General features: G+C 60.3%; 102 protein-coding genes, 1 pseudogene and 2 riboswitches (2 of these 105 cut by a window edge). Of the genes and pseudogenes, 64 read left to right on the top strand and 39 right to left on the bottom strand.

What is annotated here, in order from left to right; translation table 11 throughout:
* The 4 genes from LG409_RS16905 to LG409_RS16890 all read right to left on the bottom strand — a co-directional run.
* Positions 1–1,314 carry the 5' portion of a methyl-accepting chemotaxis protein gene (locus tag LG409_RS16905; RefSeq protein WP_227407214.1) on the bottom strand. The gene continues 672 nt to the left of window position 1, outside the view, so only the first 1,314 of its 1,986 coding nucleotides appear in the window; its start codon is at positions 1,312–1,314; its stop codon lies off the left edge, out of view.
* Between the two features lie 226 nt (positions 1,315–1,540).
* Positions 1,541–2,152 carry a nucleotidyltransferase family protein gene (locus tag LG409_RS16900; protein WP_084123701.1) on the bottom strand — a complete coding sequence of 204 codons (612 nt, stop codon included), beginning with the start codon at positions 2,150–2,152 and terminating at the stop codon, positions 1,541–1,543.
* Positions 2,142–3,110 carry an XdhC family protein gene (locus tag LG409_RS16895; RefSeq protein ID WP_039174957.1) on the bottom strand — a complete coding sequence of 323 codons (969 nt, stop codon included), beginning with the start codon at positions 3,108–3,110 and terminating at the stop codon, positions 2,142–2,144. The genes LG409_RS16900 and LG409_RS16895 overlap by 11 nt, the downstream gene beginning before the upstream one ends.
* On the bottom strand, positions 3,110–5,380 hold the full coding sequence (locus LG409_RS16890; protein ID WP_227407213.1) for a xanthine dehydrogenase family protein molybdopterin-binding subunit: 2,271 nt from the start codon (positions 5,378–5,380) through the stop codon (positions 3,110–3,112). The genes LG409_RS16895 and LG409_RS16890 overlap by 1 nt, the downstream gene beginning before the upstream one ends.
* A 209-nt stretch (positions 5,381–5,589) precedes the next feature.
* Between LG409_RS16890 and LG409_RS16885 the strand changes: the two genes are divergently transcribed.
* Positions 5,590–6,072 (top strand): MarR family winged helix-turn-helix transcriptional regulator, encoded by a 483-nt coding sequence (locus LG409_RS16885; RefSeq protein ID WP_039174961.1) that lies wholly within the window; start codon positions 5,590–5,592, stop codon positions 6,070–6,072.
* Between the two features lie 40 nt (positions 6,073–6,112).
* Here LG409_RS16885 and LG409_RS16880 read toward each other — a convergent pair whose 3' ends face one another.
* Genes LG409_RS16880 through LG409_RS16865 form a run of 4 tightly spaced genes read right to left on the bottom strand, consistent with a single transcriptional unit; the run spans position 6,113 to position 9,574 of the window.
* Positions 6,113–6,793, bottom strand: a complete 681-nt coding sequence (locus LG409_RS16880; RefSeq protein WP_039174963.1) for an N-carbamoylsarcosine amidohydrolase — start codon at positions 6,791–6,793, stop codon at positions 6,113–6,115.
* 22 nt (positions 6,794–6,815) lie between these two features.
* Entirely contained in the window at positions 6,816–7,583 is a 768-nt protein-coding gene (locus tag LG409_RS16875) for an aspartate racemase/maleate isomerase family protein (protein WP_319799334.1), read from the bottom strand.
* A 15-nt stretch (positions 7,584–7,598) separates the two neighbouring features.
* On the bottom strand, positions 7,599–8,417 hold the full coding sequence (locus tag LG409_RS16870; protein WP_039174966.1) for an alpha/beta fold hydrolase: 819 nt from the start codon (positions 8,415–8,417) through the stop codon (positions 7,599–7,601).
* On the bottom strand, positions 8,414–9,574 hold the full coding sequence (locus tag LG409_RS16865) for an FAD-dependent monooxygenase (RefSeq protein WP_227407212.1): 1,161 nt from the start codon (positions 9,572–9,574) through the stop codon (positions 8,414–8,416). Before LG409_RS16865 ends, LG409_RS16870 begins: the two co-directional genes overlap by 4 nt.
* A 439-nt stretch (positions 9,575–10,013) precedes the next feature.
* On the opposite strand from LG409_RS16865, the gene LG409_RS16860 reads away from it, so the two are divergent.
* From LG409_RS16860 to LG409_RS16830, 7 genes are all read left to right on the top strand, one after another.
* Entirely contained in the window at positions 10,014–10,502 is a 489-nt protein-coding gene (locus LG409_RS16860; RefSeq protein ID WP_039174971.1) for a (2Fe-2S)-binding protein, read from the top strand.
* Complete coding sequence (locus LG409_RS16855) at positions 10,495–13,497, top strand: c-type cytochrome (protein WP_039174973.1); 3,003 nt, start codon at positions 10,495–10,497, stop codon at positions 13,495–13,497. The genes LG409_RS16860 and LG409_RS16855 overlap by 8 nt, the downstream gene beginning before the upstream one ends.
* Positions 13,498–13,652: 155 nt before the next feature.
* Positions 13,653–15,035 (top strand): IS1380 family transposase, encoded by a 1,383-nt coding sequence (locus LG409_RS16850; protein WP_045632137.1) that lies wholly within the window; start codon positions 13,653–13,655, stop codon positions 15,033–15,035.
* A 214-nt stretch (positions 15,036–15,249) separates the two neighbouring features.
* On the top strand, positions 15,250–15,426 hold the full coding sequence (locus LG409_RS16845; RefSeq protein WP_227407211.1) for a hypothetical protein: 177 nt from the start codon (positions 15,250–15,252) through the stop codon (positions 15,424–15,426).
* Positions 15,419–16,927: a sodium:solute symporter family protein gene (locus LG409_RS16840; protein ID WP_039174978.1), complete on the top strand. Its 1,509-nt coding sequence runs from the start codon at positions 15,419–15,421 to the stop codon at positions 16,925–16,927. The genes LG409_RS16845 and LG409_RS16840 overlap by 8 nt, the downstream gene beginning before the upstream one ends.
* A gap of 129 nt (positions 16,928–17,056) precedes the next feature.
* Entirely contained in the window at positions 17,057–18,088 is a 1,032-nt protein-coding gene (locus tag LG409_RS16835; protein WP_446719085.1) for a leucyl aminopeptidase, read from the top strand.
* Positions 18,089–18,335: 247 nt separating this feature from the next.
* Entirely contained in the window at positions 18,336–20,357 is a 2,022-nt protein-coding gene (locus LG409_RS16830) for a PhoX family protein (RefSeq protein WP_227407210.1), read from the top strand.
* Positions 20,358–20,375: 18 nt separating this feature from the next.
* Here the strand turns inward: LG409_RS16830 and LG409_RS16825 are convergent, their stop codons facing one another.
* The 3 genes from LG409_RS16825 to LG409_RS16815 are packed head-to-tail and all read right to left on the bottom strand — an operon-like array spanning position 20,376 to position 22,770.
* Positions 20,376–21,320, bottom strand: coding sequence for a 5-oxoprolinase subunit C family protein (locus tag LG409_RS16825; protein ID WP_227407209.1), 945 nt, complete (start codon positions 21,318–21,320; stop codon positions 20,376–20,378).
* Positions 21,317–22,021, bottom strand: coding sequence for a 5-oxoprolinase subunit PxpB (pxpB, locus tag LG409_RS16820; protein ID WP_039174987.1), 705 nt, complete (start codon positions 22,019–22,021; stop codon positions 21,317–21,319). Before pxpB ends, LG409_RS16825 begins: the two co-directional genes overlap by 4 nt.
* Positions 22,018–22,770: a 5-oxoprolinase subunit PxpA gene (locus tag LG409_RS16815; RefSeq protein ID WP_144980963.1), complete on the bottom strand. Its 753-nt coding sequence runs from the start codon at positions 22,768–22,770 to the stop codon at positions 22,018–22,020. Before LG409_RS16815 ends, pxpB begins: the two co-directional genes overlap by 4 nt.
* 412 nt (positions 22,771–23,182) lie before the next feature.
* Between LG409_RS16815 and LG409_RS16810 the strand changes: the two genes are divergently transcribed.
* The 4 genes from LG409_RS16810 to LG409_RS16795 all read left to right on the top strand — a co-directional run bounded on the left by LG409_RS16810 (position 23,183) and on the right by LG409_RS16795 (position 27,135).
* Entirely contained in the window at positions 23,183–24,172 is a 990-nt protein-coding gene (locus tag LG409_RS16810) for a LysR family transcriptional regulator (protein WP_096923379.1), read from the top strand.
* A gap of 17 nt (positions 24,173–24,189) precedes the next feature.
* Positions 24,190–25,179, top strand: a complete 990-nt coding sequence (locus tag LG409_RS16805) for a TRAP transporter substrate-binding protein (RefSeq protein ID WP_227407208.1) — start codon at positions 24,190–24,192, stop codon at positions 25,177–25,179.
* 64 nt (positions 25,180–25,243) lie between these two features.
* Positions 25,244–25,807 (top strand): TRAP transporter small permease, encoded by a 564-nt coding sequence (locus LG409_RS16800; RefSeq protein ID WP_096921948.1) that lies wholly within the window; start codon positions 25,244–25,246, stop codon positions 25,805–25,807.
* Positions 25,808–25,830: 23 nt separating this feature from the next.
* Complete coding sequence (locus LG409_RS16795) at positions 25,831–27,135, top strand: TRAP transporter large permease (protein WP_227407207.1); 1,305 nt, start codon at positions 25,831–25,833, stop codon at positions 27,133–27,135.
* Here LG409_RS16795 and LG409_RS16790 read toward each other — a convergent pair.
* Positions 27,132–28,676, bottom strand: a complete 1,545-nt coding sequence (locus tag LG409_RS16790) for a sensor domain-containing diguanylate cyclase (RefSeq protein ID WP_227407206.1) — start codon at positions 28,674–28,676, stop codon at positions 27,132–27,134. The genes LG409_RS16795 and LG409_RS16790 overlap by 4 nt on opposite strands.
* A gap of 217 nt (positions 28,677–28,893) precedes the next feature.
* Between LG409_RS16790 and LG409_RS16785 the strand changes: the two genes are divergently transcribed.
* The 3 genes from LG409_RS16785 (at position 28,894) to LG409_RS16775 (ending at position 33,355) form a co-directional block, all read left to right on the top strand.
* Positions 28,894–31,587 (top strand): bifunctional diguanylate cyclase/phosphodiesterase, encoded by a 2,694-nt coding sequence (locus LG409_RS16785; RefSeq protein ID WP_227407205.1) that lies wholly within the window; start codon positions 28,894–28,896, stop codon positions 31,585–31,587.
* 78 nt (positions 31,588–31,665) lie between these two features.
* Positions 31,666–32,355, top strand: a complete 690-nt coding sequence (locus tag LG409_RS16780) for an HAD family hydrolase (RefSeq protein WP_016915279.1) — start codon at positions 31,666–31,668, stop codon at positions 32,353–32,355.
* A 106-nt stretch (positions 32,356–32,461) separates the two neighbouring features.
* The gene (locus LG409_RS16775; RefSeq protein WP_016915278.1) at positions 32,462–33,355 is read left to right on the top strand and encodes an EamA family transporter; all 894 of its coding nucleotides are present in this window, start codon (positions 32,462–32,464) and stop codon (positions 33,353–33,355) included.
* Positions 33,356–33,364: 9 nt separating this feature from the next.
* On the opposite strand, the gene LG409_RS16770 is transcribed toward LG409_RS16775, so the two are convergent.
* From LG409_RS16770 to LG409_RS16755, 4 genes are all read right to left on the bottom strand, one after another.
* Positions 33,365–34,108 carry a sulfite exporter TauE/SafE family protein gene (locus tag LG409_RS16770; protein WP_026001876.1) on the bottom strand — a complete coding sequence of 248 codons (744 nt, stop codon included), beginning with the start codon at positions 34,106–34,108 and terminating at the stop codon, positions 33,365–33,367.
* A gap of 97 nt (positions 34,109–34,205) precedes the next feature.
* Positions 34,206–35,009: a 5-deoxy-glucuronate isomerase gene (gene iolB / locus LG409_RS16765; RefSeq protein ID WP_081136024.1), complete on the bottom strand. Its 804-nt coding sequence runs from the start codon at positions 35,007–35,009 to the stop codon at positions 34,206–34,208.
* Positions 35,010–35,095: 86 nt separating this feature from the next.
* Complete coding sequence (iolG, locus tag LG409_RS16760; RefSeq protein ID WP_227407204.1) at positions 35,096–36,091, bottom strand: inositol 2-dehydrogenase; 996 nt, start codon at positions 36,089–36,091, stop codon at positions 35,096–35,098.
* A 42-nt stretch (positions 36,092–36,133) separates the two neighbouring features.
* The gene (locus LG409_RS16755) at positions 36,134–37,015 is read right to left on the bottom strand and encodes a MurR/RpiR family transcriptional regulator (RefSeq protein WP_227407203.1); all 882 of its coding nucleotides are present in this window, start codon (positions 37,013–37,015) and stop codon (positions 36,134–36,136) included.
* 255 nt (positions 37,016–37,270) lie between these two features.
* Here LG409_RS16755 and LG409_RS16750 point away from each other — a divergent pair, with 255 nt between their 5' ends.
* From LG409_RS16750 to LG409_RS16710, 9 genes are all read left to right on the top strand, one after another.
* Positions 37,271–38,218: a sugar ABC transporter substrate-binding protein gene (locus LG409_RS16750; protein ID WP_227407202.1), complete on the top strand. Its 948-nt coding sequence runs from the start codon at positions 37,271–37,273 to the stop codon at positions 38,216–38,218.
* A gap of 64 nt (positions 38,219–38,282) precedes the next feature.
* Positions 38,283–39,413, top strand: coding sequence for an ABC transporter permease (locus LG409_RS16745; RefSeq protein ID WP_227407201.1), 1,131 nt, complete (start codon positions 38,283–38,285; stop codon positions 39,411–39,413).
* 1 nt (position 39,414) lies between these two features.
* Positions 39,415–40,305 (top strand): ATP-binding cassette domain-containing protein, encoded by an 891-nt coding sequence (locus LG409_RS16740; protein WP_227407200.1) that lies wholly within the window; start codon positions 39,415–39,417, stop codon positions 40,303–40,305.
* A 9-nt stretch (positions 40,306–40,314) separates the two neighbouring features.
* Positions 40,315–41,112, top strand: a complete 798-nt coding sequence (locus LG409_RS16735; protein ID WP_227407199.1) for a TIM barrel protein — start codon at positions 40,315–40,317, stop codon at positions 41,110–41,112.
* 100 nt (positions 41,113–41,212) lie between these two features.
* Positions 41,213–43,174: a bifunctional 5-dehydro-2-deoxygluconokinase/5-dehydro-2-deoxyphosphogluconate aldolase gene (locus LG409_RS16730; protein WP_227407198.1), complete on the top strand. Its 1,962-nt coding sequence runs from the start codon at positions 41,213–41,215 to the stop codon at positions 43,172–43,174.
* Positions 43,171–45,018: a 3D-(3,5/4)-trihydroxycyclohexane-1,2-dione acylhydrolase (decyclizing) gene (gene iolD, locus LG409_RS16725; protein ID WP_227407197.1), complete on the top strand. Its 1,848-nt coding sequence runs from the start codon at positions 43,171–43,173 to the stop codon at positions 45,016–45,018. The genes LG409_RS16730 and iolD overlap by 4 nt, the downstream gene beginning before the upstream one ends.
* A gap of 40 nt (positions 45,019–45,058) precedes the next feature.
* On the top strand, positions 45,059–45,970 hold the full coding sequence (gene iolE, locus LG409_RS16720) for a myo-inosose-2 dehydratase (protein ID WP_227407196.1): 912 nt from the start codon (positions 45,059–45,061) through the stop codon (positions 45,968–45,970).
* Between the two features lie 12 nt (positions 45,971–45,982).
* Positions 45,983–47,485: a CoA-acylating methylmalonate-semialdehyde dehydrogenase gene (locus LG409_RS16715; RefSeq protein ID WP_227407195.1), complete on the top strand. Its 1,503-nt coding sequence runs from the start codon at positions 45,983–45,985 to the stop codon at positions 47,483–47,485.
* 75 nt (positions 47,486–47,560) lie between these two features.
* The gene (locus LG409_RS16710) at positions 47,561–48,682 is read left to right on the top strand and encodes a Gfo/Idh/MocA family protein (protein WP_227407194.1); all 1,122 of its coding nucleotides are present in this window, start codon (positions 47,561–47,563) and stop codon (positions 48,680–48,682) included.
* Between the two features lie 103 nt (positions 48,683–48,785).
* Here LG409_RS16710 and LG409_RS16705 read toward each other — a convergent pair.
* A pseudogene (locus tag LG409_RS16705) lies at positions 48,786–48,986 on the bottom strand (magnesium transporter); the annotation flags it as partial.
* 461 nt (positions 48,987–49,447) lie between these two features.
* Complete coding sequence (locus LG409_RS16700) at positions 49,448–50,206, bottom strand: FadR/GntR family transcriptional regulator (protein WP_227407193.1); 759 nt, start codon at positions 50,204–50,206, stop codon at positions 49,448–49,450.
* Between the two features lie 217 nt (positions 50,207–50,423).
* Here LG409_RS16700 and LG409_RS16695 point away from each other — a divergent pair, with 217 nt between their 5' ends.
* The 6 genes from LG409_RS16695 (at position 50,424) to LG409_RS16670 (ending at position 56,295) form a co-directional block, all read left to right on the top strand.
* Positions 50,424–51,419: an asparaginase gene (locus LG409_RS16695; RefSeq protein ID WP_227407192.1), complete on the top strand. Its 996-nt coding sequence runs from the start codon at positions 50,424–50,426 to the stop codon at positions 51,417–51,419.
* 73 nt (positions 51,420–51,492) lie between these two features.
* On the top strand, positions 51,493–52,494 hold the full coding sequence (locus tag LG409_RS16690; RefSeq protein ID WP_039175051.1) for a TRAP transporter substrate-binding protein: 1,002 nt from the start codon (positions 51,493–51,495) through the stop codon (positions 52,492–52,494).
* 58 nt (positions 52,495–52,552) lie between these two features.
* Positions 52,553–53,074, top strand: coding sequence for a TRAP transporter small permease (locus LG409_RS16685; protein WP_096921965.1), 522 nt, complete (start codon positions 52,553–52,555; stop codon positions 53,072–53,074).
* Positions 53,075–53,090: 16 nt separating this feature from the next.
* On the top strand, positions 53,091–54,365 hold the full coding sequence (locus LG409_RS16680) for a TRAP transporter large permease (protein WP_039175054.1): 1,275 nt from the start codon (positions 53,091–53,093) through the stop codon (positions 54,363–54,365).
* Positions 54,366–54,404: 39 nt separating this feature from the next.
* Entirely contained in the window at positions 54,405–54,872 is a 468-nt protein-coding gene (locus LG409_RS16675) for a RidA family protein (protein WP_039175056.1), read from the top strand.
* A gap of 22 nt (positions 54,873–54,894) precedes the next feature.
* Complete coding sequence (locus LG409_RS16670) at positions 54,895–56,295, top strand: amidase (RefSeq protein ID WP_227407191.1); 1,401 nt, start codon at positions 54,895–54,897, stop codon at positions 56,293–56,295.
* Positions 56,296–56,304: 9 nt separating this feature from the next.
* Here the strand turns inward: LG409_RS16670 and LG409_RS16665 are convergent, their stop codons facing one another.
* On the bottom strand, positions 56,305–57,339 hold the full coding sequence (locus LG409_RS16665; RefSeq protein ID WP_227407190.1) for a LacI family DNA-binding transcriptional regulator: 1,035 nt from the start codon (positions 57,337–57,339) through the stop codon (positions 56,305–56,307).
* A 186-nt stretch (positions 57,340–57,525) separates the two neighbouring features.
* On the opposite strand from LG409_RS16665, the gene ltnD reads away from it, so the two are divergent.
* The 10 genes from ltnD to LG409_RS16615 all read left to right on the top strand — a co-directional run bounded on the left by ltnD (position 57,526) and on the right by LG409_RS16615 (position 67,881).
* Positions 57,526–58,464, top strand: coding sequence for an L-threonate dehydrogenase (ltnD, locus tag LG409_RS16660; RefSeq protein WP_039175060.1), 939 nt, complete (start codon positions 57,526–57,528; stop codon positions 58,462–58,464).
* Positions 58,461–59,756: a 3-oxo-tetronate kinase gene (gene otnK / locus LG409_RS16655; protein ID WP_144980898.1), complete on the top strand. Its 1,296-nt coding sequence runs from the start codon at positions 58,461–58,463 to the stop codon at positions 59,754–59,756. The genes ltnD and otnK overlap by 4 nt, the downstream gene beginning before the upstream one ends.
* Positions 59,753–60,412: a 3-oxo-tetronate 4-phosphate decarboxylase gene (gene otnC / locus LG409_RS16650; RefSeq protein ID WP_144980895.1), complete on the top strand. Its 660-nt coding sequence runs from the start codon at positions 59,753–59,755 to the stop codon at positions 60,410–60,412. Before otnK ends, otnC begins: the two co-directional genes overlap by 4 nt.
* Before the next feature lie 52 nt (positions 60,413–60,464).
* Positions 60,465–61,262, top strand: coding sequence for a 2-oxo-tetronate isomerase (gene otnI, locus LG409_RS16645; protein ID WP_096921969.1), 798 nt, complete (start codon positions 60,465–60,467; stop codon positions 61,260–61,262).
* A 58-nt stretch (positions 61,263–61,320) separates the two neighbouring features.
* Positions 61,321–62,295, top strand: coding sequence for a D-erythronate dehydrogenase (gene denD, locus LG409_RS16640; RefSeq protein ID WP_193461666.1), 975 nt, complete (start codon positions 61,321–61,323; stop codon positions 62,293–62,295).
* Between the two features lie 103 nt (positions 62,296–62,398).
* The gene (locus LG409_RS16635; protein WP_227407189.1) at positions 62,399–63,397 is read left to right on the top strand and encodes a TRAP transporter substrate-binding protein; all 999 of its coding nucleotides are present in this window, start codon (positions 62,399–62,401) and stop codon (positions 63,395–63,397) included.
* A 125-nt stretch (positions 63,398–63,522) separates the two neighbouring features.
* Positions 63,523–64,116 carry a TRAP transporter small permease gene (locus tag LG409_RS16630; RefSeq protein ID WP_227407188.1) on the top strand — a complete coding sequence of 198 codons (594 nt, stop codon included), beginning with the start codon at positions 63,523–63,525 and terminating at the stop codon, positions 64,114–64,116.
* Positions 64,113–65,390 (top strand): TRAP transporter large permease, encoded by a 1,278-nt coding sequence (locus LG409_RS16625; RefSeq protein ID WP_039175070.1) that lies wholly within the window; start codon positions 64,113–64,115, stop codon positions 65,388–65,390. The genes LG409_RS16630 and LG409_RS16625 overlap by 4 nt, the downstream gene beginning before the upstream one ends.
* A gap of 120 nt (positions 65,391–65,510) precedes the next feature.
* The gene (locus tag LG409_RS16620; RefSeq protein ID WP_227407187.1) at positions 65,511–66,968 is read left to right on the top strand and encodes an aldehyde dehydrogenase family protein; all 1,458 of its coding nucleotides are present in this window, start codon (positions 65,511–65,513) and stop codon (positions 66,966–66,968) included.
* A gap of 40 nt (positions 66,969–67,008) precedes the next feature.
* Entirely contained in the window at positions 67,009–67,881 is an 873-nt protein-coding gene (locus LG409_RS16615) for an NAD(P)-dependent oxidoreductase (protein ID WP_039175071.1), read from the top strand.
* 27 nt (positions 67,882–67,908) lie between these two features.
* Here LG409_RS16615 and LG409_RS16610 read toward each other — a convergent pair whose 3' ends face one another.
* Complete coding sequence (locus LG409_RS16610; RefSeq protein ID WP_039175073.1) at positions 67,909–68,562, bottom strand: TetR/AcrR family transcriptional regulator; 654 nt, start codon at positions 68,560–68,562, stop codon at positions 67,909–67,911.
* A 106-nt stretch (positions 68,563–68,668) separates the two neighbouring features.
* Between LG409_RS16610 and LG409_RS16605 the strand changes: the two genes are divergently transcribed.
* On the top strand, positions 68,669–69,856 hold the full coding sequence (locus LG409_RS16605; protein ID WP_227407186.1) for an efflux RND transporter periplasmic adaptor subunit: 1,188 nt from the start codon (positions 68,669–68,671) through the stop codon (positions 69,854–69,856).
* Positions 69,843–72,911, top strand: a complete 3,069-nt coding sequence (locus tag LG409_RS16600; protein WP_227407185.1) for an efflux RND transporter permease subunit — start codon at positions 69,843–69,845, stop codon at positions 72,909–72,911. Before LG409_RS16605 ends, LG409_RS16600 begins: the two co-directional genes overlap by 14 nt.
* Here the strand turns inward: LG409_RS16600 and madM are convergent.
* From madM to LG409_RS16580, 4 genes are all read right to left on the bottom strand, one after another.
* Positions 72,908–73,669 (bottom strand): malonate transporter subunit MadM, encoded by a 762-nt coding sequence (madM, locus tag LG409_RS16595; RefSeq protein ID WP_039175076.1) that lies wholly within the window; start codon positions 73,667–73,669, stop codon positions 72,908–72,910. The two genes, LG409_RS16600 and madM, sit on opposite strands and share 4 nt — an antisense overlap.
* 15 nt (positions 73,670–73,684) lie before the next feature.
* Entirely contained in the window at positions 73,685–74,119 is a 435-nt protein-coding gene (gene madL / locus LG409_RS16590; protein ID WP_227407184.1) for a malonate transporter subunit MadL, read from the bottom strand.
* 163 nt (positions 74,120–74,282) lie between these two features.
* Positions 74,283–75,827 (bottom strand): malonate--CoA ligase, encoded by a 1,545-nt coding sequence (locus tag LG409_RS16585; RefSeq protein WP_227407183.1) that lies wholly within the window; start codon positions 75,825–75,827, stop codon positions 74,283–74,285.
* 38 nt (positions 75,828–75,865) lie between these two features.
* Entirely contained in the window at positions 75,866–77,212 is a 1,347-nt protein-coding gene (locus LG409_RS16580; RefSeq protein ID WP_319799333.1) for a malonyl-CoA decarboxylase, read from the bottom strand.
* A 120-nt stretch (positions 77,213–77,332) separates the two neighbouring features.
* Between LG409_RS16580 and LG409_RS16575 the strand changes: the two genes are divergently transcribed.
* Positions 77,333–77,995, top strand: coding sequence for a GntR family transcriptional regulator (locus LG409_RS16575; protein ID WP_096921976.1), 663 nt, complete (start codon positions 77,333–77,335; stop codon positions 77,993–77,995).
* Between the two features lie 48 nt (positions 77,996–78,043).
* On the opposite strand, the gene LG409_RS16570 is transcribed toward LG409_RS16575, so the two are convergent.
* Positions 78,044–79,285 (bottom strand): D-amino acid dehydrogenase, encoded by a 1,242-nt coding sequence (locus tag LG409_RS16570; RefSeq protein ID WP_227407182.1) that lies wholly within the window; start codon positions 79,283–79,285, stop codon positions 78,044–78,046.
* 60 nt (positions 79,286–79,345) lie between these two features.
* Positions 79,346–79,453: riboswitch (glycine riboswitch) on the bottom strand.
* A riboswitch (glycine riboswitch) is annotated at positions 79,454–79,544 on the bottom strand.
* A gap of 128 nt (positions 79,545–79,672) precedes the next feature.
* On the opposite strand from LG409_RS16570, the gene LG409_RS16565 reads away from it, so the two are divergent.
* Together LG409_RS16565 and LG409_RS16560 are read left to right on the top strand one after the other, a co-directional pair.
* On the top strand, positions 79,673–79,966 hold the full coding sequence (locus tag LG409_RS16565; RefSeq protein ID WP_016915216.1) for a hypothetical protein: 294 nt from the start codon (positions 79,673–79,675) through the stop codon (positions 79,964–79,966).
* Between the two features lie 157 nt (positions 79,967–80,123).
* Positions 80,124–80,651: an HPP family protein gene (locus tag LG409_RS16560; protein ID WP_054645337.1), complete on the top strand. Its 528-nt coding sequence runs from the start codon at positions 80,124–80,126 to the stop codon at positions 80,649–80,651.
* Here the strand turns inward: LG409_RS16560 and LG409_RS16555 are convergent.
* Positions 80,642–81,229 (bottom strand): gamma-glutamylcyclotransferase, encoded by a 588-nt coding sequence (locus LG409_RS16555; RefSeq protein ID WP_227407181.1) that lies wholly within the window; start codon positions 81,227–81,229, stop codon positions 80,642–80,644. The genes LG409_RS16560 and LG409_RS16555 overlap by 10 nt on opposite strands.
* A gap of 75 nt (positions 81,230–81,304) precedes the next feature.
* Between LG409_RS16555 and LG409_RS16550 the strand changes: the two genes are divergently transcribed.
* The 3 genes from LG409_RS16550 to LG409_RS16540 all read left to right on the top strand — a co-directional run bounded on the left by LG409_RS16550 (position 81,305) and on the right by LG409_RS16540 (position 84,078).
* The gene (locus tag LG409_RS16550; protein WP_044630178.1) at positions 81,305–81,484 is read left to right on the top strand and encodes a hypothetical protein; all 180 of its coding nucleotides are present in this window, start codon (positions 81,305–81,307) and stop codon (positions 81,482–81,484) included.
* A gap of 26 nt (positions 81,485–81,510) precedes the next feature.
* Entirely contained in the window at positions 81,511–82,377 is an 867-nt protein-coding gene (locus LG409_RS16545) for a sirohydrochlorin chelatase (protein ID WP_227407180.1), read from the top strand.
* Between the two features lie 114 nt (positions 82,378–82,491).
* Positions 82,492–84,078: an ABC-F family ATPase gene (locus LG409_RS16540; RefSeq protein ID WP_227407179.1), complete on the top strand. Its 1,587-nt coding sequence runs from the start codon at positions 82,492–82,494 to the stop codon at positions 84,076–84,078.
* Position 84,079: 1 nt separating this feature from the next.
* On the opposite strand, the gene LG409_RS16535 is transcribed toward LG409_RS16540, so the two are convergent.
* The 8 genes from LG409_RS16535 to LG409_RS16500 all read right to left on the bottom strand — a co-directional run bounded on the left by LG409_RS16535 (position 84,080) and on the right by LG409_RS16500 (position 91,283).
* Positions 84,080–84,676 carry a cell division protein ZipA C-terminal FtsZ-binding domain-containing protein gene (locus tag LG409_RS16535; protein ID WP_096921981.1) on the bottom strand — a complete coding sequence of 199 codons (597 nt, stop codon included), beginning with the start codon at positions 84,674–84,676 and terminating at the stop codon, positions 84,080–84,082.
* 28 nt (positions 84,677–84,704) lie between these two features.
* Positions 84,705–85,172 carry a TspO/MBR family protein gene (locus tag LG409_RS16530; RefSeq protein WP_144980872.1) on the bottom strand — a complete coding sequence of 156 codons (468 nt, stop codon included), beginning with the start codon at positions 85,170–85,172 and terminating at the stop codon, positions 84,705–84,707.
* 167 nt (positions 85,173–85,339) lie between these two features.
* The gene (locus LG409_RS16525) at positions 85,340–86,458 is read right to left on the bottom strand and encodes an alkene reductase (RefSeq protein WP_227407178.1); all 1,119 of its coding nucleotides are present in this window, start codon (positions 86,456–86,458) and stop codon (positions 85,340–85,342) included.
* 190 nt (positions 86,459–86,648) lie between these two features.
* Positions 86,649–87,020 carry a hypothetical protein gene (locus LG409_RS16520; RefSeq protein WP_096921983.1) on the bottom strand — a complete coding sequence of 124 codons (372 nt, stop codon included), beginning with the start codon at positions 87,018–87,020 and terminating at the stop codon, positions 86,649–86,651.
* 119 nt (positions 87,021–87,139) lie between these two features.
* On the bottom strand, positions 87,140–88,342 hold the full coding sequence (locus tag LG409_RS16515) for a M24 family metallopeptidase (RefSeq protein ID WP_096921984.1): 1,203 nt from the start codon (positions 88,340–88,342) through the stop codon (positions 87,140–87,142).
* A gap of 70 nt (positions 88,343–88,412) precedes the next feature.
* Positions 88,413–89,153 carry a sulfite exporter TauE/SafE family protein gene (locus LG409_RS16510; protein ID WP_039175092.1) on the bottom strand — a complete coding sequence of 247 codons (741 nt, stop codon included), beginning with the start codon at positions 89,151–89,153 and terminating at the stop codon, positions 88,413–88,415.
* 11 nt (positions 89,154–89,164) lie between these two features.
* Positions 89,165–89,821: a transglycosylase SLT domain-containing protein gene (locus LG409_RS16505; protein ID WP_227407177.1), complete on the bottom strand. Its 657-nt coding sequence runs from the start codon at positions 89,819–89,821 to the stop codon at positions 89,165–89,167.
* Between the two features lie 34 nt (positions 89,822–89,855).
* Positions 89,856–91,283 (bottom strand): aminotransferase-like domain-containing protein, encoded by a 1,428-nt coding sequence (locus tag LG409_RS16500; RefSeq protein WP_039175093.1) that lies wholly within the window; start codon positions 91,281–91,283, stop codon positions 89,856–89,858.
* A 233-nt stretch (positions 91,284–91,516) separates the two neighbouring features.
* Here LG409_RS16500 and LG409_RS16495 point away from each other — a divergent pair, with 233 nt between their 5' ends.
* The 4 genes from LG409_RS16495 to LG409_RS16480 all read left to right on the top strand — a co-directional run bounded on the left by LG409_RS16495 (position 91,517) and on the right by LG409_RS16480 (position 96,557).
* A complete protein-coding gene (locus tag LG409_RS16495) occupies positions 91,517–92,932 on the top strand; it encodes an APC family permease (RefSeq protein ID WP_227407176.1) in 1,416 nt (471 codons plus the stop codon).
* 30 nt (positions 92,933–92,962) lie between these two features.
* Positions 92,963–94,414, top strand: a complete 1,452-nt coding sequence (locus tag LG409_RS16490; RefSeq protein ID WP_227407175.1) for an NAD-dependent succinate-semialdehyde dehydrogenase — start codon at positions 92,963–92,965, stop codon at positions 94,412–94,414.
* An 11-nt stretch (positions 94,415–94,425) separates the two neighbouring features.
* Entirely contained in the window at positions 94,426–95,700 is a 1,275-nt protein-coding gene (gabT, locus tag LG409_RS16485; protein WP_227407174.1) for a 4-aminobutyrate--2-oxoglutarate transaminase, read from the top strand.
* Between the two features lie 302 nt (positions 95,701–96,002).
* The gene (locus LG409_RS16480) at positions 96,003–96,557 is read left to right on the top strand and encodes a hypothetical protein (protein ID WP_227407173.1); all 555 of its coding nucleotides are present in this window, start codon (positions 96,003–96,005) and stop codon (positions 96,555–96,557) included.
* Positions 96,558–96,865: 308 nt separating this feature from the next.
* Here LG409_RS16480 and LG409_RS16475 read toward each other — a convergent pair whose 3' ends face one another.
* A complete protein-coding gene (locus tag LG409_RS16475) occupies positions 96,866–98,446 on the bottom strand; it encodes a cryptochrome/deoxyribodipyrimidine photo-lyase family protein (protein WP_227407172.1) in 1,581 nt (526 codons plus the stop codon).
* 111 nt (positions 98,447–98,557) lie between these two features.
* Between LG409_RS16475 and LG409_RS16470 the strand changes: the two genes are divergently transcribed.
* On the top strand, positions 98,558–98,860 hold the full coding sequence (locus LG409_RS16470) for an antibiotic biosynthesis monooxygenase family protein (RefSeq protein ID WP_016915196.1): 303 nt from the start codon (positions 98,558–98,560) through the stop codon (positions 98,858–98,860).
* A gap of 22 nt (positions 98,861–98,882) precedes the next feature.
* Here the strand turns inward: LG409_RS16470 and menA are convergent, their stop codons facing one another.
* Complete coding sequence (gene menA, locus LG409_RS16465; RefSeq protein WP_227407171.1) at positions 98,883–99,809, bottom strand: 1,4-dihydroxy-2-naphthoate octaprenyltransferase; 927 nt, start codon at positions 99,807–99,809, stop codon at positions 98,883–98,885.
* A 186-nt stretch (positions 99,810–99,995) separates the two neighbouring features.
* Between menA and LG409_RS16460 the strand changes: the two genes are divergently transcribed.
* Genes LG409_RS16460 through menH form a run of 4 tightly spaced genes read left to right on the top strand, consistent with a single transcriptional unit; the run spans position 99,996 to position 104,298 of the window.
* Positions 99,996–100,478 carry a DoxX family membrane protein gene (locus tag LG409_RS16460; RefSeq protein WP_016915194.1) on the top strand — a complete coding sequence of 161 codons (483 nt, stop codon included), beginning with the start codon at positions 99,996–99,998 and terminating at the stop codon, positions 100,476–100,478.
* Positions 100,479–100,483: 5 nt separating this feature from the next.
* A complete protein-coding gene (locus LG409_RS16455; RefSeq protein ID WP_227407170.1) occupies positions 100,484–101,827 on the top strand; it encodes an isochorismate synthase in 1,344 nt (447 codons plus the stop codon).
* A 4-nt stretch (positions 101,828–101,831) separates the two neighbouring features.
* Complete coding sequence (gene menD / locus LG409_RS16450; RefSeq protein ID WP_227407169.1) at positions 101,832–103,535, top strand: 2-succinyl-5-enolpyruvyl-6-hydroxy-3-cyclohexene-1-carboxylic-acid synthase; 1,704 nt, start codon at positions 101,832–101,834, stop codon at positions 103,533–103,535.
* Positions 103,525–104,298, top strand: coding sequence for a 2-succinyl-6-hydroxy-2,4-cyclohexadiene-1-carboxylate synthase (menH, locus tag LG409_RS16445; RefSeq protein ID WP_227407168.1), 774 nt, complete (start codon positions 103,525–103,527; stop codon positions 104,296–104,298). The genes menD and menH overlap by 11 nt, the downstream gene beginning before the upstream one ends.
* A gap of 38 nt (positions 104,299–104,336) precedes the next feature.
* On the opposite strand, the gene LG409_RS16440 is transcribed toward menH, so the two are convergent.
* Positions 104,337–105,806 carry an anion permease gene (locus LG409_RS16440; RefSeq protein ID WP_227407167.1) on the bottom strand — a complete coding sequence of 490 codons (1,470 nt, stop codon included), beginning with the start codon at positions 105,804–105,806 and terminating at the stop codon, positions 104,337–104,339.
* Positions 105,807–106,098: 292 nt separating this feature from the next.
* On the opposite strand from LG409_RS16440, the gene frdA reads away from it, so the two are divergent.
* The 7 genes from frdA (at position 106,099) to LG409_RS16405 (ending at position 112,878) form a co-directional block, all read left to right on the top strand.
* Positions 106,099–107,886, top strand: coding sequence for a fumarate reductase (quinol) flavoprotein subunit (gene frdA, locus LG409_RS16435; RefSeq protein ID WP_039175310.1), 1,788 nt, complete (start codon positions 106,099–106,101; stop codon positions 107,884–107,886).
* Positions 107,883–108,617 carry a succinate dehydrogenase/fumarate reductase iron-sulfur subunit gene (locus LG409_RS16430; protein ID WP_227407166.1) on the top strand — a complete coding sequence of 245 codons (735 nt, stop codon included), beginning with the start codon at positions 107,883–107,885 and terminating at the stop codon, positions 108,615–108,617. Before frdA ends, LG409_RS16430 begins: the two co-directional genes overlap by 4 nt.
* A gap of 180 nt (positions 108,618–108,797) precedes the next feature.
* On the top strand, positions 108,798–109,199 hold the full coding sequence (locus LG409_RS16425; protein WP_227407165.1) for a fumarate reductase subunit C: 402 nt from the start codon (positions 108,798–108,800) through the stop codon (positions 109,197–109,199).
* Positions 109,196–109,591, top strand: coding sequence for a fumarate reductase subunit FrdD (gene frdD / locus LG409_RS16420; protein ID WP_227407164.1), 396 nt, complete (start codon positions 109,196–109,198; stop codon positions 109,589–109,591). Before LG409_RS16425 ends, frdD begins: the two co-directional genes overlap by 4 nt.
* A 64-nt stretch (positions 109,592–109,655) precedes the next feature.
* Positions 109,656–110,516 carry a 1,4-dihydroxy-2-naphthoyl-CoA synthase gene (menB, locus tag LG409_RS16415; RefSeq protein WP_227407163.1) on the top strand — a complete coding sequence of 287 codons (861 nt, stop codon included), beginning with the start codon at positions 109,656–109,658 and terminating at the stop codon, positions 110,514–110,516.
* Positions 110,516–111,487, top strand: coding sequence for an o-succinylbenzoate synthase (gene menC, locus LG409_RS16410; RefSeq protein WP_227407162.1), 972 nt, complete (start codon positions 110,516–110,518; stop codon positions 111,485–111,487). The genes menB and menC overlap by 1 nt, the downstream gene beginning before the upstream one ends.
* Positions 111,484–112,878: an AMP-binding protein gene (locus LG409_RS16405; RefSeq protein WP_227407161.1), complete on the top strand. Its 1,395-nt coding sequence runs from the start codon at positions 111,484–111,486 to the stop codon at positions 112,876–112,878. Before menC ends, LG409_RS16405 begins: the two co-directional genes overlap by 4 nt.
* An 8-nt stretch (positions 112,879–112,886) precedes the next feature.
* Here the strand turns inward: LG409_RS16405 and LG409_RS16400 are convergent, their stop codons facing one another.
* Together LG409_RS16400 and LG409_RS16395 are read right to left on the bottom strand one after the other, a co-directional pair.
* Positions 112,887–114,302: an amidase gene (locus LG409_RS16400; protein ID WP_227407160.1), complete on the bottom strand. Its 1,416-nt coding sequence runs from the start codon at positions 114,300–114,302 to the stop codon at positions 112,887–112,889.
* A 1-nt stretch (position 114,303) separates the two neighbouring features.
* Positions 114,304–115,343, bottom strand: partial view of a Zn-dependent hydrolase gene (locus LG409_RS16395; protein WP_227407159.1) — the 3' portion only. Its footprint extends 232 nt past the window's final position; the window shows 1,040 of its 1,272 coding nt (coding positions 233–1,272); its start codon lies beyond the right edge, outside the window; it ends in the stop codon at positions 114,304–114,306.

Raw genomic sequence — 115,343 nt, 5'->3', positions numbered from 1 at the left:
AGTGCCCCGTTCTGAGGCACTGGCGGCTTCAAGCGCCAAACTATTCGCTTGTTCCGAGGCCTGAGAAGTATGCGATACCGTAGAGTGGATCTGCTCCATCGAAGCAGATGTTTCTTGGAGGTTAGCCGCTGCCTGCTCCGTGCGAGACGAAAGTTCTTGAGTTCCTGCTGCCATATCGCTGGCATCGGATAGAACTGTTCGTGCATTCGTGCGAACTTCCTGAAGGGTGGACTGCATGCGCTCGACAAAGGCATTAAAGCCATGGGCCAGGTCGCCAATTTCATCCTGAGTTTTGGCTTCTAAACGGCGCGTCAAATCGCCTTTTCCTTTGGCAATATCGGCCATGGCACTGGCGGTATGCTTGATAGGCGCAAGTGAGCGCCGCGCCGCATAGGCAACCACCAGCAGCAGCAATATCAAGAGCACGCCCCCCGCCAGCAGCAGCGACTGCAGCAGGCTGTTTGTCACGGTGGTAAAGGCAGTGATGGGAACAGTGACTCCCACCACCCAGGAAGTGCCTTCCACTGGACTCCACATGAGCACGGTCTGCTCGCCGCTGGGCATGGTTATTTCACCGGAGCCCGCTGTGCCGCTGAGTATTTGCTGACTCAATGCATCCATGCCTTGGTAGCCCTGCTGGTCGGCATCGGTGTAATTGAGCGACATGCGGTACTCTTCAACCGGATGGGCAATGACCTGTCCTTGGCTGTCGATGAGCCAGCCGTAGCTGCCTTCACCAACATTAATATCGGAGGTGATATCAGACACGGCAGCCATGGAGACGGTCATGCCCAACAGTCCCGCTCGATTGCCACGTTCATCGAATACCGTATCAGCGACAATGGCCGTTGGCAGGCCGCTCACCATGGAAATAACCGGATCGCTTAGCAGACTATCCTGGGTGCCGTCAGTCACCAAGGCTTTGAAATAAGGACGTTCGGCTATCTGCAAGTTGACGCCAGCGTGCGTTAACGTAGCACCCGTGGCATCGGTGAAGAACAGTGACTCGATCGTGCCCCCCGGCGGGTAGCGCTTTTCGAGCCAATCGCGGTGCGACGCAAGCGGCACGTCTTCCACCAAACGCTCATCCAGAGCCAGCACGGCTATCCAGTTACGGTACCCGGTAATCCAGCGACTGATCTCATCGGCCCGCGCTTCTACCTGCCGCTTACCGGCATTGTCAATTAAAGCAGGAATGGCCTGGTTAAGCTGTTGATTGACCACAAACCCTAAAATAACGGCTACCGCTACGAGAGGAAGCGCGACTGCGACCAGCAGTTTCTGCGTCAGTGAGAGACGAGAAATTTTTTTCATTTGTTGCCTCGAAGTGTTGGCCAGAAGTAGATCACGAGGGCGCTGGTGAGTGTCATTTTCTGGCTGTTTTATGGTTCCCTAGGAGTTGTATTGCTACCGTCAAACATTGGCGGTGCATGATGCGTTTGCTTTCATTGTTTTTGATGTTTTTAATCTAGCATGATAGTGCTGGGCTAATATTTTTTCTGGTTTTTAATGTATTTTTTGTTTGGTTTTCATGTATCGTTTATGTATCTTTTGTGTTTTTTAGTGATCTTGTTAAATCATTGGGGTAATCAACATCAGTGAACACGCCTGGATCATCAAGAGAGACATGAATAACACGGTTGCTATGCTTTTTGATGACAGTGTTCGCGCCATTCGTGTTTTCTAAATGCGCTAATTCTTTCCAAAAATTTCTACCAAAAACAACAGGATGGCCGGTTTTTCCTTGGTGTGATGGTTTTACGATGCACTCTGGTGTAGCCTTCTCAGTTAGTTTGCAACATGTTTCTTGACTTACCCAGGGGAGATCGGCCAACCAGATGGCTGCTGCTCGGTAATGCTGCGTGTTTTCATCGCTGCATAGTTGTCTGAAGGCATCGCTAATGCTATAGCCCAGGCCCAAGTGACTTCGCGAACTAATAATCGTAGAGAATTGTGCAGAGAGTTCGAGAGACTCGAGGTTGTCCTCAGGTTTTATGACGATGCTAATGTTGGAAAAGTGTTTCTGAATGGCCGATAAAGTGGTATTTAAGAGTGTTTTTCCGCTATTTAATTGCGCTATTCTTTTGTCGCTGCCAAAGCGGCTTGATTGGCCAGCCGCCATTACGATAACGATAATGTCGCTACAAGGCATGACGCTCTTTTCCTCGGTAAAGGCGCACAATGTCGGCCATCACGGCTAGGGCGATTTCTGCGGGTGTTTTGCTACCCAGGTTCAGGCCAATGGGCATGACAATTCGAGCTAACTGGGTTTCCGTCAGGCCGCCGGAGCGTAGCAAACGCTCGGCGCGCTGTTGTGAAGTTTGAAGGGAGCCCATCACGCCAATGTAAAAAGCATCGGTTCGGACGGCTTCCATCATGGCTAAATCGTCAATACGCGGATCATGGGTCAGTGCGACAACGGCGGTATTGGCATGGCAGCCGCCCGAGGCTATAAACACAGAGGGCAGTACCGCCTGCACTTCCACGCCGGCGACAGCGAAATTTTTCCGAGCTTCATCTCTGGGATCACAGACAATCACCTCAAAGCCCAGCGTTTGTGCAAACAGGGCGCATGGCGTAGAGATCGCGGATATCCCCGCGATGATCAGCCGTAGTGCAGGGCCTATGCGAATATTGACGCTAGCTGTATCGAAGGCCACGGTGGGCTCGGTGTTATTCGAGAGGTTAAAGCGCTTACCGCTGCCATCCAGTTTGACGCAGCGGATGAGCGGTTGGCGACCCAGTAACGTGGCATGCATCACTTCTAGGTGAGTGAGGTTTTCGGTGTTGGGCGCCAGCCGTTCAACCAGTACCTCAAGGCTGCCACCGCAGGGTAAACGAATATTCGCTGAACCAGTCTCACCGCCATAGTGTACCCGTTGCAGCGATTCGTTAAACTCACCATTTTGAAGCCTTGCGATAAAGTCTTCTTCGACACAGCCACCAGACAGTGATCCCAAATAGTCGCCGGTCGAACATGCTACCAGCATGGCTCCAGGCTCTCGGGGGGCCGAGCCAAAGGTTTTCAGAACGGTGCATAGCCAGACGGTCAGCCCCTGGTTGGCCCACTTCAACGCCCGTTCGATAACCTGTAGATCAAGATGGTGCATCAGCTCGCTGCCTCCATGGGGAGTCGAAGAGCGGCTTTCAGTGCATCGCGAATAGTGTCAGGGGTAAAAGGAGGATGGGTAAAGCGTATCCCTATGGCATCAAAAAGTGCATTGGCAATCGCGGGAGCGCCGGGCAGTGAGGCAGACTCCCCAACGCCGAGTGGTGGCAGTTCAGGGCGATCAAGTAGCATAACGTCGATGGGAGGAAGCTCTGTGAAACGTAGAATCGGGTAGCCGCCCCATTCTCTGCTGGTCGGTAAACCCTCTTCAAAGGTTACCCGCTCCTTTAAAGTACGGCTGAGCATCTGGATCACATTGCCATGCACCTGATGGCGAACGCCAGCGGGGTTCACCATCAAGCCAGCATCCTGACCTACACATAGGTTCTCGACGACTATCCGCCCACTCTGCACATTGACTTTAAGCTCAATCATCCAGGCAGCGAGCGCAGCGCCAAAACCTGGGAATTTACTATGCACGTATTGGGCGTAGGCGAAGCCTCGGCCATAGCGCCACTCCCCATCGCTTCTCGGGTTGGTGTTGGCGATGCCGGGTTTCCAGTTCGCGCGTTCGGCTAACGCTTTGACAAGATCGCAGGCGCGGTTATCAGTCAAATAGCGCAATCGATAGGCGATCGGATCCTCGCCTGCCAAATAGGCGAGCTCATCAATATAGCTTTCGTGGGCGAAGGTGCTGGGCAGCGCCGAAACGCCACGCAGCCAGGAGGCGCGCACCAGTGTCGGAACGTCGTCGCACACTATTTGGCGATGAGGGTAGCGGTAGGGCGGCACCGACGTGCGATCCCCCATCTCAAAGGGAATATCGATTGGCGAGGTAGCACCGGTCAGTAGCAGTGCCAGGGTGGGCGCACTGTTAGAGGGGTAGCGCGTAGTAAAGCGATAGCCTGCCGGGCTGCCATCTGCGTTCAAGCCGCCCTGGATGGCCATATACTGAGCAGCCCCTTTAGGCTCCCAGGTGTGCTCCTGCTCACGGGTTAGCTGCACACGCACCGGGCGGCCTACCGCCTGAGAGAGCAGCACGGCATCCGCGCCAACGTCGTCGGCGCAGTTGCGGCCATAGCAGCCCGAAGTTTCCATGCGGGTAATGGTGATAACGCCTTCATCCAAACCGGTAAGGCGGGCGAGGTCGGCGCGCAGGCTGTGCGGATTTTGGGTGCCCGACCATACGTGAAGGCCATTTTCGTTGGCATCGGCGACAGAGCATGAAGGGCCGATGGAGCCATGCAGTTGGAAAGGCCACACATAGTGGCGATTGAGCGGATGTTGTGTGGCGGCCAGAGCGCTGTCGAGATCACCCTCTTCGAGGAGGATACGCTGCTTACTGGGCAGGTCGAGCAGAGCTTGCTCTATGTCGTTCAGCTGAGGCAAACCTTCGGTCGGGCGCCATTGGATCTTTAGCTGTTTGGCTGCGGCAGCGGCCTGCTCTTCGCGCTCGGCTACTACACCCACAAAATCACCGACCACCACGACGCTTACCACACCTGGCAAATGTGCCACAGAGCTTTCATCTACCGCGATTAGACTGTTGCCAATAAAGTCGCCACTGTCGTGGCCTACATAAGGCGGGCGAATCACTCGCCCATGTAGCATGTCAGGCAGACGAAGGTCGTGGATAAAGGTCAATTGCCCGGTAACCTTGGCAGGTATATCCACGCGGGAGGTCGATTGGCCGACCAGGGTATAATGGCTGACCGGCTTGAGCGGCACCTCATCGGCCAGCTTTAATGCATGACGGGTGCCCCGCAGCAACTCACCAAAGCTGACGGATGAGCGGTGATTATCACTTGGCGAAATAGCGCCGTTCTGGCAGCTAAGTCGCGAGCGCTCAGTGTCAAAGTGCTTGGTGGCCCGTGTTAATAGGTACTCCCGTGCCTGGGCTGCCGCTCGGCGTAGAGGCTCGGCAGTGATTTGGATTGACGCGCTGGCAATGGTGGGACCTTGATTGGGGGCTTCAACGGAGTTGCCCAGCACCATGGTAACGCTGTCGAACGCGACGCCAAGCTCTTCTGCGACTATTTGAGCGAGCGCCGTGCGTATGCCAGTGCCCAGGTCTACGTGGCCGTTGAAAGCCATGATATGACCATCGCTCAGTACGGCAATGAATATTTCGGGTTCTTGGGGGATGAAGTTTGAGTGTGTACCTGGCTGTCCGGGCGCGGGCTTGGGGGGCGCAACAGGGTCGCGATAGATCACCAGAATATCAGAACCATACAGCAGCGACTCTCTTGTATAGTCTGATCTATCGGCCATGCCTGCCTCCCACGCTAGCGTTTTAGGTAATCAGTGCAGATTGATTTGAGGTGATCAAAGAGCGATAACTAAGGTAAAATTACAGTGTGTACGCCATAAAAACATGGTGGGCTGACCCAGCGCAAGCAGTATTTGATACGTTGAAGCATCGTTTTGTTAACCAGTGTCATACTCGATACACGTCGTCGCTAATAGATTAAGGATATGGAATGACAACGGATAGTGCGCGCCAACACTCGTCTTCCGGCGAACACCCTACGCCTTCAGAGCAGGGGTACGATTTTTCTGAGCAAGTAGGGCATCTACTTCGCAAAGCCTACCAGCGGCATACGGCTATTTTTCAACGCTACAGCAGCGATAAACAGCTCACGGCCATTCAGTTTGTCACCCTATGTACAGTGATGGAGCGCGGCCCCAGCTCGTTAACCGATATTGTCAACGCCACGGCGATTGATCCAGCCACCATCCGTGGCGTGATTAAACGCCTTAAAGCACGTGAGTGGATCTCGCTCACCACCGACCCCAATGACCAACGTAAAGTCATGGTGGTGATCACCGAGCCCGGTGCGGCACTTGTGGAGGCGATGGTGCCTAGCGCCAAGCAGATCAGTGATCAGACCATGAAAAACCTCAACCCGGCAGAGCGGATCGCTTTGCTGCATCTGCTGGAAAAAATGAACGCGGATGGGTAAGTCAAAAGAGAGGCTCGCGTTCCCGCGTTTTGGGATACGTCTAACGCTTCATTAAGTAACCTAGCGTTTCATCCAGCCCAACCACATCCCCATACTTGCTATCGATATCAAACAGGTTGGCTTCATGGGGCGCAGGGTGGCGGTCGCCCACGCAGTCCCGAACGACCATCACGCGAAAGCCATGTTGCAGGCCATCGACGGCAGTGGCGCGGATGCAGCCACTGGTGGAGCAGCCAGTAATGATCAATGTATCGATACCCATCGCGACGAGGGTTGAAGCAAGCGATGTGCCGAAAAAAGCGCTGGCATACTGTTTGGTCATCACTAGCTCTTCGTCATTTGGCATCACCTCGGGGCAGAACTCCGCATAAGGGTTGCCCGCCACCATCGCTCGCATGACTGGCGCTTTCTTGACCCATATGCCGCCATCGATTTGATCCGGGGCGTGATACAGGATGTTGGTGTGGATCACGGGTGTGCCCGTCCGCCGTGCGGTGTTTAATAACGGCGGCATATTGGCTATGGCATCCACCACGCCCTGGGCAAATAGCGGCGAGCCGGGGGTGGTGTAGCCCTGCATAAAATCAACGACCAGTAACACGGGTTTTTTACCAAAACCAATGCGGCCATCCCAGACGCCTTTGTAGTTGCTATCTAAGCTGTCCTCTAAAGAGCTGTCACTTGCACCGCCGCTGCTTGTTGCTTGGCTGGGGTTCGTCATGGCGCTATCTCCTGGTTATCTCCTAATAAGCCCCTGACAAGAGCGCGCCTGCACCCGGAACAATGGGCTCCAGGTCGAGCGCCTTAAGCATGGCGTAGGTGGTCGCGATAGCAGCAGTCACCACTGGTTTGCCAGTTAACGCTTCTACCTTGGAAACGGCAGGCAGCGATGGCATTTGCACACAGGCTGACAGCACAATCGCATCGATATTGGTCAAGTCGAGACTAGCGACAATCTCGGGGAGATTGGCGGGATCGTGGCGGGCAACATCCAGGTTATTGGGAATCTCAAGCGCTCGGTAGTCGAGCACCTCAATACCTTCCTGGCGGATATAGTCCACCACCATCTCGGTCAGCGGTTTCATATAGGGCGCCACTACCACCACACGCTTGGCATTCATCACACCCAGGGCATCCACCAGCGCACCTGCACTGGTGACCACCGGCGTATCGCAGCCATTCTCTTGGGTGCGGCTGCGCAGCCGCTGCTGGGATTCACGGTGGTAGCCGGGGCCCATGGCCATGATGGCGACCAGACATGCGTAGCCCATGACATCCACTGCCGCATCAGACAGCTCCAGGGCGCAGCGGTCTGACTCCGCATCCATCGCGGCCAACTCATCCTTGCTGACGGTTTTCATGCGCATGCGGCTGGAGTGGAAGGTGAAACGTTCTGGTCGAATCAACTGTCGCGCCGCCAGCATCGCTGGGATCTCAGTCTCCATGGTGATATTGGAGCTAGGTACAATCTGGCCGATACGGAATGGCTTGGTTATGGTTTCGTGGGTCATGATCATTGGCCTTTGTTAGAGTTGTGTACCCAGGAAGTCTTCAAAGGCGGCAAAAAAGCCGTCGAAGTCATCCCAAGGAATCATATGGCCCGCTTGTTCCGCGGTGGTAATGCGAATCGTAGGTAGCAGGGAGCGTATTTCGGCGCGATCCTCATCTTGAATAACCCCGCCTTTACCCGCACACATCAGTAGCGTGGGCACCTTGATGCCAGGAAAATCCTGGTGGATATCGATGCTATGAAACTCTTCAAACGCCTGAACGATGGCTGGCTCAAAGCAGGTGTGCAGCCACTCGGCACGCAGCCTTAGCTGTTCGTCGCTCCAGGTAGGGCAGTAGTGGCGCATGGTCTCGATATCGGCGCCCCGGGTGCAGTCGCGTATGGAGTCAACATACCAGGGAAGTTTGCTGGGATACTCCCGGCGGCCTGGTCCTGAAACGGGCGGGTCGATCAGTACCAGCTTGTCGATGCCCTTGGCGCCACGGTTCACGGCTCGAAGTGCAAAGCGAGCCCCCATGGAGTGGCCCGCCAGGATGACATTTTTCAGTTCCAGTGCGTCAATGAAAGCGATGACGTCATCGGCACAGGTATCGGTATCGTAAGCGATGTCTGGGCCAGTCGAGGATAAACCACGCCCACGAACGTCGAGCACATAAGTATCAAAGTGCTGACCCAGGCGCTCCGCAACAAAACTCCACGTAATGGCGGGGCTGGTAATGCCGGGTATCAGCACCAGCGGCTGGCGCGAGGCGTCGGCGCTGTCACCGAAGCGCAAATAGTGCTGACGAATGCCGTTGGCGTAGAGGTTGGCGCCATAGAGATAGGTGCTACTCATACCGGGCTCCCTTCGTTGATTGGCTGCTTCAGCGGTACCTCGAAAACGTCATAGCCGAACACCCAGGCAGGGTCTTCGTCTTCTCGCAGCCAGGTATTGTCGTGGGAGACTTGCTGTACGCGAGAGGCGCGCTCAAAGCGGTTGGTGCGATAAAGCTCAAACGCGGTTTGATAATCGTCGGCACCCACCTGTTCAAGGCAGCGCACCAGCATGGCAGCATCTTCAATGGCCATCGCGGCGCCCTGGGCCATATGCGGTTTCATGGGGTGGCAGGCGTCACCGAGCAGGACCAGCCGGTTTTCATGCCACAGTGGTAGAGGATTACGCTCCAACAGTGGCCATTTGGTGACGCTTTCAGTGCAGTCGATTAGCGCCTGCACGGTGGGGTGGTAGCCCTTGAAGGCCTCCCGCATCTCTTCACGCGAGCTATCGACAAAAGAGGTGCCATGATTCCAATCAGGCTCAGGCACGCCCGTCACGTAGTAGTACTCTTTTTCGTCACCGGTTACGAAGTACACCATCATGTGACGATCTTCCGACCACCACTTTACGCACGCTTCGAAATCCAGGTCGTACGCCTTGAGCTTCTCCGCCGAGATAATCGCTCGGTGGGCAACCCAGCCACTGTAAATCGGCGCTTCACTGCCTAGAAGCTTCTCGCGTAGGCGCGAGTTCACGCCATCAGCGCCGATCACCAAATCAGCCTCTTCGGTTGAGCCATCGGCAAAGGTCATGACCACTTTGTCGCCGCTATCATCCACATCGACCAGGCGCTTATCGAAAAAGAGGTTGTCCTGGTCAAGCGTGCTGACCATCAATTCGTGCAGGTCTCCACGGTGTACGGTGATGTAGGTCGCGCCATAGTTTTCACGTGCAAAATCGCCTAGCGGGATACGTGACTGATACTCGCCAGTCATGCCATTGCGACTGAACCAGTAATCGGGGTGTGAGCCCATGGCATTGAGTCGCTCTTCGATCCCCATGCGACGCATTACTTTCATCACGTTGGGACCCAGATGAATGCCTGCTCCAAGTCGCGCAAACGCTGGTGCCTGTTCGTAAACCTTGGTGGAGTAACCCGCTTGCTGCAGCAGCGCGCCTGCAGCGGCGCCGCCAAGTCCTGCGCCAATAACGGCGATGGTGGGTTTGTTGTTCATATCCTGGTTTCCTCGCTGTATTATTCGCCGACCACTCGTTTTTAGAATGCTATAAAACAACGTATACACCATTTATTTCTTGGTCAAGAATTAGTTTCGAAATTATTTTTTAACGGAAAAAAGGTGTTGTTTTTGTTTAAGTGCATGAATTTAATGGATTTAATGTTGTTTTTTTGATTTTGTCTAAAAACTTGAAAAACGTATCGATTGAGTGCTATACGTTTATTAGGCTTGTTTTTATGGCGTACGCACCTTTAATGCTCGATGAGTGTTTGCTCTGCACCTAGCTGGTGCACGTCGATTTGCGTAGATGAAAATAGGCGGGTTTAGGGTGCTACGAAGCGTGTTTGGAAGGCGGTATTTATTAGTAATATCTAAGTCATGTCCAAGCCCATTCAGAGCAAGAGGGCGGGCTTAACAATAACGATGATGATCCCCTATGACGCTTAAGCTAACTATCAATGGGCAAGAACGCGAGCTGGCTGTGCCGCCGCAGACACCACTGCTCAATGTGTTGCGTAACGACCTGGCGCTCAATGGACCCAAGTATGGGTGTGGTCTGGGTGAGTGCGGGGCATGCAGCGTATTGATTGATGGCATGGCAGCACGCACCTGCGTGCTGCCCGTGTCCGCTGCCGTTGGCCATGAGGTAACCACCCTTGATGGCCTTTCCCAAGGCGGTGCGCTTGATCCTGTACAGCAAGCCTTTATCGATGCTCAGGCAGCCCAGTGTGGCTATTGTGTGAACGGCATGATCATTACTGTTCGTGCGCTGCTAAATCATAATACCCAACCCTCTGCGCAGCAGATTCGCACCGCTTTAGAGCATAACCTCTGCCGATGTGGCACCCATGTTGAAATCCTCCAGGCAGCAGAGCGTGCCGTGATCCTTAACGCGGCCGCGTTGCAGGAGACTTCTTATGAGTGAAGGGGCGGTGCTTCATGGCCAGCAAAAACATGCTGACATCCCCGAGCTGCTGGCGCAGGCACGTTTCGGTGTCGTCGTGCGCCCACCTTACTATTGGTGGAATGGTGAGCGTTTTGAGAGTGACCGCTTAGTTGGCGTCGATAGCAGCAGCATTGCCTCACTATCAGAATCTATTGAAGTCGTCGTGGAAGGGAATTTTGTGGGGGTGGTTGCCGATAGTTTAGCCTTGGCGACCGACGCCGCTAAACAGCTGAAGGTTGAGTGGCAGGCTGCTGACCAAACGCCCGAGAGCGATCAAGCGCCCTCTGAATCGCCTCTTGTTAAGCCTAGCCCGGCATACACGCATTCGAAACATGCGTATGGCTGGCCGAGTCGCATGCACTGGGGCAATCATCCCAGTTGGGTAATTGCCGATTGTCGCGATCAACAATTGAGTGTGTGGGGGCAAACTGTCACCCCAACGGCGCTTAAACAGGACCTAGGCCGGTTAACCGCGCTGGATATTAGCCAGATTGAGCTTTACAGCGTCGATGGTGTATACGCATCAAATCAGGCTTCAGGGCTGGGCCGCCACTGTGGTGACGATGCCGCCGTGGATGCGGCATTGATGTCACGGGTGGTGGGCACTCCGATAGCCGTTTGGCTGGATGCCCGCTACGCCAAAGATGTTCAGGCATTGGGCCAAGCGCAGCGAATTACATTAAACGCGGATATTACCAGCAGTGGTGAGATAGCCCGTTATCACTATCAGCAGGCCAATCTCACTGGAGAGGTGGCTGCCGTCGGGTTGTTGTTAAGTGGCAGGGCCTCGATAACGATCTCTAGCCTTGAGGAGCCCATCATCGGCAAGCAAGACACAACGCCGTTCTCGCCTTATGTATTTCTCGATCAATACCTTGCCGCACGCTCCCAGCCAGCCTCGCTCTCCACCAATTCCACCTTGATAGGAATACAGCAGACGTTTGCGCGGGAATCCTTTCTAGATGAGGTTGCCCGTGAGAGTGAACAAGACCCTGTCGCGCTGCGACTTCGCCATCTTGACGATGCACGTGGCATAGCGCTGATAGAGTCCGTTGCTGAACGTGCCGAGTGGCAAAGGGTATCCAGTCCAGTAGCGAACTCTTTGCCTCAGGAGCTACTGCGCGGGCGAGGCTTTGCCTATTCTCAGCTGCCCGATCGGAGTCAGCGCGTGGAATCGGGAGTCCGCTCTGCCTGGATTGCCGATGTGGAGGTCAATCGTGTTACCGGCGATGTTCAGCTTACCCGTTTGGTAGTTGGTCAGGACGTCGGCGTTGATGTGGATACTGATCGTCTTCAGCAAACGCTACAGGCCCGGGTCTTGGGTGAAGCGCGCCCCCTTTTGGGGCAGGCGCCCAGTTTCGACGAGTGGGGTGACGGCAGTCGTAAGCTGACGAAGAGCGAAGCTTCAGCAGGACTACCAGCCATTGCTTCTTCGCCAAGCCCTGTTGAGGAAGGTGTTAATCAAACCGTCGGTGAAGACGTATTAACCAGTGCGGAGCTATCGCCGGGTGTTGCGGTAATAGCCAATGCGCTTTTTGATGCCACCGGCCTGCGTTTTCGCCAACCACCGTTTACTGCCCAGCGCGTGCGCCAGGCACTCGAAGCTTCGTCCATCGAGGAAGGAGAGCGCCCATCTAAATTGAAACAGCCGCAGTCAATGAAACGGCGCTGGCTAGCCGCTGCAGCGTTCACCACTATTGCGGGCACAGCGGCCATGGCATGGCCGTGGAAAGGGGCCATTGCGCCTGCCTCACGGCCAGCCGCCAATCTTTACTCCGCCGAGACCATCGAGCGCGGGCGACTCGTTGCGGCTGCAGGCGACTGCGCGGCGTGTCATACCACAGAAGGTGGAGTGACCAATGCTGGTGGGCGTGGGTTTGAGACCCCTTTCGGTAGGCTTTACAGCACTAACATTACCCCAGATGAAGCCAGCGGAATTGGCCAATGGTCTTACGCGGCTTTTGAACGGGCGATGCGCCATGGTATCAGCCGTGATGGTAGCCACCTTTATCCTGCTTTTCCTTACACAGCATTCGCCAAAACAAGCGATACCGATTTACAGGCACTCTATGCCTACTTGATGGCCCAGCCTGCCGTCGCTGCTGAAAAGCCATCGAACGAACTCTCTTTCCCCTTCAATGTGCGCGCCTTGATGGCGGGCTGGAACGCGCTTTATCACGATCCGACCCCTTTCCAGCCAGATCCTGTGCAGAGTGAATTGTATAATCGCGGGGCTTATCTCGCCGAAGGCTTAGGCCACTGCAGCGCCTGCCATAGCCCACGCAATGCCATGGGCGCCGAGAAACGCGGTGACGCTTACTTGGCAGGTGCCTTTGTAGATGGCTGGGAAGCGCCTCCGCTCAACACGCTGTCACGTGCCCCCGTACCTTGGAGTGAAGCCTCCCTGTATGACTATCTGCGCCATGGCGAGTCAGCGTTGCATGGTGTTGCTTCTGGCCCTATGGCTCCTGTAGTGGCGGGCTTGGCTGAGCTACCTGAATACGATGTGCGAGCCATAGCCCATTATGTTGCCGCACAGATGCAGGCACCCACGGGTAATAGCGAGGCGATCGTGGCGGGGGCCGAACAGCGCGTGGCCAGTGCAGCGGACGGGGCACCGGGGTTGGAGGCAGGCGAGCGACTATTCGAGGGCGCCTGTGCGGCTTGCCATGTGGAAACCGGCGTACCAACTTTTTCACGCGCGAGCACCAATCTGGCGCTGAATACCAACTTGCATAGCGATCATCCCGACAATGTTATTCAGTCAATTCTTGGCGGTGTTCACGCAGAACATGTGCCGGGTATCGGCAGTATGCCGGGTTTTGCCGACAGCTTTAGTAATACTCAGGTCGGTGATTTGACGAGCTACCTCCGAGCGCGTTTCGCCCCAGATAAAGCGCCTTGGCAACAACTAGAAAAACGTATCACTGATTTACGCCAGCCTCACCACAACAATACTCACTCTACTCCCTGACGTAATAAAACGAGGTGGACTATGAAACGCAGTAAATGGATATGGCTAGTATCCCGTCTTATTCACGAGCCTTGACCTAAAATAAAGAAGGCGAGTGGTTTATTCTTTATAATCAATATGTTCGGCAAGAACTTGATTAGAGAGGGCCGCTCGCCATGGGTGAAACACTACCAAGCTGGAAACCAGCCTGCAACTTATCTGTTTCAGTGCAGCTCAGTGAACAAAAAACCAGTAGTGATGCCGGTGCATTCTTGCTGCGCGAGGTGCTCGATCGCAGCGGTGTGATTGAGAGCTTGGATCGGCAGTTGCTTGATGATCGTGACCCCGCACGTGTGCAACATAGTTTGTCCAGTCAGCTTCGTACTCTGCTGATTCAGCGTGCGCTGGGCTGGGACGATCTGAGTGATACGCAAACACTAGCAAACGACCCGGTTTTGCAGCTGGCCTGCAGCGATCAGCGCAGCACCACGCCACTAGAGCAGCCCCGTCCTTCGCAGCCAACCCTGTCGCGTCTTCTGAATCTGTTGGCCACAGATATCAACCAGTCTGCATTTCATGACGGTTTGCTCGACATGGCCATGTGGCGACTGTCTTCGATGCGCAGCGGCAAGCCATTGTCATCGATCACGTTGGATGTCGATGGCCTGCCCATTGAAACTTTTGGCCAACAAGTCAGAACGGGCTACAACAGCTATGTTGGTTATTCACACTACTCACCGCTGGTGGCTTCTATCGCTGAAACGGGCGACATGGTTGGCGGCCTGTTACGAGAGGGAAACAGCGGTTGTGCAGTACAAGCTGAGCACTGGATTCCCAAGCTGGTTGAACGGATTGGCAAGACAACCGGCACCAAGGTCAGAGTTCGTTTTGATGCGGGTTTTACTGGCAACCCAACACTTTCGGCACTGGATGACGCCAATATTGAATATGTTGGTCGATTGTCCAGCAATACCGTACTTGAGCGCGAAGCGGCACACTACCTCAAGCGCCCAGTGGGTCGGCCAACCCATCAACTACGCGAGTGGTGCCATGAGTTTTACTATCAGGCACAGTCTTGGGAGAAGCCGCGCCGCATTATTTTAGTGGTCTGCGAGCAACCGGATGATCTGTTTTTAAAACATTTTTTCCTAGTCACCAGCCTGGACTGGAAAGACTGGACACCGCATAAAATTCTGCAGCTGTACCGCAAACGCGGGAAAGCTGAGGGGCACATGGGCGAACTGAAAGACACGCTCAACGTTCACCTATCTTCTACCTGCCGTGGTGCGTCTACCGTGCAACAGGTGATGGGCCGCAATCAGGTCAGCCTGCTGCTGAGTCTCTACGCTTATCAGATGCTGCACAGTCTGCGAGCGCTGATGGAGCGCGTCACACAAAAGGGCTGGAGCATACGCAAAGTCCGCGAGCAGATCCTGAAAACAGCAGCGACCGTGGCCGTGCATGCGCGAAAAATAGCAGTTCATATCGGACAGTCTGGCGGCAAATGGTGGCCCAGTCTGCTTAAAAACTTGCCTCGACTGCATCAGGCTCAAACTTAAACCGAGGCACGCAACAAACAGGTTATCGGCTGAACGGCTGAGGTTTTATCTTGCCTAAATGATAAGAAAAGCTGTGAAAGAGTTGAAAGCAGGCACAAAACCTTTCTGTTTTTACGCTGACAAAGTAAATACACTACCGAAAATCGTACCCCCCAGCCCGAAAACGGTTAGAGGGTCATCAAGCTGCCGAAAATGAGTCACTTTGAGAGCTCTCATGAATAAGACGGGAGTATGGGCAGTTGTCTTGCTGAGCTATTTAGTGCCTTACACCTTTTTAAGCAATGTGGCGCTCTGGTACGGCAGCTTCCTGTTTTGGACCTTTGCAGGGTTGGTCGTCATTGCGCTGAATGTGTTTATCACTAAAGATTTTGAGGAGCATAGCAATGACTGAGTCACTCATCTGGTGGTCGATTGCTATCTACTTATTGATCGCAGTAGGCATTGCTATTCTCTCGCGCCAAGGGCCATCCGAAAGTATGTCGGGATACTTCTTGGGTAACCGACAAATGAACGGCTTTGTTTCAGCGCTAAGCTACAGTGCTACCACCTATAGTGCCTTTATGATGGTGGGCTTGGCGGGCCTTACCTATGCTGGTGGCGTTGGCGCACTGGGTTTTGAAATTATCTACTTTGCCGGTGTATCGCTGGTCGCTATTTTTGGGCCCAAGTTCTGGGCGGTGGGCAAGAAGTTTGGCTTTGTAACACCCAGCGAGATGTTAGGCCACCGTTACAACAGTAAGCATGTTGCCATGGCGGTCTCGATTGCCAGCTGTATCTTTCTGATTCCCTACTCGGCCGTTCAGCTCGCGGGTGTCGGTTATCTGTTGCAAGGTATTACTGATGGTGCGATTAACTTTACCACTGGTGTGGTGCTGGCGACCGTGATTGCTATCTTCTTCTCCTATATTGCGGGCATTCGCTCAGTCATGTGGACCGACTCCCTTCAGGCCATCATGATGATTGTCGCTTCAACGTTGGTAGCCTTCCTTGTTATTCAGGGTTTGGGTGGTTTCAGCGCACTTTTCAATACTTTGGCGACGGAGCATCCGCAGTCATTAACCGTGCCAGGCTCAGGGCTGTTCAGTTTCGTTACTTTCCTTGGGCTAACGATTCCCTGGTTCTTCTTTAGTATCTCCAACCCGCAAGTAAGTCAGCGCCTGTTTATGCCTTCCTCGCTGCGCTCAATGCGTCACATGCTGATTGGGTTCCTGGTGTTTGGCTTTATCTACACCATGGTATCTGTGCTGTGGGGTTTCTCCGCCCTAGCGGCCTTTCCCAGTTTGGAGCGTGCTGACTTAGCCACGCCAACACTGCTGGGTTCAGAGTTTGTACCGCCGGTGCTCGGGGTGATTGTGATGATCGGCATTATGGCCGCTGCTGTCTCCACCATCGATTCGATCATGTTGACCCTGGCCTCTATGGTTTCCCGTGATGTCTATGCCAACGTTAAACCGAATGTCAGTGAAAAGCGCCAGCTGTTGGTAGGGAAATTTGTGGTGCCGGTGATTGCGCTCATGGCACTGGCCTTTGCCGAGCTTCAGCTTGATCTCATTGCGGTGCTTTCAGTGGCTGCATCGTCAGGTTTGGTGGCGATGGTGCCCGCCATTATCGGTGCCTTTTATTGGAAGCGCGGTACGTCTGCCGGTGCACTAGCGAGTGTGGTCGGCACCAGTGCGTTCGTACTGTTGATGTATGCCACTGGCAACTCGTTACTAGGCTTACCCTCTGGCGTATGGGGCATTTTGGTCGCTAGTGGACTGTTTGTCGGCGTTAGCCTTGTGACCAAGCCTCATCAAGCTTCAACCGATGCTTTCTTGGCGGCTATCTCAGAAGAACTGGGCAAAAAACACCCTTCGACCACCGATCAGGTCGTTAAAGAGGCGGCAGTCTAGCGCCAAAGGCGTGTCTTGAAATTCCGGTTTACCCGACAACCAATAGAACGTTTGTGTTGCTTACGAGCAACCCCGCGCTCTTAGTGAGCACTTCCCAGCGAGTGTGCGCCTGGGAGGTTAGGAGATGTTATGGATCACGCAAGCTTTGCCGAAATTTGCCTTCACCAGCTGAAGATGTCCGGCGTACATGAAGGCGAAAAACTCGTCGTGCTGACCCAGGGCAGCGAACGCCTTGATTATGCGGATGCCTTTATGGCGGCGGGGCAGCGTTTAGGCGCCAATATGTACCATATGCGGTTACCTGCCCCGCTACCCACTGGTGGATGGGCCGTGGGATCAACAGGGCTTGCCAGTATGCCCGATGCGGTGGAAGCGCTTAAAAATTGTGACATGTTGATCGACTGTATTTTCTTGCTGTTCTCTCCCGAGCAGATGGCGATTCAAGCCGCAGGTACGCGCATACTGACGGCGGTTGAGCCGCCAGAACTGCTGGCCAGAATGTTGCCTACCAAAGAACTAAGGGAAAAGGTCGAACTGGCCGCCGCGCTGCTCGACAAAGCCAAAGTGATGCGCATCACCTCGCCTCATGGCACGGATGTCACCTACAAACTGAATACATATGAGACCGTTGCTGAATACGCCTGTACCGATGAACCTGGCCGCTGGGATCACTGGCCCTCTGGTTTTGTGTTTACCGGCGGTGATGACGATGGTGTTGATGGCACTATCGTGGTGGCACCGGGCGATATCCTGCTACCTCAAAACATATATGTCAGAGAACCAATAACCTACACCATTGAAAAGGGGTGGATTACCGATATCCGTGGTGGCCTAGATTCGGAGCTGGTGAAATCCTATATGGATAGCTTTAATGACCCGCGCGGCATGGGGATGAGCCACGTGGGCTGGGGCATGAACCCGAATGCCAAGTGGCACCGTATGGTGCCGGGCGAGTTCCCAGGCGGCATGGGGATGGAGCCGCGCAGTTTTTATGGCAACGTGATGTTCTCAACCGGCCCGAACAGCGAACTGGGCGGATCTAATGATACCGCTTGTCATCTGGATATTCCGATGCGCAACTGCTCGCTCTTTCTGGATGATGAGCCCGTCATCATTGATGGTGAGATCGTCGTAAAGGAGTTGCAGATGGCAAGAAGCTAGTTGAGTGTTCTAACGGCGAAAATACGGATCATAGCTCCTTACGTTGGGGGCTAAGGACTGACGAAACCCTGCTTTTATAGGGTTTCGTCGTTTCAGGTGCTATTCAGGCTTCGTCAAACCTTCACCCAACTGTCACGAGCATGACATGTTGCGCGCCGATGCTGCTGAGCAAGCCATATTGGCTGTTTCTCATATAAGCAAGCAAATGGGTACGCCAGCAGTGGGCCGCTCATCAGGGAGATGCATCATGACGAAGAAAACCGTGGCAGGCAGTGTCGATAGCGTAATGGCTCAAGGGGATGAGCCGCTCAGCAACCGTTCCAGCAATGCCTATTTTGGCGACATTCTGGAGCGGCGCTTGAGCCGCCGAGGCGTCCTCAAAGGGGGGCTGGCAACGGTGATCGCGGGCCTGATGGCGACCAAACTGCCGTTGACGCAAGCGCTGGCCGCTAATGCGGGCGCGGGTTCACCCACCATGGGATTCAACCCGGTAGGTATCAGCGCTGCCGATAACGTCGTGGTGCCTGAGGGCTATCGTGTGCAAAGCTTCATCCCCTGGGGGACGCCCATCACGGGTGACATGCCTGCGTTCAGCCTGGCGGCTTCCGGGGAAGAGCAGGCGCATCAGGTGGGCAGCCATCACGACGGCATGCACTTCTTTGCGCTGAACGGCAGCTCCACCGACGGTCTGCTGGTGCTCAACCATGAATACGTGGAACCACGCTTTTTGCATGCGGCGGCCAGTGGCCTGGCGCTGGACCGGGATGCCTTTCCTCAGCATGAAGATGGCAGCCGCGATGCCGATCAGGTGATCAAGGAGATGAATGCCCACGGCGTGAGTGTCGTGCGCGTTCGTGCCAATGAGCAAGGCGAGTGGGAAGTGGTGCAGGATGCCCTGAATCGCCGCATTACCGCCCAAACGCCCATGCAGCTCTCGGGCCCGGTGGCGGGCACGGAACACCTCGTTACCCAGTACAGCCCGGAAGGCCTGATGACGCGTGGCACCTTGAACAACTGTGCCCACGGGGTCACGCCCTGGAACACCTACCTGGCAGCCGAAGAGAACTGGGCGGGCTATTTTGCCAACACGGATACCGACATCGATCGTCGCCAGGCGCGCTACGGGATCGAAACCCGCGACACCGGTCGTTATCAGTGGCACCGTGCCGATCAGCAGAGCGATCAGTTCAGCCGCTTCGATGCCAGTAGCCGGGGAGCCAGCCCGGCAGACGACTTCCGTAACGAACCCCATGCGTTTGGCTGGATGGTCGAAATCGACCCGATGAACCCCGATTCCGTGCCGGTCAAGCGTACCCACCTGGGGCGCTTTGCCCATGAAGGCGTCATCTTTGCCCCTGCGGTGGAAGGGCAGCCCGTGGTGGCGTACTCCGGGGACGACTCCCGTTTCGAGTACATCTACAAGTTCGTTTCACGGCGCCCCTTCGACGCCGCGACGGCGGACGGCAGCCTGTTGGATGAAGGCACGCTTTATGTGGCCAAGTTCAACGATGATGGCAGCGGCGAGTGGTTGGCGCTGGCCCCCGGCCAGAACGGCCTGACGCCCGAGAATGGCTTTGCGGACCTGGCGGATATCCTGGTCAATACGCGCAGTGCCGCCGACCATGTGGGAGCCACCAAGATGGATCGCCCGGAGTGGGGCGCCGTCGACCCGCAAACCGGCGACGTCTACTTCACGCTGACCAACAATACGCGCCGCGCAGAGGGCGACGAGCACCCCGCCAACCCGCGCGCCAACAACAGCTTTGGCCATATCATCCGCTGGCAGGAAGAGGGCACTCACGCAGGCGAGCGCTTTGCCTGGGACCTGTTCGTGCTGGCAGGCGACCAGGACGATAGCCGCGACCTGGCGGGCAATGCGCTGGTAGAAGACAACATTTTTGCCAGCCCCGACGGCCTGTGGATCGATGCCGATCGCCGGGTATGGATACAGACCGACATCAGCGAATCCGAAATGAACACAGGTATTTACGAAGTCTTCGGTAACAACCAGATGCTGGTCGCCAACCCGGAAACCGGCGAGATCAAGCGCTTCCTGACCGGGCCTGTGGGCCAGGAAATCACCGGCGTGGTAACCACTCCAGACCAGCGCACCATGTTCGTCAACGTCCAGCACCCCGGCGCCACCACTACCGAAGAAGCCTTTGCCGAAGGCCGCTTCACCAGCCATTGGCCGGAGGGTGGTAGCGCCATCCCGCGTTCCGCCACGCTGGTCATTACCCGTGAAGATGGCGGCATTATCGGCGCGTGAGTAGTGCTCTCAACGCCCTCACAACCAGGCATCCAGCAGGCGGCGATACGCCGCCTGCGCCTGGGTTGCGCTGATAGGCTGCAAACGCACTTCTGTACCTGGCAGGCACTGTGCCAGCCGGGCGCAGGCCATGGACGTGAGGGCGCCCAAACGCGGGTAGCCCCCAATGGTTTGGCGGTCGTTCATCAGGATGATCGGCTGGCCATCGGGAGGAATCTGCACGGCCCCTAAAGGAATCCCTTCAGAGACGATGCCGCCCAGGCGGCTGTTCAGCGCTTTGCCGGTGAGCCGAATGCCCATGCGGTCGGCGCGCTGGTCGACCGTCCAGGGCTGGTTGAAGGCATCGAACAGGCTGCGCCCGGCAAAGTGGGCGGCCTGGGAGCCCAGGACCATATCGAGTCGTACCGTTTGCGGCGTGCTGGAAATCGCAGCCGTTGGCAGCTCAGCGTGGGCGGGCAGCGTGCGCACCGACGCCGAAATGCCTTTCCAGGTCAGCGTATCGCCCGCCTTGAGCGGCTGGCCATCTTCATGCAGCCCGCCTATCTGCTCTCGGGCGGTGCATGCTCGGCTGCCCAGCACAGCGGGTGCATCGAGCCCGCCAGGGAAGGCGAGATATGCGCGAAGGCCTTGTTTTGGCTGACGAAAAACCAGCGTCTGGCCCGCCTGCATCAGGAAGCTGGCGTTGGGGGCAAGGGGCTGGCCGTCCAGTGTGGTGGCCAGGTCGGCCCCGGTCAGGGCGAGGCGTACGTCGCGGTTGGCCACCAGGGTCAGGTTGCCTCCCATGACGATTTCCAGGGCAGCGCTATGCAGGGGATTGCCCAACAGCCAGTTGGCCCAGCGGAAGGCGATCCAGTCGGCGGCACCGCCCTGGGTAACGCCCAAGTGGCCAACGCCGAAGCGGCCTGCATCCTGAATCATCGCCAGCGGCCCGGCTTGCTTGACGGTCAACATGGGCTGGCTCATGGGCGCTCCTCCAGCGGGGTGGTGTCGCCGCCAGCCGCTTCGAACTCGGCTCTTGAGATCGCTTTGAAGCGCACTTTATCGCCGGGGCGCAGCAGCGGTTCGCCGCGTTTGGCGTGTTCGAACAGCGGCACGGCGGTTCTACCCAGAATGTTCCAGCCGCCCGGGGAAAGCAGCGGGTAGATGGCCGTTTGTCGGTCGGCAATGCCGACGCTGCCCGCCGCGACGCGGCGGCGAGGCGTTTTCAATCGTGGCGTGGCAATGGCCTCGTCCACCAGACCCATGAAGCCGTAGCCAGGGGCAAAGCCCAGCGCAAACACGCAGTAATCGTGGCTGCAGTGGCGCTCGATCAAGGCATCGACGCTGAGCCCGGCGCGCGTTGCCACCATGGGCAATTCGGGGCCAACGCTTTCGTCGTACCACACGGGAATCTCGTGCAGTTGCCCCTGCTGGGTGTCGGCAGGGGTGAGATCGTGCAGCGCGCTACGTACCAGCGTCGTGGCCTGGGTAAAGGTGAGCTTCTGGCAATCGTAGTGCACCAGCAGAGTGGTGTACGAGGGAATCAGGTCGATCAGCGCATGAGCAAAAGCGCGGCGTAGCGCCTCGTCGGCGGCCATGATCCAGGCCATATTGCGTTCATCGATGGCGTCGAACAGGCGCACCGTCAAGGCGTCCATGGCGGCGGTTTCCAGGCGTAGTTTCACGCGGACTCCAGCGCCGTGAAGGCCTCGCGAATGGCGCGCACGGCAGCCACGGATTCGGGGTTGTCGCCATGCACGCAGAGCGTGTCGCAGGGCAACTGCAAGGCGCTGCCATTTCGGGCGGTGAGGGCTTCTCCCTTGGCCAAGGCAACCGCCTGGGCGACGATGGTGGTCTGGTCGTGGTGCACGGCCCCTGCCAGGCGACGAGAGGCTAGATGGCCGTTGGCCTCATACGCGCGGTCAGCGAAGGTCTCGAACCACAGCGTGACGCCCATTTTTTCCGCTAGCTGACGGTGCGGCTCTGGGTCAGCGGTGGCCATCACCATCAGCGGCAGGCGGGCATCGAAGGCTTTCACGGCGCGCATGGCGCCTTCCAGCAGCGCCAGGTTGGCGGCCATGTCGTTGTACATGGCCCCGTGGGGTTTGACGTAGCTCAGCGCGGTGCCTTCTGCCTGGCAAATGCCCGCCAGCGCGCCGATCTGGTAGAGCATCATGTCTTCCACTTCATCCGGCGTGCAGGCCATGGAGCGGCGGCCAAACCCCATGAGATCCGGGTAGCCCGGGTGCGCACCGATCTTCACGTCGTGCTGGACCGCCAGAGCCACCGTCTTGCGCATCACATGGGGGTCGGAAGCGTGGTAGCCGCAGGCAATGTTGGCGCAGTCGACGTAGGGCATGACGTCTGCGTCCAAGCCAATCGACCAGTTGCCGAAACTTTCGCCCATGTCGCAGTTGAGAAGGGGAATGGCCATAGCACCTCCAGCAGATGGATTATGTTTTTGATTGTGCAAATCAATATATGGAGGCGCGATATCAAGTGCCAATCGTTTTTAGCGATACTTAATATCGGCCCTTCCTATCATGCTGTTATTTAGTGGAAAAATGGTTGACGCTAGGGCGCGATACGATTATCAACTAAATAAAGCACCTCAAAAAAACATAAAAGAAACGCTCAGGCAGGATTCGGCAACACGTCATCGCGACGCAGAACAATGGCCGCCCACGAGTGATTTCCCAGGAGTGCATCATGCGGTCGTCGCCAGCCCCGCGACAGCGCATCCGGGATTACCCGGATATGCTGAACATACATTCTCCGTACAGCCCCCTGTGCTTGCCTTGCGGCGTTGCATTCTGTGGCTGTCTCGATATGGCTGGTTAGGCATCATGCTCGATTTCAAGGAACTGGACGCCTTCGTCTGGGCGGTCAAGCTGGGGTCCTTTCGCAAGGCGGCCTTGCGCTTGCACATCACTCAGCCGTCGGTTTCCGAACGTATCTCGCGGTTGGAAAACAGCGTGGGCGACATCTTGCTGGAGCGCTCGGCGCGCCCCATTCAGCCCACCATGCGCGGCCGCGAGTTCTACCTCCATGCAGAGCGCTTGCTGGCCCAGCGAGAAGAAGCCCTCAAACTCTTCGACAACGACGAAACGTTTTCGGCGCCGCTGAGGCTGGGCACCATCGAAACCATTGCTCACAGCTGGTTCCCTACGTTCATGCAGCAGCTCACGGCGCGTTACCCTGCGCTGATCATCGAGCTGACCGTGGATTACTCCCCGGCGCTCAACGAGCGGCTGCTCTCCAACGAACTCGATGTGCTACTGGCCATGAACGGCTACCTGCCCACCGAACAAATCGAGTACGACACCCTCAGCCCCTATGAAATGGGCATGTTCGTGTCGCCCCGTCATGCGCGGATGCTGGGCGAGCACCCCGATGCCTGGGCAAGTAGCCTGCCGTTCATCTCGTTTGGCAAGCTGGCGCGCCCTTATGAAGAGCTGCTGCGCTACTTGAGCGACCAGGGCGTTCGTCAGCCGCGTATCCATAGTGTCAGTACGCTGATGACCATCGTGCGGCTCACCGTGGAAGGGCTGGGCATCGGTGCCCTGCCGGTGGCCACGGTGCTGGAGGAGTGGCGGCGGGGCGAGCTGTACCGGCTGGCGCTGCCCGCGCCGCTGCCTGCCATGCACTACGACGTCATCTGGCGCACGGCCAACCACTCCCGGTTTTGCCGCAGCGTGGGCCGTCTGGCCCAGGAGTGCGCACGGGGCTATGCCCATGACAAGCAGAGCGACATTCGTCATACCGCTTCTACCGGCCGCTGGGTGACCCCTGGCGTGCTTCCTTCCCACCCCGTTGCATCATCCCTATCAATATGAATAAAAGGATCATTCCCATGCGTACACGTTTTGTGACTCCGCTGTTGCTGGCCACTGCCTGTAGTCTTGCCGCCGCTGCCACGGCGCAAGCTGCCCAGTGGACCATGGCCACGCCCTACGGCGATGCCAGTTTCCATACTCAAAACACCAAGCAGTTCGCCGAAGACGTGGCCGAGGCCACGGGCGGTGAGCTGACCATCACGGTACACAGCGGCGGCTCGCTGGTATCGCATGGTGAGATCAAGCCTTCAGTGCGCCGTGGCACCATCGATGCCGGTGAGGTGTTCCTGTCGGTACTCTCCAACGATGACCCGATTTTCGAGGTCGACACCCTGCCAGGCGTCGCCGGTAGTTACGACGATGCCTACGCCCTGTGGGAAGCGACCAAGCCGATGATCACGGAGTTGTTCGCTTACGAGGGCTTGATTCCGCTCTACGCCGTGGCATGGCCCGCCCAAGGAATCTATACCGCCAAACCGCTGACCGACCCGGCACAGTTCGAAGGAATGCGTGTGCGTGCGCCCAATATCAACACCCAGCGCTTCGTCAACAACCTGGGCGGCAGCCCCACCGAAACCGAAGAGTCGGACATCCCCACGGCGTTCAGCACCGGCCGTGTGGATGCCATGATTACCTCCAGCTCGACCGGTAACTCCATGGCCGCCTGGGACTATGTCTCGGACTATACCGATGCCAACCTGTGGCTACCGAAGAACATCGTGTTCATCAGCCAGCGCAGCTTTGATCGTCTGGACGAGGCCACCCAGGAGGCGCTGATGGAAGCGGCAGCCCGTGCCGAAGAGCGTGGCTGGCAGATGAGCCGCGATAACAACGAGGCCAGCCTGGCGGCGCTCGAAGCCAACGGCATTAGCGTTTCCGAGCCCAATGAGGCCGTGGCTGCGGCGTTGCAGGCAGCAGGCGATGCGCTGTTTGCCGACTGGTTGGCCCGTGCCGATGATGAAGCCGAACAAGCGCTGGAAACCTATCAAGCCCAGCGCGGCGAATAATCTGGCTCCACGTGGGGCGGTGTGACCGCCCCTTCTTCTCTGCGCACTGTGCGAGACTGCGAACATGACGTTTAAATTCGACAAACTCTACCGCCTGGGTGCCTGGGGAGCCGCTGCGTGCATGGTGGCGATTTGTGCGCTGATCGCCCTGCAGGTCACCTTCCGGCTGGTGGATGCACTGCTGGTGCTGGTGGGCCTGGGGCGGCTGGGCATCAGCATTACCGGGGTCTCGGAAATGGCCTCTTACCTGCTGGTCGGCGCCACGTTTCTGGGGCTGGCCTACACCTTCGTTCACCACGCACACATTCGTGTCACCCTGCTGATTTCGCGACTGCCTTCCGCCATTCGCGTCTGGTTTGAAGTCTTCGGTCTCATCGTCGCGCTGGCCATCAGCCTGCTGCTGGCGTACGGGCTGATCGAACTGGCCAGGGAAAGCCTGCAATACAACGATGTCTCGTCGGGGTTCATGGCCATTCCGCTGTGGATTCCGCAAACCGTGTTAGCCACGGGGGTGGGATTACTGTGTCTGGCGCTGTTGGAAGCGCTGATCACGGCGCTGCGCATTGCCGCCCGCGACCCGTCCAGCTTCCGCGAAGCGACGGCCACCGATGACAGCGAGATGCCCTAGCTCGGCTACTCTGGAGAATTCCTGTGCTACTACTTAGCTTGGTGACGATGTTTACCCTGGTGCTGCTGTTGGGCAGTGGGGTGTGGATCGCGTTTGCGCTGATCGGAACGGCGTGGATCGCGTTGGAGTTTTTTAGCCCGTTTTCACCGGGGCCGATTCTGGCCTCCGATTTCTGGGGTGCCAGCTATGGCTGGGATTTGACGGCGCTGCCCATGTTCATCTGGATGGGCGAGATTCTGTTTCGCTCGGGGCTGGCCGACAACATGTTTCGTGGTCTGTCGCCCTGGTTGAACCGCCTGCCGGGCCGTCTGCTGCATACCAATATCATCGGCAGCGGCATGTTCGCGGCGGTGTGCGGTTCGTCGGCAGCTACCTGCGCCACGGTCGGTAAAATGACGCTGCCGGAGCTGGAACGCCGAGGCTACGACAGCAATATGGCCATTGGTACGTTGGCCAGTGCGTCCACTCTGGGCCTGCTCATTCCTCCCTCCATCGTGCTGATCGTGTATGGCGTGGTGACCGAGCAGTCGATCTCACGGCTGTTCATGGCCGGTATCGGGCCGGGCCTGATGATTCTGGCCCTGTTCATGGCATATCTGGTGCTCTGGGCGCTGCTCAAGGGCAACCGGGAACAGCTGACCGGTGCCGACGAGTCGAGCATGAGCCTGGTGGAAAAACTGCGCAACACCTGGGCGCTCATGCCAATACTGCTGCTGATCGGCGGTATCATCGTATCCATTTACGGTGGTTTGGCGTCGCCGACGGAAGCCGCCGCCGTGGGGGTCGTGCTGTCGATGGTGATTGCTTACTTCAACGGCCACTTCAACCGAGCCATTTTCACCAGCTCACTGTTCGCGGCGGTGCGGACGGCGTGCATGATCGCCTTCATCATTGCCGGGGCCTCGTTCCTGACCTCGGCCATGGGCTTTACTCAGGTGCCCATGCAGCTGGCCCGTGCGATTGGGGAAATGGGGCTGTCGCCTACCATGCTGCTGATTGCGCTGACGGTACTGCTGCTGCTGATGGGCTGTTTCCTGGACGGCATTTCTCTGATTCTGCTGGTGACCGCCATCATTATGCCGGTGGTCAGTGCGGCGGGCTTTGATTTGATCTGGTTCGGGATTTATCTGGTGATCGTGGTGGAAATGTCGCAAATCACGCCGCCCGTCGGTTTCAACTTGTTCGTGATTCAGGGGCTCACTGGCAAGGATATCCTGACCATTACCAAGGCAACGCTACCGTTCTTTCTGCTGATGATGCTATCCATTGCCTTGATGCATATCTTCCCTGAGATTGCGCTGTACCTGCCGCAGGCGATGAATCGTTAACGAGAGGGAAGATCACGCCCGTATACGGCAATACCGCCCCGACCAGCGCGTTTGATGGTATACATGCTCTGGTCGGCGGCGTCGATGATCTCTCGTTCGTTATCAAACTCGCCATCGTCGAGGCACGCGATGCCGATCGAGACAGAAATGTACAGAGACTCATGGCCCACCTGAACCATGGGGGACGCCTGCAAACGTTGAGCTATCCGTTCGGCAAAGTGTTCGGCTGTCCTGGCCGTTTCGTCGGGGAGGAGGACCAGGAACTCTTCACCGCCATAGCGGCCCGCCAGGTCACCCGCCCGAGTCAAGGCAGACAGCGTACTGCCGAACTGGGCAAGCACCTGATCTCCTGCCTGGTGACCGTAGCGGTCATTCAGCACCTTGAAGTGATCCAGATCGATGAATACGACCGAAAGCGTGCGTTGTTGGGCACGGCATAGCGCGAAGCGCTCACGCAGTTGTTCTTCCAGCCAGGCGCGGTTGGCAAGTTGAGTCAGCGGGTCGATGCGGCTGCGCTGCTCGAGCTGAGTGTAATCGTTGAGTAGCGCTTCACTGCTTTTTTGCTGTGCTTCCAAACGGGTACTGAGCATCAGCGTGTGCTCGAACAAGCGCTGCTGAGCTTGCTCGATCAACGAGAAACTATCCACGGCCAGGGCCAGCGGAATGCCTAGCGATTGAGACAGCGGCGGCAACGTTTGCTGTAGGTAGGTGAGCAGTGTATCAAGGGCCAACGGCTCAGGTAGCTTCATCAGGTTTGACTGGCGTATCAGCAGCGCCAACGCCTGAGAGGGGTCGGGGGATAGCCAGGCATCGGCGACCAGGCCCGACAAACGGATGCACAGATCCGCCAGGTTGTCGGTATCCAGCGGACCATGGCTTTCATACACGCTACGCGCCAGTGTCTCGTGTGCACCCCACTTCAACAGTAGCCATGCACCCACCAGCGCGTGATCACAACCAAACAGGCACTGCTCGGCTTGCGTGACCTGCTGGTGCGACACGTCTTCATGGCCATAGAGAGGCTCCGCATCTGCCGGAAAGGCTTTCTGCAAGGCAAGCATGCCAATGTCCTGCAACAGCGCGGCCGTGAACACCCGTCCTGCCTGTTCAGGGCAATGCTGTTGGGCGAAGTAGCTGGCCGTAACGGCCGCCGTAAAGGCGCGCTGCCAATAAAGGCGCTGGCTAGGCGTACCATTGTGCTGTTCAAATAGCTTGAAGCTGAGCACCGTTGCCAGAGTGGCATCGGTGCCCAGCCGTTGGGTCGCTTCAAAACAGGTCAAGGGCGGTTGGCTGGCGCGCAGGTAGTGCACGCTGTTGGCCACGCTCAGCACTCTGGCCGTCAGGGCAGGGTCATGTTCGATGGTCGTGGCATAGTCCGTCAGGGTCGCCTCAGCCGTGCTGGCAACTTCCAGGACACGCATGGCAACGGCAGGCAGTGACGGAAGCCCCTGGCACTTCTGCAGTGTGCTCCCCAGGGTAGGGGGGAGCTGACTGGCAAGCTCATGGTAGAACGCGTCGCTGATGGCGGCTGAGCCCGTCATGTGATCTCCTCGTACGCCGAACAGCGGAGTGGGCGACTTATCGTATAGGGAAAGCTATTGTTTACCATAGTGTACGCCGCACCGATATGACGGTGGTACAGCTTATATCCCTAAGACCCTGGTTTATGCTGCAAATGTCACTGTGTTTTTTTACCTGAATTCAGGTTAAAAAGAGTCAAAGCCGAGCTGCTTAAAAATGACACAAGCGAGTGCCGTGATGCACACCAGACAAGAAGCAGCAGAGATGTTTCGCCAACTGGCAGAGGGGCTTGGGCATAGCCATCGGCCCTCCTTCTTCGACGCGCTGGTGGAACAGCTGGCGCGCCTGCTGGCAGTGGAGCATGCCCTGATTGCTGTGATCCGAGAGCCTAATATAGCGGAAACCTTGTCCGTGTGGTCAAGCGGCGCGCTCGCAGGCAATATCCGTTACTCGTTGACGGGGACACCCTGCGAAACCGTCGTGGGCCACCAACCCTGCCTCTACCCCTGCAACGTGCAGGCGCTTTTTCCGGAGGATGAGCTGCTGGTGCAGTTGGGCGCCGAGAGCTACATGGGCTTGCCGCTCTTTGCTGCCGATGGCGCGGCCATAGGCATCATGGCGGTATTGAGCAATCGGCCACGGGCATTCGATGGGCTTGAGAACGAAATCCTGCGTATTGCGGCAGCCCAGGCGGGGGCTGAGCTGGGCCGTCGCCAAGCCGAAAGCGCCTTGCAGGCAAGCGAGCTGGCAGCCAAAGAGAGCGAGCGGCGTCTGGATACCCTGCTCAATCACCTGCCCGGCATGGCGTATCGGTGCCAAAACGACCGTGACTGGACCATGCTGCTGGCGAGCCAGGGCGCCACCGCTCTGACGGGATATCACCCGGATGAGCTAGTGGGGAGCCGTGTCATTAGCTTTGCTGAGCTGGTGCATCCAGATGACTTTCCGCTTCTGGTGGCTGCCTCGCAGAAAGCCATCGAAGAGCGTTGCCCTTTTCGGGTGACCTATCGGCTGCGGCATCGCGATGGCCGAGAACGCTGGGTCTGGGAGCAGGGCCAGGCCATTTATGCGCAGAGCGGCGAGCCGCTCTGCTTTGAAGGCTTCATCACCGATGTGACCGATCAGCAAGTGTCACAGCGGGTACAGCAAGCCGTGGTGGAGGTGGCGTCCACGGTGACCTCGCGGATCGGGGATGACTACTTCCTTGAGCTGATCACGACCCTGACGCGCCTGCTGGAGGCAGATGCAGGCTTGATTGCCCTGCTGGAGCCCCCTCTGCCTGGCGAAGGCTTGCCTGATGCAACCGATGCCATGCCGGTACGCACCGCCAGTCTGGTCAGTCTGGTCGTGGACGGCCAGGCCCAAGCGAGCGAGCACTTTGCCTTGCCTGGCACGCCCGCAGAACGAGTGGTCCTCGAACAGGAAAGTACCGAACTGCACGGCGCTGACTACTGGCTGCCGGGTAATGCCCTGAGGGCCGAGGCCTGGATCGGGAGGCGGCTGGATAATGCCCAGGGCGATGCCATTGGGGTCATGATGGTGTTCTACCGACAGCCGCTGTCCACCAATGCCTTCGCCACATCGGTACTGCAAATACTCTCGACCGGTGCGGCGGCCGAGCTGGAGCGGCGTCGAGATCATCGTCGCATTCACCAGTTGGCCTATATCGATACCATCACCGAGCTGCCCAATCGCGCCTATTTCATGGAGCTGTTGGCGACGCTGGGCGCCCAGGCCCAGCGCGAGCGTAAGTCGCTGACGCTAGTGCTGCTGGACCTGCGTCGCTTCAAGGAGATCAATGACCTGCATGGCCATCAGGTGGGCGACGTATTGTTGGCCACGGTCGCCAAGCGCCTCCAGCACCTGCATGACCTGAGTGGCCACTGCGCGCGGCTCTCCAGCGATGAGTTCGCACTACTTCTGCCGCAGCATCAGGGAGTCGCACTGGAAGCCTTCATCAGGCAAGTGATCGAGGCCATCAGGCACCCGATTCATCTGGAGCACCGTGAGTTTCAGTTGGAGGCCAGCATCGGTTTCGCGCGCTACCCCAGTGACGTGGCCGCCCCCGCCGAGCTGTTCAACGCCGCCAGTATTGCGCTGCACGATGCCAAGCAGCGCGATACGGGCATATCTCCCTATACGCAGACCATGCGCCGCACGTTGGAGCGCCAGCAGTGGATGACCGAACGCCTGCACCGCGCCATCATCGAGCGTCGTCTGGAACTCTACTTTCAGCCGCAGGTAGACCTTGAGACCTATGCACTGACCGGTGCCGAAGTGCTCTGCCGCTGGCATGACCCGGAGTGGGGCTGGGTCAGCCCCGGTGAGTTCATCCCCCTTGCCGAACAGCGTGGGTTGATACGCCTGCTGAGCGATTGGGTATTGGAAGCATCGGCGCGTCAATGGTCGGCTTGGCAGGCGTCGGGCACCCCCTTGCCTGGGCGGCTGTCGATCAACATGGCCGCCCAGCAGTTTGCCGACCCACGGCTGACCGAGCACGTCGCGCGGCTCACCCAAGGAGTGCCGCCGCAAGCGCTGGCCCTGGAGCTGACCGAAAGCGACTTCATGCGAGACCCGGACCAGGCGGTCATGATTACCCAGGCCATGCGTCAGGCGGGGTATGCGCTGTTGATCGATGACTTTGGCACCGGATATTCGTCACTCTCCTATTTGCGCCGCTTTGCCGCCGATGCCTTGAAAATCGACATCTCTTTCGTGCGCGACATGCTGGACAACCCCCATGATCGTGCCATCGTGCAGACCATCATCGCCATGGCCAACGCGCTGGGCATGAAAACCCTGGCCGAGGGCGTCGAGCAACAGGCTCAAGCAGAACTGCTGGCCCAGCTGGGCTGCCACCAGGCACAAGGGTTCTGGTTTGGCAGGCCATTACCCGCTGCGGAGTTTGCGGCGACCTGGCTAAGCTGCTAGAACACGCGGCACGTCATCTTGCTGTCATCATCCATGGCATACCCTACGCGCGCCATACCGCGACGAGAGGAGTTTGCCATGCGCCTGGCCCTGTTCGACCTTGATGACACCCTCCTGGATGGAGACTGCAGCGACCGCTGGAATTTATGGATGATAGAGCAAGGCTGGGTCAGCGATGCCGAAGGGTTCATGGCCCGCGCGGAAGTGATGCAGCAGGCTTATCATGCGGGCAAGCTGAAACTGGAAGAGTACCTGGCGATGACGCTGGCGCCGTTGCGTGGCCGCCGGGTCGACGACGTTCAAAAAGAAGTCGAGCGCTTCGTGGCCACCCACCTGCAGCCACGCATCTTCGAGCAGGCATGGCGCTGTCTCGATGCGCACCGACAGGCGGGCGATACGCTGATCCTGATCTCGGCGTCGGCCTGCCATCTGGTCGCGCCCATAGCGGCCATGCTGGGGATCGACCACGTGCTGGCGGTGGAGCTGGAACAGGACCGCTTGCCAGGCGGCGCCGTGTACACCGGGCGCAGCGTGGGGGTGCTTTCCTACCGTGGCGGCAAGGTCACGCGGCTACAGCAGTGGCTGGCGGAGCAGGGGCGTCCAGCGTGCCATACCACCTTCTATTCCGATTCCCGCAACGACCTGCCGCTGCTGCAATATGTCGATTGTGCGATTGCCGTCAACCCGGACCCGGTGCTGGCGGAGGTGGCTGGCGTCGAAGGCTGGCGACGCTTAGACTGGCGAGCCGATACCGAGCAGAGCATTTAGCTTTGTGAACCGTCAACTCACCACTCATTTGCCAGCCCATGACGCACGACCCGCCTGATTACCGTTTCGTAGAACACTCCGCTGATCCTGTCCTGGTGGACTCCGTATGAGCCCCACCGCGCTCGCGCTGGTGCTGGTCTCGGTGTGCATGCACGCAGGGTGGAACGTGCTGGGCAAGCGCAACGCGCCCTCGCTTGGGTCGTTTGCGCTGGCTTATGGCGCTGGGGGTGTGGCGCTGTTGCCGTTGCTGGTGCTGGGCCCCTCCTTGACGGCGCTGCCGGGTGCCTTCTGGGGCTGGCTGGTGCTGTCCGGGTTTTGCCAGATGCTCTATATGGGAGGGCTCGCCTGGGCCTACGCCCGGGGAGAAGTGAGCGTCCTCTATCCCATTGCCCGTGCCTTGCCGGTGGTGATGGTGCCACTGGTATCGATTGCCTGGCTGGGCAATCGTGGCCTTGGCCTCTGGGATGGCGTCGGCATGCTGCTGATCATGCTAGGGGCGCTGGGCTTGCCGCTCAGCCGACCCGAGGCTCGCCGTCTTGCTTCGTATCTTTCCCCCGCCATGGGCTTTGCGCTGCTGGCGGCGGTGGGCACCGTGGGGTACTCGCTGATCGACAAGCAAGCCCTGGGCGTCATGCAAGGCGCTGGCCATAGCAGCCTGACGGCAGGGGCGGTCTTCATGGTTCTGCAGGCATTGATGACGCTGCTGTGGGCGCTCCCGCTGTTGGCCGTGTTGCCGGCAGAGCGCCGCCGATTGCCTGCGCTGCGACAGCAGGGGCTGACGATGCTGGTGGCCACGGGCTTGATGATGACCTGTACCTACGGGCTGGTGCTCATGGCCATGGCGCTGACCGACGAGGTCAGCTACGTGGTGGCGCTGCGCCAGCTCTCGATTCCGGTTGGCGTACTGATGGGGGTGCTGTGGCTCAAGGAGCCTGCCTCCAGCGCCAAGACGCTGAGCACGCTGGTGATGCTGCTGGGGCTGTTGATCGTGGCGCTGTAATGCTTGCCGCTAGCGCAGCGCCTGCCAGACCAGATTGAGGCCCACCACGAACATGGCCATGATCACCAGACGATAAAACAGCTTTTCATTGACGCGGCTTTGCAGCCAGAGGCCGTTGCGCACCCCGATCCAGGCAACCGGTACCAGCAGCAGCGAGGCCCAGGCGCTGGTCATGTTGACCTCGCCAAGCCATACGTAAGGGCCCAGCTTGATGCTGTTGACCACGGCGTAGGTCACCGTGCAGGTGGCAATGAACGTCTCCTTGGAGAGCTGGCGAGGCATGAGGTACATGTTCATGGGCGGTGCGCCCGCGTGGGCGATGAAACTGGTAAACCCGCAAACGCTGGCGGCGGGCAGGGCCCAATGGGTGGAAATGGGTTTCTTCGCCACGGGCTTGAGCAGCATGTAGGCCGCAAAGGCCACGGAGAGAATGCCCAACACCAAACGCACGCCCTCTTCGCTGAGACTGCCAAACAGCAGCGTGCCGACGGTCACCCCAATGAACAGGCCCGGCACGAAACGCCATACCTCCGCGCGGGAGTGCTTGCCCCACCATGCCTTGACGGCAAAGGCATCCATGACCAGCAGCAGCGGCAGCAGCAGCCCCGCCGCCTGGGTAGGGCTGATTGCCAGGGCCATCAAGGGCACCGAGAGCGTGCCGAACCCGCCTGCGAATCCGCCCTTGGACACCCCGGTCAAATAGACAGAAAAGATGATCAACAGCCAGGCGATGACGGAGTAATCAGGAAGCATGGGCGCCTCGAATGCTTGGGTCGGTGATATGAAAAGCCCCGCGAAAGCGGGGCAAAAGCATACCATTAGATAAAGGTTAGCGGGCGAAGGTGCTTCCTCAGACGTGCGTCAACCATTCATGATCGGGATCATTGTGAAACTTCCATACTCGCTTGGGCCCCGCCATGACGTTCAAGTAGTACAGTGAGTAGCCATGCGCTGCGCCCACGGGGTGATAGCCTCTGGGTACCAGCACGCAGCAGCCATTTTCTACGGCCATGGTTTCATCAAGGGATCTGTCATCCGTGTAAACGCGCTGGAAAGCAAACCCTTGCTCAGGGTTAATGCGGTGATAGTACGTCTCCTCCAGCAGCGACTCGTGAGGCAAGTCATCCTCATCGTGCTTATGGGGCGGATAGCTCGACCAATTGCCTGCTGGGGTAAATACTTCAACCACCAGCAGACTGTCTGCTGGCTCACCTTCCGGCAAAATATCGTGAATATGACGTGTATTGGTTCCTTTCCCGCGAGTACTCTTCTTGATGCTGTCGGGAGAGATCAGTCTTGGGTTGTGATTGCCGTACCCCGGCGCAGCGCATACCGCTAGCTCTAAATCCGTGGTCGCTTCTACCGTGTAACTTACATGGTCTGGCAGGTAAACCGCATAGGGTGGGACCTGCTCGAAGATATCCATGCGCTTGCCGATGTCTTCAAAGCGGTGCTCGCCGCAGGTGATTGTGGCGCGCCCGGTGAGTAGCACGAGGCAGATTTCCTGAGTATTGCTGCTGGCCTCCAGGCGCTGGCCCTTGACCAGTTTGTGCACCCGAAAGCCCACGTGCGCCCAGCCAGCGGAGGACGGGGTAACGTCAATCACCGTGCCTTGGGCATCTGGCGCAGTAGGGTGTACCAGTAGAGAAGCCATAGGTTGCTCCTTCTGATGGCTAGCTGCTTTATTGGCAGGTAGCCGGTGACGAAACGCAAGACATAAGCAGACTCGATAGAGCCTGCTTAAACGGAGGTATCAAGCTGAATTTTGCGGCCTTCGCGCAGTGATCGCTCTGCTGCATCGGCTAACCGCAATGCTTCCAGGCCATCCTGAGCGCCTGCGAGAGGGGCGCGTTTTTCACGCCAGGCATCGACAAAGTCATCAATTTCGAGTCGATAAGCCTCTGCATAGCGCTCCAGAAAGAACCACTTGGGTTTCTCTTCTACTTGTCCTGCCTCGCCGGTAAATCGTAGCCGGGTATTGCTCTCGTTTTGGGCTTGCAGCATGCCTTTGCTGCCGAAGGCTTCAATGCGCTGATCGTAGCCATAGCTGGCACGTCGTGAGTTGCTGATTTGGCAAAGCTTTCCGCTGGCCGTGGTGAGGGTCACCATGGCGGTATCCACGTCTCCTGCTTCACCAATCGCTGGATCAATGAGGCTACTGCCGACGGCAAAGAGACTTTCGATGGGTTCATCCAGTAGCCAGCGCGCCATGTCTAGATCGTGGATCATCATGTCTCTGAAAAGGCCGCCGGACTCAGCCACATACTCGGCAGGTGGAGGAGAAGGATCTCGGCTAATGATCGTCAAGGTTTCCAGAGAGCCGACATGCCCCCCAGCGATAGCTTTTTTAAGTTCAGAAAACTGGGGGTCGTGGCGGCGATTAAACCCCAGTGCACACGTCACCGGGTGTTCACTGAGGACCTGCAGGGCGTCACGGGTACGTGCCAAGTCCAGGGCAATGGGCTTTTCGCATAGCACTGCCTTGCCTGCGCGAGCAGCACGCTCCAGATATTCTGCGTGGGTAGGCGTGCTGGAAGCAATCAACACGGCATCAATGGTGGGGTCGGCGAAAACCTCCTCCACAGTAGCCGCACGGCTGGCGTACTGCTCGGCCAAAGCGTGTGCGGCAGGCTGATGAAAATCAGCGACAGCGGCCAGCGTAACATGTGGATGTGAATGAATGGCTTGGGCATGCACTTTGCCGATGCGTCCCGCGCCGATGAGTGCGAGTTTCATAAGCTCTCCTGTCTTGTTGTTAGTCTTGCCATATTTGAGTGGTCATGGCTTACGTTTTGCGCTTGAGCCCCGTGTCTGAGCTTTTCCTGATGCTTTGTCGCGAGCCTTGTCTTGCCGCACCCCCAGACCAATTGCCAGTGCTTGGGTCAGGCAGAGTGAAGCTGTTAAACCGCGAAAACTTTTTACCTCGGCCTCATTCACGATAAAGACCACATCGGCGAAGTGGGTGAGGGGACTCAGTAGTGAGTCGGTGATGACAACAATGGGAATACCACGCTGTTGGGCGTCTACACAGGCTTGTTGGCTCTCCTCTGCATAGGGAGAAAAGCTGATGGTCAATAGAGCGTCTTGTTGACCCATGGCGCGCAACTGCTCGCCGTACATGCCGCCAAGACCACTGACCAGTAACGCTGGCTTATCGACGTGAGCCAGGGCGTAGGTCATGTAGCTGGCGACCACAAAGCTGCGTCGTGCGCCCATGACGTGAATGGCATGGGCTTGCTCAAAAATATCCAGTGCCTTCTCCAGGCTTTCTGGGTCAATACGACTGGGAAGCTGTTCCAAAACAGTACGGTTGGCATCCGCAAATTCCCATAGCAGTTGGGTGCTATCTGGCGTCTCACCGGTGGCACTGCGCACTGCCCGAATGCGCTCTGTGTAGTTTGGTAGCTCGTCAACCAGGCGACTGCGAAATAGCTGCTGCATCTCGGAAAAGCCTTTAAAACCAAGGCTATTAGCTAGGCGAATCAGGGTGGACGGGGTGACATCCGCCTGCTCGGCAATTTTAGCGACGGTGGCCAGGGCTACTTCTTGCGGATGGTCGAGCATGAAGCGTGCTGTTTGCTGAAGCCGTTTGCTCAATGTGGCGTATTCAGCAGTGATCAGCGTCTCTAGCTCGCGGTAGCTTTGTGGCGGCTGCGGCATACGAATTCCTTGGCATCAATAGGTGCACCACTCGTCCTGGAGGCCACCAGGCTTATGAAGCAATGAGCATGGGGGCGAAGAAAAGTGGTGAATTGCTATGCAGTCTAGTTGTTTGGAATAAATATTCCATTTATACCAAAGTATAGAATAAATAATTTGATATTTTTTGTTTTTAGAATCTATATTTCATAGCGCCAGCAGCACCTCCATGCTGCATTACCAATAAATAATGATAAAACGAAGAGGAATTTACCTATGGCACGTCTTACCCGCTGGCTTCTCGCCCCTATCGCTGCCACGACGCTAGTGACAGGTCCCGCACAAGCACAAGAACCGGCAAAAGAAAGCCGCTTTGTCATGGTGACCCATGGTGTTCCCTCGGATCCTTTCTGGTCGGTTGTCAAAAACGGTGCTGAAGCCGCCGCCGAGTTAGTGGGCGCACGCCTGGAGTACCGGGCTCCTTCAACGTTTGATATGGCGATGATGCAACAGCTTGTGCAGGCTGCAGTAGCATCCAACCCGGATGGACTGATTCTTTCTTTCACTGATGAAAATGCGCTGGGCAGTGTTGTGCAAAGCGCGGTTGATAATGGCATCCCAGTGATCACCATTAATTCTGGTGGCGATGTAGCACGCGATTATGGTGCTCGATTGCATGTGGGGCAGAGCGAGTACGAAGCGGGTAGGCAGGCCGCCGAACGGATGCAGGAAATGGGTGTTGAGAAAGGCGTCTGCGTTAACCATGAGCAAGGCAATCAGGGGCTTGACCAACGATGTGATGGTTTTGTTGATGGCTTTAATGGCAACGCAGAGCAATTGGCGACCACCTATGATCCCACTGCTATCCGCAATGCCATTGTGGCGTATTTGAATCAGAACAGTGACGTACGCGGTATTTTAACGCTGGGTGCGTTGACGGCAGATCCCTTGATTCGCGCCATGCGTGAGCAAGGCGCCTCCGACATGTTCACTCTAGGAACGTTTGATCTGTCTCCGGGTATCCTGGAAGCCCTCGCCGCGGGTGAGCTGGATTTTGCGATCGACCAACAGCAATACATGCAGGGTTACCTGCCAGTGATGTTCCTGGATCAGTTCGTCAAGAACGGCCTGTTACCCGCAGGAGACGTTGCGACGGGCCCGGGGTTTGTCACTCCAGAAAACGCCGAGCAAGTCATTGAACTGAGCAGTCAGGGCATTCGCTGAAAGCTGACGAAACTGAAAAGGCTGGGTAGTTCCAAGCCCTGCCAGGCCCCAGGAGTCGATCGCCATGAATACCAATGAAGTGCAACAGTCGACTGCACCAGCAGTGGTTGTACAAGATGAGCGCATCCAGAAAGTGTCTTTTTGGAAAAAAGCATTAACTCGCCCCGAGCTGGGGGCGCTAGCCGGTGCCGTGTTGGTGCTCTCTTTCTTTATCGTCGCTTCCAGCGGCACGGGTATGTTTACCCCGCAAGGCATCATCAACTTTCTCGAAGTCGCTGCCCAGCTTGGCATTATCGCCACGGCGGCCGCACTGCTTATGATTGGTGGTGAGTTCGACTTGTCGATTGGCTCGATGATCGGCCTGGCGGGCATTCTTATTGCCATTCCGGCCGTCGAGTATGGTTGGCCACTTTGGGCCGCTATCTTACTGGCCTTTTCATGCGCAGCTCTTGTGGGCTGGATTAACGGTAATCTGGTGAACCGTACTGGACTCCCCTCTTTCATCGTGACATTGGGCTTTCTATTCATCTTGCGTGGCTTGGCGATTGGTATCAGCCGCTTGCTAACCGGGCGTACGCAGGTCGGGGGTGTTCAAGCACATATCCCCGGTGACTGGTTTGCGGCGCTGTTTTCGGGCGAGGTAGCGACAGGCTTGTTCAGTTGGATGGCAGCCAATGGCTGGATGGCGACCAACTTTGCGGGTAATCCTGTCGTTTCAGGCATTCCGGTCTCTATCGTCTGGTGGTTGGGGTTAACAGCCTTGGCGACGTGGGTACTGCTCTGCACGCCTTACGGTAACTGGATATTTGCCAGCGGTGGTGATGCTAACGCTGCGCGTAACTCGGGTGTGCCAGTGCATCGCGTCAAAATCTCGCTATTCATGTTCACAGCCTTCTCCGCCACCATTTTTGCCTGTATTCAAGTCATGGATACCGGATCGGCAGACACCATTCGCGGCATGCTGAAAGAGCTCGAAGCGATTATTGCGGTGGTGATTGGCGGCGCCTTGCTGACCGGAGGCTATGGGTCTGCCATTGGTGCAGCGCTTGGGGCGCTCATCTTCGGCATGGTGCAAATGGGTATCTTCTATACGGGTGTGAACACCGACTGGTTCCAGGTTTTCTTGGGCGTGATGTTGCTGGTGGCGGTGCTATTCAACAATTACATGCGCAAAAAGGCGATGGAGGCCAAATAACATGACCACTCGTACGCCAATGATTGAAATGCGCAGTGTCAGCAAGCACTTCGGCAGCGTGATTGCCTTGAGTGATATCTCGATGCAGGTCTATTCCGGCGAAGTGATGTGTCTGCTGGGTGACAACGGCGCAGGTAAGTCAACGCTGATCAAAACCCTTTCTGGGGTGCACCAGCCCACCCATGGTGAAATGCTTCTGGATGGCAAGCCCGCCCGTTTCAAGTCCCCGGCTTATGCCCTGGATGCTGGTATCGCGACGGTGTTTCAGGATCTGGCCATGGTGCCGTTGATGTCGATCACCCGTAACTTTTTTATGGGCCGCGAGCCGACGGTGGGCTGGGGGCCTTTAAAGCGGATTGACTGGAAATATGCCGATCGAGTTGCCAAACAGGAGATGGCGAAAATCGGCATTGACGTGCGTGACCCAAGTCAGCCGGTGGGCACGCTTTCTGGTGGTGAGCGCCAGTGCGTGGCCATTGCCCGTGCCGTCTACTTTGGTGCCAAGGTGCTGATTCTGGATGAGCCAACCTCCGCGCTTGGGGTCAAGCAGGCCTCCGTAGTACTGCGTTACATCGCCAAAGCCCGCGCTGATGGCCTTGCGGTTATCTTCATCACTCACAATGTCCACCACGCTTACCCCGTGGCGGATGCCTTCACCCTATTGTCACGCGGCGGCAGTTTGGGTTCCTTCCGCAAAGAAGAGGTCACCCGCGAAGAAGTGCTCAACATGATGGCGGGTGGTGCTGAGCTTGAAAGCCTGGATGCGGAGCTTGCGGAATTCCAGCGGGACGATAAAGCCAAAAAGGCCAGCTTAGCCGAACAAGACACCCAGCCTGCGGATGAAACAAGCAGCGCTGAACCCTCTTCACCGCGAACGGCGAGCGGCTATTAAGGAGCCATGATGAATCAACCTACCCCATCATCCCCGTTCACGCTGGCCGTTTGCGCTGAAATGGTGTTTCGCGATTTACCCGTGTTGGAACGAATTAAGCGTATTTCTGATTTGGGTTTTCAAGTCGAAATCTGGGACTGGACTAAGCACGACATTGACGCACTGGCCAATAGCGGGGCGACATTTTCATCCATGACCGGCTATGTCACCGGCTCCCTGGCGGATGCAGCCGGGGCAGATGAACTGCTGCGCACCGCCGCTGAGTCGATTGAGGTAGCCAAGCGCCTTGGCATTCCGCGACTAAACCTGCATGGCACGGGGTTGGATGACGAAGGTCTTCCCGTGAAACCCTGCCAACAGATGACCGGTGCTATGTGGCTTAAAGCCCGCGACACCCTCAATCGGTTGGCGGATCTTGGCGAGCAGCACGGCGTCACCTTTGTGCTTGAAAACCTTAATACCCAAGTTGACCACCCCGGCGTGCCATTTGCGCGCTTGGAAGATGTTCTAGCGCTGGTGGAAAGTCTTGATCGGCCCAGCTTGCGTATTATGTTGGACGTTTATCACGCCCAAATTGGTGAAGGTAATTTAATCGAATTGATTCGCCGCTGTGGGCCTTACATTGGTGAGGTGCAGGTAGCTGATGTGCCGGGGCGCTGCGAACCGGGAACTGGCGAGATTAACTATCCGGCCATTGCCAAAGCCCTGAACGACATAGGTTATCGCGGCACCGTAGGACTGGAAGGTTGGGCCTCTGGCGACGACGACCTCGCGCTCGATCGATTCCGTGCTGCTTTCTCACTTTAAGCAGCGGTTGATCAGCCTTATCGCTTGCCACCCAAGACGCTTGTATGCCCAGTGCCATCTTGTGACTAGTACCACGAATTTGTGACGTGGGGAGATATTTATGCTGAATAACAATAGTCAACACCGACCGCTTGACCTGATTTGTCTGGGGCGCGTGGCGGTTGACCTCTACGCTGAGCAAATTGGCAGCCGCTTAGAAGATGTCGCCAGTTTTGCTAAATACCTCGGTGGAAGCTCAGGCAATGTGGCTTACGGCACCGCGCGCCTGGGGTTGAAGTCGGCCATGCTTTCGCGGGTCGGCAATGAGCAGATGGGCAACTTCGTTCGCGAAGAGCTGGAACGTGCGGGGGTAGATACCACTGCGCTACAGACTGATCCAGAGCGCCATACCGGACTGGTATTACTGGCGTTAAAAGACCGTGAGAGCTTTCCGCTGCTGTTCTACCGCCGCGACTGCGCCGATATGGCGATCGATGCTGATGCCATCGACCCTGCGTTTATTGCCCGGGCCAAGGCGCTGGCCATTACCGGCACGCATCTTTCCACCGATACCGCTCGTCGAGCTTGTCGCAAGGCGCTGGACGCCGCTGCCCATTATGGCGTGAAACGGGTGCTGGATATCGACTATCGGCCCGTGCTGTGGGGGCTGACCAATCCCGGTGATGGTGAAACCCGCTTTATTGCCGATGATAAAGTGACTATTGGCTTGCAGCGCTGGCTACCTGATTTCGACCTGATTGTAGGCACCGAAGAGGAGTTTCACATTGCTGGCGGCAGCACGGACACCTTGGCGGCCCTGCGTGCGGTGCGCGACGTTAGCGAAGCCATCTTAGTATGTAAGCTCGGGCCCATGGGCTGCGTGGTGTTTGAAGGTGCCATTCCTGAGCGTATCGAAGACGGTATTGTAGTCAAGGGCGTGCAGGTCGAGGTACTCAATGTATTGGGCGCTGGTGATGCCTTTATGAGCGGGTTATTGAGAGGTTGGTTGCGCGGTGAGCCTTGGCAAACAAGCGCCAGTTACGCCAACGCTTGCGGTGCCCTGGTGGTTTCCCGCCATGGTTGCGCTCCTGCGATGCCTACCGAAGACGAGTTATTTGATTACCTTGCTCGACGTGATGACGTTCCACGGCCAGATATCGATCAACGCCTGAATCATGTGCATCGGGTCACTACCCGCGTACCTGATCAGTGGCCCGAAGTATTGGGGCTGGCATTTGACCACCGTCGCCAGCTCACCGATATGGCCCGTGAAGAGCACGCCGACAGCGCACGCTTGTCTGAACTTAAAAAACTCCTGGTCACCGCTGCAGAAGAGGGGGCCAAGCTGGGAGGCGTTACCACCCCCGCGATTCTGGTAGACGATGTGTTGGGTCAAGACGCACTCAATCAAGCCAGTGGAAAAGGCTGGTGGATTGGGCGCCCAGTGGAGCTTCCGGGCTCACGCCCGCTGCGCTTTCAGCATGGCGATGATTTGGGCTCTTGCCTGCGCAATTGGCCTAAAGAACAGATCATTAAATGCCTGGTGTTTTACCACCCCGATGATGAAATATCGCTGCGCCTGGAGCAGGAAGAACGGCTACGCCAGCTCTATCAGGCGGCCTGTGCGTATGGGTTGGAGTTGCTGATTGAGGTCATCCCCCCCGCCCATATGCCCAATGATGATAAGACGTTACCACGAAGCCTGCAGCGGCTTTACAACCTGAACATTCGTCCTGACTGGTGGAAGTTGCCTGCCATGTCAGATGTCGCCTGGCAGGCAGTGAGCGAGACCATCGAGCGTGAGGATGCCTATTGTCGGGGCGTCGTATTGCTCGGGCTCGATGCACCCATGAGCGATATGAAACGCGGCTTTGAAGCAGCTGCGAGTCATGCCTGCTGCAAAGGATTTACCGTTGGCCGCACGCTCTTTGCCAGTGCCAGTCGCGATTGGCTGGCGGAGCGTATCGACGATGCTGCTTTAATCGCGCGGGTGGCCAACAACTATGCCGAGTTAATACAGGCGTGGCGCCAGTTAAGGCAGACTCAGCCGCTATCTCTGGCCCACACGGAGGAGGCGTCATGAGCACCATTCGACTCACCATGGCCCAGGCGTTGGTCAAGTACCTGGCTGCGCAGCATATAGAGGTGGATGGCCAGGAAGTGGCACTGTTTGAAGGCGTATTCGCGATTTTTGGGCATGGCAATGTGGCGGGGTTAGGCGAAGCGCTTTACCACGTGCAAGACACCTTGCCGACCTTCCGTGCCCATAACGAGCAGACCATGGCTCACGCGGCGATTGCCTTTGCCAAGGCCAATGGCCGCCAGCGCTTAATGGCGGCGACCAGCTCGATTGGTCCTGGGGCGACCAATATGGTTACCGCCGCGGCGCTCGCCCATGCCAATCGACTGCCAATTCTTCTGCTGCCGGGGGATACCTTTGCCACCCGCGAACCTGATCCGGTACTCCAGCAGGTGGAGCATTTCGGCGACCCTACCATTAGCGTCAACGATTGTTTTCGCCCGGTATCGCGCTACTTCGACCGCATCAATCGCCCCGAGCAACTGCTGACCAGTTTGCCCCAGGCGATGGCCACGCTGCTGGATCCCGAGCACTGCGGCCCCGCGACGCTGGCATTGCCCCAGGATGTGCAAACCTTTGCCTACGATTATCCAGAAGCCTTTTTTGCCCCCAGGGTGCATCGTATTCGACGCCCTTCGCCGGATGCTTATGAGCTACGTCAGGCCGTGGCTGCACTCAAGCAAGCCAAACGCCCGTTGATCATTGCCGGTGGCGGCGTGCATTACGCTGCTGCCTGCGATGCCCTGGCCGAGTTTGCCAAAGCACGGGGCATCCCGGTGGCTGAAACCCAGGCGGGCAAAGGGGCGCTGGCGGATAGCCACTCCTGCGCGGTGGGGGCCATAGGCGTGACCGGCAGCTCAGCCGCTAACCAATTGGCAGAGCAGGCGGATGTCATTTTGGCGGTGGGTACGAGGTTGCAGGACTTCACTACCGGTTCCAGGGCGCTATTTGAAAGCAGCGATAAAACATTGATAGCCCTCAACGTTGGCCGCTTCGACAGCGTCAAGCATCAAGCGCTGCCACTCACCTGCGATGCCTTGGTCGGGCTGGGTCAACTCGACGCGGCGCTGGGTGAATGGCGCGGCGGCGATGAATGGCGCGATCAGACCGGCACGCTCAAGCGCGAGTGGGCCGAAATCGTGCGCAACGTGACCGCCGACCAAGGACTGGCGCTGCCCACCGATGCCCAGGTGATCGGCGCCGTCAATCGCCAGGCAGGCAACGATACCACCGTAGTTTGCGCCGCCGGTGGCTTGCCCGGCGAGCTGCATAAGCTATGGCAATGCTCCGGCCCCGGCAGCTATCACGTGGAGTACGGCTTCTCCTGCATGGGCTATGAAATTGCGGGCGGACTGGGCGTCAAGATGGCTAAGCCCGAGCGGGAAGTGGTGGTGATGGTCGGCGACGGCAGCTACCTGATGCACAACTCAGAGCTGGCAACCTCGGTGATGCTGGGCCACAAGCTGATTGTGGTGGTGTTGGATAACCGTGGCTACGGCTGTATCAACCGCTTACAGCAGGCTACCGGCGGGGCGGGTTTCAACAACCTGCTGCAGGATTGCCTCACTGTCGAGGCCGGCGCTCCCAGAACCGATTTTGCCGCCCATGCCAAAGCGTTGGGCTGTGAGTCTGAATCGGTAAGCGGCATTGCGAAGCTGGAGCAGGCGTTGGTGCGCGCTCGCAGCGCCACCTCGACTTATGTGATTGCGCTGGACACCGACCCGTTACCCAGCACCCAGGAGGGCGGCGCCTGGTGGGAAGTGGCCGTGCCCGAGGTTTCCGAGCGAGAAGCGGTCAATAAAGCCTATCAAGGGTACCGCGAAGCCAAGCAGCGCCAGGCCCGTTAGCTCTCGCCCTCAACAAAAACATAATCACAAGGAATACGCTATGCCCACGGTTACTTTAGGCATCAACCCGCTCACCTGGACCAACGACGACTTACCCAGCTTGGGGGGCGCAACACCGCTGGAAACCTGCTTGCAAGAGGGCCGCGAAGCAGGCTTTAGCGGCTTTGAATTAGGTAACAAGTTTCCCCGCACGCCCGATGCCTTGAGTCAGGCGCTTAGCGCCCACGACCTGGCGCTTGTGTCGGGCTGGTACTCCGCACGTCTGCTGGAGCGCACGCCTGAAGAAGAGATTGACGCTATTCAAGACCATATGAACCTGCTCAAACAGTGCGGCGCCAAGGTGATGGTGCTGTGTGAAGTCACCCACTGTATACACGGCGATCAGCAGCGTCCGCTCTCCCAACGTCCGCATTTGGCCGAGGACGAATGGCAGCGACTGCTGAGTGGTTTAGAGGTGGTGGGCGACTACCTGAAATCCCAGGGCATTCAGTTGGTGTATCACCACCACCTAGGCACGGTGATCGAAAGCCAGACCGACGTTGAGCGCTTAATGGACAACACTGGCGAAGGCGTGGGGCTGCTGCTCGATTTTGGTCATTTGCGCGGTGCCGGTGGTGACCCGCTCGCCATCGCCAAACGCTACAGCCAGCGCATTCACCATGTGCATTGCAAAGACCTGCGTTTCCCGGTTCTGGACGCAGTGCGCAATCGCGACAAAAGCTTTTTAAATGGCGTGTTAGACGGCCTGTTTACAGTGCCGAGGGATGGCAATGTGGACTTCCTACCCACTTTGACCCACCTATGCGAACAGGGTTACCAGGGGTGGTTAGTGGTCGAGGCCGAACAAGACCCGGAAGTTGCCCATCCGCTGACTTACGCCCGCCTGGGGTATCGCAACCTGTGCCAACTGGCCGAGCAGGCAGGCTTCGACGTTGTTAACGCCACCCATTAATTAGGAGCCTTTATGCAAACGTTACCCCACTATCTAAATGGTCAGCTCTTTGCCGGACAGAGCCAGCGTACTTCGCCGGTCTATAATCCGGCCACCGGTGAACAGAGTGCCTTGGTGGCGCTGGCATCTGCCGATGAAACCCGCGAAGCCGTACGCATCGCCGACGAGGCGTTCGTTGCTTGGTCAAAAACCTCGCCGCTAAAGCGCGCACGTATTTTGTTCAAGTTCAAAGCGCTGGTCGAGGAGCACACCGATGAGCTGGCCCGGCTGATTTCCAGCGAGCACGGCAAGGTGTTTTCCGATGCCAAGGGTGAAGTGACCCGTGGCCTGGAAGTGGTCGAATTTGCTTGTGGCATCCCCCACCTGCAAAAAGGCGAGCACTCCATGAACGTCGGCACCGGCGTGGATAGCTACTCGATGATGCAGCCGTTGGGCGTGTGTACAGGTATCTCGCCGTTCAACTTTCCCGCCATGGTGCCCATGTGGATGTTCCCCATTGCGCTGGCTTGCGGCAACACCTTCGTCATGAAACCTTCGGAAAAAGATCCCTCTACGCCGCTGCGCTTGGCCGAGCTGTTGAAAGACGCGGGCCTGCCGGATGGCGTCTTCAATATCGTCAATGGCGATAAAGAAGCAGTGAACGTGCTGCTCACCGACGAGCGTGTTCAGGCGGTCAGCTTTGTGGGCTCCACGCCCATTGCCGAGTATATCTATGCTACCGCATCAGCCCATGGCAAACGCGTTCAGGCCCTGGGCGGGGCTAAAAATCACATGGTGATTATGCCAGACGCGGATCTCGATCAAGCCGTGGGTGCCCTGATGGGCGCGGCCTATGGCTCGGCAGGCGAGCGCTGCATGGCGATTTCGGTGGCGGTACCAGTGGGCGAAGAGACCGCCAACCGCCTGCGCGAAAAGCTGGTGGCCGAACTGGATAAGCTGACGGTTGGCCCGGGGCTTGTCGATGGCCCAGATAACGATATGGGGCCGCTGATCACCCGCGAGCACCGCGACAAAGTGGCGAGTTATATCCAAACCGGCGTGGATGAAGGCGCAGAGCTGGTGGTGGACGGCCGCCAGACAACCATAGAGGGTGCGGGCGATGGCTACTTCATTGGCGGCACTCTGTTCGATCATGTAACGCCCAAAATGCGTATTCACTCGGAGGAGATCTTTGGCCCGGTGCTGGCGATTGCCCGCGTGGCCAGCTTCGACGACGCGGTCAGCATGATCAACGCCCACGAGTACGGCAATGGCACGGCGATCTTTACCCGCGATGGTGATGCAGCGCGCCAATACTGCGAACAGATTCAGGTCGGTATGGTCGGCGTTAACGTACCGATCCCGGTACCCATGGCGTTCCATAGCTTCGGCGGCTGGAAGCGCTCGCTGTTTGGCCCGCTGCATATGCACGGCCCGGACGGTGTGCGTTTCTACACCCGTATGAAGACCATCACCCAGCGCTGGCCCAGCGGCATTCGTGAAGAGACCAACCACTTCACCATGCCGACCATGTAAGCAGGCTACGGGGCACGACACTATTCAACGCCGGGCTCAGCCCGGCGTGATTTTTTTAAAACAGGGATAATCACAATGAAAACCCTCAAAGTTGGCCTAATTGGCACCGGTTTTATGGGCAAAGCCCACGCCATCGCCTTTAATGCGGCGCCCAGCGTTTTTGAACTACCCGCCAAGCCCGTTTGTGAACTGTTGGCGGATGTCGACCTCGCCACTGCAGAGAGCCGCGCACGCGCCTGGGGATTTGCCCGCGCCACCGACGATTGGCGCGCTTTGGTAGAAGATAGTGAGGTTGACGTGGTGGATATCTGCGCGCCCAATTTCCTGCATAAAGAGATGGCGCTGGCCGCGATTGCTGCTGGTAAGCATGTTTACGCCGAAAAACCGCTGGCGCTGAGCACGGCCGATGCTGACGAGATGGTCGCTGCCGCTGAAAAGGCGGGTGTCAAAACCCTGGTGGGCTTTAACTATATTCGCAATTCCGCCACCCAACTGGCTCGCCAGATGGTCGCCAGCGGTGAAATCGGTGAGCTGATTCACTTTCGTGGACGGCACAACGAGGATTACCTGCTTGATCCGGAAAAGCCCCATGACTGGCATACACAGCGTGCGATGGCAGGTGCCGGGGCGTTGGGCGATCTAGGGTCGCATATTCTCAATATGGCTGAATTTTTAACAGGGCAGCGTATTACCGAAGTATGTGGCCAACTACAGACCGTCATCGCAATGCGGCCAAAGGCCGACGGTAGTGGCTTGGCTGCCGTGGAAAATGATGATCAGGCCCAAGCAATGTTGCGTTTTAATCGAGGACTGATCGGCAACATTGAGACGTCACGGGTGGCTGCAGGGCGTAAAATGGGGTTGGCTTATACGCTAACGGGCACCAAGGGCGCTATCGTGTTTGATCAAGAGCGCATGAGTGAGTTACAGCTGTATCGTCATAGTGGGCTCCCGGGGCGACGCGGTTTTACAACATTGCTTGCAGGTCCCGAGCATCCTGATTATGCGGCGTTCAGCCCAGCGCCGGGTCATAGCTTGGGCTATAACGATCAGAAAATCATTGAGGTGCGTGACCTGGTAGAAGGCATTATCAATCATCGCCCGTTGTATCCTGATTTTCGCGCAGCCGCCCGAGTGAATCGGCTGATCGATGCCATTGAAGCTTCCGATCAACAGGGCCAATGGATTTCAGTATAGAAACTGATTGATAAGACATAATAAAGTCTTCAAGCGACTGCCTCTTGGACAAATGCGCTGGCGATGAAGTCTAGCCTCATCGCCAATGATCAACATTGCATGATCACAAAATGATCAGCGTCGCGAGCCCCAGAAACGAGAGGAATCCCACTACATCCGTCACGGTGGTCAGGATGACCGCGCCAGACAGCGCCGGGTCGATCTGCAGGCGCTTCAGCACCAGCGGGATCAGTACGCCCGAGAGGTTGGCGAGGCTCATGTTGATGAAGATGGCGAGGGTAATGCCCAGCGTGATCAGGGTCTCGGCTTATCAACACCTCCCATTACTCTTTAACGCCATCGCATTACACAACCACACAAATTTCATTTTCAATATTACATATAAGATAAAACTTACATTGAAGTAGCGTATTTCCTACAAGCTTTATCGTCTTTCTCTTACATACATTACATTCCCATTGGATGAAGATCAGATAGAAACAACAACTCTCCAACAATAACAACCTTACTTGCGATCTCCGTGACAGCAAATGCGCTGACTTTTTTCAGCACTGATACCAGCACGCACGAGCTCACATCATCCGATGTACAAGCCGCAGTGAGGAAACATCATGAAAGCCGATAAAAGCGTCATACCGATAGGCAAGTACCGCATTCACGTAAGCAATGAACGTTTGGTGAAGCAATGCAACGCCGTTTTGCGGCATGATCAACGAGCGGCCCCATTTCCTGACAGAGAAGAGGGCCACTCATGCTTGTTCACCGTCAGCGCGTGGCTGCACTCAAGTCGCTGTCGCCTTCGTAGGTCAGATTGGTTTCCCAGCTATCACTGCTGACGGCAATGGCGGCGTGAATGCCTGCGCTATCACCTGCCTTGAAGGCCTTGTAAATCGCTTTGTGGTCTTTCAAGGCAGTTTCAGGGAGAGAACGCATGGATGTTTCCAATGCTGCTTCGATCAGTTGCAGCAGCGTTTCTCCCACTCGAATCGTCATGGGATTATGGGTGCTGTGCAAGATGGCGCGATGAAAGGCAATGTCGTGTCGTGACGTTTGCTCGCCTGTCCGGATGGCTTCTTCCATGGCGTCGATACTGGCCTGAATGCGCTGATGATCCTCTGGCGTGGCGCGTTCCATGGCTTGCAGGGTATACGCGGGTTCAAACATCAGACGAAACTCCAGCACATCCCGGGTCATACCGCGTGCCAGGATCATGCCAAACGCCATGGGGTCCACCAAGGGGGCACCTGGCTCTCGTCGGATCACGGTACCTTGACCTCGCTTGACTTCGACAATGCCGATGGCCTGCAGCATCTTGATCGCTTCGCGAACGCTCGACTTTCCAATACCCAGGCTTTGAGTGAGCTCCGTTTCTGAAGGGAGGTAATCTCCCGGTTTGAGGTCGCCACGTATCAAAGCGCTTTTGATGCGCTCGAGCAGCTGCAGTGCGACGGAGCTGCGCTCCATCGAATCACCGAATGACATCGGATTCGCAGGGTGGGTTTCAGGCTGGCGTTTCAAACTCATTTGGGCCTCGCGTGGCTCATCGGTATTCGTTGCATTCTATCAATGACTCAAGCCTAGCGGCTTGGAACACTTTACTTCATATGTTTAAAAGAAATATGAATATATTATTTTGATCTTTTGGCGATCTTGCTTATTCTTTCCTGCAAGGCCTAGCATGATATCAGACATCTGATGTCTGGTGTTTTGGATGGCCAGGCACTTCGAGGCGAGAATTTGCATGACGAAAAAGCACATCGTGGTAATGACCACTGGCGGCACGATAGCCAGCAAGCCCAGCGAGTCGGGCCGCAGCCAATCAGGTGCATTGAGTGGTGAGAAGTTGCTTGAGCAAGTAACGCTGCCTCAAGGGGTCGATGTCACCCTGGAGGTGATCTCGCTGCTGCAAAAACCGAGCAATGCCATCACGTTGATGGACGTGGCCGAACTCTACCGTCACGGAAGAGAGGTGCTGGAAAGGGACGATGTCGATGGCCTGGTGATCACGCACGGGACCGATACGCTAGAAGAGACGGCTTATTTTCTCTCGCTCACGCTGCCCAAGAACAAACCCTGTGTGATGACGGGCTCCCAACGTGCGCCGCATCAGCTAGGGACGGATGCCTTCAAGAACATTTGTGACGCCATCGTGTCGGCAACCCATGCGCCCCTCAGCCAGTGGGGCTGTGTCGTGGTGTTCAACGAATCACTCTTTTCCGCGCGCTATGCGCGCAAGGTCAATAGCTTTCAGCTCAATGGCTTTGAGTCGCCTGGAGCAGGCCCGATAGGTTATATCGATGGGCCACGAGTGAAGCTTTATGGCGCTGCCCTGGAAGGGGCATTGCCGGTGACGGGATGGGACTGGCCGTTGCCCAGAGTGGATCTGCTGCCTGCCTACCTGGACGCTTCCCCTGCCTTACTACAAGCCTGTGTAGCAAGCGGCGCCAAGGCCATCGTGATCGATGGGCTTGGCAGAGGGCATGTACCTCCGAGCTGGATGGTGCCCATCAAAGAGCTGGTCAGCGCAGGAGTGCCCGTCGCGATCGTGAGCGGCTGTGCGCAAGGCCCGGTAAACACCAGCTATGAATTCAGCGGCAGCCTGGCTGACTTGGCATCGGCAGGGGTGCTGACGCTCAACGATATCAGCGCACGCAAGGCGCGACTGGCTCTCGCCTTGCTGCTGAGTAATTCCCCTCGGGACGCACTGAGGGGTGCGATGGAACGCCTCATGTCCTGAGCACACCGCTTATCGTGCTCAGGTCTCAGAAGATAAAAACATAAATCACCATAACTCAAACAAGGTGCTGGACATGAAACGAATGCTGACAAAAGCCACTCTCTCTGCTGCCATCGCCGTTGCCTCTATGGGGGCGGCCCAACTCCATGCTGCAGATTACACGTTCAGCTTTGCCCACGTGCTGATCGAAGACACGCCCAACGGGCAAGCCGCGCTGCGTTTCAAGGAAGAGGTAGAAGAGAAATCGGACGGCCGGATTCAAATCAACGTGTTACCTGCGGCTCAAGTGGGTGGCGATGTTGAAATCATCGAGCAGGTACAAATGGGGCTGGTCGATATCGGTATTCCCCCGACCGCGACGCTGGGCAATTTCGAGCCGCGTATGCAGATTCTCGATTTGCCGTTTCTGATTGCCGATTACGACACGATGGTCGAGGTGCTGGACGGTGAAGTCGGTCGCGAAATCCTCGATACCCTGAATGGCCATAACATGGTCGGTATCAACTTCTGGGGCGCTGGTTTCCGCCATATTTCGAATAATGACCGCCCGATCGAAACGCCTGAGGATATGGCCAACATCCGCATGCGCACCATGCAAGCACCGATCATCATTTCCACCTATCAGAACCTGGGTGCCAATGCGACGGCCATGGCATTCACGGAAGTCTATAACGGCTTGCAGCAGGGGGTGGTGTCCGGTCAGGAAAACCCATTGGCCAATATCTACACCATGCGTTTCCATGAAGTGCAGGATTATCTCTCGCTCACCAATCACGCTTACCACGCTTACGCCGCGGTCATCAATCAGGACTCCTGGAACTCGCTGCCAGAGGACCTGCAGGCGGTGATGCTGGAAGCCTTCGATAATGGTCGCGACACTTCTCGTGAATTGACCCTTCAAGATGAGGAAACCATTCTGGAAGCGATCAAAGACGAGATCGCCATCAACGAACTCACCTCCGAACAGCGTCAAGCCTTTATCGCTGCCAGCATGCCAGTGCATGAAGAGTACGAGAATGTCGTGACTACCGAGCTGCTGCACAAGGTTTATGACGCGGTAGGGATCGACTACTAAGGCAGGGTTTCATCAAGAAAACCGTTCTCCTCTTACCCATCGAGGGTGTGGATATCTCATGTTCGAAGCGCTCAATAAATGTCTTGATCGCTTGGAAAGTGTGGCGATGGTCGTTTTCATGTCGATTGCGACCGTCCTCACCACCGTCCAGGTGGTTTATCGCTATGGCTTTAGCGGCTCGCTGTTTTGGGCTGAAGAAGTCGTTATTTATTCCATCATTTGTATGAGCTTTGTGGGTGCCAGTATGGGGGTGCGACATGGCACCCATATTTCGGTGGATGTACTGAATGCGATCGCTACGCCTGCCATCAACCGTTGGCTGCACTTGATCGCCGCGCTGATCGGCATCGTGTTCGCGGGGTTCATGACCTATTACGGCTTTGTTCTCTACTTCAATACGCTTGGTCGTGGCCAGTTGACGGCAGCGCTGCGCCTGCCAATGGCATGGTTCTATCTGCCAATCGCGATTTCCGGTGTGCTGCTGATCCTGCGCTATTCATGGGTCATTAATGAAGTGTGGAATAAGCCTCCGGTAAGCCTCTCCGAAGAGCTTGTGGCTGAGTCGGATAAGCTCGTTTAAATATGGGAGAGTCATCATGATTACTGCGCTATTGCCAATCTTTTTTGCCGTTTTATTGTTGGGGCTACCGATATTTGCCTCCCTCGCATTAGCGGTTTTCCTCGCGATTGAGTTTTTTGGTACCACGAACCCGGTCATCGTGCCAATGCGCATGTTCACTGGCATGAACAACTTCTCGCTGATGGCGATTCCGTTTTTTATTCTGGCGGCGGAGTTGATGCGGATAGGAGGGCTTTCAGATCGCCTGATCAATCTGGCCAAAGCGCTGGTGGGGTGGGTGCCCGGTGGGTTGGCGGCCGCCACGGTGCTGTCATGCCTCTTCTTTGGAGCCATTTCGGGTTCGAGCCCCGCCACGGTGGTAGCCATCGGCTCGATCATGTTCCCCGCACTGGTCGCTGCTGGCTACGATAAACGCTTTGCGATTGGCTTGATTGCCACTGCTGGCACACTAGGGCCCATCGTGCCGCCGAGTATTGCGCTGATCATTTATGGTTCTGTCACGGGAACCTCCGTAGGACGCCTGTTTGCGGCTGGCCTGTTACCTGCCATTGTCATTGCTTCTATCTTGATTGCCTACTGCATCGTTTACAGCAGCTTCAAGGGCTATGAGCGTTCCCCCTTTCCTACATTGAAAGAAATAGCGCTGGCTTTTAAATCGGCGGCTTGGGGCCTTGGTTTGCCGATCATTCTGCTGGGCGGTATTTACAGTGGCATCTTTACGCCCACGGAATCGGCTGCCGTCGCCTGCGTATACGGCCTGCTGGTGGGTATGGTGGTGTATCGCACCATCAATCTCAAAGAGCTGTTAGGGACGTTGAGAAGTTCAGGATTGATTTCTGCCACGCTGTTGCTGATCACGGCAGGTGCTTCGGCCTTCTCTTGGCTGCTGGCCATTACCGGTACACCCAGCCAATTGGCAGGACAGGTATTGTCGTGGACAGATGATCCCTTCCAGGTCATGGCGCTGTTCAACGTCGTGATGATCATCGCCGGCTTTTTCCTCGATAGCGCCTCGGCCATCATCGTGCTTTCGCCGTTGCTGCAGCCCATCGCCGCCCAGGTGGGGGTTGACCCTGTTCACTTCGGCATCATCACGCTGATCAACTTTTCGGTGGGCATGATTACCCCGCCCGTCGGGCTGAACCTGTTCGTCGCGATGGCAATATCCAAAATGTCGCTTCAGGAGGTGTTCAGGGCGTGCTTGCCACTGATCGGCCTGATGCTGATCGCACTGATCATCATCACCTACGTGCCGTGGCTAAGTACGTGGCTACCCTCACTCATCTATTAAGTAACCGCTGAATGCGTTCATCGACAAGGACAACGAATCATGAGCAAAACGATCGAACAAGCCGTTGCAGAGCAGGGCCTGACGTTACCGGCGATTCCAACGCCACGCGGCCTCTTCTTGCCCTGGTCTCGGCTGAATAATCAGGTGTTTCTGGCAGGCCAGATTTGTGAGCGCGATGGCGAAGTACTCTATCCTGGCAAGGTGGGGGGCGAGTTCGACCTCGAAACCGGCAAGCTGGCCGCTCAGGCGTGTGCTTTAAACCTCCTGGCGGAATTGAGCGATGCCGTTGATGGCGATTTTTCCCGCGTGGTGCGCTGCGTGCGCATGAATGGCTTCGTCAACGTGGCGCCGGGTTTCCACGACGTGCCGCTGGTCATCAATGGCGCATCAGAGCTGTTTGTCGCGCTGTTCGGCGAGGCAGGCCGCCATGCCCGCACCGCCATCGGGGTGGCGACGCTGCCCGGCAATGCTGCGGTGGAAGTCGAAGCGATCTTTGAAGTGCGCTAAGTACCCCCTCGGAGGAGAACGCATGCAGGATTCAGTGATTTTTTTACCGTTACGTGAGCAGCGCGCGCGCCTGCGGGCTGGCACTCTCACCGCCACCGAGCTGGCCGAGGCTGCGATAGCGGCTTACCACCAGCGTGGCCAGCACGACCATGCCTATCTTACCTGGAACGGAGAGCAGGCACTGGCGATGGCAAAGGCGGCCGATGCCGTGCTGGCACAGGGGGGCGATGCGGGGGCGCTCATGGGGATGGCGGTATCGATCAAGGATATCTACGCCGTGAAAGGGCTGCCGACGTATGCAGGCTCGGCCCAGCAACTTCCCAAGCGCTGGGAGCATTCAGGCCCGGTGGTAAGTGCGTTGCTGAAGCAGCTGCCTTCCGTCATGGGTAAAACCCATACCGTCGAGTTTGCTTTTGGCGGGCTGGGCACCAACGCTCATTGGGGAGCCCCTCGCAACCCCTGGGACGCGATGGCTCACCGCACGCCCGGCGGCTCCAGTTCCGGGGCGGGGGTGTCGCTGGTGGGAGGCACCGCCAGCCTTGCATTCGGTACGGATACCGCAGGCTCTGTACGTATCCCTGCTGCCATGACCGGCGTCGTTGGGCTGAAGACCACTGCCGGGCGCTGGTCCACGGAGCAGATCGTACCGCTCTCCAGCACGCTGGATACCCCAGGGCTACTGGCGCGCCGAGTGGATGATATCGCTTTTGCGTTCGATGCCCTCGACCCGGTCCTGAGTGGCAGCGATAGCGGTGTTCCAGCGACCCCCTGTCTTGCGGGCCTGACCTTTGGCGTGCCGGAAACGTTTTTCTGGGACGACTGCAGCCCCGGTATTGCGGAAACGGTGCGCGCTGCAATCAAGCGATTGGAAGCTGCCGGTGCTCGGATCGTGACGCTGGAGCTGCCCGGTATCGATGAGGCGTATGAATTGTTCAAGCTGGGCGGGGTGGCAGCTGCGGAGCTGGCAGCGTTCCTGAAGAGTGAGTTGCCCGAGATGATCGACTCCCTCGACCCCAATGTCGCGGCCCGGGTGGCGGCAGCCGATACGATGCCTGCCTGGGAGTATGTGCGTCGTCGCACGATACTGGATTCGCTCTATCAATCTGCCGCTGCGCGTATGGCGGATGTCGATGCGGTGCTGACCCCCACCGTGGCGATTACCCCGCCCATCCTGGAGAGTCTTCAGCCCGAAGGCGCATACCCCAAGGCCAATATGCACGCCTTGCGCAATACGGTCATTGCCAACTTTATGGGGCTCTGTGCCTTGACGCTGCCGGTAGGAAAAGACGCCGAAGGCATGCCGGTGGGCCTGCAAGTGCTGGCCGGGCCATGGCAGGACGCGAAACTGCTGGCCATCGGGCAGGCCATTGAAAACGAGCTGGGCACAGGTCTGGACATTCTTGGCCAGCCGCCCGCAGTGTGACGGCCGGAGCTAAGTGCTCCCGCCTATCTGCAGCGTGAACCCCACATCGTGTTGACGGCGGTAGACGTTTTTACCGCTTAGCCTGCGGATCAGCTCTTTGGCGGCCAGCCGCCCCATCTCTTCTCTGGGCGATAGAATGGTGGTGAGCGGTGGGGTCACGTGTTGGCCAAGGGGCAGGCCGTTGAAGCCGGCAATGGCGATGTCGCCCGGCACATCGAGCCCCTGGCGCTGCGCAGCCAGCAGCGCACCGGCGGCCAGGTCGTCGTTGGCGAAATGGATGGCCTGGGTGCGCGGGTAATGCGCCAGTACCTGGGCCAGGCTATCTGCCCCCGCTTGCAGGCTGCCCAGCGTGTCCAGCTCCACCAGCGAGGCGTCCAGGCCGTGGGCCGTCAACACCGCCTTGTGCCCTTCGTAGCGCATGCCCGCTCGGTAATCCTGAGACAAGCGTGCGCCGACATAGACAATATGGCGATAGCCTCTGTCGATCAGGTGGGTAGCCATGCAGCGCCCCGCCGCCACGTGGTCCAGCCCGACGTTCAAGTCCATGCCCTTGCCCAGCTCCATCACCTCCATGATGGGATGATCCCAGTTGTTCAGCAGGGTCTGGCAGGCGTGGTTATGGCGCAGCCCTGCGGTGATCAGGGCCGAGCATGACCAGCCCAGAAAAGTGCGCACTAACTGATATTCGCGGTCCAGGTCATAGTCGGTGTTGCCCAGCAGTATCTGATACCCCTCGGCCTCCAGAGTCTCTTGCAGCCCCTTGATCACTTCCACGAACACGGTGTTGATCAGGGAAGGCACGATGACGGCGATCAGCCTGGAGCGTGAGGAAGCGAGGCTGCCCGCCACCAGGTTGGGCACATAGCCCAACTGTTCCACGGCATCGAGCACGCGCTCTCGGGTCTGGTCGCTGACTTTCTCGGGCGTGTTCAGCGCCCGTGATGCGGTGATCGGCGAAACACTGGCCAATTCAGCCACCTGGCTGAGGGTGATCTGGTCCGTGCGGCGGCGTGCTCTCGCTGGGCTGGAAGCATCTTTAGACATTGGTCGCACGTCCCTATCGTTCAGCTTGTGATGAGAGAAAGAATAATCTAAAACGAATGTTAGCGCTATCATGACAGCGCTAACATATGCCGCCGTGAGCATGCCCTTGCGAACACGGCGCGTGTTACTCAGAACGATGCTGCAGTCAGAACAACCTTTAAAATAACAACAGTGAGGTAGCCGCCGGTGAGTCACGATACACAGCAATCCCCGTCAGTCGGTGTGATCGGGTTAGGTGCCATGGGAATGGGCACCGCTACGGCGCTGCTGGAGCGCGGCTTCAAGGTCATCGGGTGCGATATTTCAGCGGCTGCCCGCGAAGCCTTCATCGCGGCCGGTGGCCACAGCGTGGCCACGCCGCAAGCACTGTCGGGGTGCGAGGTGGTGCTGGTCATCGTGGTCAATGGCCAGCAGGTGGAAGACGTGCTGTTTGGCGAGCAGGGCGTAGTGCCCCACCTTGCGCCCGGGAGTGTGATCGTGCAGTGCGCCACGGTAGCGCCCAGCCAGGCCAGGCAACTGGGTGAGCGCCTGGCCGCAGCGGGCATGGCGATGCTGGATGCCCCTATCAGTGGCGGTGCCGCCAAGGCCAGAAGCGGTGATTTATCAGTGATGGCCTCCGGCCAGCCGGACGTGTTCAAGAAGGCCCAGCTGATACTGGATGCCATGGCCGCCAAAGTGTATCGCCTGGGCGACGCGCCTGGGGTGGGTTCCAGCATGAAGCTGGTCAATCAGCTGCTGGCCGGGGTGCATATCGCCACTGCCGCCGAAGCCATGGCGCTGGGCATCCGCATGGGCCTCGACCCCGAGGTGATCTATGAGGTGATCACCCACTCGGCGGGCAACTCCTGGATGTTCGAGAACCGCGTACCGCACATCTTGAGCGGCGACTACACGCCGCTGTCTGCCGTCGATATCTTCGTCAAGGACCTCAATATCGTCCACCAGACGGGCCGTGAGCTGTCACTGGCCACGCCGGTGGCCGCCAGCGCATTGCAGCAATTTACCGCGGCCAGCGGCGCAGGCTTCGGGCGCGAAGATGACTCGGCGGTGATCAAGGTCTATCAACGCCTGTCAGGCATCGCCTTGCCAGACGCCGCCAACGATGCCGAGGGGGCAGCGTCATGAACCACCCACGGGTCGTGCTGGGCGCCATCGCCGACGACTTCACTGGCGCCACCGATTTGGCCAATAACCTGGTGCGCGGCGGCATGCGCTGCCTGCAGGTGATCGGCGTGCCGCAAGAAGCGGTGGACCTTCGTGACATCGATGCGGTTGTGGTCGCGCTCAAGTCGCGCTCCTGCCCGGTGGAAGAGGCCGTGGCCGACTCCCTGGCCGCCCTCGATTGGCTGCGCGACCAGGGTGCTCGCCAGCTGTTCTTCAAGTACTGCTCCACCTTCGACTCCACCGACGAGGGCAACATCGGCCCCGTGGCCGATGCCCTGCTGGAGGCATTGGGCGCCGCTCAAACCGTGATGGTGCCGGCCTTTCCGGTCAATGGCCGCACGGTGTACCAGGGGCACCTGTTCGTCGGCGACCGTTTGCTCAACGACAGCGGCATGCAGCACCACCCGCTCACCCCCATGAAGGATGCCGATCTGGTCCGCGTGCTCTCCCGCCAAACACCTCACGCCGTGCGGCTGACCAGCCGTCAGGTGCTGGCAAAGGGCGCTGAGTCAACCCGCTCTCATCTGTCGACGCTCGCCGAGCAAGGCGTACGCCATGTGATCTGCGACACCCTGGATGAGCAGGATTTGGACGTGCTGGCCGAAGCCACCGTCTCGATGGCGCTGGTCACCGGCGGCTCCGGCCTGGGCCAGGCGCTGCCCGCGCAGTACCGAGCCCAGGGCTGGCTGGAGACGATCCCCGAACCGGGGCGTTTAGCGCCTGCGGCGGGCGGGGCGCTGGTACTGTCGGGTAGCTGCTCACGGGCCACGCTGGCGCAAGTGGCGGATTTCATTGCCAAGCATCCCGACGGCGGTTTCGCGCTTGACCCGCTGGCGCTGGTAGAGGGCGAGCAGCAACGCCAGCAGGCGCTTGCGTTTGCGCGGCAACGGCTATCCGACAACGCGCCGGTCTTGATTTACGCCTCCGCCGATCCAGAAAAAGTGAAAAACGCGCAAGCCTCGCTCGGCGTGGAGCGAGCAGGGCACCTTGTTGAAGAGGCATTAGGCCAGTTGGCGGTAACGCTGGTGCAGGAAGGTGTGGGCCGGTTATTGGTAGCGGGCGGCGAAACCTCCGGTGCCGTGGTCTCCGCGTTAGGCGTGACGACCCTGCGCATCGGTGAGCAGATCGACCCCGGCGTGCCTTGGACTCAAGCCTCGCTGCCAGGCCGCGAGGCGCCGCTCTCGCTGGCGCTGAAGTCCGGCAACTTTGGCGGCGTGGACTTCTTCACCCGGGCCCTCGAGGTGCTGGCATGAGCACGCCCCTTTGCCACCGACATCAGAACGCCCTGCGCGAGCAGATCAGCACGCTCGGTAAATCCTTGTTCGACCGCGGCCTGACCATGGGCTCCAGCGGCAACATCAGCGTGCGGCTGGACGATGGCGGCTGGCTGATGACCCCCACCAACGCCTGTCTGGGGCGGCTGGACCCGGCACGTATCTCGCACCTGGACCCGCAGGGCCAGCTGCTCAGCGGCGATGCGCCCACCAAGGAGCAGTTCCTGCACATGGCCATGTACGACGAGCGCCCGCAGTCTGGCGCCATCGTGCACCTGCACTCCACCCACTCGGTGGCGGTGTCGTGCCTGCCGGGAGTAGACCCCTGCGACTGTATTCCACCGCTCACCGCCTACTACGTGATGCGGGTGGGCAAGCTGCCGCTGGTGCCTTATCACATCCCGGGCGACCCCCAGTTGGGCGAGGCGGTACGGGGCCTGGCAGGCAAGCACAGCGCGGTGCTGCTGGCCAACCACGGCCCAGTGGTGGCGGGCAAGACCCTCGAAGCGGCGGTGTATGCCACCGAAGAGCTGGAAGAGACCGCCAAGCTGTACCTGCTGCTGCGAGGCGAGAACCCGCGCGGGCTGACCCCAGAGCAGGTCGCCGAGCTGGAAGCGCGCTTTCCCAGGGATTAATGACCCACTTGAACCCCTTTCACCAGGTACTGGATAACAACAAGAGCACGCCATGATTCGATTAGCCGCCAACCTCAGCATGCTGTTCAACGAACACGCCTTTCTCGACCGCTTTGCTGCTGCCGCCGAGTCGGGTTTCAAAGGGGTCGAGTATCTATTCCCCTATGCGTTTGCCGCGCGTGATGTGCAGCACGCGCTCAAGGATGCCCAGTTGGAGCAGGTGCTGTTCAATATGCCGCCGGGCGATTGGGACGCCGGTGAGCGCGGCCTGGCCAGCCTGCCGGGCCGGGAAGCCGAGTTTCGCGATTCGGTCACGGCGGCGCTGAGCTACGCCGAGGCGCTCGGCTGCCCGCGGGTTCATGCCATGGCGGGGCTGTTACCGGACAACGCCGATGCCGCGACCCAGGCAGAGCACCACGCCACGTATATCCGCAATCTGCGTTTTGCGGCGAACGAGGCGGCCAAAGTGGGCCGCGACATTCTCATCGAGCCGATCAATACGCGTGACATGCCGGGCTTTTTTCTCTCCCGCCAGGCCCAGGCCATGGCGGTACTGGAAGAGGTCGGTGCCAAGAATCTCAAGCTGCAGTTCGACCTTTACCACTGCCAAATCATGGAAGGCGACCTGATTCGCCATCTCGAACGCCAGTTCAGCGCCATTGGCCATGTCCAGATTGCCGGGGTGCCTGATCGTCACGAGCCCAATGTGGGCGAGGTGCACTACCCCGCCATTTTCGAACGCTTGAGCGCGCTGGGGTATCGCGGCTGGGTTGGCTGTGAATACCGCCCACAAGCCGCCACCCGAGCGGGGCTGTGGTGGGGAGCACCCTGGGGGTTGACCCCACGCTGAGCACCACGCTGAGCCCCCCAGCCACCAACAATAACAACGCCATATCAGGAATCACATCATGCATATTGCCATCACCGGCGCAGCGGGTTTTCTAGGTCAGCGTCTTGCCCATCAGCTGATCCAGCGGGGCGAGCTTCGCCAGCAGCCGATCACCCAGCTCACGCTGATCGATCAAGTGGAAGCCCCCGCGCCCGATGCAGGTAGCATCACCGTATCCTCGCGCGCCGTGGACATTACCCAGCCCAAGGCCCTCGACGACGTGCTGGATCAGCGCCCTGACGTGATCTACCACCTGGCGGCCGTGGTGAGCTCCGCCGCCGAAGCCGATCTGGAGCTGGGCATGCGGGTCAACTTCGATGCCACCCGTGCCTTGCTGGAAGGCTGCCGCCTGCGCGGCCTGCACACAACGCGCTTGATCATGGCCAGCTCCGTGGCGGCCTACGGCGGGGCGCTGCCGGACGTGCTCGATGACATGACGGCCTTGCACCCGCAGAACTCCTACGGTGCCCAAAAGGCCATGTGCGAGCTGCTCATCAATGACTACAGCCGTCGTGGCGAGATCGATGGCCTGGTGCTGCGCCTGCCCACCATCGTGATCCGCCCTGGCCGCCCCAATGCAGCAGCCTCCAGCTTTGCCTCCAGCATCTTGCGGGAGCCGCTCAATGGCGAAACGGCCATTTGCCCGGTGCCCACCACCCTTGAGATGTTCGTGATGTCGCCGGGCAAGGTGGTCGACGCGCTGGTGCATGGCGCCCAGGTGCCCAGCACAGAGCTGGCACCGTTCCGTGCTTTCATGCTGCCCGGCATCACGGTGAGCGTGGCCGAGATGCTCGATGCCCTGCGCAGCGCCGCAGGCGAAGACGCGCTCTCGCTCGTTCAGCATGCGCCCGACCCGCGCATCGAAGCGATTGTGGCCAGTTGGCCCGCACGCTTCGAAACCGCCAAGGCGCGCCAGCTCGGCTTTGTCGGTGACGACGACTTCACCCAGATCATCGAACGCTTCATGGCCGAGCAGCACCATGAACGCGCCTGATGTGGCTACTTTTCCATCTGCCTGGCAAGGCAGGTAACCCATAGGAAGGCCCTGCGCCTTCTTGAAACACCCACCCTCACAACAACACCAAGAGGGATACATCATGACCAAGCGCTTCACCCGACATGCTCTCGTGACCGCCATGAGTGCCGTGGCCACCGCCAGCATCGCCCTGCACGCCCAGGCCGCCACCGATATCAGCCTGGGGCATACGCTCTCTTCTACCTCCCACTACTCGGTGGGCGCCAAGGCGTTCAAGGAGGCACTCGAACGTTTATCCGACGGTGCCTTTACCGTCACCGAACACGCCTCCGGCTCCCTCGGCGGTGAGCGTGAAATGATCGAAGGCCTGCAGATCGGCACCGTGGATGTGGTGATCACCTCCAGCGGCCCACTGGGTAACTTCGTCCCCGAAACCTACGTGCTGGACCTGCCGTTCCTGTTCGAAAACTACGACCAGGCCCGCTGCGTGCTGGATAGCGAGATCGGAGACGAGCTGCTCGAGAAGATGAGCGACCATGACCTGGTGGGCATGGCCTGGTCGGAGAACGGTTTCCGCCATCTCACCAATAGCCAGCGTGAAGTCGCCAGCCCCGAGGATGCCAGCGGCTTGCGGGTACGCACCATGGAAAACGCGGTGCACCAGGAAGCCTTCCGGCAGTTGGGCGCACGGCCCACTCCCATGGCCTTCCCTGAACTCTTCACGGCGCTGCAGCAGGGTACCGTCGACGGCCAGGAAAACCCGATCACCGTCATCGTGGCCACCAATTTCTGGGAAGTGCAGGACTACCTCTCCCTGACCGGACACGTCTACTCCCCGGCCATCGTGCTGGGGTCGCCGATCCTGCTGGATGGCTTGAGCGATGAAGAGCGTGACTGGTTCATGCAGGCGGCAGCGGCATCGGTGGACGCCACCCGTGAAGAGGTCTCGCGTCTGGAGCGTGAAGGGGTAGCGCTGCTGGAAGCCAATGGCATGCAGGTGAAAACCGATATCGATCCGGCACCTTTCCAGGCGGCCGTAGAGCCCGCCTACGAGATCTTCACGTCGCAGTACGGCAGCGAGATGCTCGAACGCATTCGTGAGAAAGCGGGCAGCTGCTGAGTACTGTCTTTACGCGCTTTCTCGACGAACTGTCTCGACGAACTGTCTTGACGAGCTTTTCTGACGCACTTTCTCAACGTCGGCCTCTGGCAGTGCCAGAGGCCATTCAAGCAGGGTGATCCTTTATGCTATCGGTCTTGCTCCGTATCGAGCATCAGTTAACCCGGCTGGCCCTGATGGTGGCGGTGCTGATGCTGGTGGTCTCGGTCACGCTGAGCTTCTATCAGGTGTTGACCCGGTTCGTTTTCAATGCGCCTTCCACCTGGACGGAAGTGGCGTCCCGCGCCTCCATGATCTGGTGCGTGTTCATGGCCGCAGCGGCCACCTTCAGAGGTGGTTACATGATGGCGGTAGAAGTGATCTATAAATGGCTGCCGCGCCGAGGGCTGCTGTTGCTAGAAGTGGCCATCGTCGCCTGCTGCCTGCTGGTGCTGGGGGTGATGTGCTATTACGGCATCCTCATGACCCTGCGGGTCAGCAACCAGGTGATGTCGGGCATGAACATCTCCATGTCCTGGGCCTACGCCGCGATCCCGACCGGCGCGACCTTTGCCATGATCTCGGTGATGGCCAGGCTGGCCGCGCAGCTCAGTGGGCGTGAGCCCGTAGGGCCGGAAAACAGTGAGGTGCTGCCGGAAGTTGCCATGCTGCAACCCGCCGAACAGCCGAACGCTGAACAGACCAACGCTGAACAGACCAACAAAGGGACGCCCCTATGAACATGGTGATTGGCCTGTCGCTGATTATTCTCTTCACCTTCGGCGTGCCCATTGCGATCTCCATCGTGCTGGCCTCGATCATCGGCATCGAGTTCTTCACCCGGTTGCCGCTGTTGCTGGTGCCGCAGCAGATGTTCATCGGGATCGACAAATTCCCGCTGATGGCCATTCCGTTTTTTATCCTGGCGGGTAACTTGATGGCCGCCGGGGGCATTTCCCAGCGGCTGGTGGACCTGGCCAAATCCATCGTCGGGCGGGTGCAGGGCGGGTTGGCAATGTCCTGCGTACTGACCTGCATGATGTTTGCGGCGGTGTCGGGCTCCAGCGTGGCCACCACTTTTGCCATTGGGGCCATCCTGATTCCGGCGATGGTCAAGCATGGCTATCCCAAACCGCTGGCCGCTTCCATTCAAGCGTCATCGGCGGAGCTGGGCGTGCTGATTCCCCCCTCCATTCCGCTGATTCTGTACGGCGTGAGTACCGATACTTCTATCGGGCAGCTGTTCCTGGCGGGGATTGGGCCAGGCATCCTGATCGGCGTGGCGTTGATCATCTTCCTCTACCTGTTCTGTAAAGTGCGTGGCTACGGCAAGGACGATTACAAGGACAGCACGGGTTTCATGACGTCATTGAAGCGTGCCTGGGTGGCGCTGCTGATGCCGGTGGTCGTGATTGGCGGTATCTACGGCGGGGTGTTTACACCCACGGAAGCCTCGGCGGTGGCGGTGTTTTTCGCCCTTATCGTGGGTGCGTTCTACTACCGTGAATTAAAGTTGGCTGACCTGGGGCCTATCCTGCGCCAAAGCGTGATCTCCACGGCGGCCGTCATGTTGATTATTGCCGCTGCCGCGCTCTTCAGCTTTTTACTGAGCCGTACCGGGTTGCCTGCGCAAATTGCCACGCTGGTAACCAACACCATTGAAAGCCCGATGATGTTCTTGCTGGTGGTCAACGCGCTGCTGCTGATCGTCGGCATGTTCATCGAAACCTCGGCGGCCATCCTGGTGCTGGCGCCCATCCTGACCCCCATCGCCATGCAGTTTGGCATCCACCCCGTGCACTTTGGCCTGGTCATGGTGGTCAACCTGGCGCTGGGCATGATCACCCCGCCGTTGGGCGTCAACCTGTTTGCCGCCTGTGCCGTGGCCAGGATCTCCATCGATCAGATGCTGCCGTGGCTGGTGCGTTTCGTGCTGGTGGTGCTGGCATGTCTGATGGCGATTACCTACATGCCATGGATTTCCATGGGACTGGTCAATCTCTTCTATGGTTAAAAGACCTGTGAGGTTAGAAGACCTGTGAGGTTAAAAACGTGCGGGGATAGAAAACGTTCGGGATCAAAGAGCCGTCTGTATTAGCCGTAATGACCACAATGACAATAAAAGGAGCCCCTGATGTCGCATACCATCGGCCTGCTGTCGCAGCAGGCGCTGATTGGAGGAGAGTGGGTCGATACCGCGCAGACCCTGCAAGTAGATGCCCCGGCCACGGGGGAGCCGTTGACCCGCATCGCCCGGTGCCAGGCCGAAGAGATAGATGCCGCTGTGCAGGCGGCCCGCAAGGCCTTCGCCGGGGAGCTTGGGGAGTGGGCACGCTGGTCGGCGCGCCAGCGCGGTGAGTGGCTGCTGCGCTTTGCCGACGTGATCGAATCACAGCATGAGCAGCTGGCGGCGCTGGAGTGTGCGGATACCGGCAAGCCCATGACGCAGGCCAAGGGAGACATTGCCGCCTGTGCCCGCTATTTCCGCTTTTATGGCGGTGCCGCCGACAAGCTGCACGGTGAGACGATCCCCTTCGAGACGGACTTTGCCGTGATGACGCTGCGCGAGCCCTACGGTGTCTGCGCCCAGATCATCCCCTGGAACTACCCCGCCCAGATCTTTGGGCGCTGTGTCGCAGCGGCGCTGGCGGCGGGCAACACGGTGGTGCTCAAACCTGCCGAAGATGCCTGCCTGAGCGTCATGCGCCTGGCGGCGCTCGCGGTGAATCATGGGCTGCCCGAAGGCGCTCTGAACGTGGTGCCGGGGTTGGGCGTGGAAGCGGGTGCTGCGCTGGCTTCGCACCCCTGGATCGACCACCTCTCGTTTACCGGATCGCCTGAAACCGGTACCCGCGTGGCGCAGTTCGCCGCCCAGCACCATGTCCCGATTACCCTGGAGCTGGGTGGCAAGTCGCCGCAGCTGGTGTTTGCCGATGCCGACCTGGACGCCGCGCTGCCCGCCGTGGTGCGGGGCATCGTGCAGAATGCCGGACAGACGTGCTCGGCGGGTAGCCGGCTGCTGGTGCAGCGGGAGATCGCCGATACGGTCGTTACGGCCCTTGCCCAGCGTTTTGCCGAGCTGCGCTGCGATGCGGGGGAAGCCGATGCCGACTGCGGCCCGCTGATCAACGAGCGTCAAAAACTCAAGCTGGAAGCCCGCCTGGCCGCCGCCGAAGCCGATGGCATCCAGGTGGCGGGGCAGGGGCAGTTGGCGCCGGGCGCGCCTGCCGGCGGGCACTTTGTGCTGCCACGGGTGCTGACGAATATTCCAGAGGGCCACGACGTACTGCGTGAGGAGCTGTTTGGGCCGGTACTGGTAGTGCAGGTGTTCGATGACGAGGCGCAGGCCCTGGCGCTGGCCAACGCCACCGATTTTGGCCTGTGCGCCGGGGTCTGGACCCGTGACGGAGGGCGCCAGCTGCGCCTGGCCAAGGGCATTCGCAGCGGCCAGGTCTTCATCAACAACTACGGCGCGGCAGGCGGTGTCGAGCTGCCGTTTGGCGGGGTCGGGCGTTCGGGCCACGGGCGTGAAAAAGGCTTCGAAGGGCTGCGCAGCTATACCCGCATCAAGACCGTGGCCATCAAACATTGAGCGCTATCAACCATTGAGAGCTATCAACCAGGAGAGCACCATGACGACCGTTTATCGGGTAGGGCTTGTCGGCGTTGGCTTGATGGGCCACGGCATTGCCAGCAGCTTGCTGCGCGCGGGGCATTCGCTGTGTTTTCTGGAGCACGCGGGCAACCAGCCCGTGGAGGATCTGCTGGCGGCAGGGGCCATGCCGCTGGCCAGTGGGCGGGAGGTTGCCCAGCAGGCCGATATCGTCATTCTGTGCGTGACCGGCTCACCGCAGGTGGAGGCCGTCCTGTTCGAACCCGACGGAGTGCTGGAAGGGCTGCGCCCCGGCAGCGTGGTGGTGGACTGCTCCACCGCCCTGCCCAGCTCGACGGCCCAGGTGGCGGCCCGTGTCGCGGCGGCAGGCGGGCGTTTCATGGACGCCGCCATGACGCGCACGCCCAAGGAGGCGGCCGAAGGGCGTCTCAACCTGATCGTCGGCGCGCCCACGCCGCTGTTCGAGGAGCTGCGGCCGTTGCTGGCAGCCTTCGCCGAAAACATCGCTCATGCCGGTGACGTCGGGGCGGGCCACACGCTGAAGCTGCTGCACAACTTCGTCTCGCTGGGGTTCTCGGCGGTGCTGGCGGAAGCCACGGCGGCATCGCGCAAGGCAGGCATCAGTGCCGATGCCCTGCTGGAGGTGCTGGGCGCGGGCGGCGGTGGCGGCGTGGTGCTGGAGCGCCTGCGCCCCTACATCGCCCACGACGACCCCTCCGGCTTTCGGTTTTCGGTCGCCAACGCCAGCAAGGACCTGGGCTACTACCACACCATGACCCACGAGCTGGGCGTGACTGGCGACATGGCTGGCGCCGTGCACGCGCTGTACCGCTCGGTGCCGGACCAGCAGCTGTCGATTCCTGAAGTCATCGGCGTGCTGGAGCAGCGCTGACCTACCTAATGCCGCCTATGGCCAGTCTCACCGCTTGCCATAGGCGGCCAGAAACACATCCACTGCCCCGGTGATCTGCCGCTTCAGCTCGTCCTCCGAGGGCGGCAGGCGAACCCCCATGCGGACCTCCTTGATCAGCATACCCTGCCACATGCTGCATAGCTGGTCGGCGGCCTGGGCGGGGGCTGGCAGCGAAAGGTGCCCTGCGCTGGCCAGGCCCTCCAGCTTTTCCTGAAGCCATTGGCTCATGGCCCAGGGGCCTGCTTCGAAAAAGGCCTGCAGCAGCCTGGGGTGCTGCTCGCCCTGATTGCTCATGACCCGCTCCACGGCCAACACGTGGGGCTCCATCAGAAACCGCACCATGCTGATGCCCACCTGAATCAACGACTGGCGCACGCCATCATGGGTGTCCGGCAATTGCTCCAGCCCCTGGCGAATCGACGCGGTTTCCCGACGAATGACGCTGCCGAACAGTGCTTCTTTCGTATCGAAGTGCCCGTATACCGTCACTTTGGAGACCCCGGCTTCCTTGGCCACGGCTTCCATGGTGACGGCATCCGGGCCGTTGCGCAGAAACAGGCAGGCGGCGGCATCCAGCATGGCATCGCGTTTGGCCAGGTCCTTGGGGCGGCCCGCGCTGCGTTTCTGGCCAGCCGGAGAGGGGGGAGAAGCACTGGTCATGCCATTCATCCATGGGTTGAAAAAAGTGAAAAATAATTATTGAACGTTGCCGTACACATATTATAGTTGAACGCCAACGTTCAATAATATACCCGTCGAGGCCAGCATGGGCACGCACAACTTGGGTACGCACCACCTGGGCACACACACTAAAACAAGGCGATATTGGCTGGGCAGCGTGCTGGCGGCTCTGCTGACCGTGGGCGCCACTGCCGCCGTGGTCGTCGTGCTCACCAGTCAACACACCAGCGCCCAGCAGCTGCGCCAGCAAGGGGCCGACAACGCCTTGCTCCGGGTGGCTACCCAGCCCCTGCAGCTGGCCACTGAAATGCGCCGCGAGGTGAAGCTGACCGGGCGAGTAGTGGCGCGCCAGTCGGTGTCACTGGCCTTCGAACCTGCCGGGCGGGTCATCGACATCCGCGTCGATCGCGGTGACCGAGTGGAACAGGGCGAGGTGCTGGCTCGCCTGGACACCCGCCGCCTGGAAAGCCGCCTGGCCGAAGTGGCGGCGCGCAGCGAAGAGGCGCGTGCAGCGCTGGCGCTGGCCCAGCGCCAGGAAGAGCGCGAGTCGCAGCTGAATCAGAGCAACTTTGCCAGCCGCACGGCCCTGGACCAGGCGAGAACCGAGCGTCTCAGCCAGCAGGCGCGGCTGGCGGCTCTGGCCGCCGAACAGGAAAGCCTTTCGGCGGATCTGGCGGACAGCACGCTGACGGCGCCGTTTGCGGGGCAAATCGTGGCTCGGCAGGTGGATGTGGGCAGCCTGGTCAGTAGCGGCACGGCGGCCTTCGATCTCGTCGATACCCGCCAGTTGGAGGCGCACATTGGCCTGCCCGCCCGGCTGGCGGGCACCCTGGCGGCGGGGGATACGGTGACGATAACGGTGCACGGGCAAGCCTTCGCAGGTGACGTGCGCGCCCGGCTGGCACAGGTGGACAACGACAGTCGGACACAAACGCTGGTCGTGGCACTGGCAAACCCCGAGAACGTGGTGCCCGGCGATTTGGCGACGCTGACCTACACGCTGGCCGAGCCTGCCGAAGGGTACTGGGTGCCGCTGTCGGCCCTGCGTGCCAGCGACCGAGGCCTGTGGAACGTACTGATTGCCGAACCGCTGGAAGACGAGCGTTACCGTGTCGCCACCGCCAGCGTCGAGCTGCTGCATACCGAAGGCGACCGCGCCTTCGTGCGTGGTACGCTGCTGCCGGGCATGCAGCTGATCACCCTGGGGGCTCACCGTATCGTGCCCGGCCAGCAGGTGACGTTAGCCAGAGGCATTGCCCATGCCGCGTCTTGAGTGGCTGTTCAACCGGCGCTTGCTGGCGCTGACGCTGGGCCTGCTGGTGGTGGCGGGCCTCTCGGCGATCAATACCCTGCCCCGCGCAGAAGACCCCCACCTGGTGGCGCGCATGGCGACCGTACTGGCGCCGTTTCCGGGCGCCACGCCCGAGCAGATCGAAGCGCTGGTGGCGCGCCCCATCGAAGACGAGCTGCGCACCATTGCCGAGATCAAGGTGCTGGAGTCGACCTCGCGGCCGGGCATCGCGGTGATCAGCCTGGAGCTGGAGGATAGCGTCACCCAGGTGGTGCCGATATGGAGCCGGGTGCGCGACAAGCTCAGCGATATCGCCCCCTCCCTGCCCAGCGGTGTGCAAACCCCTGAGCTGCTGGATGATCGTGGCTACGACTTCAGCCTCGTGGCCGCGCTGCGCTGGACACAGGACACGCCCCCCAACGCCCAACTGATGGAGCGTTACGCCGAGCGGCTGGAAGACCAGTTTCGTCGCGTGGCAGGCACCGAATATACCCATCGGTTTGGCGTGGCGGGCGAGCAGGTCGACGTGCTGGTCGACCCGCTGGAGCTGAATGCGCTGGGGCTTTCGGTGGGCCAACTGGCATCGGCCATCGACGCCAGCGACGGGCGCCGCACGGCGGGCCAGGTCATCACCCAGCAAAACCGCCTCACCGTGGGCATGAGCGGCGAGTTCGATGCGCTGGACCGCCTGCGTGAGGTCAGCATCACGACCCGCCAGGGGCAGAGTGTCCGGCTGGGCGAAATCGCCGAGCTGCGCCGTGGTGTCCAGGACCCGCCCGCTGCCGTGGCACTGTTGAACGGTGAGCGAGCCGTCTTCGTTGGCGCACGCATGGCGCCCGGCCAGCGTATCGACGCCTGGGTCGAGCGCGCTCAACAGCAGCTGGCCGAATTTGCCGAGGAGCTGCCCGTCGGGCTGGCGGTAGAGGAGGTATTCGAGCAGGCCAGCTACACCCAGCAACGGCTCGGTGATGTGGCACTGAGCCTGCTGATGGGGCTGATTCTGGTGGTGGCCATTCTCTTTCTCAGCATGGGCTGGCGCTCGGCGCTGACCGTCGGGCTGGCCATCCCGGCCACGGCGTTGCTGACCCTGGCGTTTTTCCGCCCGCTGGGCATGGAAATCCATCAGATGAGCATCACCGGTATTATCGTGGCGCTGGGGCTGATGGTGGATAACGCCATTGTCATGACCAACGCCCTGCGCGAGCGCTTCCTGAAGGGCGACTCGGTGCTGGCGGCCACCCGCGATACGCTGCGTCATCTTGCCGTGCCGCTGTTGGCCAGTACGCTGACCACCATTCTGGCCTTCATGCCCATCGTGCTCATGCCCGGCCCTGCCGGGGAGTTCGTGGGGCCGCTGGCCATGGCCGTCATGGTCGCGCTGGTCAGTTCGTATCTGGTGTCGCTGCTGCTGGTGCCGGCGCTCTCGCCGCTGCTGCTGGCCAAAGTGGCCGATAGCGCCCGTGTGCCCCGTGACAATGCCATCAAACGCGCCTTTCGCGGGACGGTCGCCAGCGCGCTGCGCCACCCGGTCGCCGCCATGGTGATGACCCTGTGTGTGCCGCTTGGCGGGATGGCGCTGATGCCGACCCTCGACGTGGCGTTTTTCCCGCCCGCCGACCGCGACCAGTTCCATATCGAGGTGAGGCTACCGGCGGCCAGCAGCATGGCCAATGCCCAGGCGCTAGCCCAGGAGGTGGAGCGCCAGGTTCGCGAGGTTCCCGGCGTCGTACGAGTATCGGCCTTCATCGGCGAAAGCGCGCCAATGATGTACTACAACGTGCTGACCCAGGAGGACAATAACCCGGCGTTCGTTCACCTGATTGTGGATACCACGTCGCTGGACGTGACCAACCGCGAAGTGCCGGGCCTGCAGCAGGCGCTCGACCAGCACTTTCCCCAGGCCCAGATCGTGGTGCGAAAATATGAACAAGGCCCGCCGTTCAAGGCGCCCATCGAGCTGCGGGTGTATGGAGATGACCTGGAGGTGCTGTCGCAGCTGGGACAGGAGCTGGCCGGGTTGATGCACCAGTTGCCTCAGGTGACCCACGTTCGTGCCGGGATGCAGCGCGACTTGCCCAGGCTGACGCTGCAAGTAGATCAGGCGGCCCTGGGGGATGTGGGGCTGACGTATCAAAACCTGGCCGATCAGGTCAGCGCGGCGCTCTCCGGCCAGCCCGCAGGCCAGGTGCTGGAAGACACGCAGCAGCTTCCCGTGCGGGTACGCTACGCGGCGGAGTGGCGCAGCGATGCCCAGCAGCTGGCGGCGCTGCGTCTGGTCAGCGACCAGGCCAGTGAAGGGCTGCCCCTGGCAGCCGTTGCCGATACCGCCCTGATGCCTGCCTGGAGCGTGATTACCCGGCGAAATGCCGAACGCGTCCAGCTGGTGCAAGGCTTCCTCGTGGCCGATGCGCTGCCAGCGGTGTCCATGGCACAGCTGGATGCCAAACTTCAGGCCGCCCAGGCGGATGGTACGTTGGTGCTGCCCCCTGGGTACCGTATCGAGACCGGCGGCGAAGCAGCCGAGCGTGACGAGGCGGTGGGCCAGCTGCTGGCCTCGGTAGTCTTGCTGGTGATCGCCATGGTGGCCACCGTGGTGCTGGCCTTCAACTCGTTCCGTCGCGCGGCCATCGTGTTCATTGCCGGGGCCCAGGCCACCGGCATGGGAATCGTGGCCCTGTTGCTGAGCGGCCACGCGTTTGGCTTCGTGATCATCGTGGGCATCATGGGGTTGGTGGGGGTGGCCATCAACGCGGCCATCATCCTGATAGCTGCCCTGGATGACGACCCGGCCGCTCGCCAGGGTGATCTGTCGGCCATGCTGGCGGTGATCAGCGGCCCGACCAGTCGGCACATCGCATCGACCACCATCACCACCTTTGCCGGGTTGATCCCGCTCATGTTGGCGGCTGGGGGGCTATGGCCCCCCTTCGCGCAAACCGTCGGGTTTGGGCTGTTGCTCGCCACCCTGGTGTCGTTCTTCTTCACGCCCGCGCTGTATCGCTTGTGGGTGGCGAGGGGGACTGTTGCTCGCGGTTAGAAAATGGCCCGCACCGCCAGGTAGAGCACCGACGGTGCCAGCAGGGCACCCAGCCCGGTGTAGAAGGTCGCCGTCATGGCGCCGTAGGGCACCAGCCGCGGGTTGGTGGCGGCAAGGCCCGCCGCGACCCCGCTGGTGGTGCCCATCAGGCCACCGAAGATCATCGCCGAGCGGGGATTGTCGAGCCCAATGTGCCGGGCCATGGCGGGCGTCATGATCATCACCAGGATGGACTTCACCAGACCGGCGGCAATCGATAGCGCAATGATGTCCGAGGACGCCCCGATCGAAGCCCCGGCAATGGGGCCGACGATATAGGTCACCGTGCCTGCGCCGATGGTGGTCAGGGACACCGGGTCCCGGTAGCCGAAGGCGAAGGCCACGGCGACCCCGGCCACGAACGAGAGCACCACGCCAAGAAACAGCGCCACGACGCCGCTCATGCCCGCCGTGCGAATCTCCTGAAAGCGAACGCCATAGGCGGTGGCGATGATGGCCAGGTCGCGCAGCATGCCGCCGCCCATCAGGCCCAGCCCCGCGAACAGGCTGATGTCGGCCAGCCCCTTGCTGCCGCCCGTGGTGATCCCGCCCACATAGGCAAGCGCCAGGCCGACCATGATGGCAATGGCAGAGCCATGCACGCGGCCTTTGGTGAGTTTGTCGCTCAGCACGTAGGAGAGATACATGGCACCGCCCACCAGGGCAAAGGCCGCCACCAGATGCTGTCGTTCCAGTTGCGTAAACAGTGATTCGATCATCGTCAAAGCCTCGGGTTAGCGCGCTTGGCTGGGCGCTGGGCGGGAGTGAGGTTGGGCATCGGCAGTTGGGCTTGTGGATTCGTCGCCGTCATCGACGGCTGGCTCGCGCCGCCCAAACAGGGGGATGACCAAAAAGCTGGCCATGACGGCCACGAAGCCCGCCAGAATGGCGATCATGCCGCCATCCAGCGCCGCCGCGACATCCTGACTGGCGGCCATGGCCACCACGATGGGAATGTACATACCGTTCCAGAACGTGATCCCGCTCTCGGTACTGGCCGGCATTTTCTTCTTGTCCATGAGATAGCCGCCCAGAAAGATCAGCAGCAACATGGCGATACCCACACCGCCAACATTGGATGTAACGCCGAGCATCATGCCCAGCACGTCACCGGCCCAAAGGCCCACCAGCATGCACCCTGCCAGCAGTGCAACACCGTAAATCACCATGGTCATTTTCCTCTATTGTCATTGTTGTTAGGTAGTGCGTGTTCGATGGGCCGCCGTGTCTGGTTTCCTCGGTCGTGGCGGCGCCACCTTTCCCGTCAGTGGGGAATTCGTGCGTGTTCTATTGCTAAGTTCTATGGCTAGGTTCCAGGACTAAGTGCTATGACTAAGACAGGGCCGCGTGGCTTGCGTGGCGCTCGAAGGTGTCGGCGTAACGCTCGCGCAGCTGGTTTTTCTGCACTTTGCCCATGACGTTTCTGGGCAGCGCTTCCACGAACACGATGTGCTTGGGTTGCTTGTACCTGGCCAGCTCGTTTGCCAAGGCGGCGCGAATCGGCTGTTCATCCACCTGGTCAGGGGATGCCGGGACCACCACGGCGACCACGCCTTCGCCCAGGTCGGCATGGGGGACACCAACCACCGCCGACTCCAGCACCCCGGGAAGGTCATCGATAATGGCTTCGATTTCCTTCGGGTAAACGTTGTAACCGCCTGAAATGACCAGGTCCTTGTCGCGGCCGACAATGTTCAGGTAGCCGTGCTCATCGATTTTTCCCAGGTCACCGGTAATGAAGAAACCGTCTGACCGAAACTCGGCGGCCGTCTTTTCGGGCATCCGCCAGTACCCCTTGAAGACGTTCGGGCCGCGCAGCTCCACCATGCCGGTCTCGCCATCTGCCAGGGGTGTGCCCGATTCACGGTCGGTAATACGCACTTCCACGCCGGGCAGCGGCATGCCCACGGTTCCAGGCCGACGCTGGCCGTCATAGGGGTTGGATGTGTTCATGTTGCTTTCGGTCATGCCGTAGCGCTCGAGAATCGCATGGCCGGTGCGGGCTTCGAAGGCTTCATGGGTGTCGGCCAGCAAGGGTGCAGAACCGGAGATGAACAGCCGCATGTGGGCGGTGGCCTGCCGATCGAGCCGGGGTGACTGCAGCAGGCGGGTGTAGAACGTGGGCACACCCATCAACACCGTTGCCTTCGACATGCGCGTAATCAGGTCTTCCACCTCCAGCTTGGGCAAGAAGGTCATGGAGGCGCCATTCACCAGCGTGATGTTACAGGCCACGAACAGGCCGTGGGTATGGAAGATGGGCAGGGCATGCAGCAAGTGATCGTGCTCGCTGTAGTGCCACGCTTCGGTCAACGCCTGGCAATTGGACGCCAGGTTGCGGTGGGTCAACATGGCGCCCTTGGAGCGCCCCGTGGTGCCGGAGGTGTAAAGAATGGCGGCCAGATCGTCCGGCCCGACCTGGCAGACGTCGCTGGTTTCCTCCACCTGTGCCAGGTCGTGCATCAAGCTGCCGTCTGCCTGGGTGCCCAGGCTGACGATATGAGTGACGCCGCTGGCCTCGCCGTGCTGGGTGGCACTGTCGAGGTCGTCGAGACGGCAGACATAAATATGCGGCTCGGCATCGGACAGAAAGTAAGCGATCTCCTTGCCCGTATATGCCGTATTGAGCGGCAGGTACACCGCCCCCACTTGCAGGCTGGCCAGATAGAGCATCAGCATCTCGGGGCTTTTGTCGATCTGCACGGCAATGCGGTCGCCGGGCTGAAGACCCCAGGCGCGTAATCGGCTGGCCAGGCGGCGGCTGGTCGAGAGCACATCCCGATAGCGATACTGGCGGCCATCGTCGGTATCCATCAATACCTTGTCAGGCTGGCGTTCGAAGTGTGGGTAGAACAGGCTGAAAAGATTATGGTTCATGGTGGGTCCTTGTTGTTGTAGTGAAGTCAGGGTCATGCCTAGGCCTCGACGGTCATGTAGTGCTGTGCCTGGCTTGCCAGGCGGCGAATGTCGCTGGTGCATACCACGCTCTGCTGTTGGCTGAAGGCTTCGTGGTTCTGCTCGATGCGATTGAGCTGGTAGAGGTAATTGACCATCACCCCATGGGCCTGCTGCCACCCTTTGGGGGACGTGTCGGCGGGCCAGTTGAGGCGGTGCAGGCTGGCGCCATTCCCCAGGTGGAAGCGGGCCACCGGGTTGAGCGGCTGGCCGCTCTTGTGTTTGACTTCGGTGAGGTAGTAAGCCACCAGGCGCAGCAGCGCTTTCTGGTTCGCGGAAGGCGTATCGTGCTGTGCCAGCGTGCCTTCTTCCAACTGCTGTTCCAGCGCTTCGGGCAGCGTGACCGCCCCCGAGCGGCGCTGGGTGCCCAGCCACTCTGCAAAGCCGGGCACCGGGGAAAGGGTGACGAAGTTCTTCAACTGGGGCAGTTCGCGGCTCAGTTCCTGCACGACCTGCTTGATCAGGAAGTTGCCGAAGGAGACGCCCTTGAGCCCCGCCTGACAGTTGCTGATGCTGTAGAACACGGCGGTATCGGCATCGGCCAGCGGCAGCTCTTCTTCGTTCTCCAGAATGGCCTGGACGTTGTCGGGAATGCCCTTGCACAGCGCGACTTCCACGAAAATCAGCGGCTCATCGCCCGTGGCTGGGTGGAAAAATGCGTAGCAGCGGCGGTCTTCTGGGTCCAGGCGGCGGCGCAGCGCGGTCCAGTCGCTGATCTCATGCACGGCCTCGTAACGGATCAGTTTTTCCAGCACGGCCGCCGGGGTGTTCCAGTCGATGCTCTCCAGCACCAGAAAGCCGCGGTTGAACCACGAATTGAAAAGATGCGAAAAGTCGGCATCCAGGGCCGCAAAGGAGGGCGAGGCGCTGAGCCGTTTCAGCAGGTTGGCGCGCATCTTGACCAGCTCGTAGGTGCCTCCCGGGCAGAGGTTGAGGCGGCGCAGCAGGTCTTGCCGCCGGGGCTCGCAGGCGCTGAAAAGCTGCGCCAGGGCTTCGTTGTCCTGGCGCTCGCGGTACACTTGGTAGGCCGCGTGAATCTGTTCGGGGTCAGCCGAGTAGGCATTGGCCAGCAGCGAGAAAAACGCGTCCTGTTCCTGCTCGGTCAATTGGCTATAGTGGCTAAGGGCTGCTTGAGCGGTCAGTATTTGCGTGGCTTCGCCACCTGGCAGCATCAGCTTTTTACAAGCGTCGAACAGCCCCTTGAGGTGCACCTCGGGCGAGTAGGAGGTCACCGAGCGGTATTTGGTGCGGGTGCGTTCACTGATGTTCGTGAGCAAGCCCTGTAGAAACGTCATGTTCATCTGCATACATCTGGCTCCGCGCATGATTGTTATGAGATTGTGGCTGCAAGGATGTTTCGATGCGATGTGTTATATATAACAAATAGACTTTTAAAATATTTCAGTCAAGGGAAACAGAGGCGACTTATGGCTAAGGTGTCACAGGCACATCGACTGCGCGATCTACTGGAAGACGCCATCGTGGAAGGGCGCTTTCTTCCGGGCGACCGCCTGGACCCTGATGCGCTCGCGCTGGAGTATCAATGTTCCAGAACGCCCATCAGGGAAGCCATTCAGCAGCTGGCCATGTCGGGCATGGTGCAGGTGGTCGCCAAGCGCGGCACTTTCGTCACCGAGCTGAGCATTTCAGAGCTGGTAGAGCGGTTCGAGGTGATGGCCCAGTTGGAGGGTCTGTGCGGCCGGTTGGCGGCGCGGCGCATCACCGCCGACGAGCTGGCGCTGCTGCAGGACGTTCACCGAGCCTGTCAGGCCAAGGTGGAGGCAGGCGACAGCAATGGTTATTACTACGAGAACAGCCTGTTTCACCAGCGCATCTACGAAGCCAGCCATAACCAGTTCTTGGCGCAGGAGGCCGCGCGGCTGCATGCGGCCCTGCAGCCTTATCGCAGAATGCAGCTACAGGTGCGCATGCGTCTGGAAAGCTCGTTTGCCGAGCACGACGCCATTGTGGCGGCGATAGCGGCGGGAGAGGCCCAGCAGGCGGAAACCCTGCTGCGCGACCATGTGATGATTCAGGGGGAGCGCTTCAATGACCTGGTGGCGTCGGTGCAGCAGCTCAAAAGGGCGTAGCCTGCCAGGCGCCTAATCGGCGCCCGGCAGGGAGCGCAGGTGCCAGCCTTACCGCGAGGCCGCCAGCGGTGTGGCCACGGTGGTATCCACCGCATCCGCCAGCATCTCGGCGGTGATGGCCGAGAGTGTCCAGCCCAGGTGGCCGTGGCCCGTGTTGTAGAACACCGTCGGCAAGCGGCCCGGGCCCACTTTGGGCAGCATGTTCGGCATCATCGGACGCAGGCCAGCCCAGGGTACGACCCGCTGGGTGCTGACACCGGGAAAGCACTGCTCCACCCAGCGCACCAGCGGCTGAATGCGGTCGTTGCGAATGTCGCGATTGGCGCCGTTGAACTCTGCGGTGCCCGCCACGCGGAAGCGGTCGTTGCCCAGGCGGCTGGTCACCAGCTTGGTTTCGTCATCCAGCAGGCTTACGGTGGGGGCGGCCTGTTGCGAGGCTTCGTCGTCCAGCTGCACGGTGATCGAGTAGCCCTTCACCGGGTAGATATTGACGCGATCACCCAGCTTGGCGGCCACCGCCCGGCTGCCGACCCCGGCGCACACCACCACGCTGTCGAAGCTTTGCTGCACCGCCTCGCCTTCGACCACCGCCTTGACCCAGGCGCTGTTTTCATCGGCGCCCAGGTCGGTCACCTGATGGCCGTAGTTCAGGCGCACGCCGCGTTTCGCGGCGGCTTTCGCCAGCCCATTGGTGTACTTGTGAATATCCCCCGTGGCGTCACTTTCGGTAAAGAAACCGCCGTAGTAGCTGCCGGCCAGTGTGGGTTCGATGGCGCGCATTTCATCCGGGGTCACCGCGCGGCGTTCGAGCCCGCCCTGATGCAGTAGCTGCGATACCCTGGCGGCGTGCTCATAGCCTGCCTTGTCGCGGTAGATATGCAGGATGCCTTTCTGCTTCACGTCGAAATCGATCTGCTCGTCACGGGCCCACTGGAACAGGTGTTCTCGGGCGGCGATGGCCAGGCGGGTCGTTTCGGTGGTGTTGTCGGCATAGCGAGGAATGGCGGCGATGAATTCCGCGAACCAGCTCAGCTTGTGCCAGCTCGGGCGCGGGTTCACCAGCAGCGGGGCATCGTTCTTGAGCATCCAGCGCAGGCCCTTGATGACCGTAGGCCAGTGGTTCCACACCTCTGCGTTGGAGGCAGACAGCTGCCCACCGTTGGCAAACGAGGTTTCCATGGCGGCGTAGCGATGCTTTTCGAAGACGGTGACGTCGAAACCGCGCTTTACGAGGGCGTAGGCACTGGTGATGCCAGTGATCCCACCGCCAATGATGGCAATGCGTTGCATGAGTCTCTCCACAGATTGTATGAGCGTCGGGCGATACCCCCGGCAAATATGTTTGCTAGGCGTACCCCTTCCGTCATGGAACCTGAGAGATTCACGCCGCTGGAATGGCGCTTGCTCCTTCGGTGGGCTGAGTGACGCAGTCATCAACCGCTCTTCGGAACGTCATGGATGGCCGTCGCGGTCCGTTGGCCTGAGAGTTTCCGGGGTCGTTGCTCCTTCGGCGCTGGTGGCAGGCACCAGTCTCTCCCGCGATGGCATACTGACGTTGTAACGCGACGGTGCTAAAAAGGGAATAGGCGAAAGGTGGAAACATGAGCAGCAGCTGCTTTGCCAGCCACCGCGTTTTCGCTGACAATAGCGAATCCCTTCGAGCAATGGAAAAAGCGCATGCAGGCAAACGGATTTTTTGAGGGCATTGGCGAGGCGATTGGCGATGCGATCCGCATCGTGGTCGAGTTCTTGCTGGGTATCTTCACCAACTTTTTCGGTGCCTTCGACGATTTTATCGGCGGGCTGACGCGCTCGCTGGGCATCAATGACTCGTTCTTGAGCCTGGCGATTCTGCTGATTGGCCTGCTGGTACTGTGGGGCGGGCTGCGTGCGTTTTTGCGTGGCTCCATTATTGGCGGCATTTTCCGCACGCTGATCGGCCTGTTCATCCTGTCGTGGCTGATGATGTAGCGCCGCGGCGGGAGGGCAAACGCTAAGACGTCGGCTCGTCAGGCTGTCTTCGGTAACGTTGGCTTGAGCGAATCTCATCTATCCATGACGCATTGTCATTTGCTTCTTTGGTGCATTTTGTCATCATCTGCACTCTTTTTGTGCAAAGGCGAGTGCGATGAAAACGTATCTTGGCAAGATGCGCGGAGAACGAACGCCGCGCCCCCGGGTAGGCTGGCGAGATGCCTGCTGGTCGTGGCTGGGTGCCTTTACTGGCATGGCGCTGATTTGCTGGCTAAGTGCCGAGTGGCTCTCCCAGCAGCTGTTGATCGTGGGCTCGTTCGGAGCAACCTCGGTGCTGATTTACGCCGCCCCGGAAAGCCCTTTTGCCCAGCCCAGCCATGTGCTGTTTGGCAGCGTGCTCTCTGCCTGTGTGGGCGTGGGCTGCTATCAACTGTTGGGGGCCACGCCGCTTTCCATGGCGTTGGCGGTGTCGCTCTCCATTTTGGTCATGCAGCTTACCCATACCGTTCACCCGCCAGGGGCTGCCGCTGCGCTGATTGCCGTGGCAGGCGGTGCCAGCGTGCATCAGTTGGGCTGGTGGTATCCGCTGATCCCCATTGGCGCAGGCTGCATCGTCATGCTGGTGGTGGCGATTCTGGTCAATAACCTGGCGCGCCACCGCCGCTATCCGCGCTACTGGTAGCGCTGTAGCTGCGCTTCCAGGGCAAAAATATGTGCATCTTCGGTGCCCAGCTCGCGCAGCGCTTGGGCGAGGTTCAGCAAGTAAGCGCTGTTGGGGCCGCTGGGGCCATGGGCCTGGGCTATTTGCTGGGCAATATCGGCCAGCGGGGCATCGCCTAAAAACGCCGGGTTGTCTTCGCTGGCCAGATAAATCAGCCTCTCGCTAGGCGCTTGGTCGGCGTCAGGGTTGCCCGCTTCATCCAAAAACGTCAGCGTGACTTTTTCCCGCAGGTAGCCGTTTTTCTCCCGCACATCCAACGGTGCGAGCACCTCTGGGGTGATGCGGTAGGCCATGCCGTGACACACCGCGCCTTCGGCCCGAATCAACGTCGCCACACGCCCCGGGGCTTCGGGGGTGCCGCGATGGTCGTGGGAGCCCTGCCAAAAGCGCCGCGCCCAGCCGGTAATGGCCGCAGGGCGGCGCTCCAGATAGTCGAAATCGGCTTTCCAAATCAGCGAACCGTAGCCAAAAAGCCAGATATCCGCATGGCCGTCGAAGAAGTTTCTTTGCTGGTTTAACGTCGTGGTATCAAGCAACATAAGCGATCTACATTTGTGACCAAAGTGGCTGCACGCGCATGGCGTTAACGGTGGTTCATCATCCGGGTTATACGATTGATTTACCAGCCAGACGTAGTGCTCTATGACGCGGGCGTGGATGTGCATCACGACGACCGTCTAGGCTACCTCTCACTGAGCAGCGACGGCCTCTACGCCCGCGACCGCTATGTGCTCGACCTGTGCCGCCACGCGGCCATTCCCGTGGCGGCGGCAGACGTACTGGCGGCTCATTAACGCTCCGATTGAAAAGGATGAACGCGATGCGCGCTATTTTTCTGGTCGATAACGGCTCTCTGCGGCCTCAGGCAACCCACAGCCTGCGCCGGGTGGCGGCAGCGCTGAGCGAGCAGGTGGGCGACACCGTTCAAGCGGCTTCGCTGCTGCACTCCAACAAGATTCCTGCTGAAGAGGTCGATGGTATTCCGGCCATTACCCTGGGCCCCGCCGCCGAGCGCAGCGCCGAAGCGGGGGCCACCGAGATCATCGTGCTGCCGTACTTCTTTGGCCCCAGCCAGGCGCTGACCGGCTACTTGCCCGAGCGGATGACGGCCCTGCAGGCCCGTTTTCCCCAGGTGAAAGTACGCGTTGCCCAGCCGCTGGTGGACGAGCGGGGCGGTAACGACCTGCGCCTGGCCGCGCTGCTGGCCGATCACGTGCGCGCGCAGTTGCCCGATCGGCAGGCGGCCAGGGTGGCGCTGGTAGACCACGGCAGCCCGCTGCCGGAAGTCACTGCCGTACGCAACCGCTTGGCGGGGCAGCTCAGCGCGCTGCTGGCCGATGACGTGCACTGCGTGGCGGCAGCCTCAATGGAGCGCCGAGAAGGCGACGCATACCGCTTCAACGAGCCGCTGCTGGAGCATCTGCTGGACACGCCCGAGTTCAGCGCCAGCGGCGACGTGGTGCTGGCCATGCTGTTTCTCTCGCCTGGCCGCCACGCCGGGGAAGGTGGCGACATCGCCGAGATTTGTGCCGCCGCCGAACAGCGCCACCCAGGCCTGCGGGTGCGGCCGACGGCGCTGGTGGGCGAGCATCCTGCGATTGTCGATATCCTGGCCACGCGACTTCGCCAAGCACTTGATGGCGAACGCTTTCTACTGGAAATGCCCGCCCAGCCGCCAAACGCCTGATGACCGGAAACGCGCCGGGGAGATGTAACGTCGCCCAAAGGCGCGTAGAATCGCGTGCTTTTGCACGCGTGCCGCTCTTCCACCAGGGCTATTTCGCCAACCAGGGTTTCTATCTTGATCGCAACCGCCAATATCACCATGCAGTTCGGGGCCAAGCCCCTGTTCGAAAACGTCTCCGTCAAGTTCAATAACGGCAATCGCTACGGCTTGATTGGCGCCAACGGCTGCGGCAAGTCTACCTTCATGAAAATCCTCGGCGGCGAGCTGGAGCCCTCTTCAGGGCAGGTGATGCTGGACAGCAGTACGCGGCTGGGCAAGCTGCGTCAGGACCAGTTTGCCTATGAGAACGAGCGGGTGATCGACACCGTCATCATGGGCAACGCGGAGCTGTGGAAAGTAGCCGCCGAGCGGGAGCGGATCTACTCGCTGGCCGAGATGAGCGAAGAAGACGGCATGGCCGTGGCCGACCTGGAAGTGCAGTATGCCGAGCTGGATGGCTACACCGCCGAGTCCCGCGCGGGCGAGCTGCTGCTGGGGCTGGGCATTCCGCTGGAGCAGCACACCGGCCCCATGAGCGAAGTCGCCCCCGGCTGGAAACTGCGCGTGCTGCTGGCCCAGGCACTGTTCTCCGACCCGGACGTACTGCTGCTCGACGAGCCCACCAACCACCTGGACATCAACACCATCCGCTGGCTGGAAGATATTCTGAAAGCGCGCAGCAGCACCATGGTGATCATTTCCCACGACCGCCACTTCCTGAACAGCGTCTGCACCCACATGGCCGACCTGGATTACGGCGAGATCACCCTGTTCCCCGGTAACTACGACGACTACATGACGGCGGCCACCGCTGCGCGTGAGCGTCAGTATGCCGACAACGCCAAGAAAAAAGCGCAAATTGCCGAGCTTCAGCAGTTCGTCAGCCGCTTCTCGGCGAACGCTTCCAAGGCCAAGCAGGCCACTTCTCGGGCGCGTCAGATCGACAAGATCAAGCTGGAAGACATCAAACCCTCCAGCCGCGTCAGTCCATTCATTCGTTTCGACCAGAACAAGAAGATTCACCGCAACGCGGTAAACGTCGATGCCATTACCAAAGGCTACGACGGCGAGCCGCTGTTCAAGCGTTTTTCCATGACCGTGGAAGCGGGCGAGCGGATTGCCATTATCGGCCCCAACGGTATTGGTAAAACCACTCTGCTGAAAACCCTGGCCGGTGACCTGCGCCCCGATGCTGGCGAAGTGAAGTGGACCGACGCCGCCGAGCTGGGCATCTTCGCTCAGGACCATGCCGACGACTTCGCCAATGACGCCACCCTGTTCGAGTGGATGAGCCAGTGGACCAAAGGGGGCGAGCAGGTGGTGCGCGGCGCGCTGGGCCGAATGCTGTTTTCCAGCGACGATATCGGCAAATCGGTGAAGGTGATTTCCGGCGGCGAGCAGGGGCGGATGCTGTTCGGTAAGTTAACGCTCACCAATCCCAACGTGCTGCTGCTGGACGAGCCCACCAACCACTTGGACATGGAGTCCATCGAAGCGCTCAACCTGGCGCTGGAGAACTACCCCGGCACGCTGCTGTTCGTCAGCCACGACCGCGAGTTCGTCTCCAGCCTGGCCACGCGCATCATCGACATGCAGCCGGAGGGCATCGTCGACTTCAGCGGCAGCTACGACGACTACCTGCGCAGCCAAGGCGTGATCTGAGTCAGCCGATGATCTGCGCGTAAGTGGATTCGCTGGCCGGTTCTCGGTCAGCGTCCAGCATGTCGCCGCTGAAGGTCTCGTTCATCTCCTTGGCGAGCTCTACATACACGTGCATCTGCTGATTGCGGCGTTTATGCAGCGGCGGCTTCACCAGCAGGCTCACACCACGGATCGGCTCGTGGGTTTCGCCCCTCAGCAGGTCGGGCATTTCCCCCGGCGGAAAGGCATTGGCCACGGTGACGGGGTTGGAGGGCTGCTGGCCGTCGATCAGAAAGACTTTCTTGATGGCATCGTAATGGGCGCCTTTTTCCCTCAGCCACTCGGTCAGTCGGGCATCGGTCGAGGCATCCGGCTGATTGAAGATGACGAACAGCGAATGCTGTTTTACCTTGCCGGTTCGTTTGGTGGACGGCGGCGGCGGAGGCTCTTCAGCGGGCGGGGGCGTGGTGTCCTTGGCCACGGCGGGGGTGGGCTCTACGGCCTTTTCCCTGGCACGCCGCCGCTTGGGCATGACGACGTAGATGAAGATCAACGCGGCCACCACGCCCAGTAACAAGGAGGCGAAAGCCAGCAGTACGGGAAGAGAAGTCATATCCATGGAGTGAATCCCTGTTGTCCGTTAACGCCTAGGCGCTATTCAACCGCCAGATGGAAGCATTGAGCGCCAGGGCCAGCGCGACCCATAGCCAGTAAGGCACCATCAGCCACGCAGCGAGGGCATTGACCTGGGCAAATAGCGCGATGGTGAGCGTAATCAACCCCAACAGCAGCACGATATCCGCCAGTGCCGCCGCAATACGCTTGCGCCCAAAGAAAAGCCAGGACCACGCCGCATTGGCCAGCAATTGCGCGCCATAGACGGCCAGGCTGGCACTGCGCAGAGGCGCATCTTCGGTCATGTAGACCCGCCATGCCGCGATGGCCATCAGCAGGTAAAGAATACCCCAGGCAATGGGAAAAGCGAGGTCGGGCGGTGTCCAGCGGGGCTTGCGCAGTGCCCGGTACCAGCCGTCGGGGCGAAAGCGTGCCCCCGTCATGGCGGCGGCTCCCACCAGCAGTAGCGAGACGAGCAGCGCCATCAAAGAACCGAACATGAGCGACCTCTCCAGCAGTAGGGGTATCGCGTTAAAACGATAGAATCAACAGATTAACAGCGTTTCACGCGTTCAAGGCATAAAAAAAGCACCACCTGAGTGATGCTTTTCATGCTTAAGGGTTCCCCTCGGTGGGGAAACCCCGAACACGCGTTGGCCTGAAATGCTTAGCCGATACGGTCGTAACCGTTATCCAGGAAAGGATAATCGGTGTAGCCCTTTTCGTCGCCGCCGTAGAAGGTTTCGTGGTTCGGCTCGGTCAGCGGAGCGTTGATGCGGAAACGCTCCGGCAGGTCCGGGTTGGCGATGTAAGGGCGGCCAAAGGCCACGGCATCGGTGGTGTTTTCCTTGATGCGCGCTTCGGCACGTTCGGCGTCGTAGTTGCCGCAATAGATCAGGCTGCCGCTGAAGCGCTCGCGCATCTGCTCGCGGAAACCATCGGGGAAGGTGATATCGCCACCTGCCCAGTTGGGCTCGTTCAGGTGCAAGTAGGCCAGGCCGCGCTTGGAAAGCTCTTTGGCCATGTAGAACGCCATGGCTTCCGGCTCGTCGTCGGTCAAGCCAAACAGCTCGATGAACGGCGTCATGCGGATGCCGACACGCTCAGCACCAAACACGTCCACCACGGCATCGACCACTTCCAGCGGGAAGCGGGCACGGTTTTCCAGTGAGCCGCCATACTGGTCGGTACGCTGGTTGGTGCCGGTGGCCAGGAACTGGTTCAGCAGGTAAGCATTGGCAGCGTGTACTTCGACCATGTCGAACCCTGCCCGCTTGGCGCGAATGGCCGCCTGGCGGTAATCCTCCACGATACCGGGAATCTCGTCGGTCTCCAGCGCGCGGGGCGTGCTGGTGGGGTGCTGACCCGCGGTGCCGTCTTCGAACTCGACGAAACACTGGGCGCCTTCCCCTTTCAGGGCGCTGGGGGCAACCGGCGGCTGGCCATCGGGCTGCACCATCTCATGGGAAACGCGACCCACGTGCCATAGCTGCAGGGCAATTCGGCCACCCTTGGCATGCACGGCATTCACCACCCCTTTCCAGCCCGCTTCCTGCTCATCGGTCCAGATGCCGGGCGTATAGACATAGCCACGAGCCGTAGGGGAGATATTGGTGGCTTCGCTGATGATCAAGCCCGCGCCTGCACGCTGGCCGTAATAAGCTTCCTGCATCTTGCCCGGCACGCTATCCGGCGTGCGCGAACGGGTCAGCGGCGCCATGATGACGCGGTTAGGAAGATTCAGGCTACCCAGCGTGGTGGGGGACAGCAGCGTTTCGTACGCCATGAGGCAAACTCCTTGTAACGCGGTGAGAGTGACAGTGGCAAAAGAATAGACCAGTTTACTACTTGGTGCCAATGATTGAGCCAGTGCCAACGATTAACCTATGAACGTATTAGTGGGGACGCTTCAGCAAAACAAAACCCCTCCGGAGGAAATTAAGCGGGGAAGGGCAAGGGAAGAGCAGGTGTTTGGTTCACTGGCGCTGCCAAGGCCAGCGGCGCTTGGCGGGCGTGTCGATCTGCCCGAGGGCGCTGGCGAGCGGCAGCATGATGGCGCTGAGCTGGCGGTGGCAGACGGCGCTGCTGAGCACGCCGGGGCACTGCTTGAGCAGCAGGTCGCACTGCTGCGAGGCGATGAACAGCTGCTCGACCACCGCCGGGGCGAACAGCGGCTTGGCCTGCTGGCAGCAGCGGGTCAGCTCGCGGGAGAGCAGGGAGAGCATGCTGCTATCCAGCCAGCAGGGCAGCGGGTCTTCCAGCCGCCCAGCAATCGAGTGCTGAACGGCTTCAAACGACGTGCGTAAAAACAGCAGGGTTTGACGAAGCTGACGCTGTTCACTGGTCATGGGACGTTCCTTCACCTCAACGGCTCTTTCTCTGCCAGGGGGATGGCTAAAAAGAGAGTGTTTCTCATTTGCATCTTTTGGTGAAGATAGCCTCCTTCAATCGCAGTGTCAATCACAGGCTATGAGCGGGCAGGGGTGTCGCTTGCCTGATAGAGCTGCCAATCATTGTGGGTCAAGGGGATTGCCCCGTGCTCCGTCACCACGACCGTATCGCTCAAGCCAACGCCCCATTGGCCTGGCACCCGCAAGCAGAGCGGTAAATGAAACACCATGTTGGGTTCGAAGGTACGCTGCTGGCCTTTGGCAATATAGCCCGTGCCTTCGACCCAACTGGGCGGAAATTGCGCCCCCACGGCGTAGCCAAACACCTCGGAGAAAAACAGCTGGTCGCGTTGAGAGGCCAGCAGCTCATCGGCCGCCTGAGCCGCTGCATCGAAGGTGTGGCCGGGGCGCATGGCATCGCAGAGTGTCTCGAAGATGGCTCGGCAGAGGTCCTGAGTGGCGATAAGTGCAGCGTTTGGAGAGCCGGTGACGGCGGTGCGCATCATCGGTGCGGTGTAGCGCTGGTAAGCTGCGCCAAACTCTAAAAAGACCGGCTCATTGGCCTGGATTACGTGGCGCTTGTGGTTGACGTGAATCACCCCGATACGCTGCCCGCTAGTGACGATAGGCTGCAGGCTCATGAACTCGCTGCCGTGTGCGATAAGCGCTTGCGCGCCGATGGCGGCAATGTCGTTATCGGTCATGCCGGGGCGAATGGCGGCTATCGCCGTATCCAGCCCGGCGGCAGTGATGCGGGCGCTTTCGGCCAGCATCTCAAGCTCGGCACTGCTTTTGACGATCCGAATGGCATCGAGCAGGTCGCCCGCCTCCTGGAAGCGCTCCTGGCCGATGGCCTGGGACAGGGCGTTCATCACGCCGACTCGCAGCCCGCTGCTCCAGCCATCGATGCCCACGCGTGGGCAAGGGCGCAACAGGTCGACCAGCGGGGCGATGACTTCATCCAGGTTTTCCCATCGGTAGCCGATGATCTCATCGACACGCGCGGTCACCACCGCAGCGCCGGTTTCAATGGAGGCCACCTGCAGGACAAGTGTTTCGTGGGTACAGACCAGGCAGGCATGCACCGACACTTCAAAGGTGTGGTAACCGGTCAAATAATTGATATCGGCGGGGTCGGTGAGCAGCAGCGCGTCCAGCTCGCGCTGCGCCATGGCGTGGCGCACGTTTTCAAGGCGCACTTGATACTCAGCGGGGGGAAACGGCAGCTCGCGTTGAGCAAGCGATGAGGCAAGGGCTTCGCGGTAGTGGTGGTAATCCATGGCGACCTCCAGCGTTGGGTAAGGTCAGTATAGGTCGCCATCTCACGGGTGTTCTGCGGGTTCTCAACGCTTAGCGTGTCAGCAGGTAAACCCCCTGCAGGAAGTAGAACACCCCGATGCCGGTGACGATCCAGCGGGTCCAGGTGCGGAAGTTGGCATCGGTCAGGCGGTGCAGGATCCGCGTGCCGGTTTGGGTGCCCAGCATGGCAAAGGGCGCAGCCAGCAACACCATGGCCCACTCGCCAGCGCTGAGTGCCAGCGCTGCCCCCAGGTAAAAGATGATCTTGATGGAGTGAGCGACGACCTGAATCATCGCCTTGGTGGCCACCACCTGGCGGCGGTCCATGTGGGAGCGCACGAAGAAGATGTCGATCAGCGGACCAGACACCCCGGCGGCGATGGTCAGGCCGCCGGAGGCCAGGCCGCAGCACACGGCATGGCTGGGGCGTTTGGCGTCCAGTTGAAACCAATGTTTGGGCATCCAGACCAGCAGCGGCATCAGGCCGATCAGCAGCGACACCGTCGCCGCGTTGGGTGCGTAGTTGAAGAGCAGCAGTAACCCAGCGGCGCTCGTAACCCCCAGCGTCATGAGCGCCACGATCCGCCAGACGATGAAGTGTCGCGATAGCCACGCCCGCGACGCATTGGCGGTCAGCTGAATGACCCCATGTACGGCCATGGCGGTGCCCGCCGGGAAGATCACCAGCAGAAACCACAGCAATACCAGCCCGCCCGCCATGCCAAACACGCCAGACAGCAGGGAAGTAAAAAACACCACGCCAACGAATAAGCTACCTACCAACAGGGTCATGATGCGTGCCCTCAGCTACGGCAAAAGGGCCAGACCTGATAGAAGCGTCGACACTGAAACTCGGCTTCACAGCTGTTCAGCTGGGCTTGATAACGCCCGGCTCGCTGGGCGACCTGGCGGCCCGCGCTGAGCACGTGGGGCTTATTGCGGTAGGTGCCACGCTGATAGCCGCCCGCGCCTTCATGGTAGGCATAATAAAGGTGTTCGGGGTTGCTCAGGGAAATGCCGGTTTGCGCGCGGGTGCGGGCGTTGTACCAGCCGATGAAGTCGGTGGCGTGCTTCATGTGAGTGCGCCGCGCAAACATGCTGCCAGCCTGGTCGCGGTATTCGCCCCACACCGGGTCCTGTGCCTGGGCATAGCCCCTGGCCGATGAAGGGCGCGGGCCGGGAATGAAGCCCAGGTAGCGCTTGCGGTCGGGGCGCACATGGCTTCGGAACGAGGACTCCTGCTGAATGAACGACATCTGGGTGGCAATCGGCGTGCCCCACTGCTCCTGAGACTCCCGCGCATAGTCGTACCAGCTGGGTTGCTCGCGGAAGATTTCGCAGATGTTGCTCTGGTCCTGTGGCGGGCTGGGCGCCAATGAGGCACACCCCGACAGCAGCAACAGCGCCGCGATGCTCAACCATCGGCGCCAGGCCAGAGAGTTATCAACAGGGCGATGCATAGGACGTTCCTTGTGAATAAGTGGTTATACGGGGTCAGTGCCCCTGGCGCAGCAGTGGTTCCAGGCAGCGGCGCAGGCGCTGCGCTTCGCGTGCCAGGGTTTCCCCCGACAGCATACCCACCCCCATCACCAGGCCCACGCGAGGGTCAGAGGCGGCGCACACCGGGCTCAAAGGCCGCACGATCAAGTGCTCTTTCAGCAGCGCCTGGGCGATGGCCACGTCGTTGACGCCCGGCGCAAACTCCACGCATAGACTGATGGCACTGCTGGGCGGCGAGACCGAGCGCACCTGAGGCAGCGAGCACAGCTGGTCGTGCAGCACCTGCTGGCGGCCTAGATAATCCCGTTGAATACGCCGACACCAGGCATCCAGGTCGCCGTCGAAGATGAACTGGGCCAGCACCGCCTGGTCCAGCATACGGCCCTCACGAAACAGCTCGCTGCGCAGGCGGTTCATCGGCCCCGCCAAGTGGCGTGGCACCACCAGATAGCCCAGCCGCAGGCCGGGAAACATCATCTTGGAGAACGAGCCTACCAGCAAATGGCGCTCAGAGGTGGTATCAAAAAGTAGATTGGCATGATCGTCCCGGTTGAACTCGTAGTCATCCTCGACCACGTAGCGGGGCGCAAGCGCCTCGCACAAGCGCTGCTTGTGGGCAGCACGGGTCGGCACGCTGAGCGGGTAGTGATGCGAGCCGGTGAGGTAAGCCAGCGTGACCGGGCCTGAAGCGGTGGGCAATGTATGGCCCGTGTCCGGCTGCCAGGGCAGCATGTCGATGTTCAAACCCGCCGCCGTGAAGACGTTGCGCGCGCCCCAGTAACAGGGCGACTCCATGGCCACCGTGTCGCCCACATCCGCCAGGGCCACGGCGCACAGCTCGATGCCGTTGTGGGTACCGTCGGTAATGATGATCTGCTCGGTATCGCAGTGAATATTGCGCCAGCGGGCCAGAAATTCGCGGATGGCCCGCTTCAGCGGCCCGTAGCCGCCGGTGGAGTAGGAGAGCAGCAGGGCGTTTTGCGGCACCGTGACGCTGGCATAGAGCTGGCGCCACTTGCGCATCGGGAACTGGGCAATGTCCGGGATGCCCGGCACGAAAGCGCCGCTTTGAATCATGCTGGCCCCAGGCCCCTGCAAGACGCGCTGAGCGCGACGCGAAAGCCGAGGCGGCAGCGGTGGTTCGTGCGCTGGTGCGCTGGGCTTGCAGGTCCAGGTGCCCTGGCCGTGGCCGGTGGTCAGCAGGCGTTCCTCCTGCAGGGTGGCCATGGCCAGAGCCAGCGTTTGGCGGGCCACGCCGAAGGCCTCTGCCAGGGCGCGGTGCGAAGGCAGCCGCAGCCCGCCAGGCCACTGCTGAATGATGGCCTGGCGCAGCGCCTGCTCTATTCGTACCTGCTTGCTGAGCCGTTCAGGCTGCAGTGCATAAAGTTGTACGCATTGGTGCAACACCCGCTCGCGATCCATGAAATTGCCTCTTTTCTTCTGCCAGGCCGCGCATGATCAGCCTCTTGGACGAAAGCATTATGCGGAAATTGCACCGCTTTGGTGCATTCAAAAAATGGTCTAGTCGAACGCCAAAGTGGTCCATTACGCGGTTTGGCAGCCACCTGCTAGCGTGACGTTATTCCCTTGTCGGAATCAGGACACTGCGCCCAGAGCGCCAACCATAATCTCCAAAAACGTGCAGGAAAACGATAATGACGACTCCCTCTTCTGAACAGGACAAGCTCGTCCGGGTGCTGGCCCGGGGTGACGTGTTGGCCCTGGCCTTTGGCGCCATGATCGGCTGGGGCTGGATTGTACTGACCGGCACCGCCATTCAATCCGCCGGTAGCCTGGGCGCTATTTTAGCCTTTATCGTCGGCGGTCTGGCGATCGTGATGGTCGGCCTCACCTACGCCGAGCTGGCCTCTGCCATGCCCAGGGTGGGCGGCGAGCACGTCTACAGCTACCGCGCCCTGGGCCACTTGCCCTCGTTCCTGTGCACCTGGGCCATCATCCTGGGCTACTTGAGCGTGGTGGCATTCGAAGCCGTGGCGCTGCCCACGGTCATCGAGCACTTGGCCCCCAACTACGCCGTGGGCCACCTGTGGACCATCGCCGGCTGGGAAGTGAAAGCCACCTGGGTCGCCGTGGGCGTGGGCGGTTCGCTGGCCATGATGATCATCAACTACTTCGGCGTGACCACCGCGGCGCTGATCCAGAAAGTCGTCACGGGCATGATTCTGCTGGTGGGCGTCATGTTTGTCACGGGGGCGCTGTTCGAAGGCGAAACCATCAACATGATGCCGCTGTTCACCCAGGCCGATACCGGCGTGGTGGCGGGCATCGTCGCGGTGCTGGTCATGGTGCCGTTCCTGTTCGTGGGGTTCGACGTGATTCCCCAGGCCGCTGAAGAGATCAACCTGCCGTACAAGGCCATCGGCAAGGTGCTGATGATGTCGGTGATCCTGGCGGTGGTGTGGTACGCGCTGATCATTCTGGCCACCAGCCTGGCCCTGAACAGCACCGAACTGGCCGCCAGCTCCCTGAGCGTGCCGGATGCCATGGGCAGCCTGTTCAACGCCCCTTGGGCCAGCAACCTGATGGTATTGGCCGGTATTGCGGGCATCATCACCAGCTGGAACGCCTTCTACATCGGCGGTTCCCGGGCGATCTACGCTCTGGCGAAAGCGGGCATGCTGCCTGCACCGTTTGCCAAGCTGCACCCGCGCTATAAAACGCCCACCAACGCCATCTTCCTGATGGGCTTTCTCTCCTGTATCGCCCCGTTCTTCGGCCGCCCCGCGCTGGTGTGGATCGTCAACGCCGGTGGCCTGGGCATCGTGATTGCCTATCTGTTCGTGGCCATCTCCTTCGTGGTGCTGCGGGTTCGCGAGCCGGAGATGGAGCGCCCGTTCCGCATTCGTCACGGCAAGCTGTGCGGCACCCTGGCCGTGGTGCTCTCCTTCGGCATGGCCTGCCTCTACCTGCCCGGTAGCCCGGCGGCACTGAGCGGCGCTGAGTGGAGCATCTTCGCGGGCTGGTCTTTGCTCGGTGTGGGGCTGTACATCCACGCGCTGCGTACCTATGGCCGCGCCTACAGCGACCAACACATGATGGCTGACCTGTAAGCCGTTCCAACACCTTTAAAGGAGCACGCCATGAGCTTTATCGAACAGTGGTTGCACGATGCCGTACCGGCCCTGGTGGGCGGTGAATGGCGCAAGGGCCAGCAGACCTTTGCGGTGGACAACCCCGCCACCGGCGAGACCATCGCCCATGTAGCGGACTTGAGCGCCGACGATACCCGCGATGCCGTAGCCGCCGCTTATGAAGCTGGTGCCGCCTGGCGCGCCACGCCGGTCAAACAGCGTTCCGCGCTGCTGCGCCGCTGGTTTGAGCTGGTCAATGAGCACGCCGACGACCTGGCCCGCCTGATGACCCTGGAGCAGGGCAAGCCGCTGGCGGAAGCCAAGGGCGAAGTGACCTACGGCGCCTCGTTCATCGAGTTCTTCGCCGAAGAAGCCAAGCGTATGGCCGGGGAAACTCTGCCCAGCCACGGCGCCGACAAGCGCCTGCTGGTACTCCGCGAGCCGGTAGGCGTGGTGGCCGCGATCACCCCGTGGAACTTCCCGCTGGCGATGATTACCCGCAAGTGCGCCCCGGCCCTGGCCGCTGGTTGCACCGTGGTCATCAAACCCGCCGAAGCCACCCCGCTGACCGCCCTGGCCGCCGCCTATCTGGCGCTGGAAGCGGGCCTGCCCGCCGGTACCATCAACGTGGTAACGGCCTCCAAACCCGCCGCTGTGGGTGAAGTGCTCACCACCGATGCGCGGGTGCGCAAAGTGTCGTTTACCGGCTCTACCCCGGTGGGTAAGCACTTACTTGCCCAGTGCGCCAGCACGGTGAAGAAGACCGCCATGGAGCTGGGCGGCAACGCCCCGTTCATCGTCTTCGATGACGCCGACGTGGACGCCGCCGTGAACGGAGCCATCGCCTCCAAATTCCGCAACGCCGGGCAAACCTGCGTATGCACCAACCGCTTCCTGGTGCAGGACGGCATTTACGATGCCTTCGTCGCCAAGCTCACCGAACGCGTGAACGCGCTGAAGGTAGGCGACGGCCTGGCCGACGGCAGCATCATTGGCCCGCTGATCAACCAGGCTGCGGTGGATAAAGTGCAGCGCCACGTCGATGACGCAGTAAATAAAGGCGCGCGCCTGCTGTGCGGCGGCCAGCCCCACGCGGCGGGCGAGCGCTTCTTCACCCCCACGGTGCTGGCGGATGTGACCACCCAAATGGCCGTGGCCGACGAAGAGACTTTCGGCCCGGTGGCCCCGGTGTTCCGCTTCAAGCAGGACGAAGAAGCCATCGCCATGGCCAACGACACCCCGTTTGGCCTGGCCGCCTACTTCTACGCCACGGATTACCGCCGCATCTGGCGCACCATGGAAGCGCTTGAGTACGGCATGGTCGGCGTCAACGAAGGGTTGATCTCCACCGAGCTGGCGCCGTTTGGCGGCGTGAAGGAGTCCGGGTTGGGCCGCGAAGGCTCCCACCACGGCCTCGATGAATTTACTGAACTTAAATACGTCTGCGTTGGCGGCCTGTAAAGAGAACGATGATGACTAATCAAGAACTGAACGACCTGAAAAACCGCTTCGTGGCCAACGGTGCCGCCACGCCCACCACCCAGTTTGCCGAGCGCGCCGAAAACGCCGAGCTGTGGGACGCCGACGGCAACCGCTGGATCGACTTCGCGGGCGGCATCGGCGTGCTCAACCTGGGCCACCGCCACCCGAAAATCGTGGCCGCCGTGGAAGCGCAGCTCAAGAAAGTCATGCACACCAGCGCCGCGGTGATCTCCTACGCGCCCTACGTGCAGCTGTGCCAGAAGCTCTGCGAACTCACTCCGGTACGCGGCCCCGAGCGTAAAGCGATGCTGGTGAACACCGGTGCCGAAGCGCTGGAAAACGCCGTGAAGATCGCCCGCGCCGCCACTGGCCGCACCGGCATCATCACCTTCGATGGTGCCTTCCACGGCCGCACCATGATGACCCTGGCGATGACCGGCAAGGTGCTGCCCTACAAGAACGACTTCGGCCCCATGCCGGGCGACGTATTCCGCGCCCCGTTCCCCAACCCGCTGCACGGCATCAGCGAAGAAGCCTCGCTGAACGCCATTCGCACGCTGTTCAAGACCGATATCGCCCCGCACCGCACGGCGGCCATCGTGATCGAGCCGGTCCAGGGCGAAGGCGGCTTCTACATCGCCTCACCGGACTACCTGAAAGCCCTGCGCGCGCTGTGCGACGAGCACGGCATTCTGCTGATCGCCGACGAAGTGCAGTCCGGCTTCGCCCGTACCGGCAAGCTGTTTGCGCTGGAACACAGCGGCATCGAAGCGGACATTCTCACCACCGCCAAGAGCCTCGCCAACGGCATGCCGCTCTCTGCCGTGGTCGGCACCGCCAAGGTGATGGACGCCTCCGGCCCCAACTCCCTGGGCGGCACCTACAGCGGCAACCCGCTCTCCTGCGCGGCGGCCCTGGCGGTGATCGAGGTGATCGAGGAAGAGAATATTCTTGAGCGCAGCGAGCAGATGGGCAAGATGCTGGCCGAACGTTTCGCCGTCTGGGAAGCGCGCTTCCCCGCCGTCGCCCACGGTCGCCAACTCGGCGCCATGGCCGCGTTCGAACTGCTAGATAGCGAAGGGAAACCCGATACAGCGCTCACCGGTGCGCTGTGCGCCAAGGCGCGTGAGAAAGGCCTGATCCTGCTTTCTTGCGGTTTCTACGGCAACAGCATCCGTATTCTGGTACCGCTGACGGTTTCTTCTGCGGTGTTGGAGGAAGGGTTGAGTATTATTGAGGAGTCGTTGGAAGCGCTTAGTGAATAGCGTTTAGGCAGGACTGAGCCCGCCCATCGTCAGGTAGCGTAAGCTGTTGACGGTGGGTGGGTTTTTTGTGGGCGTTGAAAGGCTGACGCAGATATTGCCAATCGCTTTCAGGCTTGTGTTAATCTTGAGTTTAATAGGGTTGTCGTTCATGGTGGCAATGCTAGGGAATGTATCAAAAGTACTAATGTTAATATTTTGATCTAATTGTGCGTAATTTAATAAATTTTTCGACTGCTTTGTAAGGTGTTTCAAAGCTGTGCCGCATCTTGATACATTAGCGGCTAGATGAGAGTGATTTAAATATGGTTTTTGATATATTAATGTTTATCATAGCAGCATATGGTGCAGGGCTATCGACCTATATATTCGTAATGAATAAGCCTCAGTATGACCTGAAATACAGTATGCACCTGTTTGCAGTGCCGTCAGAAAGGAAAGACGTCAAGTTTGTCCCTGGTGAATTCGTATCTATTACGGTTATCAATACAGGAAGGATCCCAATTTATGTAGGCAAACATGGATTTGTCGATGAAAATGAAAAATTCCTTATCGTTAATTCGGTTGACCCTGCTAGTGTTAGAAAAAACAATGCTGTTCAACCAAAGTTCAAAGGCAATGAAATATCGGGATTTGCATCTACAAATGAAAGTGTACCTTTAATTTTCGACGATAGGGAAATAAAGCCACATGCAACTTCTATAGCCTTTTTTCACGCTGAGTCGCTTCTGAGAGCCGTGCGAGAAAGTGGAGCAAAAAGGATATCTATGTATGTGGAGTGTGGGAATAATAAAAAAGTTAAGACGATCGACGAAAGTGAGCTATCAAAACTTGAACGCGTAGGAAAAATTGGAAAATAGTGTTAATGAAATTATAGTATCAGTGTTTATGAAGTTGTAATATCAGACTGCTTCTTCATTGTGATCCAAGTTAGAAAACAATCAGGTATCATGTGCTGCAATCAATCAAGTAGATACTTGTTAACTTTTCCTCATACGATGGCAGTATAGTGAACAGCTCACTTGACTAGTTAAGAAGTTCGTTAAAAATATCAACTAAGCGGCGAGCGGCCAAATTTTACTCATGGTGTATATGCCATGCTAAGTGTTCTCCGGTGCGGCCAAGCCTAATAGCAAAGATTTTTGTCAATTATAATTATTTTTTGCGGCTAGCTATCCTCCAACCCACCCTCACCAAACAACAAAAGCTGCTGCCGATTATCAGCCTTCGCTTTCTTACCACGCCGAGCAGGTGGCCGCCGCTGGCTCGCCAGCTTATCCACAATCGCTTGGCTGGCATCCCTCGCTTCCGGCGTGCGGCGCAGTTCATACAACATCTTCTTCCAGTGGCGTGCTTCGGCTTCGAAATCGTTGGGGATGGGGTAGTCGACGCCCGGCTGAAAGCCGAAGCGTTTTTGCAGGCTTTCCGGTAGGGCCCAGGGTTTGGCGCGCCATTCCAGAGGCAGGGGCGCAAGCTCGGGCACCCAGCGGGCGATGAACTCGCCGGTGGGGTCGTTATCCTCCGCTTGCTTGATGGGGTTGTAGACCCGCAGGGCGTTGGTGCCGGTGGCGCCTGCCTGCATTTGCACCTGGGGGTAGTGAATGCCGGGTTCGAAGTCGGTGAATAGCCGCGCCAAGTGTAAGGCTGGCTCAACCCAGTGCAACCCCAGGCCAAAGGTGGCGTGGGATATCAGCATGGCGCGCATGCGAAAGTTGATCCAGCCGGTGGCGGTCAGGCTGCGCATGCAGGCATCCACCAGCGGCACGCCGGTTTGGCCCTGTTTCCAGGCGATCAGGTGCGGGTGTTCCGGGTCGCGCTCCCGCAGGCTGCGCAGCGCCGGGTGCAGGGTTTGCTGCTCGATGCTGGGTTCGCTTTCCAGCTTTTGAATGAAGTGGCAGTGCCAGTAGAGCCGCGAGGTAAAGGCGCGCAGCGAGCGGGCCCAGGCGATGTCGTCGGCGTGTTTTTGGCGCTGGCGGCGCAGGGATTGCACCACTTCACGCATCGAGAGCGTGCCCCAGGCCAGGTGCGGGGAGAGCCGCGAACCAAACTCCCAGGTCAGTAACGGTTTGGAAAGCGAGCCGCGATAGCGCCGCCCGCGCTGGGTAATAAAGCTCAACCACAGCGCGCGGCCTTCACTGCGCCCGCCCCGCTGGCGTTGGGGGCAGGGCGTGGTATCGAACCCCAGGGTCAGCGAGGGCAGTTGCGCTACGTCTACGTGATGAAAGGCTTCCCAACCGGGTGCGGCCACCGCTGCTTGTGGCGCGGGGCAGGTGGGGGCGGCCATCAGCGTTTCCCAGTGGCTTTCCCAGCGGGATTGGTGCCCGGCGCGGCTGCTCAACCCGCGAATCACGCCCTGCTGGCGGGCTTCCTGCCAGGGCACCTGGTGGGCCTGGCACCAGGCCTGAACGCGCTGGTCCCGCGCGAAGCTCCAGGCGTTGCCGGTCTCCTGGTGGGAGTGCAGCACCAGTTCGCCGTAGTGGGCTTTGAGGGCGGCCAGGCACCCCAGCATATCGCCTTGCCACAGGCAGAGCGGCAGGCCCAGGGTGTCGAGCGCCTGGGCCAGGTCAACTAGCGAATCGGCGGCAAACTGCCAGTGGCGCAGGGCGCTGTCGGGCGTTTGCCACTGGTCGGGCTCGATGGCAAACAGCGGCAGCACCGGGCCTGCCGCTGCGGCGTTGGCCAGCGGTGCGTGATCGTGAATGCGCAAATCGCGTTTGAACCAAACGACCTGAAGGGGTGCCTGAGCCATGAGCCGTAACGCCTGTTCGTCGCAATCTATTCGTGATGAACGGAAGACGTTACCATCAAGCCAGCGTTGGCGTAATCACTCTATCTACTCCCGATCAACAGGAGAGTCTCGATGTACATTGCCATGAACCGTTTTCGGATTGCCCCAGGCCGCGAAGAGGATTTTCTGGAGGTGTGGCGCAACCGCGATTCCCACCTGGAGGAAGTGCCGGGCTTCAAGGAGTTTCACATGCTGCAGGGCGAAAGCCAGGAAGAGCACACCGTGTTCATCTCCCACAGCGTGTGGGAATCCGAAGAGGCCTTCCGCGCCTGGACCAAGTCAGAGGCTTTCCGCAAAGCCCACGCCAATGCCAAATCGCCGGAAGGCATTTACCTGGGGCCGCCCAAGTTCGAAGGCTATGAGGTAGTGCTGTAAGGCCCTTGGCCCCAAGCCGCCGTCAGGCCAGCGCCAGCCCCACCGCGAGCAGCAGGCTGTAAACCAGCGTGGAAAGCGCGGTTTTCTTGAGCATGCCCGTTAGCTGCTCGCCATTTTCGGTGCGGCTGAGCGTGCGCCCGGCGTCGTAGAGCGGCTTGGCCACCACCAGGCAGCTCCAGCCCACCCAGGGCACGGGCAGCCACACCAGATACCCCAGCGTCAGCAGCAGGGCGGCGCCCAGAAGCGCCCAGTGGTAGAGAACGGCCCGCCGTTTGCCCAGCCTCACGGCCAGCGTCATCTTGCCGTGGCGGGCATCGCTTTGGATGTCGCGCACGTTATTGACGTTGAGCACGGCGGTGGCCAGCAAGCCGCACACGGCGGCGGGCAGTATGGCCAGCCCGTTCAGGCTCTGGGTATGCAAGTAGAGGGTACCCAGCACGCCCAGCAGCCCAAAAAACACGAACACCGCCACATCCCCCAGCCCACGATAGCCATACGGCTTGCCGCCCAGCCCCACGGTGTAAGTGATGGCCGCCAGCAAGGACGCAGCCCCCAGCAGCACGAACACCAGCCAGCTGCGCAGGTCGCTGCCAAAAGCGACGAACAGCAGCGACAACCCCGATATGGCCGCCGCCAGCCCGGTGAGCAGCATGCCCCGGCGCATGGCGTCTGGGGTCAATAGCCCGCTGGCCACCGCCCGCGTGGGGCCGGTGCGGCTAGCATCGTCCACTCCCGATTGGGCATCGCCATAATCGTTGGCCAGGTTGGAAAGCACCTGCAGAAGAATGGCCGTGAGCAGCGACAGCAGCAGCACCCCACCCTGAAAGCCACCCGCCTGCGCCGCCATGCCCGAACCCAGCAGGATCGAGGCGCAGGCCAGCGGCAGGGTGCGCAGCCGTGCGGCGAGCAACCAGGCATGGAGTGGGCGGTGTGGGGTGGTGTGTTCCATGGTGAGCATTCCTGTTGCAGTCGCTGAACTGGTCAGCGTGGCTGGTCGGTGTAGCCATCGGGCAGAGTAAACATTCAACTCTGTATCATTAATGGCAAAAACCACGACCTGGGTCAAAAAAGAGGTATCCGTCCTGACGCACACTGGGGCTTCCCCCTGAAAGTGAACGTGGCAGGAGTCTACGCGATGATCGGCGAGTTTTTCAGACAAAACAAATATGCTGCCCTGGTTTGGCTACTGTTGAGGCTGTACCTGGGCATTACCTGGCTGACCCTGGGCATCGGCAAGATGACCGGCGGCTTCAATGCCGAAGGCTTTTTGCGCAATGCCGTGGCCAACCCGGTCATGCGCGAAGGCAGTATGGTCTACCCTAACTACGTGGCATTTCTGGAGCATGTCGCGCTGCCGTATGCGGATGTGATCAACGTGATGATCCCGCTGGGGGAAGTGCTGGTGGGGCTGGGGCTGATCGTGGGCGTGTTGACCTGCTATGCCGCTTTCTTTGCCATCGTCATGAACATGTCGTTCTTGATGGCGGGCACGGTGTCTACCAACCCCTGGATGATCGCCCTGAGCTTTTTCCTGCTGGTGGCCGGTGCCAACGCCGGGCGCTATGGCGGCGACCGCTGGGTGCTACCCTATATCAGGCATCGGTTGTCAGGGAAGTAACGACTATGCAGGTGATCCAGGCCGCGAAGGCGCTGGCAGCACAGTTGTCGGCGCTGGACCTTTTGGCATGCCGGGGTACGCAGAGCCTGAGCGTGCCCTGCGAGGTGGAGGATTTGGTGGGGTGGTTGAACGCACAGCGCGTGACGCCCCGCCTTTATTGGCAGCCGCGTGAGGCCTCGGCGGCGGGCTATGCCGTGCTGGGCGAGGCGCGGGCGTTTGACTCTCTGGTGGCGCTGCAGGTCGATATGCAGGCTCAAGCTCAAGCTCAGGCCCAGCCCCAGCCCGCCAGCGGCTCGCCCGACTATTTCGGCGGCGTGGCATTCGATGCCCAGGCGGCGGGTTGGCCCGGGTTTGGTGACTGCCGCTTCATACTGCCCCGTGTGCTGCTCAAGCGCCAGCAGGGGCGGTGCACGCTTTCCGTGAACCTGCGCTTCGATGACCGCCCTCCCGCCGAAGAGCTGGCCGCCGCCCAGGCGTGCCTGGCGGCCATCGTCCCGGAACAGCCGCTGCCCCCGGTGGCCCATGGCAGCTACCAGCGGTGTGATACGCCCACTCGGCCGGAGTGGGCCCGCTGGGTGTCGCAGGTGACCCAGCCCGAACGGCTGCAGCAGCTTCCCAAAGTGGTGCTTTCCCGAGAAACCTGCCTGACCGCCGAGCGCGTGCCCAGCCCCTGGGCCTTGCTGGGGCGCTGGCAGTCCGAGGCGCGGCACTGCTTTCATTTTGGGGTGCAGTGGGCGCCCGGTACGGCGCTGATTGGCTGCTCCCCCGAACGGCTCTACCGCCGCCAGGGCCAGCAGCTGATCACGGAGGCACTGGCCGGTACGACCCGGCGGGGGCGTGACACGGCGCAGGACGAAGCGCTCGCCGGAGCGCTGCTGGCCGATAAAAAGAACGGCCTGGAAAACCAGTGCGTGTACCAGCAGCTGTTGACCCAGCTGGAGCCGCTGGCCCAGCGCCTGGAGATGGGCGAGGCCCACGTGGTGCCGCTGCGGTCCGTGCAGCATATTCGCCGCGAAATTCATGCCGAGCTGTACCCCTTCATCACCGACCAGCAGCTGCTCAGCGTGCTGCCGCCCACGCCCGCCGTCGGCGGCACCCCGCGGTCGGCGGCGCTGGCCAGAATCCGTGAGCTGGAGCGCCACGCCAGGGGCTGGTACGCCGGTGCCTTTGGCCGCGTGGGGCATGGCTCCAGCGAGCTGGCGGTGTCGATTCGCTGTGCCCAGGTCAGCGATACGGCGATCCGCCTGTATGCGGGGGCGGGTATCGTGGCGGGGTCGCAGGCCGAAGACGAGTGGCACGAGCTGGATGCCAAGATTGCCGATATTCTCTCGCTGCTGGGAATGGGATAAGCCGATGCATTACGCCACCTTTAACCACGTTTGGGCGTCGCTGCTGTTGGAAGAGCTGTACCGCTGGGGGCTGCGCGAAGTAGTCGTGGCGCCTGGCTCGCGCTCCACCCCGCTGACCATGGCGGCCAGCGAGCACGCCGGGTTGCGCTGCCATACTCACTTCGACGAGCGCGGGCTGGGGTTCATGGCGCTGGGCCTGGCCCGAGGCGCCCAGCAGCCGGTGGCGGTGATCACCACGTCCGGCACGGCGGTGGCCAACCTTTATCCGGCCGTGGTGGAAGCCGCGCTGCTGGGCGTGCCGCTGGTGATTCTGTCTGCCGACCGGCCCATCGAGCTGCTGGATAACGGCAGTAACCAGGCCATCGACCAGCGGGATATCTTCGCCCGCCACACGGTGGCGCACCACGACTTGCCGACCCCCAGCCGCGAGATTCCCGCCGCCTATTTGCTCAGCACGATCGACCAGACCATGGCGCGACAGCACCGCCTGCCGGGCCCGGTGCACTTCAACTGCCGCTATCGCGAACCGCTCTACCCCTCCGCCCCGCCCGTGGCGGCCAGCGACTACCTGGCGCCGCTTTCGCGCTGGCAGCACAGCGCTGCCCCCTGGAGCGCCTGGCAAACCGCCCCCGCCGCCTTGCCGGTGGCATGGCCCGCCGCCTTCACCCGGCAGCGTGGGGTAATCGTGGTGGGGCGCATCGATGACCCTCAACAGGCGGCCCCCATTGCGGCCCTGGCCGAGCAGTTGGGCTGGCCGCTGCTGGCCGACCTGCAAAGCCAGCTATACGGCGACCCGCGCCACCTGGTGCATATGGACCTGGCCCTTCAGGACCCGCAGGTCAGCGCCGAGCTGGGCCGCGCCAACGTGCTGCTGCAGTTTGGCGGCAGGCTGATTTCCAAGCGCCTGACCCAGATGATTGCCCGCCACCCCTGGCAGCAGGCGTGGCTGGTCGAACCGTTACCCCAGCGCCTGGACCCGGACTTCACCCTTACTCAGCGGCTGGTGTGCACGCCCGCCGAGGCCATCGCCACGCTGCCCGCCGGGCCTGCCCAGCCCCCCTGGCATACCCTGGCGCGCCTTCAGCAGCGCACCCGCCAGGGCATCGAGCGCTATACGGCGGAGTTTTCCGAGCTGGGGGTGTGTCATCAGCTGGCCCAACTGGCCAGAGGGGCGCTGTTCGTGGGCAACAGCCTGCCCGCCCGGCTGATGAACATGCTGGGCTCGATCCGTTCGATGCCGCTGCGGGTGATGGCCAATCGCGGGGCTTCGGGCATCGATGGGCTGCTGGCCACCGCGTACGGGCTGGCCTGCACGACCGATGAGCCCACCACGGTGATTCTGGGCGACACCAGCGCGCTTCACGACCTCAACAGCCTGGCGCTGCTGGCCAGGGCCAAAGCGCCGCTGGTCGTGGTGGTGCTGAATAACGATGGCGGCAGCATTTTCCACATGCTGCCAGTGCCGGACGAAGGCGACCTGCTGGAGCGCTACTATCGCCAACCCCACGGGCTCGCGTTCGAGCATGCGGCGCGCATGTTTCACCTGAACTATGCCGCACCGACCACGCTGGAGGCGTTTTACGAGGCCTACACCCAGGCGCTGGAAGCCGGGGTGACGCTGATCGAGGTCACGGTGCCCCATCAGCAGGCCACCGATGCGCTGCAGGCCTTGGGCGCGTGGCTCCGGGAGGCAGCCCATGCATCCTGACCCTTCGCTCCCCTTTACGCTGGTGATGCTGCACGGCCTGCTGGGCGATAGGGACGATTGGCAGGCGCTTGGCGAGGCGCTGGAACACGCGCTGCCGGGCGTGCGCTGCCTGGCGCTGAACCTGCCGGGGCATGGGCAGCCCACCACGCCTGAGGTGGGCTCTTTTGCGGATTTTCATGACTGGCTCAGTGGCACGCTGGCCGAGGCGGGCGTGGGGCGTTATGGCCTGCTGGGCTACTCCCTGGGTGGCCGGCTGGCGCTCTATCATGCCAGCCAACGGCCCGCCGGTTTGGAGGCGCTGTGGCTGGAGAGCGCGCACCCCGGGCTGGCTGCGCCAGAGCGGGAAGCGCGCCGCGCCCACGATGAGCACTGGGCGCAGCGTTTTGAACAGTCGCCGCTGGCCGACGTGCTGACAGCATGGTACCAGCAGCCGGTGTTTGCCGATTTGACGCCAGCACAGCGCCAGCGTCAGATTCAGCGCCGGTTGGCCAACCATGGCCCCGCCGTGGCGCACATGCTGCGGGCCACCTCGCTGGGCCGGCAGCCCTCTCTCTGGCAGTGGCTGGCCGAGACCGAGCTGCCGGTTGGCTATTTCTCCGGCCTGCGGGACCCTAAGTTCAACACCCTGGCCAATCGCCTGACGCAGCACGCGCCGCGCCTGCGCCACTGGGCGCTGCCGGGCGGCCATAACCTGCATGTGGAACACCCCAAGGCCATGGCAGGGCGCTTGGCACAGCACTTGGCACAAACGCTGCCGCGCTAAGCGCGGCAAGCGTATGGTTCACTGAGTCAGTACATGGCTCACTGAATCAGCAGTAGCCAGGGCAGGCCAATGGCCAGCCAGGCCACTAGGAACAGCAGCCCGAAGATGGCCCCCAGGCGCCAGTACAGCGCGCTGGGCAAGTAGCCACTGCCGTAATACACCGGGCTGGGGCCGGTGCCATAAGGGGTCAGGATGCCCATGAAGCCCAGGGTGGGCAGCAACAGCAGAATGAACAGCTGCATGTCCAGCCCTGCAATGCCCGAAGCCGCCGCCAGCATGACCGGCAGCAGTGCGGTCACGTGGGCGGTGATGCTGGCGAAGAAGTAGTGCAGGACATAGAAGATGACCACCAGGGCGACCATGGCCACTAGCGGGTCGAAGTGGCTGATCTGCCCGCCTACCAGGTTGCCGAACCAGCCCACGAAGCCTACCTGGCTCAAGCCGCCCGCCAGAGCCACCAGGGTGGCAAACCACACGAAGGTATTCCAGGCGGCGCGGTTTTCGAGAATGTCGTTCCAGCTCACCATGCCGGTCAGCAGCATGCCGCAGATGACCACCAGCCCCACCAGCGACGCCGATACCCGGTCGCCAGCGAAGATCCACAGCAGCAGCGCGGTGACCACCATGATGACCAGCACGATTTCGTGGCGGGTCAGCGGGCCCAGGGTCTGCAGTTCCCCTTTCGCCCAGTCGGAGATCTCATGCCCGGCCTTTACCTCCGGGGCGCACAGCCAGTAGCACAGTAGTGGCACCAACAGCAGCAGAAGGACCCCCACCGGCACCACTGCGACGAACCACTGCCCCCAACTGATATGGATGCCCGTGGCGCTTTCGGTGAGCGCGATGGCCAGCAGGTTCGGCGCCAGGGCGGTGAGAAACATCGAGCTGGTCACGCAGGTGGCCGCAATGGCGGTCCACATCAGGAAGCTGCCCATACGCTTCATGCTGGGGTCGTTGGGGTGCGAGTCGTACAGCGGCGGCAGGTTACGAATGACCGGATAGATGGTGCCTGCGCTGCGCGCCGTATTGGAGGGCGTAAAGGGGGCCAGAATGCCATCGGCGAACATCACCGCGTAGCCCAGGGTCAGCGTGCGCTTGCCCATGGCGTGCACCAGCCACAGCGAGATCCGCCGCCCCAGCCCGGTCTTTTCATACCCCAGGGCAAACATGAAGGCACCGAAAATCAGCCAGACGGTAGCGTTGGTGAACCCCGAGACCGCCCAGGCGAAGGCCTGGTTGGCGGCGTTGAAGCCGTCGTTGGCCAGCTGCTCCGGGGAAAACAGCACCCAGCGGGAAAGCAGCGCCACCAGGGTAACGCCGACCAGCCCGATGACCGCGCCGGGCAGGGGTTCCAGAATCAGGCCGACCACGCAGCCTAAAAAGATGGCAAAGAAGTACCAGGCATGGGGTGGTAGCCCGGCCGGGGTAGGCAGCAGGGCGATCACCAGCGTGGTGGCCAGTGGCGCGAGCAGCGGCCAGCGAGAGCGGAGCGAAGCGCTGAGGTTCATGGCGACCTCTCGATAAGGTTATCGGCAAGCCGTAGCGCCTTGCCTGAGTGAGCACAGCAGAGATGAGGTTCAGCGTGATGTTTCACGGGTGTCAGAGAAAGCATAGGCAAGGCAAGTCGCGGTTTATTTGATCTATATCAATCATGCTTTAGATCAACGCCGAGGACCTGTCGGGCTGTGATAACGTCGCTTCATCAGCAGGGCGGCAGGCCGTGCGCAGGCCGGAATCGCGTCATGAGAAGTACGTCATGAGAAGTCCGTCATGAGAAGTGCAGCCGCACAAGGGGGTGCCATGCAGCAGCAGGATGTGGATATCGTCATCGTCGGCGGTGGGGGCGCGGGCCTGCGGGCCGCCATCGCGGCCGCCGAGCAGGCCAAGCAGGGCGGTCACGCGCAGCGCATCGCGCTGGTGTCCAAGGTGTATCCCATGCGTTCCCACACGGTGGCGGCCGAGGGGGGCGCAGCCGCGGTGACCAGTGACGAGGATTCGTTTCAGGCGCACTTCGACGACACGGTTTCCGGGGGCGACTGGCTGGTGGAGCAGGGCGTGGTGGACTACTTCGTGCGCCACGCCTACCAGGAGCTGGTGCAGATGGAGCGCTGGGGGTGCCCCTGGAGCCGCCAGCCCGATGGCCGTATACAGGTGCGCCGCTTTGGCGGCATGAAAACGGCGCGCACCTGGTTTGCTGCCGACAAGACCGGCTTCCATATGCTGCACACGCTGTTTCAGACCTCGCTGAAATACCCCGAGATCGAGCGCTTCGACGAGTACTTCGTACTGGACCTGGCCGTGCATGAAGGGGCCGTGGTGGGCGTCATTGCCCTGCAGGTCGCCACGGGCGAGCTGCTGCTGTTGCGTGCCAAGGCAGTGGTGCTGGCCACCGGCGGGGCCGGGCGACTGTTTCGCTTCAACACCAATGCGGGCATCGTCACCGGTGACGGCATGGCCATGGCCTACCGCCACGGCGTGGCGCTGCGCGACATGGAGTTCGTGCAGTACCACCCCACCGGCCTGCCCGGCTCGGGCATCCTGATCACCGAAGCGTGCCGGGGGGAAGGCGGTATTCTGCTCAACAAGGAGGGGTACCGCTACCTCCAGGACTACGGCCTGGGGCCGGAAACACCCCTGGGCAAGCCGGAAAACAAGTACATGGAGCTGGGCCCTCGAGACAAGCTTTCCCAGGCGTTCTGGCAGGAGCAGCAGGCCGGGCGCACCGGCAAGTTTGGCGACAGCGACGTGGTCTATCTCGACCTTCGCCACCTGGGCGCCGACTATCTGCATGAGCGCCTGCCGTTCATCTGCGAGCTGGCCAAATCCTATATCAACGTCGACCCCGTCAAGGAGCCGATCCCGATTCGGCCTGCGGTGCACTACACCATGGGCGGCATCGAAACCGATCCCCAGTGCGAAACGACCATTGCGGGCCTGTACGCCGCCGGGGAGTGTGCATCGGTAGGCCTGCATGGTGCCAACCGGCTGGGCTCCAACTCGCTGACCGAGCTGCTGGTCTTTGGCCGCTTGGCCGGGGAGCAGGCCAGCCAACGGGCCGCCCGCACCGACTGGGTGGCGCTGCCGGTCTTGCAGGCGCAGGCCCAACGGCAGCAGGCGCGGTTGGCCACGCTATGCGATGGCCAGGGCAGCGGTGAATCCTGGGTGACGCTCAAGCACGCCATGGTGCAGGCCATGGAGAGCGGCTGCGGTATTTATCGCACCGAAGCAGGCATGCAGCAGGCGTTGGGAACCCTTCGCCAGCTGCGCCAGCGCTATGCCCAAGTGCGGGTCAGTGACACCAGCAAGATCTTCAATACCGAGCTGCTGGAGTGCCTGGAGTTTGGCTACGGGCTGGAGATTGCCGAGGCGTCGTGCCTGGCCGCGTTGGAGCGTCGCGAATCCCGGGGTGCCCACCAGCGTCTGGACGAGGGCCTGCAGGCCCGCGACGACGTGGGCTATCTCAAGCATAGCCAGGTGTTTTACCAGGGTGATGCGCCCGCCGAGCTGCGCTGGCAGGCGGTGGATACCCGCTTTTCGGCCCCGGCCGCGCGGGTTTACGGGGATGCGGCCAAGGGAGGCAAGGCATGAACAAGCACATCAGCATCAAGCGTTACCTGCCCGACAGCGCAGCGGAACCCTACTGGCAAACCTACGACGTTGCGGTGGAGGAGAGCACCTCGCTTCTCGACGCGTTGAACCATATCAAGGAGCAGCAGGACAGCACGCTGAGCTACCGCTGGTCTTGCCGAATGGCGATTTGTGGCTCCTGCGGCGTCATGGTCAACGGCATTCCCAAGCTGGGCTGTAAAACCTTCCTGCGCGACTACCCTGACGAGATTCGTATCGAACCGTTGGCGCACTTCCCCGTGCAGCGGGACCTGGTCGTGGATATGGCGCTGTTCCTGGAGCACCTGGCGGCGGTGAAGCCTTACCTGATCGAACAGGACCCGGTGCAGACCTTCGACCCCGGCCAGGCGCAGCCCCACACACAAACGCCTGAACAGCTGGCGCGCTATCGGCAGTTTGCCAACTGCATCAACTGTGGCCTGTGCTATTCGGCGTGCCCGCAGTTTGGTTTGAACCCGGAGTTTCTGGGGCCTGCGGCGCTGACCCTGGCGCACCGTTACAACCTGGACAGCCGGGACCAGGGCAAACGCCAGCGCATGGCGCAGCTCAACCGCCACGATGGTGTCTGGAGCTGTACCTTCGTGGGCTTCTGCTCGCAGGTATGCCCCAAGCACGTCGATCCGGCCGCTGCGGTCAACCAGGGCAAGGTCGAGGCCGCCAAACATACGCTGATCGCGCTGTTTAAGGGGTAGGGGTAACCAAGCCGCGTTGCCGTGCGGCAGGTTTCCGCGAGGGCGCTGTGAACCCATCCATGGGCGCTACTTTCGCCATCCTTGGCGAAAGACCCTCGCTACAACCTGCCCCACTCAACGGTATCGGATATCCGTCACTAACTGAGATAGCTCAGTTAGAAAAGGTGTAGGAGATTGGATATGGAAAAATCATCATCACAACGGCTGCCGCCCTTGAAGCGCAACTGGTGGCTGAAGCACGGTTTCTTCAAGCGCTATATGCTGCGCGAAGCCACGGTGGTGCCGCTGGTGTTTTTCATTCTCTGCCTGTTGGCAGGGGTGTTCGCGCTGTTGCAGGGCCCGGCGAGCTGGCAGGGCTGGGTGGCCTTCATGGGCTCGCCGCTGGTGGTGCTGCTGAACGCGCTGGCGCTGGTGGCCAGCCTCTATCACGCGGCCACCTTCTTCGTGCTGTTTCCTCGGGTCATGCCGCTACGTGTGGCGGGGCACAGCGTGCCCGCTGGTGCCATCGTTGCTGGCCAGTGGGCGGGGGTCGTGGCAGTGGCGGTCGTGTTGTTCTGGCTCTTGGGGAGGGGCGGCGCATGAAAATCTCACATCAAAAAGCCCCCCTGGGTCAGCCACGGCAAGCCTATGACGAACCCCTGTGGTGGGGGCTGTTCAGTGCCGGGGGCGTCTGTTTTGCCGTGGTCTTGCCTGCGGTGATTCTGTTCGTCGGGCTATTGCTGCCGCTGGGCCTGCTGCCCGCCGAGGCGCTTGGCCACGAGCGGGCCTCCCGCCTGCTGTTCAGCCTGCCTGGCGTGCTGTTCATCGGCGCCGCCGTGTGCTTGCCGCTGTTTCATGCCGCCCACCGGCTGCGCCATGGCCTATTCGACCTGAGCCTGGGCCAGGACACCCGCAACAAATGGCTGATGTACGGCCTGGCGGCCCTGCTGAGCCTGTTGGCGCTGGCTCTGGCGGTCGTGGGCTGGCTGCGCTGAGGCCCGCCCGCGAACACGTCCGTATCAAAAAGAACGCACACCCCTGATAAAGCACGAGGTCAGCATGATCGAAGGACTCACGGAACAGGCACTGTATACCCCCATCAAGTGGCAGGACGCCTCGCAGGAGTACCAGGACATCCTCTATCACACCGCTGAGGAGGGCATTGCCCGGATCACCATCAATCGCCCTGAGGTGCGCAATGCGTTTCGCCCGCAAACGGTGAGCGAGATGATCCATGCCCTGGGCCGCGCGCGCCACGACAGCGCCATTGGCGCGATTCTGCTGACCGGGGCAGGCGAACAGGCCTTCTGCTCCGGGGGCGACCAGCGCATTCGCGGCGACTATGGCGGCTACCGCGACGAGGCGGGCACCCATCACCTCAACGTGCTGGATTTCCAGCGTGACATTCGCACCTGCCCCAAGCCGATCATCGCCATGGTGGCGGGCTACGCCATTGGCGGTGGCCACGTGCTGCACATGATGTGTGACCTGACCATCGCCGCCGACAACGCCGTTTTTGGGCAAACGGGCCCCAAGGTGGGGTCGTTTGACGGGGGCTACGGGGCTTCTTACATGGCGAGAATCGTCGGCCAGAAAAAAGCCCGTGAAATATGGTTCCTGTGCCGACAGTACAGCGCCGCCCAGGCGTTGGAGATGGGGCTGGTGAACCACGTGGTGCCGGTGGCCGAGCTGGAGCGAGAGAGCGTGCGCTGGTGCCGTGAAATGCTGCAGCATAGCCCCATGGCGCTGCGCTGCTTGAAAGCGGCGCTGAACGCCGACTGCGACGGCCAGGCCGGGCTGCAGGAGCTGGCGGGCAATGCCACCATGCTCTTCTACATGACCGACGAGGGGCAGGAAGGGCGCAACGCCTTCAATGAAAAGCGCCGCCCGGACTTCTCGCGCTACCCGCGCAACCCCTGATGGCGCTGGCGCTTTACCGCTACTCGCTACCGTTTCGCCAGCCGCTGATGTTCAAAGGTCAGCGGTTGGCGAGCAGAGAAGGCCTGTTAGTCACGATCAACGGCCAGTGGGGCGAGATAGCCCCTTTGCCTGGCTTCTCCACAGAAACCCTCGCTGACGCCACCGCCGAGAGCCTGGCCTGCCTGGCGGCTATAGAGCGCGGTGAGACAGCCAAACCAACGTTACCTTCCGTGCAATTTGGTTTTGACTGTGCCCGGCACCGCTGGCCCGCTTTCCTGCCTGCTCCTCTGCCGCCCTACCCATTGCTGCAGGGCTCCCCGCAAGCGCTGATGAGTGCACTGCCGGAGCGCGTGGCCCAATGGCAGGCCGCCCCACCAGAGCGCATCAAGCTGAAGGTGGCCCGCTACCCGAGCGATGCGGAGCTGGCCTTGATCGCAAGCCTTGCCAAGTGGCTACCCAACACGCGACTGCTCCTCGATGCCAACGGTGGCTGGCAGCGCGAGCAGGCACTGGGCTTTTGCCAGCAGCTCTCGCCTGCCCAAATCGATTACCTGGAGGAGCCCTGTGCTACGCTGGCCGACAGCATCGCCGTGGCGGACGCCACGGGCATCGACATCGCCCTGGATGAAACCCTGCAGCGCGGTACCGCCTGGGCGCCGCACCCTCGGCTGGCGGCGCTGGTCATCAAGCCGACGCTGATTGGCGGGTTCGCGGCCTGCCTGGCGTTGGTTCAGCGCGCCAGGGCCCACCGCTTGCGGGTGGTGATCTCATCCAGTTTCGAATCTCAGTGGGGGTTGGGGCAGTTGAGTTGCCTGGCCCGGCAGTGGGCTCCCGAGGAGCCTGCGGGGCTGGATACCGCCCAGGCGTTCAGCGAATCACTTCTCTCGCCAGCCGGTAAGTTGCGGCACGCGCGGCTGTACTGCCTCTACCACGCCGCCGCTGGCGACGACTGCAAGGAGCTTTCCCCGTGACCGAGACATGCCCCATTCACTACTGGGCCCAGCAGACGCCGGAGCATATCGCGGTGGAGGCGGGCACCGTGCGCCTGAGCTATCGCACGTTGAACCGGCGCGTGGCATCCCTGGCCCAGCAGTTGGCCAGGCAGGGCCTGATGCCGGGCATGCCCCTTTTGGTACCCACCCGAGGGGCGTTGCAGGGCGTGCTGCTTGCCTGGGCCTGCCTGCGGGCAGGGGTGGTGTTCTGCCCGCTGAATCCGGCGTTCCCCGTGGCTCAGCAGCAGGCGCTGGCGCGGCGGATGCAGGTCACCCGGGTGTGCCAGCCGGAAAGTGACTTTGCCTACTCTTCCGAGCTGCCGCCGATCTCCCTCGACTACCGCGCGGAGGCCGACTCCGGCGAGCCACCGGTCTTGTACGCGAGCCAGCGCAGCAACACCATCCTCACCTCCGGCTCCAGCGGCCCGCCCAAGGCGGTGCTGCACCGGGTGGGCAATCATCTGGCCTCGGCGCGGGGTTCGGCATCGCTGATGCCTGTGGACCCGGATAGCGGCTGGCTGCTTTCGCTGCCGCTGTTTCATGTGGGAGGCTATGCCATTGCGTTTCGGGTCTTTCTGGCCGGGGGGCGGCTGGTGCTGGACGATGCGACTCGCCCGCTGGCCGAGCGCCTGATGCAGCAGCCTGTCACCCACCTTTCATTGGTGCCGACGCAGCTTTGGCGGCTACTGAGGGAAGGCTTCGACCCTCGACACACCCAGCTCCGCGAGCTGCTGCTGGGGGGCGCGGCCATTCCCGCGCCGCTGGTCGAACGCTTGCAGCGCCTGGGGCTGACGCCCAAGGTCAGCTACGGGCTGTCGGAAATGGCCAGCCAGGTGTGTACCGGCTTGCCCTCCGCCCCTGGCGTGGTAGGGCAGCCCTTGCCGGGACGTCAGGTGCGGGTGGTGGATGGCGAAATTCAGGTCAAGGGCGACACGCTGTTCAGCGGCTATCTGGCCGATGGCGCGCTGGACCCCGCCGTCAACGACGAGGGCTGGTTCGCCACCCGCGACCGGGGCTACTTCGACGACCAGCAGGCGCTCGTCGTCGAAGGGCGGCTCGACAACGTGTTCATTTCCGGCGGTGAAAACATACAGCCAGAGAGCATCGAGCAGCGGCTGGTCGACTACCCGGGCGTGGCCCAGGCGCTGGTGGTGGCCGTGCCGCATCCGGAGTGGGGCGAGCGCCCGGTGGCCTTCATCGAACCGCAAACCGATGCGCTCTGCCACAAGGCCCTGGCCGCCTGGGTACGCGAGGCGCTGCCGGGCTTCATGGTCCCCGATGCCTGGCTACCCTGGCCGCCGCAGGTGGCGCTCAAACCCTCGCGCAAACAGTTCGCCGAGTTGGCACGCAGGCAGTTGGCTGACGTTTAGCCTCTGTGTCAGGCCTGTTCTGGGGGCGCGTATTCAGGTGGCTTTAATGGCGGCAAATAGCGCTCAAGCAACTGTGCAGCGTGCAGCACCTTGAGGTCCTGGTATTTTCCGGCCACCAAATGCAGGCCCACCGGCAGCCCTTGCTGATCCAGCCCGCAGGGAAGGGAAGCGGCGGGTTGCTGGGTCAGGTTGAACGGGTAGCTAAACGGCGTCCAGTCCATCCAGTCGCGGTAGCGCCCGCCCGGCGGCACGTTGTGGCCTGCCGCGAAAGGCGCGATGGGCATGGTGGGCGTGACCAGCAGGTCGTACTGCTCATGAAAGGCGGCCATGTGGGCGGTCAATTCGCTGCGCTCACGGCGGGCGGCAAGGTAGGCGGAAAGTGAGACGTCCTGCCCGCGCCGTGCAATCTCCAGAAAGCCAGGATCGAGCGCGGCTTGCTGCCGAGCATCGAGCTTTTCGACGGCCTGGGTGGCGCCTGCAAACCATAGTGTGTTGAACGTCCTGAGCGGATCGCTAAAGCCAGGGTCGATGCGGTCGACGGTGGCGCCCAATGCTTCCAGGTAACCGACGGCTTCTTCAACGCGCTGGGCGATATCCGGCGCGACGTCTACGTAGCCGAGATTAGCGCTAAAGGCGATGCGCCAACCCTGCAGGCTGGCCGAAGAGGGCGTAAGCCAGTCGGGCCCTCTGGGGTTGCCAGCGTAGCCATCCCGAGCATCCGGCTGGGCCATCACGCTCAGCATCAGGGCGCTATCCCTTGCCGTGCGCGTCATGGGGCCCAGATGCGACAGGGTGCTCATGGCGCTGGCGGGCCACTGGGGGACCCAGCCAAAGGTGGGCTTGATGCCAAAGGTGCCGGTAAAACTGCAGGGAATACGAATGGAGCCGCCTGCGTCGCTGCCCTGATGAAGCAGGCCCAGGTTCAGCGCCGCGGCCGCCCCTGCACCGCCGGATGACCCGCCGGGTGTGAGATCAGTGTTCCATGGGTTGCGGGTAATACCGTGCAGCGGGTTGTCGGTGACGCCTTTCCAGCCAAACTCGGGCGAGGTGGTTTTGCCGATCACGATGGCCCCGGCATTGCGCAGGTGGCGGCTGATGGGTGCGTCTATCTCCCAGGGGCCATCCGGTGCCGTGGTTGTCGACCCCAGCCGAGTCGGCAGCCCTTTGGTCAAGGTCAGATCCTTGATGGTCACGGGAATCCCGTCCAGCGGCCCGCAGGGCGCCCCGGCCTGCCAGCGCCGAGTGGACTCGGCGGCTAATTGGCGGGCCTGTTCTCCGTTGACACAGGTGAAGGCATTGACCCTGGGGTTATCTCGTTCGATGCGCGCCAGGCAGTCCTCCACCAGCGTCTCCGGCGAGAGCGATCCCTCTCTGAAGCGCGCCAGAGCGTCCACGGCCGTCAGGGTTGCTAAGGTATCTGCCATGCTATTCGCCATCCTCGATACCTGCCGCTTCCAGCATGGCGTGCAGTAGCACGTTACAGCCTGCGTGGACGTGCTCGGGCGTGGCGCTTTCGATCTCGTTATGGCTGATGCCATCCTTGCAGGGAATGAAGATCATCGCGGCGGGGGCAACACGGCTAATGAACATTACGTCGTGGCCTGCGCCGCTGATGATATCCATGTGCGATAGCTGCAGCTTTTCAGCGGCCTGGCGCACGCTATTCACGCATGCCTGATCGAAATGCTCAGGGGCAAAATCGGCCGTCGGGGTCAGTTCGTACTCCAGCCCGTGACGTTGGCAAATTTCTTCCACGGCGCTGGCCACGGCTTGCCCCATGGTAATGAGGGCCTCGGGTTCCCAGTGGCGCATGTCCAGGGTCATCTTGACCTGGCCGGGAATTACGTTGCGCGAGCCCGGATGCAGCGTCATGCAGCCCACCGTGCCGCGCCCGTGGGGTTGATGTTCATGGGCAATCCGGTTGAGTGCCTGGGTGACTTCTGCCGCGCCCATCATGGCATCCCGGCGCAGGTTCATGGGCGTGGGCCCTGCATGGGCTTCGAGCCCCGTCAGGGTCAAGTCGAACCACTTCTGCCCAAGCCCACCGATGACCACGCCAATGGTGGTCTCGGTATCTTCGAGAATGGGGCCTTGTTCGATGTGAGGCTCGAAATACGCCTTGATCTCGTCCGGCGACACCTCATCCTGGCCACGATAGTGAATGGCATCCAGCGCGTCGCTCACCGTGATGCCTTCGGCGTCGGTGCGCGCCATCATGGCATCGAACGCCAGTTCGCCGGTAAAGACGCCAGAGCCCATCATGCAGGGCGGAAAGCGGCAGCCCTCTTCGTTCGTCCAGGCCACCACTTCGATGGGTGAGCGCGTGGTGATGTTGTGCTGGTTGAGCGTGCGAATGACTTCAAGTCCCGACATGACACCGAAGCAGCCGTCGTATTTGCCGCCGGTGGGTTGGGTATCCAGATGGCTGCCCGCCATGACTGTTTTGGCACTGGGGTCGCTGCCTT

The organism is Halomonas sp. NyZ770 (genome assembly GCF_020616575.1).
Lineage (GTDB): Bacteria > Pseudomonadota > Gammaproteobacteria > Pseudomonadales > Halomonadaceae > Vreelandella > Vreelandella hamiltonii.
Note: the sequence above shows the minus strand (reverse complement) of the source record. Positions and strands in the feature narration are given on the sequence as shown.

Coding starts and splice junctions, on each gene's coding strand:
- LG409_RS16510 (WP_039175092.1), bottom strand. CDS start 89,153: ATGACCCTGTTGGTAGGTAGCTTATTCGTTGGCGTGGTGTTTTTTACT.
- LG409_RS16755 (WP_227407203.1), bottom strand. CDS start 37,015: ATGCCGCAGCCGCCACAAAGCTACCGCGAGCTAGAGACGCTGATCACT.
- otnI (WP_096921969.1), top strand. CDS start 60,465: ATGATTCGATTAGCCGCCAACCTCAGCATGCTGTTCAACGAACACGCC.
- LG409_RS16840 (WP_039174978.1), top strand. CDS start 15,419: ATGACTGAGTCACTCATCTGGTGGTCGATTGCTATCTACTTATTGATC.
- LG409_RS16605 (WP_227407186.1), top strand. CDS start 68,669: ATGGGCACGCACAACTTGGGTACGCACCACCTGGGCACACACACTAAA.
- LG409_RS16490 (WP_227407175.1), top strand. CDS start 92,963: ATGAGCTTTATCGAACAGTGGTTGCACGATGCCGTACCGGCCCTGGTG.
- iolG (WP_227407204.1), bottom strand. CDS start 36,091: ATGAAACTCGCACTCATCGGCGCGGGACGCATCGGCAAAGTGCATGCC.
- LG409_RS16600 (WP_227407185.1), top strand. CDS start 69,843: ATGCCGCGTCTTGAGTGGCTGTTCAACCGGCGCTTGCTGGCGCTGACG.
- LG409_RS16860 (WP_039174971.1), top strand. CDS start 10,014: ATGACGCTTAAGCTAACTATCAATGGGCAAGAACGCGAGCTGGCTGTG.
- LG409_RS16735 (WP_227407199.1), top strand. CDS start 40,315: ATGAATCAACCTACCCCATCATCCCCGTTCACGCTGGCCGTTTGCGCT.
- frdA (WP_039175310.1), top strand. CDS start 106,099: ATGCAGCAGCAGGATGTGGATATCGTCATCGTCGGCGGTGGGGGCGCG.
- otnK (WP_144980898.1), top strand. CDS start 58,461: ATGAACCACCCACGGGTCGTGCTGGGCGCCATCGCCGACGACTTCACT.
- LG409_RS16895 (WP_039174957.1), bottom strand. CDS start 3,110: ATGCACCATCTTGATCTACAGGTTATCGAACGGGCGTTGAAGTGGGCC.
- LG409_RS16870 (WP_039174966.1), bottom strand. CDS start 8,417: ATGAGTAGCACCTATCTCTATGGCGCCAACCTCTACGCCAACGGCATT.
- LG409_RS16615 (WP_039175071.1), top strand. CDS start 67,009: ATGACGACCGTTTATCGGGTAGGGCTTGTCGGCGTTGGCTTGATGGGC.
- menH (WP_227407168.1), top strand. CDS start 103,525: ATGCATCCTGACCCTTCGCTCCCCTTTACGCTGGTGATGCTGCACGGC.
- LG409_RS16855 (WP_039174973.1), top strand. CDS start 10,495: ATGAGTGAAGGGGCGGTGCTTCATGGCCAGCAAAAACATGCTGACATC.
- LG409_RS16430 (WP_227407166.1), top strand. CDS start 107,883: ATGAACAAGCACATCAGCATCAAGCGTTACCTGCCCGACAGCGCAGCG.
- LG409_RS16810 (WP_096923379.1), top strand. CDS start 23,183: ATGCTCGATTTCAAGGAACTGGACGCCTTCGTCTGGGCGGTCAAGCTG.
- LG409_RS16635 (WP_227407189.1), top strand. CDS start 62,399: ATGACCAAGCGCTTCACCCGACATGCTCTCGTGACCGCCATGAGTGCC.
- LG409_RS16505 (WP_227407177.1), bottom strand. CDS start 89,821: ATGCATCGCCCTGTTGATAACTCTCTGGCCTGGCGCCGATGGTTGAGC.
- otnC (WP_144980895.1), top strand. CDS start 59,753: ATGAGCACGCCCCTTTGCCACCGACATCAGAACGCCCTGCGCGAGCAG.
- LG409_RS16520 (WP_096921983.1), bottom strand. CDS start 87,020: ATGACCAGTGAACAGCGTCAGCTTCGTCAAACCCTGCTGTTTTTACGC.
- LG409_RS16695 (WP_227407192.1), top strand. CDS start 50,424: ATGACGAAAAAGCACATCGTGGTAATGACCACTGGCGGCACGATAGCC.
- LG409_RS16620 (WP_227407187.1), top strand. CDS start 65,511: ATGTCGCATACCATCGGCCTGCTGTCGCAGCAGGCGCTGATTGGAGGA.
- iolD (WP_227407197.1), top strand. CDS start 43,171: ATGAGCACCATTCGACTCACCATGGCCCAGGCGTTGGTCAAGTACCTG.
- LG409_RS16805 (WP_227407208.1), top strand. CDS start 24,190: ATGCGTACACGTTTTGTGACTCCGCTGTTGCTGGCCACTGCCTGTAGT.
- denD (WP_193461666.1), top strand. CDS start 61,321: ATGCATATTGCCATCACCGGCGCAGCGGGTTTTCTAGGTCAGCGTCTT.
- LG409_RS16610 (WP_039175073.1), bottom strand. CDS start 68,562: ATGACCAGTGCTTCTCCCCCCTCTCCGGCTGGCCAGAAACGCAGCGCG.
- LG409_RS16500 (WP_039175093.1), bottom strand. CDS start 91,283: ATGGATCGCGAGCGGGTGTTGCACCAATGCGTACAACTTTATGCACTG.
- LG409_RS16790 (WP_227407206.1), bottom strand. CDS start 28,676: ATGACGGGCTCAGCCGCCATCAGCGACGCGTTCTACCATGAGCTTGCC.
- LG409_RS16545 (WP_227407180.1), top strand. CDS start 81,511: ATGCGCGCTATTTTTCTGGTCGATAACGGCTCTCTGCGGCCTCAGGCA.
- LG409_RS16585 (WP_227407183.1), bottom strand. CDS start 75,827: ATGAACCATAATCTTTTCAGCCTGTTCTACCCACACTTCGAACGCCAG.
- LG409_RS16440 (WP_227407167.1), bottom strand. CDS start 105,806: ATGAACCTCAGCGCTTCGCTCCGCTCTCGCTGGCCGCTGCTCGCGCCA.
- iolE (WP_227407196.1), top strand. CDS start 45,059: ATGCCCACGGTTACTTTAGGCATCAACCCGCTCACCTGGACCAACGAC.
- LG409_RS16825 (WP_227407209.1), bottom strand. CDS start 21,320: ATGAGCCAGCCCATGTTGACCGTCAAGCAAGCCGGGCCGCTGGCGATG.
- gabT (WP_227407174.1), top strand. CDS start 94,426: ATGACTAATCAAGAACTGAACGACCTGAAAAACCGCTTCGTGGCCAAC.
- LG409_RS16665 (WP_227407190.1), bottom strand. CDS start 57,339: ATGTCTAAAGATGCTTCCAGCCCAGCGAGAGCACGCCGCCGCACGGAC.
- LG409_RS16710 (WP_227407194.1), top strand. CDS start 47,561: ATGAAAACCCTCAAAGTTGGCCTAATTGGCACCGGTTTTATGGGCAAA.
- LG409_RS16575 (WP_096921976.1), top strand. CDS start 77,333: ATGGCTAAGGTGTCACAGGCACATCGACTGCGCGATCTACTGGAAGAC.
- LG409_RS16845 (WP_227407211.1), top strand. CDS start 15,250: ATGAATAAGACGGGAGTATGGGCAGTTGTCTTGCTGAGCTATTTAGTG.
- LG409_RS16875 (WP_319799334.1), bottom strand. CDS start 7,583: ATGACCCACGAAACCATAACCAAGCCATTCCGTATCGGCCAGATTGTA.
- LG409_RS16815 (WP_144980963.1), bottom strand. CDS start 22,770: ATGGCCATTCCCCTTCTCAACTGCGACATGGGCGAAAGTTTCGGCAAC.
- LG409_RS16850 (WP_045632137.1), top strand. CDS start 13,653: ATGGGTGAAACACTACCAAGCTGGAAACCAGCCTGCAACTTATCTGTT.
- LG409_RS16425 (WP_227407165.1), top strand. CDS start 108,798: ATGGAAAAATCATCATCACAACGGCTGCCGCCCTTGAAGCGCAACTGG.
- LG409_RS16685 (WP_096921965.1), top strand. CDS start 52,553: ATGTTCGAAGCGCTCAATAAATGTCTTGATCGCTTGGAAAGTGTGGCG.
- LG409_RS16690 (WP_039175051.1), top strand. CDS start 51,493: ATGAAACGAATGCTGACAAAAGCCACTCTCTCTGCTGCCATCGCCGTT.
- LG409_RS16830 (WP_227407210.1), top strand. CDS start 18,336: ATGACGAAGAAAACCGTGGCAGGCAGTGTCGATAGCGTAATGGCTCAA.
- LG409_RS16715 (WP_227407195.1), top strand. CDS start 45,983: ATGCAAACGTTACCCCACTATCTAAATGGTCAGCTCTTTGCCGGACAG.
- iolB (WP_081136024.1), bottom strand. CDS start 35,009: ATGGCTTCTCTACTGGTACACCCTACTGCGCCAGATGCCCAAGGCACG.
- LG409_RS16740 (WP_227407200.1), top strand. CDS start 39,415: ATGACCACTCGTACGCCAATGATTGAAATGCGCAGTGTCAGCAAGCAC.
- LG409_RS16565 (WP_016915216.1), top strand. CDS start 79,673: ATGCAGGCAAACGGATTTTTTGAGGGCATTGGCGAGGCGATTGGCGAT.
- LG409_RS16835 (WP_446719085.1), top strand. CDS start 17,057: ATGGATCACGCAAGCTTTGCCGAAATTTGCCTTCACCAGCTGAAGATG.
- madM (WP_039175076.1), bottom strand. CDS start 73,669: ATGATCGAATCACTGTTTACGCAACTGGAACGACAGCATCTGGTGGCG.
- LG409_RS16555 (WP_227407181.1), bottom strand. CDS start 81,229: ATGTTGCTTGATACCACGACGTTAAACCAGCAAAGAAACTTCTTCGAC.
- LG409_RS16680 (WP_039175054.1), top strand. CDS start 53,091: ATGATTACTGCGCTATTGCCAATCTTTTTTGCCGTTTTATTGTTGGGG.
- LG409_RS16700 (WP_227407193.1), bottom strand. CDS start 50,206: ATGAGTTTGAAACGCCAGCCTGAAACCCACCCTGCGAATCCGATGTCA.
- LG409_RS16800 (WP_096921948.1), top strand. CDS start 25,244: ATGACGTTTAAATTCGACAAACTCTACCGCCTGGGTGCCTGGGGAGCC.
- LG409_RS16470 (WP_016915196.1), top strand. CDS start 98,558: ATGTACATTGCCATGAACCGTTTTCGGATTGCCCCAGGCCGCGAAGAG.
- LG409_RS16900 (WP_084123701.1), bottom strand. CDS start 2,152: ATGCCTTGTAGCGACATTATCGTTATCGTAATGGCGGCTGGCCAATCA.
- LG409_RS16480 (WP_227407173.1), top strand. CDS start 96,003: ATGGTTTTTGATATATTAATGTTTATCATAGCAGCATATGGTGCAGGG.
- LG409_RS16530 (WP_144980872.1), bottom strand. CDS start 85,172: ATGTTCGGTTCTTTGATGGCGCTGCTCGTCTCGCTACTGCTGGTGGGA.
- LG409_RS16515 (WP_096921984.1), bottom strand. CDS start 88,342: ATGGATTACCACCACTACCGCGAAGCCCTTGCCTCATCGCTTGCTCAA.
- LG409_RS16495 (WP_227407176.1), top strand. CDS start 91,517: ATGACGACTCCCTCTTCTGAACAGGACAAGCTCGTCCGGGTGCTGGCC.
- menD (WP_227407169.1), top strand. CDS start 101,832: ATGCATTACGCCACCTTTAACCACGTTTGGGCGTCGCTGCTGTTGGAA.
- LG409_RS16535 (WP_096921981.1), bottom strand. CDS start 84,676: ATGGATATGACTTCTCTTCCCGTACTGCTGGCTTTCGCCTCCTTGTTA.
- LG409_RS16525 (WP_227407178.1), bottom strand. CDS start 86,458: ATGGCGTACGAAACGCTGCTGTCCCCCACCACGCTGGGTAGCCTGAAT.
- LG409_RS16770 (WP_026001876.1), bottom strand. CDS start 34,108: ATGCTTCCTGATTACTCCGTCATCGCCTGGCTGTTGATCATCTTTTCT.
- LG409_RS16865 (WP_227407212.1), bottom strand. CDS start 9,574: ATGAACAACAAACCCACCATCGCCGTTATTGGCGCAGGACTTGGCGGC.
- LG409_RS16890 (WP_227407213.1), bottom strand. CDS start 5,380: ATGGCCGATAGATCAGACTATACAAGAGAGTCGCTGCTGTATGGTTCT.
- LG409_RS16460 (WP_016915194.1), top strand. CDS start 99,996: ATGATCGGCGAGTTTTTCAGACAAAACAAATATGCTGCCCTGGTTTGG.
- LG409_RS16455 (WP_227407170.1), top strand. CDS start 100,484: ATGCAGGTGATCCAGGCCGCGAAGGCGCTGGCAGCACAGTTGTCGGCG.
- LG409_RS16730 (WP_227407198.1), top strand. CDS start 41,213: ATGCTGAATAACAATAGTCAACACCGACCGCTTGACCTGATTTGTCTG.
- madL (WP_227407184.1), bottom strand. CDS start 74,119: ATGGTGATTTACGGTGTTGCACTGCTGGCAGGGTGCATGCTGGTGGGC.
- LG409_RS16630 (WP_227407188.1), top strand. CDS start 63,523: ATGCTATCGGTCTTGCTCCGTATCGAGCATCAGTTAACCCGGCTGGCC.
- LG409_RS16475 (WP_227407172.1), bottom strand. CDS start 98,446: ATGGCTCAGGCACCCCTTCAGGTCGTTTGGTTCAAACGCGATTTGCGC.
- LG409_RS16400 (WP_227407160.1), bottom strand. CDS start 114,302: ATGGCAGATACCTTAGCAACCCTGACGGCCGTGGACGCTCTGGCGCGC.
- LG409_RS16745 (WP_227407201.1), top strand. CDS start 38,283: ATGAATACCAATGAAGTGCAACAGTCGACTGCACCAGCAGTGGTTGTA.
- LG409_RS16560 (WP_054645337.1), top strand. CDS start 80,124: ATGAAAACGTATCTTGGCAAGATGCGCGGAGAACGAACGCCGCGCCCC.
- menC (WP_227407162.1), top strand. CDS start 110,516: ATGGCGCTGGCGCTTTACCGCTACTCGCTACCGTTTCGCCAGCCGCTG.
- LG409_RS16785 (WP_227407205.1), top strand. CDS start 28,894: ATGCACACCAGACAAGAAGCAGCAGAGATGTTTCGCCAACTGGCAGAG.
- LG409_RS16580 (WP_319799333.1), bottom strand. CDS start 77,212: ATGCAGATGAACATGACGTTTCTACAGGGCTTGCTCACGAACATCAGT.
- LG409_RS16625 (WP_039175070.1), top strand. CDS start 64,113: ATGAACATGGTGATTGGCCTGTCGCTGATTATTCTCTTCACCTTCGGC.
- LG409_RS16885 (WP_039174961.1), top strand. CDS start 5,590: ATGACAACGGATAGTGCGCGCCAACACTCGTCTTCCGGCGAACACCCT.
- LG409_RS16880 (WP_039174963.1), bottom strand. CDS start 6,793: ATGACGAACCCCAGCCAAGCAACAAGCAGCGGCGGTGCAAGTGACAGC.
- LG409_RS16670 (WP_227407191.1), top strand. CDS start 54,895: ATGCAGGATTCAGTGATTTTTTTACCGTTACGTGAGCAGCGCGCGCGC.
- LG409_RS16570 (WP_227407182.1), bottom strand. CDS start 79,285: ATGCAACGCATTGCCATCATTGGCGGTGGGATCACTGGCATCACCAGT.
- LG409_RS16750 (WP_227407202.1), top strand. CDS start 37,271: ATGGCACGTCTTACCCGCTGGCTTCTCGCCCCTATCGCTGCCACGACG.
- menB (WP_227407163.1), top strand. CDS start 109,656: ATGATCGAAGGACTCACGGAACAGGCACTGTATACCCCCATCAAGTGG.
- menA (WP_227407171.1), bottom strand. CDS start 99,809: ATGGAACACACCACCCCACACCGCCCACTCCATGCCTGGTTGCTCGCC.
- LG409_RS16780 (WP_016915279.1), top strand. CDS start 31,666: ATGCGCCTGGCCCTGTTCGACCTTGATGACACCCTCCTGGATGGAGAC.
- frdD (WP_227407164.1), top strand. CDS start 109,196: ATGAAAATCTCACATCAAAAAGCCCCCCTGGGTCAGCCACGGCAAGCC.
- LG409_RS16775 (WP_016915278.1), top strand. CDS start 32,462: ATGAGCCCCACCGCGCTCGCGCTGGTGCTGGTCTCGGTGTGCATGCAC.
- LG409_RS16675 (WP_039175056.1), top strand. CDS start 54,405: ATGAGCAAAACGATCGAACAAGCCGTTGCAGAGCAGGGCCTGACGTTA.